The sequence below is a fragment of the Paenibacillus qinlingensis genome (assembly GCF_031455095.1).
GTDB classification, from domain to species: Bacteria; Bacillota; Bacilli; order Paenibacillales; family NBRC-103111; genus Paenibacillus_E; species Paenibacillus_E qinlingensis_A.
This window is the reverse complement of the sequence record NZ_JAVDSB010000001.1, coordinates 403,155-518,497: the sequence shown is the minus strand read 5'-3', so window position 1 is coordinate 518,497 and position 115,343 is coordinate 403,155. Positions and strand designations below refer to the sequence as shown.

Genomic DNA, 115,343 nt, shown 5'->3' with positions numbered 1-115,343 from the left:
TTCGGCACGGGTCCTGTTTGGAAGAGTTCGACTCCTTCGTATACGTAGGAAGTTATATCGCCAGTCAACGCATCCATACGCAGGGCAAAACGGTCCCCTTGAAGCAAGATGCTGTTCTCCGAAGTTGTTACCACTTGCACGGCAGTCTCTGTGGTTAGAGCTGCAGCTGATTCCTTCTCCGCTTCCCAATTACCGGAATTCGTAGTCAAATTCGCTGCTGGAAGGATAAATTGCTCCCAGGCAATTTCATGTCCTTTTGCAGCCCATAATGTGTCGGCCTTCAAGGATAAGCTCAGCGTTAGCACGAATTCATCCCTCGGGAAATGACTTTCCAACGCATCCAACGCAAGCTCAATCGTCGTTGTCTCACCAGGTGCAACGGAATAGGAATGGCTAATCACACGGCTAGCCGCCGCGACACCATTGCGTGTAATCGTCCATGTCCAATCAAATTCATTCAAATTCGTGAATAAGAATTGGTTGGTCACTTGGATTTGGCCTTTCGCCACATCTACCGCTTCGAACTTCACATTCTGGTAGCACTTCTTCACTTCGTGCAGCTTTGGTGAAACCGAGCGATCTGCGAAGATCAAGCCGTTGCCGCAGAAATTGCCATCATTCGGCGTGTCGCCAAAATCGCCGCCGTAGGCATGATAACTGATGCCATCCGGTGTCGTTGTCCGAATGGATTGATCGATCCAATCCCAGATGAACCCACCTTGAAGGACCGGGTATTTATCGAACAACTCCCAGTACTTAAATAAGTTACCGCAGGAATTCCCCATCGCGTGACTGTATTCACAAAGAATAAACGGCTTCTTCGGCTGGTTTTTGGCGTATTCTTCGATTTTCTCAATTTTGGAATACATTTGACTTTCCATATCCGATGCTCTTTCGGATTCGCGCCACCAGTACACACCTTCATAGTGAACAACTCTGGAAGGATCAGCTTCACGGAAGAAATCATGCATTTTCAAGAAATTATCGCCACCAAAAGACTCATTACCGAGCGACCAAATAACGATGGATGGATGATTCTTGTCTCTTTGCAGCATGGAGTTCGCGCGATCCAGAACAGCACCAGTCCACTCAGGTCGACTTCCAGGCACCGTTTCACCTAATTCATATTGTGGATAGCTCCATGAACCGTGCGTTTCTAGATTGGTTTCATCAATTACATATAAGCCATACTGATCACAAAGCTCATACCACCGCGGATTGTTCGGGTAATGTGAGGTCCTCACTGCATTGATATTGTATTGTTTCATCAGTAATATATCTGCTAGCATGCTTTCCTCTCTAACGGATCGACCGCGATCACGATCAAACTCGTGACGGTTCACACCTTTGAACGTGATAACCTGACCATTGATTTTCATCAAGCCATCTTCGATTTCAAACTTACGGAATCCGACTTTACAACTTTCTGTCTCGATAAGTTCGCCTTCTTCATTTGATAAACGAAGTACCAACGTATACAAGTATGGATTTTCCGCGCTCCATTTGGCCGGACGCGCCATGTGAGTCGACAGTTCAATGGATTGCTTAGCCGTATCATTCGTTTGAACATCAACACGTAGCGGCGCATCCCACATTGCTTGCTGCTCGCTATCGTATAACATCGCTTCAACATGGTGCACGCCTTGACTTTTCAGATCATAATTCGTGATGGTCGCTTGAATGCGTAGTTCAGCATCTTCGCAAGCGCTGTCTAGATGCGTGTCTACTTTAAAATCAGCAATATGTACGGTAGGTGTCGTGTATAGATACACATCGCGGAAAATCCCACTCAAGCGCCAGAAGTCTTGATCTTCTAACCAGCTTGCATCACTCCAGCGATACACTTCCACCGCAAGCTTATTCTCGCCCTCGATCAGATATGGCGTAATATCAAAATCCGCAGGTGTAAACGAATCCTGGCTAAAGCCAACCATATCACCATTCACCCATACATAGAAAGCTGACTCTACCCCTTGAAAGCTTAGGTACACGGGCTGACCATCCCAACCTTCCGGGATCGAAAAGCTGCGCACATAAGAACCGACAGGATTATATTTCACCGGGGCAAATGGCGGCTTAATATCTTCGTGACCTACCCAAGGGTAAATGATATTCGTGTATTGCGGAAAGTCAAAGCCTTGCAACTGCCAATGCGAAGGTACGGCAATTTCCGCCCAATTGCTGCTATCAAAGTCCACTTTATAGAAATCCTGCGGACGTTTGTCTGCATTTTCAGCGAAATGAAAGTTCCATGTGCCATTTAAATTTTGATAAAATTGCGAAGCCTCTCGAACGCCTGCCAGCGCTTCCTCTTCCGTGTGATAAGGCATTAAGGTAGCATGAGCCTCTAACCGATTCAATTGATAGATGTCAGGATTATTGTTCCATTCGGGGTAACCATTTTCGGGTGCTGTGTATACAAATTTATTCGCCATGGATGTATGCCTCACTTTAGGTTATTGGATTATAAATCAACCTGCTTCCCTCATTGTACAAGACAACTATTTCTTTTAAAATATAAGATACTACGCATCACATATTAAAAAATGAAAGAGATGGACTTGTCATGGCTATTGATTATAGAAAGTTTTTCGTAATTACCGAAACGGACCGCAAGCTCCCCCTGATCCTCGAAACCATCGGATATGAACGCGAGCAGCAGTATTATGAAAGGCATGAGGGATATCCTTGCTTTCATTGGCTGCAAACCATCTCCGGTAGTGGGGAAATCATTCTGGACAGCGGCCCCGTTAAACTTGGCGAACGGCAAGGGATGCTGCTCGCTGGCGGTATCCCTCATACTTATAACGTGACTGACACGCCATGGTCCACGTGGTATTTAACGTTCGATGGCGCGTTAGCTGCATCTATCGTGCATGCCTTGGAAATTCCTTTATCGTCGCAAATCAGCTGGGGACCTGATACGCCGCTCGCTACTATTCATGAATATTACTATCATAAATATCGGGATAGTCATGATTTCACCGGAACCAACGGTTCCTTAGAAATCTATCAATTCCTGACGCTGCTTAAGAAGCACGGCATCTTGAACAAAAGTGCCTCCTTCTCGCAAAGTCACGAGCGGCTTCTGCCGCTTCTGCTCCAGCTCGAACAAAACTTCGCTGCCGCACATGTTGGTCTGAGCTGGATGGCCACTCAGCTCGGTGTCTCTGCGCAGCATGTAAATACATTATTTCGTCGTGCTTTCGGACTCTCTCCGTACCAATATCTGCTTCAGCTGCGCCTGCAGAAGTCCAAGGAAATGTTGATCGCTCAGCCTAATCTAACAGTAAAACACATCGCAGAAGCTACGGGGTTTCTGGATGCGTCGCATTTCATCTCGACGTTTCGTAAAGCCGTCGGGCAAACGCCGGATGGTTTTCGGCATCCTTATGTGAAGTGAGTGGGCTGCTCAGACGGGGTGGGAACCGGGATTGAGTCGGGTGCCGATGTGTTGGCGTGTGGCCTAATCCCATTTTCTAAATAAATGGAAAACCTCCATCTATTTGAGCTGATTTTGCGACTTTTTGAAGAATAAATGGAAAAAGTAAAGCTAATCTTTGGTTTTTGATCACTTTTAATAAAAATGGTAAAAATTAACTGTATTTTTTACAGCTATTTGATTTTTCTAGACGATATGAATCAAATTAACTACATATTATACAGTTATTGTTATTTTCATTTAGCTTGTTCGTTAGGTGTTGGTCGGTATTGTTGATTTGGTGGAGATAGTGTGTTGGTCTATCGTGCTAATGCGCTGTTGAAGCTGATGCGTCTATAATGAAGATTTGTCGTTCGAACTAGGATGCTGGTGTTGCTCGTATTGCTCTTATTGCTCTTATTGCTCGTATTTCTTCTACCGCTCGTTGCTCCTATTCCACCCTAGATGAATCTTTTAACTCTTAATCTTGTACATACCACAGAAAAATCGTCCTTCGAAGAACCTTCGCCTTCAAGCACCGCTCCAAACGCAAAAAAAAACCGCCTCAGCGGTTTTTGCATATATGTATACATGTACTTATGAGATTTTATGATTAGCGTTGAATTCGCTATACACTTCCAGCAGTTTCTGGACGAAAACCTAAAATCTCCAGATTCGACGAAAACTTGAAATCGGTTACATCTGGTGTGAAAATCAAGGGCAGCCCCCACCACTGGTGAGGGCTCCTCATTTATTTATATTTCTGAATAAAAGCAATGGCACTTGCAATATCTGTCTCTGGCTGTTCGCCGACTTCACGTTCGATCGTTAGATAACCTTTATACCCAATCTCTTGCAGAGCTTGGAAGTAGCGATCGAAATCGACATGACCTTCACCCAGAGCCAACTCGCGATACGTATCGCCAGATGTAGCTGCTTCCGCAATGCTCTCGTGTGTCATTGGTTTGTAGCCAAGTGAGCCATACACCTGACGCGGATCTGCTTGACGAAGTCGAATCCCGTCCTTCACATGCGTGTGAACGATGTAATCCTTCAAGGTGTATACACCTTGAACAGGATCATCTCCCGTTACCATGACCATATTTGCTGGGTCAAAGTTAACTGAGACACCCTTGGTGGATAAGTTATCAAGGAAGCTTTTCAGATGTGACGATGTTTCAGGACCTGTTTCCACTGCAAAATAGGCGCCTAAACTGCTCGCATAAACACCAAGCTCTTCACAAGCTTGCAGCATCGTTTGATAAATGGGATCGTTCCGATCCTCTGGCACTACGCCGATATGCGTCGTTACTACAGACGAACCTAGTTCAACAGCGAGATCAAGAATGCGCTTGGATTTTTCAATTTTCGCTGCATTTACCGTCTGATCTTGAAAACCATGTCCACCTAGATCGCCGCAAAGCGCTGAGATTTGAAGATCCAATGACGCAATGTAGTTACGTAACTCTTTACGCGCCGCCGCGCTTAAGTTCGCCGGGTCCATCTCGCCGGAAACCGCATAGATTTGAACACCATCCGCACCAAGTTCCTTTGACTTCTTTAGACCATCCCGTAATCCAAGACGCAAGCTATCTACCATAATTCCAATAGGATTGATAATCATATTTGCTACACTCCTTATCGCGAACTAAACGTTAGTTGATTTCATCCCATAATCTGCGGATGTTCTGCAAACCGATGGATGTGCCTTTTTTACACTCTTCCATCCCTTCAAATTCCAAGGAAATGTAACCGTCGTAGCCTGAGTTTTTGACCACACGCAAGATTTCACGCATATTCAAATCCCCTTGACCCACGATCGCTCCGCGCAAAAAGGTACCATAGGATGACTTGAACCAGCCTTCTCCTGGATTCTGATTGGAAGGACGTATGTAGAAATCCTTCACATGGACAATAGAGGCATAAGGAAGATTATTCGTCACGGCAGCAACGGAATCCTCGTCCACGCATACAAAATTACCAACATCCAAAGTTGTCTGGAAATTTGCACGATCAACAGCATGAATCAGGGCTTGAACACGTTCACTATGCTGCACGAAGAATCCATGATTCTCAACACTCGTCACAATGCCAAACTGGCTTGCATAGTCAGCAATCTGACGGCATGCTTCAGCTAAACGTGCCAAGTTAGCATTGAAATTGCGAATGGATAGATCTTCACTTCGCGCGACATCGTGGCGCATTTTGGTAACACCTAATCGGGCAGCAAGATCGACCTCGCCCTTCACCCGCTCAATTTCCTGGACATATTCCTCTTCGGTCTCTGTTAGGAAATTAGCTCCGATGGCGTAATTGGAAATAACTATACCTCGGGCCTGAGCCCTCTCACGAATCGCATCCGCAAGCGCAAAGTTACCCGGTAAATCATACCCCAATGGTACAATCTCGACATGTTCACCTCCCTGATCCGCAATCCAATCGATAACGTCCATGATCGACATTTCCCCAGACTTTAACGCCTGATACAAGCTATATGTGCTTACGCCCAGCTTCATACGTGTTCCTCCAATACTCCTATGCTCCGATTCGTTCGGGCTACAATCTGATTTCTTGGCCCTTCGCTGCGGATTCATAAATACCGCAAAGAATTTTCATCATTTCAAGGCCGTCTTCCACTGGGCTAATCGGCGTTTGGCCGGTTTGACAGCAGGACACGAAATGATTGATTTCATTTTGGAACGCGCCGTGAATGTCAATCGATTTGTTATCAATTTGTGGTGTCACATTCGTAATCGTATCCAGCACCTCAGTGACGAACGTGATTTCAGGCTCTAGCTCAACGCCGCCTTTGTCGCCATACAACTTGACAGCGATTTCATCCTTCTTAGCATGAAGCGTGAAACTCACATCCACCATGAGGGAAGCCCCATTGTCAAAACGAATCAATACATTCGCCAAATCCTCAACCGTATTGCGTTCCGCATCATAATCAGCTGCTTTATAGAACGATAAGTTCTTCACATTCTTCCGATTTCCAAGCTTGTTATACGTATGTCCGCTTACTGCAACTGGCTTCGGTCTGCCCATTAAGTACCAACACACATCAATGACATGCACACCAATATCAATCAATGGACCGCCACCTGAGCGTTCAACATCCGAGAACCATCCACCAGGATTTCCTAAGCGACGAAGGCAAGACGCTTTCGCATAATAAATCTCTCCCAATTGACCATTATCTATAAAATGCTTCACTAACTGAGCATTCGTATCATATCTTCGTACAAATCCAACTTGTAGAATCTTCCCTGTTTCACGAACCGCATCTTGGATACGCTGCGCTTCTTCTACGGTTTTGCAAAGCGGCTTCTCTACCAGAACATGCTTGCCAGCATGAAGAGCAGCAATACTGATCTCAGCATGTGTATTATTCCATGTACAAATACTGACGGCATCAATGTCCGGATTGGCGAGCAGTTCTTTATATTCAGTATAAATGTGAGCAATTTCATATTTCTCTGCTTTTGCAGCTGCACGCTCACGATTAAGGTCACAGACAGCAACAATGACAGCATCCTCTGATTTCGTATATGACGCAAAGTGCAAATCTGAAATGGAACCCGCACCGATAACACCAATTCTCAATTTATTTACGCTCATTGCACATTCAAGCCTCCTTAAAGTATCTACCCTTTAAAGTTAACATGCTTTGGGCATAGCGAGAATACCTAAAATACGCAGCTGCATGGACTATATGTTCAAAACCCCTCGCATCGACTTGCTGTTTAGTCTCATGGGATTAGTATAATTTTGCCCGTACTTTGTCTACTCTCCAGTAATCTATGCGCATCTGCGCCTTCCTTCAAAGCAAATCTCGTCAACGTATCCAGCTTCAAGCTTCCGTCTCGAAGTGCATCGAATAGATCATGAGCTCGCTTTATACGATTCTCTAAGCTGGTCACGTGATTCCAGAGGTCTCCGCCTGTTAACGTTTTGGATGTATCCATTAACATTCTCGGATCGACAGGCGCAGGATCACCGCCAGCCATGCCATAGAATACGACAGTCCCTTTCGTGCGAACCGCTGCGAAGCTATCCATTAAAGTTGAGCCAACGGAGTCATAAGCAACCTGGACGCCGCCTTTTTCATTGGACCATTGCTGAACTTCATGAACCCAGTCCTTGGTGTATAGGATGACTTCATCAGCACCCGCATCAAGAGCGATTTGTCTTTTAGCCTCGGATGACGTTACTCCCATCACCCTAGCACCTTGCCTTTTGCACAATTGAATCAAAAGTTGACCCACTCCCCCTGCCGCAGCATGGATGAGTACTTCATCGCCAGCTTGAACACGATAGCTGTCGTTCACGAGGTAATGCGCGGTCATTCCTTGCAGCAGAAGTCCAGCTGCCTGTTCATAGGTAATATCCGCAGGCAGTGGTATCGCGCGGTCAACTGGCACGGCGACTAACTCCGCATTCGCAAAGGGAACATCCGCAAAAGCGATGCGATCCCCGACATGTATATGCGTCATATGCGCAGGCACCCATTCAACAACGCCCGCTCCCTCGTATCCTAGAATATAGGGCGGCTCCCCTGCCAAATGATAGTTACCTTTGCGACGGTAGACGTCAGCAAAATTCAGACCTATCGCTTTCGTCCGAACAATAAGCTGATCCCCTTGTACGATAGGATCTGGAATCTCCTTATATATGAGGACTTCGGGACCACCGAATTGTTCGAAAATTAATGCTTTCATGTGCAACCTCCATCGATTAATTAACCGTTGTTATTTTAACATACGCGATGGGTGCAGCAAAATAAATTGGCTTTCTCTTTTCAAGTCGCAATCCAACAAAAATACCGTCATACGCAAGAAGCGTACAACGGCATTTGAACTACACGAGATTATTGTATGCTCAGATCCAACCTACTGGGTAGTTCAGTAATTGGCTTAGGTTTATTAATAAAATAGCCCTGTATGCCCCAGCACTGCATGTCTGAGAGCATATGGAAATGATCACTCGTTTCGATACCTTCAGCTACAACGAGCAAATTCAATGCTTTGGCCATAGCGAGTATAGCCGCGATGAGGGGGACATTCCCATCCGCAATGAATAGACGGTCAATCTTCAGCTTATCTATCGGCAGAAGCGTCAGCATGCTTAGCGACGAATAGCCCGTTCCGAAGTCGTCTAACGCAATCGTAAAGCCTGCCCCGCGCAGCTTACTCAAAATCAACTGTACTTCCTGCAACGAGTGAAGCGTCGTGCTTTCAGTAATTTCTAATTCCATCACAGAGGGCTCCACACCCTCCTCCTTCAAAATTTGCAACACTTGTCCAACAAAAAACTCCTCATTCAGTTGAATGCGTGAGATGTTGACTGAAATTTTGAAGAGAGGTCCGTACATTTCCTTCAGTTGATGCCAATCCTTACAGGACTGACGAATGACCCAATAACCGATAGGTACAATGAGACCTGTTTCCTCTGCAATCGGAATGAAATCACTGGGTTGCACAGGACCGCCATTTTTGCTATGCCATCGCAATAATGCTTCTGCACCAACAGCTCGCCCCGACGCCGGATTATAAATAAGTTGGTAATGCAAGTGCAGTTCATCTTTATCAATCGCTTGCGAGAGAGCCAATTCATGAATGAAATTCTCAACATGATTATAACGGGAGGATGCTTCAAATAAATGATAACGCTTTCGACCTGATCCTTTGGCAGTGTACAGCGCAATATCTGCTTGCTTGAGCAAATCTTGAATCGTTTCTTCGTGCTTCCGCTCCGCAATTCCGATGCTCACATTCACTTTCACCGCATGTTCATCTACGCGAAAAGGAGCATGGAAAAGCTCACACAACTGCTCTGCCGTCTCTTCGGTCCGTATCGCGGGCATGGAATCCACAACAACGAATTCATCTCCGCCAAGGCGCACGAGCGAATAACGATTGTCCCCAAACTCCTCTATAAGGCGGCACGCCACTTCAACAAGCACCGAATCTCCAGCCTGATGGCCAAAGGTGTCATTAATATTTTTAAAATTGTCCAAATCCAATAAATAGATCGTTGAAGGCTCTACGACATGCTCAAGTAGATATCTGCGATTAAACAAATTAGAAAGATCATCTTGATAAGCGTAGTAATACAACATATTTTCCTGCTGCTTACGTTCTGTAATATCCCGAGTCACTGAAAAGATAAAGCTAACCGTCCCATTCTCATCCAAAATAGGGGTTAAAATGCTCTCTCCGCTGTGCATCCCATTGGGTAATTTAACGCCATCCTCGAACCGTATCGTCCGTCGTTCTTCGACAACCCGAGCATATTTTTTATATAAATAAGCTGCCATCTGGCTCGAGTTGGATTCGAAAAAAGACGTCCCCATTCGATCCATTGTAATTCCACTAAATTTCGTTGCGGCCTGATTAACGTAGTAATACATAATCTCCGTACCAGATACCTTCATAATGTAAATAGAATCTTCAATATCATCCAGCATCATTTGCAGTAAATTCAAATCCAATGTTGTCGTTGCAGGAATTGTCATCCGTAGAACTCCTTTTTCCGAATAACCTAAGCGGTATGCCCGGTATGGGCCGTTAGTACTACCATTTCGACAGAGTCCTACTATTTTCCTCCCTAAATGGTCCTAGCGTTTCATCACTTAACTCTCCGTTGCTACCGCATTGAAAAATAAGCGTTTTGTGCTATTCATAATCGTTTTACTTCCTTACTCCAAAGAGCGCTAAGCCTTACAATTGCATTAAGCAAGCAATAAAAGCTAACTCACATGGGAGGTTATCCAAATGATAACAAAAGGCGATCCATTTTCACACACGCAGTACGTCAACGAAGGCTATAGCGGTCCTATACAAGGCCTTACGCTGGAAGAATCAGATACCTACTATAATCAATTCTTCGAGGTCATCGGACAAAATAAATACGAGCCCGGCCCCACGAAAATGAACTTGTCCGCTTGGCATCAGCACCATCACTGGGCATATACGCTTGCTACGCATCCGAGCATCATTAACGCAATGAAACAGATTCTCGGAGATGACCTCGTGCTATGGGCTATGCATTTCTGGTACAAAGAGCCTAATAATGATAAATTCATTCCTTGGCACCAAGATATCAATTATTGGCCAATGGAACCTGCGATCAATGCGACAGCTTGGGTAAGCTTGGGATGGTCAATTCGTGAAAACGGATGCCTCCGTGTTATCCCAGGAACGCACAAATCGTTCGTTGCACATGTGGCTACTGGAACTGATCAAAGTGCATTTGAGCAAGGCCTTCCGCCAGAGTCCATCGACGAATCCTTAGCCATCGACTTAGAGATGTCCCCGGGGCAGATTGCCTTTTTTAATGAAGCTACCTTCCATGGCTCTGAAAATAATACATCAAACATACCTCGTGTAGCCTTCTCGGTCCGTTATACGACCCCCGAGGTCAAGTTCAAAATTGAAGAGTGGGGCGGTGATACTACGCGTATCCGTACGTTCCTCGTGAATGGTGAAGATCGTTTGAAACGCAATGAAGATATTAAAGGTGTAATACCGACTGCGTAATACAACCACACTGCACCACCTCGTCTTGTCATAGCGAACATGATAGAATAATAGAAACAGACGAGACTGGGTGCGGAGGGAACCGCTTTGAATTCTTTTCAGATGATGATTGAAGCGTTAGAAATCCGATTTCTGCATATTACACAATATCAGCTCGATTATCACTGGCAAGCCCAAGGCCGTACACTCCGACATTGCGTCATGTGGTTCGTGCATAAGGGAAGCTTCCAACTGGAAGTTAATCAAACTTCCTTACGATGTAAAGAAGGCCATATCGTGATTCTGCCTGCTGAAAGCTTAATCAGCTTTCATGCCATTTCAGATGAGCTATTGTTAACCAGCATCAACTTCGATGCCGAAATCTCCTTAGTGAGTAATCGAAGCTGGATCCAGCTTTTGAATATTCCGCTGCTCTATGAGGATAGTGCAAGTGTAGTTGAACCTTTTATTCACGAAATGCTGCGCTCTGAACGTGACCCTTCCCCCTATGTTCATCTGCTACAACAGTCGTCCTTGCTCCGCATCTTGCATGCATTGCTGCATACACGAGGGGTGGCTGAGCCCAGCTCGAGTTTTTCGCACTTGGATAAACGGATTCACACGATCATCCATTTCTTACACGCCCATCCGCAACAAATGCCGGAAGTCCATGAGTTGGCAGAGCTTGTTCAGCTAAGTGACTCTCATTTGCGCAAGTTGTTTATTAAGCAAACCGGTCAAGCGCCGCTCCATTTCGTCCATAGCATCAAAATCGAACAAGCCAAGAAGCTCCTCGCGACTAGCATGAAGCCCATCTCACAGATATCTTATGAGCTTGGCATTGAAAATGCGAACTATTTCTCCCGAATGTTCAAAGTGAAGACAGGCTTAACTCCCCTGCAATATCGCCAACAATTCGGATTGTGGCTTAATGCCTAGGAAAATGAATCAAACAGAAAACCTCCAGCTTATCTCGGATTAACGCTGCACACGCAGTCGATACCGAAAAGTTGGAGGTTTTGCTTTTCATCCTTCGCTTATGCCAATTCCAACGTTACAACAATGCTTACTTGAGCACCTACTTCAGCAGCAGCTAGATCGATTAGATACACCGTCTCGGTACCGCCTTCGTGATTCTGATGCTCCACAGCTTGGAACGATGCCTGCAGCTGTTCGGCATCATAGCGTAACACCTGCTGAGACACTTTCTCTGCCGAGCTATCCGCAAGTACAATCTCCCCAGCCTGTCTAAGAACTGGCTTATGCTGAGTAATGAATCGTTCCGTTACCGCTGCACCAGACTCTCGAAATTCGAAGACATCCGAAAGGGTTAGCTTCCCTTGCTGTTTATCAAACTCGAAGCTGCGCTCGAGCTTCTCTAAGGTCGGCTCCGCATACGCCTTCGCCAAATCCAAGCTGAACCTGTCACTACGCTCTGAGAGGTCTGCGGCTAGCACCTGGGCGCCATGCGAACGGCCCTCCTGTTGGTAGTTGCCGTTGATGATCGGAACACTGTGACCGGCTGAGCTGTTACAGAGAATCGAATACCGCTCATCACCGAAGTATTGCTTCGTGTATAAGCCTGCTCCCAAATCCTCAAACCATCTAACCCCATCTACAACCCATAAGAAGTGGCCAATGTCGTTGTGATTATGCGGTTCATCGTTATGTCCGCCTTTGGCAGCGAAACTAACGACTTTGTTTCCTACCTCTGCTCGGCTGACCATCCATTGTGCTTCAGATAGGAAGTCTGACTGCAGCGGCATTTCCTCCCGTTCGCGAAGTAACGGTACATTCAACCACACCACATTACGCACAGCACTTGCGAAGCGCCCGCAATGATCAATTGTATGTGGTTGATTCGCTAGAGTTGGAATACGAATTTCGGCAAATTGCTCGCACAACCGGCTGAATATGCCAATTTGAATGCCATTCTTCTTCGAACAGTCGGAAAAATTGGCAATATGATTGCCTTGCAAGAAACAGCGCTGTGGGAATTGAGCGACTCTGCGTGCTTTGGCATCGGTTTGAAGAATATCCACCTTGCCGCCCGTACGCTGCTTCAGCAACTCGCTAAAATACACATAATAACCAAACCCATAGTACCAGTAGCCTAAGCCTTCCAGACAAGCTCCTTCGTCAGAAAAGCCTTCCAAAAAGCAATCCATCGAAGCGAGAACACGCCCAATGATTGGCAGCAGCGCTTTCGAGTCTGGTATTAAATAAATAGCCGTCATACCAATGTTTCCTGCACAAACCGCGGACCAATTAATATCACAGGTTTCCCACCAATAAGCTCGCTTAATGGCCATATACGGCTCAAGGACTCGGTTCATGATCTCACGGTGCACTCTTCTCACAACAATACCATTTAACTGATCTCGGAATATATGACAGGTCTCACTTAGTGCATGTGCGGTTTCCGAAGCAAATAAATCAATATGTTTGAATTCTTCGCCCTCAACAGCCGCATCATGATTCATTAAATGTGCTGGCAAACACCACGTATATTCATCGCAAATAGCCCAGATCGTATCTTCCAAAGCAGACACATAAGGCTCAATACCATCCTTCAACGCGGCTACGACCAAAGCTGCTAAGCGGCGGCGGCGATCAAAATAGCGTGTTTCGAACTCCATTCGCGTACCTTGGGAGCGATAAAAATCCCACTCTTTGAAGGGTAACGCTGCAATTGGCTCCCTTTCAAATGCCTGAATTAAGGGTGTGATCTCGTTATATACCGATGCGAGCAGAGGACTCTCCGTTTGCTTAATCGGTGTTTGGACCACCTGCAAGGCTTCGCCAAACAAGCGGCTGTGGTCACTCTCAGCTTCTAGCAATGCTTCCAATAATAATCGACTATTCATAGATTATCCTCCCTGCCTACACACTATTCTTTAACTATAACCCCATCATATATCAACAAACTAGCTACTATTTTGACCACTCTACGTCAAATAATGACCACTTTTCTTCTATAAATAGTAAGAAAAGCTTCTCGCACGTTGCGGAAGCTTTCAATTCTAAAACTATGCGATATGTAATTGCCTACTCTGCAGCTCCCACTGCCTTCAACCAAGCGTTGGCAATTAATGCGTGTCCAGCAGGAGACGGGTGAACGCCATCTGGTGCCCAGAAAGCGCTATCAGCTTGCGTAGAAGCTTGGGCAAACAAACCGTCTAAGCATAGTAGACGTGCGCCGAATTCTCTGGCTAATTCACGGATGGCCGTGATCTTAGGATCCAAATCTTCTCTCCATAGCTTGCGATCCTCAGGCACTGGCAGTACAAATGGCTCGATAAGAAGCAGCTTCGCTCCCGTACTTGATGTCCGTTCTAGCAGCTGACGGTACCCCTCTTTAAATTTCTCGGTTGAGGTCCCTTCATTACGATCAAATCTACGCCACGTATCGTTGATGCCAATATAAATCGAAACCAGATTTGGTTTCAAATCCAAACAATCTTGCTGCCATCTCTCTTGCAAATCAGGAACACGATTGCCAGAAATCCCTCTGTTCAAGAACTTAACCTGTTTCTCCGGATATTTCGCTGAAAAAAGTGCAGCTGTCATAAGTGCATAGCCTCTGCCTAGATCGTTGCCATTATCACGAATACGTCCTGCATCCGTAATACTATCTCCTTGAAATAGAACGGTATCTCCTTGCTCTACCCATACTGCCATCCTCATGAATCCTCCTTTGATTGACCAAGCCTTCTTCTTACGTACTGATGAGATAAATTCCTCACAAATTATACCATGTCTAAGGAGGCGAGTGTACAACCAATCTCATCGAAAGATGTGATGCATTTTAGGTATTTGCGTTTAAATCATGACATATTTGGACAAAAAGATACGTATTACCCAAATAAACGACGAACCCATCCACTTTGGATAGGCGTGTCTATTGGACAAGGAGTCTTGCTCATGGATGCCATGTCTACGGTCTCACCCATCTACATCTCAGACCAGTTGGAAGATAATTTGCGTGAACTCCATCTCATTTATTATAAATGTCATGATATTCACATACACACATTCAACATCGGTCAAACGACCAAAGCTTTTGTTATTTATGTCGAGGGCTTAATTGATCTTGAACTTCTAAATAAAGATGTACTCACACCCTTAATTAGCGAGCCTGAAGCTGAATGGAACTACACGGTCAAGGAATTATCTGCTCTTGTCTCTATCTCGAATATCGCTGAAATTGTCCGTATGGACGATTTAATTTCCCATTTATCTTGCGGTTGTGTTGGACTTTTTGTGCAAGGTGTTCCCACTTGCTTCGCACTAGGAGTAGCCAAATGGGATAAACGCGCAATTAATGAGCCCACTGCTGAATCCGTGGTTCGAGGACCGCGCGAAGGCTTTACTGAAACACTCTTAGTTAATACGTCCATGCTGCGCAGGAAAATTAAGACTCCAGCGATGAAAATGATTGCTTACACCATTGGTACCCACACGAAAACTACCGTTATTGTCGTATACATGGAAGGCATCGCGAGAGATTCGCTCATTGAGGAAGTGGATCAGCGAATTAGTGAGATACGCATCGACGGCATATTGGAGAGTGGCTACATTGAAGGACTGATTGAGGATAGTCCTTTTTCGCCATTTCCTCAAATTCAAGTAACTGAGCGACCTGATGTAGTCTGCGCTGCACTTCTAGAAGGTAAAGTCTCCATTCTTGTCGATGGGACACCCTTCGCCTTAATAGCACCAGCCACACTCTTTTCCATGCTGCAATCTCCAGAAGACTACTACCAGCGTTTTATCATTGGTACATTGATTCGTTGGTTGCGCTATGTCTTTTTCTTTACAGCGCTTTTGTTGCCATCCCTCTACATCGCAATTTTAACGTTCCATCAAGAAATGGTTCCAACTTCGTTGCTGCTAAGTATCGCGAAGTCGCGAGAGGATATTCCTTTCCCTGCGCTTGTAGAAGCTTTGCTCATGGAAATCTCATTTGAAGCCTTGCGTGAGGCAGGTGTTAGACTCCCTAAACAAGTTGGCGCTGCTGTCAGTATCGTTGGTGCGCTCGTCATTGGACAAGCAGCGACATCAGCAGGCCTAGTATCCGCACCGATGGTTATGGTCGTTGCCATTACTGGGGTTGCTTCCTTCATGATGCCGCAGTATGCAACTGGCATTGCACTGCGTATGCTGCGATTTCCTATCATGTTCTTGTCTGGCATGCTCGGGTTATTAGGTCTGATGCTAGGATTCATTGTCATTATCATCCATTTGTGCTCATTACGTTCTTTAGGCGTGCCCTATCTTCAGCCGCTTGCTCCAATTAAGGGGAGTGAACTGAAAGATGTGCTTGTTCGTGCCCCGATTTGGTCGATGAGGCGTCGACCTCTCTTCACGGTCAATTCGAACAATATTCGTCAACCTGAGGGGCAAAAACCAGATCACCTTAAAGGAAATGATGCCCATGATCGAAAAAGGTAGAATCTCCCCCATGCAGATGGCGCTCCTCATGCATCCGACGATACTAGCTACAGCAGCACTTTCTGTCCCGTCCATTACGATGAGAGTAGCTGGAATAGATATGTGGATGGCGCCTATCCTGTCCTCACTTGTTGGTCTTTTAACCATCTATATTGTTTATCACTTACATATGAGATTTCCAAATGATACTTTCGTGCAATATGTGCCACGGATTATAGGACGATTTGCAGGTGCGCTAGTTGCCTTTTCGTATGTCGCAGCCTTCCTATATTCCGCAAGCATAAGCGTGAGAGAGTACGGTGAGTTTATTACGGGTAATTTTTTAGTGGATACGCCCATGCTTTTCGTTGTGGTACCTATCATTGCAGTATGTGCTTATGCACTATATGAAGGCATTGAAGTACTTGCCAGATCTTCACAGATCCTGATTCCGGTAGCGATTTTTATTATTTTCGCAATGGTCACTTCCCTAATTCCTGACTTTCAACTTAAACACATGCAGCCTTTTTGGGGAAATGGTCCTCTGCCACCACTACTAGGATCTATTGTTCCTGCCTCTTGGTTCTCCCAATTTTTCGTTCTGTCATTCTTATATCCGTATCTAAATAAAAAGGAACTCGGAATGAAATGGAGCATCTACGGTGTGCTGTCCGTCATGATTACGATGTTAGCTATTAACTTGCCTATTTTGTTAATTTTTGGCGAACTTACTCCAGCGATGAACTATCCATTTCTGGTAGCTGTACGATATATATCATTGTCTGATTTTTTAGAGCATCTTGAATCCCTGTTAATGGCCGTATGGTTAATTGGCATTTTCGTGAAGATTACCATGGTTTATTATTTGGTCCTGCTGGGGACAGCTCAATTATTCAAGCTATCTGACTACCGCCCCATAATAATACCTATGGGATTCCTCATAATACTGGTCAGTATATGGATTTCCCCTAATTTCCAGGAAATGAATCATGCACTTAGTACGAGTATCCCTTTCTTTTCCCTGTTGATGCAACTGGTCATCCCAGCTTCTCTACTCGTTACGGTTGTAATTAAAGGGAGGATGCTTCGGCGATGAGTTCCCCTAAACGTCACCGCGGATTACTGTTTGCGCTAGTACCGAGCCTGCTCATGCTTACAGGATGCTGGGATCGCATTGAAGTCAATGATGTCGCTTTAATTACAGGCGCAGCTATAGATAAGGTGGGACCAAATACCATTTTGCTATCTGTTCAAATCTTCGTACCAAGGACCTCCTCTAACAATGGAATGGGTGGTCAAGGGGCTAATGTTGGCAATCAGGCTTCTATCGTTACTTCTGCTACGGGAGAGAATATTCCTGATGCGCTATCCCATATTCAAGAGAAGCTGCCACGGAAATTATTCTGGGGGCATGCAGAGGTATTTATTTTTAGTGAGGATATTGCCAAGGATGGCATTCGAGATGAAATTGATTACTTAATGCGTGCTCCACAGCCAAGAGAACGTGCCTACATGTACGTAACCAAAGGAAAGGCGAGGCAAATGCTTACGACTCAGTCCTTCCTTGAACGAAATTCAGCGGAGATTATGCGAGAAATCTCGAAAGGTAAACTTTCTCTTAGTGTTACGCTTGCTGATCTTGCTCATATGCTTGTCAAAGAGACTGGTGCGGCAGCAACTCCATGGATAGAAATGCTGCCTGCATCTGCACCAAACAATTACGATAGCATCCCTTCTCCAGTGAATGGTACGGCTATTTTCAAAGATGGCAAAATGGTTGGCGTTGTCGATGAATTTACCACCAGAGGGATACTCTGGATCCGCAATGAAATCAAACAAGCAGTCGTTACCGTGAATCCGGAAGAAAAAAGCCCTAACTCTGTTTCACTTCGATTAACAACCAGTAAAACCAAGATTAAACCATTGATTCATAATGGAATCTGGACATTGGATATCCAAATACGAACAGAAAATAATGCCCTGCAAAACTCAACAAACTTAAAACTTAGCTCGGATCCTAAAGCAGTTAAAATCATTGAATCCGCCATGAATGAGGATATTGAAGATCGTGTCCGTATTGCTTTAAACAAAGTCCAGAAAGAGCTTCAAGCTGATATTTTCGATTTTGGAGGGGCCTTTCATCGTGCGTATCCCAAAGAATGGGAACAACAAAAATCACATTGGGAGGATATTTTCCCCACGATTGAAGTTACCATTCAACCACATGCGACAATTCAACGTCCTGGCTTAACCAGTATCAAAGAAGTAGGAATTGAGGAGAAACCGCGAAAATGACGTCGAAAGCTATTCCATGGATCATGCTGCTTTGCGTACTAATCACAGGAGTACAATGGTATTGGTTTCGCAAAAAAATACCATCTAAAGAGAAGATGACCTATTGGTCTATTCTTTGCTTGTGTTGGTTCTTAGCCATTATGCTCTTCCTTTATCCGAGACTTTCTGGGCCTACGGACTGGGTGAATGTAATCTTTCGACCGCTAGGTAAGATGATTGATCAGTAAAGGAGAATGGGCATGCGGATTAGCGGAAAGCAATTATTTTGGATGTTAGCGTCCATGCAAGTCAGCATGACCATTCTGTTAACGATTCAACCTGCTATAATGGCCTCCAAGCAAGACTCTTGGCTCTCCATGTTGATTGCGACGCTCATTGGTATATGTATTGCCTTTGTATGCACGCGAATCAATCGCAAATATCCGGGTCAAACCCTTGTCACGTATCTCCCCCAATTAGTTGGCACATGGATGGCCCGATTTCTTTTTTTTATCTATGGAGCATTCTGGTACGTTGTACTTGCCATGGTTCTACGTCAATACGCTGACTTCATTCTCGCAACCATCCTGCCGCAAACGCCAATTCTCGTGCCCATTGTTGCTATGATGCTTGTTGCTATTTATGTCACAAAAACTGGTGTAGAAGGTATTGCAAGATGCAGTGAAATTCTTGGTCCCTTCCTATTAATTATGATTATCTTAACCTTACTGCTCAGTATACAAGATATTCATCTGAAGCAAATTCTCCCGCTCTATGTGGATTCGGGATGGAAAGTCATTCTGAAGGGCTCTCTGCCAACAAGCACGTTTCTAGGTGATTGTGTCATGCTTGTCTTCTTGCTTGCTTTCCTAAAGCATCCTGATCAAGGCGTTAAGCCCGCTGTGTTTGGTGTTGCTGTAACTGGCTTACTCACAAGTGCATCCGCGTTCGTTCTTGTTACACTATTTGGTGCTCAAATGGCTGCGGGACAGACTTATCCTTATTTCAATCTCGTACGTTACATCTCTGTGTATAACTTTTTTCAAAATCTTGATGCCATCCTCATTCCCATCTGGATCATAGGGGTCTTCATGAAGGTTTCCTTGTACTTTTTTGTATGTACTTACGGCACTGCACAAGTGTTCAAAGTGGTTCAATGGCCACGCATGCTTTGGGTGGTAGCCCCCGTTATTCTGATCATCGCTATGGTACCGCGAAGTTATTTCGACAGCTCCATCTTTTTCCCACAAAAGATTGCCGTTCCGTTTATTTTCCCGATCCATATGGTAGCTATCCCCCTTGTCTTATGGGGACTATCATGGCTTAGAAATAAAAAAGACCGAGATTCACACCCGCAAGTGTGAACTCGGTTTCTTCGTTGCCTCATTAGGCAATGGTTCGAGAAAAAAGAAGTTGATAATAGGTATTCAACAGTTCATCCAATTCGATAGAAAGTTTCAATACCGTATCAGACAATAGGCCGTATGTTTGACTAGCAAGATTCAGCTCATTACGAAGTGCTTCAATCTTTTCTTCCAACTCATATCGTTGTCCCATATTGATCCCCCCGATTTTGAAATTCCTATTGTGGATAACTCACACGTTTTGTTACCTTTATCATAATTGAATATTGTTAAGAAACTATTAGCAAATTAGGCGATTTTACACTTTTTCACAAAAAAACACTATATATTGATGATTTGTCCCGCTGGAACCACTACCTGTTCCCCTTCTACACTGATCCAGACTGGAATCGCCGAAGGATTATGAATCATCTGGCAATTCGCGGAGAAACGAAGACGTTCAACGGCTTGCATGTACGCCACAATTTCAGCATTCGTTGCAAACCAGATGTCGGATCTGCCTTTTACTTTTTCACCAAACTCCTCAAGCATTTCCCAGTTGTTATCATTTTCGAACTCATAACTGTGTCCCCAGACATACAATAACGACATTCGGGAATGCCTTTGTTCGAGTTGTACGAATGCATCTGCACGCTCAAGCATGTTTTTATGATGGCACGTTGGATGCCACCTTAAGAAGTCTTGCGGCATTTGAAATCCGCCATGGCTAGCGACCGTCCTTGCATATTCAATGCCTAGTGTAGGCAGTGCTTGAACGACTTGCTCGGAGTAGGTTCCGAATGGATAGCTCATTCCGCGCACAGGATAGCCGACTAATGATTCCAAGGCTTCACGATCACGTGAAATTTCTCGTACGACTTGGTCCATTGGAGATTGCTCTAAAAAAGGATGATCAATGGTATGAGCAGACACCTCATGTCCCGCGAATAACGAAGCCACCTCAGACGCCTCAATATACCCTTCTTTTCCTAAAAATCCACTGTTTAAATGAAACGTACCTTTAATCCCGTATTCATTCAATATACGCACAAGCCTGCGATCATGTAACTTGCCATCATCGTAACTTAGCGTTAAAGCTTTGGTGACACCTTGTGGAAACCGATCTAATCGAATACGCATAGGAACCCCTCCAAAATAAGTCAATTTCATACTTTCAATGTAGCAGAAACTTCTTTGGCGGGCTATCATTTCCTAATTAAGATAACCAATTCGCTAGATTCGTCTTCACAAAGGCATCATCGTTCAAATGAGGATAGTCTTTGTACATGCGGTCAATTTCTTCCGATTGGCCAGGCGACAATTCTTCATGTGGATTCAAGCACCATGTCCCTTTCAACAATCCCTGACGACGAAGTACTTCATGAATACCAGGAATACAACCTGCGAAGCCATTGGCTGGATCGAAGAACGCTGCATTCGCTTCGGTCACCTCGATGTTCCGTGTCAGCCATTCGGATGCTAGCGTAGGATTCATTCGAATTCCCTTTATTTCGTCTAAAAGTTCCACTGCTTTTTGCGTCCAGACGGCCCAATGTCCCAGTAATCCGCCTACAATTCTTTTCTCTATGTTCTTACCCTCAACTTGGAATTTATAAACAGTTAGAAGATCATTAATAATGTTGTCATCATTGCCGGTATACAGAGCTATGTCATCGCGGCGTTCTGAATAGCAGACAGCGCGTACGACATCAATCGTTTGATAGCGGTTAAAAGGAGCCATTTTGATCGCTACAATCCCCGGAATGTTAGCAAACTGCTTCCAAAAATCGAAGCTGTACACCTTGCCGCCAACGGAAGGTTGGAGATAAAATCCGATGACAGGCATTTTCTCCGCAATGCGTGCTGTCCGCTCCAAGATTTGAGACTCGGTCCAGCCACTCAAGCCACCCATGGATAATAAGGCTGCATCATAGCCAAGGGAGATTGCCGTATCTGTCTCGTCTTTGGCTTGATCTGTAGGACCACAAATGCCTGCGACCTTAATAAAAGGTCTGGTAAGTCCTGCGCGATCCACTTCTTCCGATGCCATACGAAGTACTTTCTCGTACAAATTGTATTGTGGATCACGAATTTCAAACTGTGTGGAGTGCACGCCAACCGCAATCCCACCAGAACCCGCTGCCATATAGTAACGTGTCAACGCTCGTTGACTTTGCTCATCCAGCAACCGATCTGCGGTTAAGGCAAGTGGATGCGCTGGAATGACCAGTCCATCGTGCAGCGCAATTCGTTGCTCTTTCGTTAATTCCCGGCGTCCTGTCATGGTTAGAATTTCCCCTCTCTCTCTTGGAAATGAGTAGGTTTATTAATCATGCTGCCACCATGCTCGATCCACTCCGCTACCCAATCAAACATCTGTAGAAGTGAAATCCGCGGATAGCCAAATAGCTGCATACTCTTCGCTGCATTACTAAGCAGCGCTGTTTCCGATTCTTGACCTTTGAAGATAGGCTCAATTCCTAGGCGTTGGCCTAACTGCTCGGCGGCATATCTCACAGAGACGGTCTCAGGTCCCGTCACGTTTAAGAAATTAGCTGGACTTTGTGCAGCTTTTAGTGAACGAATTGCAATATCATTCGCATCTCCCTGCCAGATACAATTAAAGTGCCCCATAGCAAGATCGATGGCACGACCTTCCTTCAACGATTTCGCAATTTCTAACAATACACCGTAGCGTAAATCAATCGCATAGTTCAAACGATAGATCAAAACCGGCGTACCGTTCTTATGACTGTAATGTTCAAACATTCGCTCACGGCCAAGACAGGACTGACCATACTCACCAATTGGGGCAGGACTAATGGCTTCATGAGCCCCGCCGTAGGCCACAGGAGTAAACGGATACACATTGCCCGTTGAGAATACGACGATCCGGGAGTTACGATATTTCTCAGCTACTCGGCCAGGCAGATACGCGTTCATCACCCAAGTGAAATGTTCTTTTCCCGTTGTACCGAACTTCGTTCCTGCCATATAAATGACATTAGGCACATCTGGCAATGCTTGCAGCGCTTCGTCATTTAAAAGATCACAGGCAATCGTCTCTACGCCAAAAGACTGCAGCTCCTCCTGCAAACCGCTTTCTGAGAAACGCGAAACCCCATACACTTTTTTATCAACACCAGCAGCACGAATCGCGTTCATCGCCAGCCTAGCTAAGCTCGGGCCCATCTTGCCTCCAACGCCAAGCAGCATAATATCCCCATCCAATTCCCTCATAAACTGGATTAAATCCGGTGACGGTGACGACATAACCTTATCCAAATCTTCTAATGTTCTCATTCTCGCAATCTCCTCACATTATGATCTTGAATTAAGCTTCCTGACTGTAGTATACGGACTCTCAAACATAAAAGACAAATCTTTATATCGTCTTTAAATAAAAGTAAAGAACCGCCCTTAGAGGCAGCATGGCCAATCTAAGAGCGGTTCGTATGTTCCTATCTATACCCGACTTGGATCGGCAGCCAATTTCTCCAAAAATTGGAGTCTGAACGTTTGCTTGGGTCTACCTTTGGGGACCTTCACATAACCAACGCTCGAAATCAAATCATGGTCCATCCATTGCAGCAGTAGACGATGCGTACTTCGAACCGTGACGCCAAGAATACTCGCTAACTCATGCACTTCATAGTCGAGCTTGCTCGTCCTTGCGACTGTCGCCATGAGCCGGCTTAAATACGTAGAAGTCATTCCGGCATCTTCTGCGCACTTCAGCAGCTCGGGATCTGTTACCGACAAATCCCGACTGAGTGGATCCGCCATTTCTAGTGGGCCAATAAGCGTCTTGTCTTCACGAACAATAAAGCAAGTGTTCCCGCCCGCCTCTTTGCATCTGCGCAGGGCAAGTCGGGCGTGCGTACCTGCTTCATTCGCACTGCGGCCGAAGCCGATACCCATACTTAGCGAAAGACCCAGCGATTTCCATACTTCTCGAGCAAGCGGAACCGACTTATAGCCCACCGTCTCCCGTTCGAAGATTCCCCGTGTTGTAAAAAATAAATACTCATCCGCACCGAGATGCGTTAAATAGCCATCCAACGACTCTACATAATCAATCAGTTTTCGGTGAACTTCCAGCTTGAAACGTTGAATATCGTGCTCCGTGCTTTGCTGTTGCAGCTTTTTGCCGAAATCATCCACATTGATCATACCTACAAGGATTTGCGCTTCTTTACTGCGCCGAGTTTCTGTAGAGAGCAGCGCACGCTCCAAGGCTACTGTAATATTCTGATCGGTCGGCGTAATCCATTCACAAGGAATTCCCTGCTCATTCAGCCTATCCGCAACTTCACTATCTGTGGTCAATGCGGCTTGGGCAGCTCCGTTGCGGAACGCTTCTACATGGAAGTGCATCATCGTGTCCACTTGCGGATAGGGCACACCATCGTAAATCAAAAAGCTGGATGATGTTTCACCGATTTCCTTCACATGCCTGCTTAAGGTGGAGGATGTAAAAGAATCGATACTAAAAATAGCACCCGCTGAATGAAGTTCGGGCTTACTTCGTAAACGATATAACGCACTAAATAGTCCCGTGTCCGTTAATGGAATCATATGTACAGGCAAGTGGGTAATGACATGTTCCTTGACTCTTCGATAGAGTGTAGGACCTGTTACAAGCAGCACTTCCACCTCTAAGAGCAGCTCCTCGGCAATCTCAGACGCAGTTTCTGCAGAACAGGCTCGCGAAATCGGTTGAAAAGATGGAAACGACGTCCCAATTACGCTTAACACTTTATTCACAAGTGCGTCGGGCCCTAAGATACCTATGGCAATTCGATTTGGAATATCCATACATGGCGGCTCCTTACTTCATCATTAAGATCAAGTATACGCCTGTTCTCGAATAAAAGACAAATCGTTATTGTGTCTTTAAATCTATTTTCCAGTTTGGTCATCCCTTAGCTTGCGGAACAAATCTCGGAAAACAAGATCACGATTAATATAATGGACGTACCGTATGAGATGTCGTGACGGATCTTGGCTCCATCTCGCCTCATCGGATACAATCGGACTTGCGAGAAGCACACTCGGTGTACTCTTTTCATTAACGAGATAAGCAATCGTCGAAATATCCCATATCACACGGGAATAGGCATAGTGATCAGGATGAACTTGTCGGAACGTCTCATACAAATACGCACCGATCTCCCCTGCATCCTTCACAAAATCTTTCATCTCCGATAGCGTCGTTTGTAAATGAGAAGCCACACCCATACATGGAATTAACACGAGTGGGACACCGCTATTCAAAATAACACGTGCCCCATGGATATCTTGCTCCAAGTTAAATTCACGTGTATGCGACCAGTGAAGCGCATGACCGCCAAGCCACACAACCACGATGTTCGCGATGATGCGAGGCTCCATAAGTATGGCGGAAGCTACGTTGGTTATCGCGCCAATGGCTACAACATACAGAGGATCTTCCGGCGTGGATGCCATCGCTCGCTCCACCAGATTACGCGCTGCTTCACTCTCTACCGGTGTCTCAGCACCTGGCAAATAAGTCTCAGACCCTTTATATATAGGAATGTCTGTGCGTGCCATCAGAGATACGATTTTGCGCAGCTCCTGATAACTCTTTTCCATACCGTCTTTAGGACCTGACGATAAATCATTAAAGAACGGCGCAGCATAGAAAGCCTCTACCTGCAGGCGTTCAGGCGATTGCAAGGCATAAACAACTGCAAATTGATCATCAATCTCATTAAACGTATCCGTATCCAGTACCATTCGTATCTTGCCAGACCTCGATTTCAATCGTTGGATACGTTCCTCATCCGATATCAATGGGAATTCCATGGGACATCTCCTCACTTTTTATATCATCATGTGGCTATTCATCTTTTGTACATTCTTATGTATATAGAGCTATTCTACCTATATTCGTGCTATATTTTTATCATAGATCGGCTTATTTTTTATATGATTCGGCTATCTATACGATTTTTAAAGTGAAAGGACGAACTGCCGTGAATGGGCATTTGGATTTTCTTTTTCGAACGACTCGGCATGAGAAACATACGACAGACAGCGATGTTTTGTTTATCGGATTTCAAGTAGAGCTAGGTCGGTATGCCCTCCGGGAAGGCTTATATCGCGACCAAACAGATGGAGCTATCCTTGCTTTACTGCAAAGAATGCTTATTGAGATGCAGCATAAACGCTCCTTCTATTCCGCTAAGCTGAATCATCTTGTTGGCGAGTTGGTTATTGAACTCCTCCGATTCCGGCATCTCTTTAAAGAAAAATATGGTCTCTCCCCAATGCAATACGTGATGTCCAAGCGTTTTGAGTTAGCCAAACGTCTGTTGCAGCAAACAGCTCTCTCGATTTCAGCCGTATCTAATGACTGTGGATTCTCCAATGACACGCAGTTTTTCTCCTTTTTTAAGAAAGCTACCGGTTTCTCACCTCGCCGATATCGGATGCAAGTGGCCCCTTCGACATACAAAGAGCCGAGCAGCTAGTGCCCGGCCTATCGAAAGCTATACGAATCTGATGTTGCTTATCATATTGCTTACTCCCATGCCATCTCTGCTCGAGCGAGCAGGTCCTTTAAGGCACGAATTGCGGTTACTACGCGTTTGGGATTACTAGCATGAGGTAAATAATGAGGCAGATGAGGTTCGACGGAAAGATAGCCCGTAAATCGAGCCTCACGCAATTGAAGCAACAGCTCAGGAAGTTGTCCTGCGCCTGCACCTGCAGGAACGAATTGATGCGGCTCATTCGTCGCATCTTTCACATGCACATAGGCCAAGTATGACTGCAATTTCGGATAGGCTTCGTCTGCCGGTTTCACTTTATTCATAACGAAATTTCCGGGATCGAATGCCGAGCGAAGCGAGTTGGAGTTACAATGCTGCAAAATGTCCAAAACACGGTCATCCTTTGAGCCATACAGATTATTATCATTTTCTAAGAGGAGAATGACATTCGCCTGTTCCGCAAGCTTAATTAGCTGCTTCATTCTGCTTAGAACTTCATCCCTGCATGCATCTAAATCAAGGTCCTTCGTATAGTACGAAAAGATTCGGATATAGGGTGTACCTACAGCATGTGCCGCATGGATGGCACGCTGCATGGCGGCCAATTCTGGTGCAAAATCATCTGTCACAGCGTATTTACCTATTGGCGATGCGATAGAAGAAACGGTAAATCCTCGCTGATCTAGCATGCTTCGTATGGACTGTAACTCCTCTTCGTTTAAGTCCAACACATTTTTCCCCCATACGTTGCGAAGCTCGAGATTAGCAAGCCCCTCCTGAGTAAGTACATCCAGCTGCTCTTCCAAATCATGCGAGATTTCGTCCGCGAAACACGTTACTTTTACTTTTAACATGCCGTTTCCTCCTCTTATTTCGTACTCCCGAATGAAGCCGACATATCTACGGCCACCTCAGTTGCTTGATTCACTTTTTTAATGAAACTGGATGTGCGAATCTTTTCATTCAAATGAACCAAGAACGCATCACCATCTAAAGGAACAGATACCGGACGCTTCTCAAAGGAAGATAACATAATGCCATTCGCCAATGTCAACGCACCCAAACCTTCCGGACCTTCAGCAATTAAGTCCATTTGTAAGCCAAGCAATCGATCCACCAACCGCCTTGTCACGATGGCATGCCCGCTCGGAACTGAGGTGCCTACGGCAACCTCGATGGGTTCAATCTCCCATGATGCGAATTGCTGCTCAGTCTCTCTGGTAAAGGTAAGCATGGATTGGGGGTACTTGTAATAGAGCAGCTTGCCATTCTCAAGCAACAGTTTCCCCAGATCTCCCACGATTTCCAGACGATTCGTTCCAGGCAATTCGGCCGTTGTTACGATCAAATGTCCAATCATCCCATTGGCATGTTCCAAATAAGCCGTGACCTCATCCTCCACTTCTATATCATGGTATTTCCCGATATGGGCATGCCCCGAAATCATTGCTGGCAAGCCAAACAGCCACTGATACATATCAAGTGTGTGCGGGCACTGGTTCGTTAGAATGCCGCCGCCTTCACCAGCCCAAGTCGCACGCCAGCCACCGCTATTGTAGTACGATTGGGAACGAAACCACTTCGTATGAATCCATGTGGCACGCGTTAATTGACCTAGTTCGCCGCTTCCCACAATTTCTTTCAGCTTCGCATAGAACGGCAGCGTTCTTTCTTGGAACATGATCGCGAACTGTAGATTAGGATACGTCAGCTTTGCTTTTTCGTAGGCCTCAATCATGCGATTCGCATCGTTCACATGCACAGCGATGGGCTTCTCACACATGACATGAATGCCTCGTTCGAAAGCTTCAATAGCTATCACAGGATGATCATAATGCGGAACGGCAATGATGACGACATCGATTCCTGAATGCGCTAACATTTCACTGGCGTTATAAAAGGCTTTCACCCCATAGGTGCTTGCAAACTGGTCCGCCTTCGCTTGATCCACATCACAGACAGCTTCTAACGTCACATTTTCCATTTCAGCCAAATATTTCAGATGCGTCTTGCCAATGTTGCCTATCCCAACAAGCCCAAATTTAATTTTCGTAGTACTCATTCCCATTTCCTCCTCTATATTGAATATCTCACCTTCATCCTATATCATTCTAATTACTACTTCCTTGAAGAAATTGCCTCAGATATGGATAATCTTGCTCAGTGAAAGAGGGATTGCCGATGATTTCAACGTATTTGGCACAATTCGATCAACATGTGCATTTCCAGCATGCCACTAGAAAACCACCCTTTAATGTTCATTTCCATTTGCATAAGGGCTGTGAAATTTTCTTCCTCATCCGAGGAGATGTGAATTATTTTGTAGAGAAAACGGTGTATCCTTTACAGTATGGTGATCTGATCATTACGAATGAACACGAAATTCACAAGCCTGCCTTAACCACCGATGCCATGTATGAGCGTGTTACGATCGAATTTAACCCTGCATTACTGGCCTATTTTCAAACGGAAACCCTTCTTCCCTTACAATGCTTCTATAATCGCCCTCTTGGCGAAAATAATAAAATCTCCCTCACCGAACAGGAAACATCTTCCTTGGTTGATTTATTTCATAAATATGATTACACAAACAAACATCCCAGTGCTGGTGATACGTTGCTTAAGCTAGGTTATCTCTTAGAAATCATTTCGCTTGTGCAGCGTTATTTTGAGACGAACAACGAGAAAGAGCTTGGTGTGGGCTTACCCGTTCGCTTGACCCCCATTCTTGCTTATCTGAATCAGCATTTGGCAGAAGATTTATCTCTCGAATTGTTGGAAAAGAAGTTCTATATCAGCCGATACCACCTCAGTCGTCTATTCAAAAAGCATACCGGTAGTACCATCCACGAATACATCGTGTATAAACGCATTGCGCTTGCCAAAAAACTACTAAAAGACGGGGCCAACGTGACAGAGGCTTGCTTAGGTTCTGGCTTTAACGACTATACCGGGTTTTTACGTATGTTTAAGAAAAAAGCAGGCGTTCTGCCGAAACACTATGCGAAGCAGGTCAGCATACAGGAAAGCAGACAAATGAGGGAATCCTAATTCATTTATGAACGAAAAAAAGGCAGCCCGCAGGCTGCCTTCTCGCTTCTTTTTAACCTATAAAAAAGTCTATAATTGCTCATCCACCATACGGTTGGTCAACGCACCTAATTTCTCAATCTCAATCGTAACTACGTCCCCATGCTTCAAATATACGCGTTGATCCACAGGCTTACCGAGAACTACCCCCTCTGGGGTTCCTGTCAAAATGATATCACCAGGCGACAGCGTCATATGCTGGGAAATATAGCTGACGATTTCATCGCAGTGGAAAATCATATCGGAGGTATGTGAATTTTGTCTCGTTTCCCCATTCACTGTGCATTTGATCGTCAACTGATTCGGATCTCCCACCTCATCAGCCGTGACCAAGTAAGGACCAAGCGGACTGAATTTATCGCAAGATTTCCCTAATAACCATTGTTGAGTGCGCATTTGCAAATCACGGGCCGACAAATCATTCACATTACAGTAACCAAGTACGTGGCTTAATGCCTGCTCCTTGGCTACATACTTAGCCTCTTTCCCAATCACGATAACCAGCTCAGCTTCATAATCGACTTGGCTCGTAACGCGATTCGGAAGCGGAATGTCGTCGCCATGCGAAGTAATCGTATTATTGAATTTATTAAATAAAATCGGATATTGCGGGATTGCCGCATTGGTTTCTTCGGCATGCTTGCGATAATTTAAGCCTACGCAGATGATTTTGCCTGGATGTGTCACGCAGGGGCCATATGTCACTTCGGATTCTTCCAAGAGGTATGCACTGCCCTCCGATGCTCCCTCCACGACTCTGGCTATGTATCTCTCCAACTGAGGGATCACAGTTCCAGCATCACCAATAACGGACATAATATCGGTTGGAAGCCCATCTTCCGGGAATGCTTTCAACGCCTCGTTAATATCCAATACATAACGCTCCAGCTTCACACCTAAATGAAGATTACCGGCTTGATCAATTGTGACGAGTTTCATTAGGGAACGTCCTCTCTCTTCCGTTAATTGATTTCAATCCTGCTTATTTACGCATTCTTACCAAACACAGCGCCACCATCAATGTACAAAGGCGAGCCCATCATGAATTTGGATTCATCCGAAGCTAGGAATAACGCGGCTTGCGCAACATCCTCAGGTGTACCGAGTTCATCGCTAAGCTGTCTACTTTTCAAAGAGGCAATCGCAGCCTCAGGATCATCATAAGAGGTTTTCAAATAATTCTCAACAAAAGGTGTTAGAATTGTGCCCGGCAGGAGGGCATTCACACGAATCTGGTAAGGTGCATAATCGACTTGCATCGATTTGGTCAACGCCAGTACCGCTCCTTTGGTCGCTGCATACGATGCTCGGCGAGCCAAGCCAATCTCTGCAATGCAGGAGGACATGTTAATAATCGACCCGCTGCGCTTCTCCATCATGTGCGGAATGACATATTTGGATGGCAGAAAAACGCCACGAATATTCACACGAATGACGCGATCCCATTGGTCCGGCTCTAACTCATGAAGAGCACCAACGCCGCTAATTCCCGCATTATTAAAAAGCACATCAATTCGCCCGCATGCTTCGATTGCTCGGTCTACCATCGCCTTAACAGATTCCGGATCGGTCACATCTGCTTGCAAGAAGAGTGCTTTACCACCGTTAGCCTCGATTTCGGAAGCTGTTTCTGCACCTTTGATGGCATCCAAATCATTTACGATCACATGTGCACCATGTTGTCCAAAAAGCAGCGCTGTGCTCTTCCCAATCCCCGAACCAGCACCTGTAATCATGATAACCTTATTCTGTAGTCTCATTTAGATCCACCTCTTAGTTTATTATAATAAACTTAGTTTGATATATAAATTATAAATTAAGTTTAGCATCCGCTTTCAGTCTCGTCAATGAACAAAAATCAGGACTAGCATGGAAATGGAAAAGAGGGTGCCCCACGCCATTATGTTGGCTTTTGGGACACCCTCTGGGGAATGATCTTTTGCGGCGACGACACCATTGCGCACAATTAAGGCGGTAAATACGGACTATATTTCCGAACTGGTTTAGCTATCTTAAAAAACAGCTGACAACGCGTGCGCCAGCAATTTCATCTCTTGCTTGGCCAAATCTTGTTTTACCGTCCATTGATGGACAGGCATGGAGCAGCTAACTGCGGCAATCGACTCACCGTTACGATCAAGAATCGGCATAGCGATGCAGCAAAATCCAAGTACAACTTCTTCTTGATCGACCGCGTAGCCGTTCTCTCTGGCGATTCGGAGCTGAACAAGCAGCTCCTCTCCGCTTTGAACCGTATTCGGCGTATAGCTTTGGAAGCTACCTTCCTCATAGTAGGAGAGCACCTGCTTATCTGCCCTCGCAGCAAGCAATACTTTGCCCATTGCCGTTGCATACGCTGGCAAACGCATGCCAGGCTCAGAGATGAGCCGAACTTGCGTCGCTCCCTCCTTCTTCGCCAAATAGACGAGTTCCCCCTTCTCCAAGCGACCCAACTGAATGGTTTCACCAAGACGCTCCACCGATCGACTAGCCTTCTCTTCAAATAACTTCACCAACGACATGCCAGAGAAGTATGCGTTGCCAATCATTCCAAAGAAGGAACCCAATGCATAGGTATCCCCTTTTTCTTTGATCACCCAATTCAAGGTTTCCATCGTATGTAAAAGAGAAAACATCGTGCTTTTATTAATTCCCGTCGCTGCACTCAAATCCATTAATTTTAACTTAGAAGGACCAGCAGCAACTAACTGCAGCACATCTTGTGCTCTTTCTAGTGCCGGGACCCAATATTTTCGTTCCATGTTCGACCCTCACAGACTCTACTAACAGACTTTTTCATTCGATGATAACATAAAGTACGAGCAGGTGTAAGTCCGTGCAACTTTTCATAGATTCACTCTCCTCCGATGTGCACCAGGCGTAATCCCAGTAACAGCTTTACATGCTTTCGAAAAGTGATGCACATCGGTAAATCCACAATACTCGCTCACCTTTTGAATCGAAACGTCTTCCTTTAATAACTCTAAGGCATGTTCTATTCGCAAATTCATCAAATATTGATAAGGTGTCTGTTGAAAATGCTGCTTGAAAAGCACGTTAAATCGGGACGAAGATAAACCAGCTCTTTGAGCCATATCCGCAACGGTTATGGGTTCAGACAAGTGAAATGCAAAGTAAGAGGTTATCCAGTTTAGGAATGGCTGATGTGTTCGCTGGGGAGATTGCGGCTTCATGTACTGCTTAAATGCGAGCGTGATCCACTCATTAGCTAGCTGATTAGCTTCCATGATTCCCAAATACGTCTGTAATTGCCAGCATTCAATCATTTTCAAAACAAGATCCCGCATTTTATTAGGTTGAGAAGTCTCTATCCGAAATGGCATACGAATATCCTTACATTCGTGCAATCGGGGTTGCGAGTAAGCGCTGTAAGGCATCATGTCCAATTGTCCAGGCCGCGTTACAAAGCTTTCTTCTCGGTGTACATTATAGAAAAAATCGAGATGAACATACGGGTTAATGGTATTGTTGAGTCCTTTGATTGTATGTAGATCACCAGGCTGGAAGAGACATAAATCGCCTTCTTTCAAGTCATGTTTCCGTCCATTAATCTGTATCTCGAATTGACCTTCTTGCACATAAAAAATAATATAATCCAACAAATTGCGTTCACCTAGAAAAAAAGGCGGACGTATCGCATAATCAGCAATACGAATATAGGGAGCTATCGCGTAATGATCAAGAATCATCTGTCAGAACCCTCTCTTCCAAAGAAACATTTCAGTCGTTTTTCACCCTACAAATGCGTGTAATTTACAAAGGCATATTCCTGCCCTTCCCTTATACTAAAGATGCGATATGGGTATTAGTATACCATTTACTGAAGTGAGGTTGAAGGTATGAAAAACATTTATAAAGGCATTAAAACAAGGGAAATCAGCTTTCCTTTAGGAGGAATAGGCAGTGGAAGCATTGGCCTTGCAGGCAACGGCCAACTGGTTGATTGGGAAATCTTCAATCGACCGAACAAGAAGAGTTTTAACGGTTTTAGCCACTTCGCTATTAAAGCAGAGCGCGATGGTGCGGTTGTCGATGCACGCGTGCTGCAAGGCGATATGCAAGCCCCATATATGGGTGAATATATCCGCGGTGGAGCTTTGCATAGTGGATATGGATTTGGCCCGGAGAGCCAGACGATGGCTGGCATGCCTCATTTTCAAAAGGTAACGTTTCAAGGGGAATTTCCTTTAGCTGAAATGACTTTCGAAGAACCGGCTTTCCCTGGCAATATACGATTAATGGCCTATAATCCCTTTATCCCGCTCCAGGCGGATGATTCAAGCCTACCTGCTGCCTTCTTCGAATGGGAGATTGAAAACACAACGGAAAGTATCCTTACCTATACGATAAGCCTATCGGCAAGTAATCCACAGCCAACTGAGAAAATCATTCACACCTACCACCATTCGAGTGGTGAACATGATCGCGAATTACATATGATTAAGCTGAGTTCCAATCCATTCAACCGTGAAGATCCTCAATACGGGGATATTACGATCGCTACGGATGCCGCCAATGTTAGTTATCAGGAGTTTTGGTACCGCGGAGAATGGTGCGATAATCTGGAAATGTTCTGGCATGATTTCACTCAACCCGGACCATTCACAAATAGACAATACCAGGAAGATGAGCGCCCACCGCACCGAAAAGACACGGCATCGTTAGCCGGACATCTTACGTTGTTACCTGGGCAGAAGCAAAAGATCCGCTTCACGATCTCCTGGCATTTCCCACAGGTCGTTAATTATTGGAACCCTAACCCGTCTGGCCCCAATAGTTGGCACAATTACTATGCGACACTTTTCCAAGATTCTCAGTCGACTGCACAGTACGCTTTTAACCATTGGGATCGCCTGTATGGAGACACGCTAGCTTTTAAGGAAGCGTTATTCTCATCTACTTTGCCAGCTGTGGTGCTTGACGCCGTTTCGGCTAATCTTTCTGTTATCAAAACAGCGACCAGTCTACGCCTGACAGATGGTTCCTTCTATGGATTTGAGGGCTCCATTTCAGATACCGGCTGTTGTGAAGGCTCGTGCACCCATGTGTGGAACTATGCTTATGCCTTGCCTTTTCTGTTCCCTTCCTTGGAGCGCAGCATGCGCGATCTGGATTTCACGTACAATCAACGGGAGGATGGCCGGATGTCCTTTCGATTGATGCTGCCGCTTGGACGAGAGCGAAATAACTACCGCGCCTGCGCGGACGGTCAATTCGGCGGTGTGCTGAAGGCGTATCGCGAATGGAAAATATCGGGGGATACCGCGTGGTTGCGCTCGATTTGGCCCGCTGTCAAACAATCGATTGAGTATGCCTGGGCTGACACGAACGAAGATAAATGGGACCCTGAGAAAAAAGGTGTTCTCACAGGCCGCCAGCATCACACCTTAGACATGGAGCTTTATGGTGCCAACTCCTGGCTAAGCGGATTTTATTTGGCTGCCCTCAAGGCAGGTGCAGAAATGGCCTCATTTTTAGACGATGTGAAGTCAGCCGATACCTACTTGCAGATTTTTGAAACCGGTAAAGCTTGGGTTGATGCGCATTTGTTTAACGGTTCTTACTATGTACAACAGATTGATTTAACGGATCCAACAGTTCTTGATTCTTTTGGTGAAGAAACCATTAGTAGTTATTGGAATAAGGAGACTTGCGAAATCAAATATCAGATTGCCGAAGGCTGCGTCATCGATCAAGTCATCGCCCAATGGCATGCCAATCTGTGCGGTTTAGGTGAAATTTTCGATAAGAAACAGACACGAATCGCTTTGAAATCGTTGTATCAGCACAACTTCAAATCCAGCATGCGACAGGAAGCGAATACGTGGCGATTGTATGCACTCAATGACGAGGGTGGTCTTGTTATCTGTACATGGCCGAAGGGCGTGAGCAAGCCTGCGATTCCTTTGACTTACAACTCGGAAACCATGACAGGATTCGAATACCAGGCCGCATCGCACATGATTCAAGAAGGTTTTATCGAGGAAGGCGTCTCAATTGTTGCAGCAATCCGGGATCGTTATGACGGCGAGAAACGAAATCCTTGGAATGAGATCGAGTGCGGAAGCAACTATGCCCGATCTATGGCGAGTTTCGCTTTGATTCAAGCTTTTAGCGGCTTTGAATATAACATGGTCTGTAAGATGATTGGCTTTCGTCCCGCACAACTGGTCGAGGGTCGGTTCCGAACTGTGTGGTCCCTGGATATGGGCTGGGGGACGTATGAGCAAACTGCCGAGCAGATTCACATACAGGTGCTCGGTGGTAAGCTGGAGCTTAGCCAATTGAAGCTCCCTTTGGCGGAATTGCCATCGATTCAACACCTGCAGCATGATGGGGTTAACATAGCTTTTAATAGATGCGAAGATGGCATTCAGCTGTTATCACCGCTCAACATGGCGTCAAAATCATCACTTGTTCTTACATTCCGCTAGGCTAGTTTGGTATCGTGTGATGCCCGATACAGCAAGTAGCCTCCAATTCCACTTTAAGTGGGGTTGGAGGCTTTTGGGATGTTACTGGGGGGTGCTTCTTTGGCCACTTCTCTTCCTAGTGACTAAATCCCCAGAAACTTCGCTAACTTATCAAGCAATCGTTGTTGGGATGACAATTGTATCGTGATCGTATCAAATCGATTGTTTAATACTTCTTCATTGTTTACAACTTGACTGTTAATTGCCTGTTCAATAAGCTCAGTTAATTTCTGGGAATTAATAGCATAATTGTTACGCATATCTTTCTCTAACTCTGTGATGCTTTCCTTATACTGCTTTCGCAATTCATAGGTCACTGCATGCATTTCATTTCTGAGATTTTGCTCCAACACTTGTGTGATCTTGGGTTGAACGGTTTGGAGTTCCTGCTCCATCATCGTGATACTTTCAGTAAGTTGATGTTTCAACTCGCCTGTCACTGACTCCATATCATTTCGAATGTTTTTCTCCAAAGCCTCTGTGATTTTGGGTTGAGCGGTATAAAACTCTTGCAGTTCTTGCTCTAATGCCGAGACACCTTCATGAAATTGTGCTTGCATTTCACTTGTCGTAACCTGAAACTCACCTTTGATATTTTGTTTCAGAGCCTCAATCACTTTGGGCTGAACGGTATAGAACTCTTGGAGCTCTTGTGTCAACGTTGCGACACTTTCCTGCAGTTGCTTCTGTTGCTCATTTAACTCTGTTGTCGCTGCAAGCATTTCTTCTCTCAGATTGTGCTCCAGCGTTTCTGTTACTTTTAGCTGAACGTTATTAAGCTCTTGAAACTCCTGTGCCAAAGTCGAGACACTTTCATGCAGTTGCTTCTGTAATTCCGTTGTTGCTGCGAGTAATTCTCCTCTAAAACTCTGCTCAAGCACCTCTGTCATTTTGAGCTGAATGGTCGTGAGTTCTTGGAGCTCATCCTCTAGCTTCGTAATGCTTCCGTGCTGTTGCACCTGTTGTTCTTGTTGGTCTTGTTGCTCCTTTGTCACGGCTAGCATTTCATCTTTGAGCTCGTGTTCAAGCGTCTCAATCAGCTTGGGCTGAACCGTATAGACCACATGCTGCAGTTCAGTAACCTGATCAGATACACTTTTATATTGCGTGTTGAGTACATCCACATTAGCGGCAACTTCATTGCTGTCGTCTTGCTCAATCACCTCAGCCACTTTGTAAGTAAAAACTTTAATGATATTACGCAGCTCAGCAACTTCTTCGGAAATACCATTGAATTGTAGATGTAATGAGTCAGCCATGTTGGTTAACCGTTCATCCTGATTTGCATCCGTCGTGACTTCGATCATCTTTTCCATAAATGTAAGGACAATATTGCGAAGTTCCGCGACCTCATTCGAAAGCTCATCGAACAGAACATTGACATAATTCTTAGTAGGCGCTACTTGTCTACCACTTGAAAGTGAAGATATGCTAACCATTGGACTTTCTTCTACCTGTTCGTTTATGCGTTTTGGCGTTTTATTGGCTTCTATTTTTTGCGTTAAAAACTGGACCAGATTACGTAATTCCAAGATTTCATTGCTTACTAGCGGGTTCGCTATGTTGTCTACTGGGGGTACGTTCAATTCCTGATCAGCGGCAGGTGTCGGAGTAACAAGAATCTTTTCACCACTTTGCGGATGATTCCCTTTTAGGCTCATTTCCAGTAAATGTTCGTTTATCATCTTAAGAGATTTATTGGCATCTTTTAATTTGGCAATTACTCGAAAGACTTCGACTGCTTCTTCTGTATATCTTAAGCTTCCTCCAACAGCGGTAGACGGAAGAAAATCAGCAAATTGTTTGGACCATTCTACGACAGTCGCTTGCGTTTTCCGAATGGAACGTGCGATCTCATTGACTTTGTATGTCCTTTTCATTTGTTAACGATCATATCCTTTCTTCTTGTATCCCGTAGGCTTAGGCATCTATAACATGGTATTCAGGACGCTATACAAATGACAATGAATGTATCAAATTGTTCGCATCGCAAAAAGGCTGTCCCTATTCAGGCCAGCCTCGACATTATTAAATGGTATTATTTTACAAGTCCATGTGGATCAATAACAAATTTGAGAGAAACACCACGATCAAATTCTTGATACGCTTGCGGCGCCTCTGCCAAGGAGATAAGAGTCGCATTAACCGCTTTCGCGATTTGTGCTCTGCCACTGAGAATCGCCATCATCAGGTCTCTATTGTATTTCATAACTGGTGTTTGCCCCGTTACAAATGTGTGTGATTTCGCCCAGCCCAGTCCGAAACGGATCTTTAATGTGCCAATTTTGGAGTCTTCATCCACGGCACCCGGGTCACCAGTGACATAGAGTCCAGGTATCCCCAGACTTCCGCCCGCGCGAGTTACTTCCATGATGGAATTAAGCACCGTGGCAGGCGCTTCGCCATGCGCTTTGCCATGACCATGTGCTTCGAATCCTACGCAGTCGATGGCGGAATCTACTTCAGGCGAGCCAAGAATCTGATCGATTTGTCCTGCTAAATCTGCATTTTCGCGGAGATTAACGGTCTCACAGCCGAAGCTTTTTGCTTGTGCTAAACGCTCAGCATTCAGATCCCCAACAATAACCACAGCTGCTCCAAGCAGTTGTGCGGAGTGTGCCGCTGCGAGACCAACTGGGCCAGCGCCGGCTACATATACCGTTGAACCTGGACGAACGCCAGCACTAACGGCGCCATGATAGCCCGTCGGAAAAATATCCGAGAGCATCGTCAGATCAAGTATTTTCTCCATCGCTTTGTCTTTGTCCGGGAATTTCAGCAATTGGAAGTCTGCATATGGCACCATGACATATTCCGATTGACCGCCAACCCAACCTCCCATGTCTACATACCCGTAGGCTGAGCCTGGCCGATCTGGATTTACATTTAAACATACATTCGTGTTACGCTCTCTACAGCTGCGACAACGACCACAGGCTATGTTAAAGGGCACGGATACTAAATCTCCCTTTTTAATAAACTCTACATCGCGTCCTACTTCAATGACTTCCCCTGTAATTTCATGACCTAAAATGAGTCCTGACGGAGCCGTTGTCCGACCTCTCACCATGTGCTGATCACTTCCGCAAATGTTCGTTGTTACGACCTTGAGTATCACCCCATGCTCGCATTTCCTACCAACGTTCAAGGGATTGACACCAGGCCCATCCTTCAGCACTAACTCCGGATAATCGGTATCACGAATCTCAACACTTCCTGGCTTACTGTAGACAACTGCTTTGTTTCCTGCCATGTTCTCTTCTTCCTCCCACACTTGAATTATGCTGAGTTAGTCCCCTTCATAAAAGGTGTCTTGGATCATACAAATTCGGAAGTAACGCAAACACAAGGATACTATTCTCCCTTCTTGCCTATATTCCTGCAATCACACACTATAAATTGATAGCGATTACATATGCAACAAGAACGCACAGCCAAGCTGTGCGCTCTTGCTCATTACGAATCTCGGCATTCGAACTCGTCACTATCTATGGTGCATTAGGTCCAACTTCTGCTACTGTCATAGGGTGTTTTCCAAAGGTTGTGCTTGAAGACCGCTCATCCGCTCCAATGTCATTGGAAGAACGTGCTTCTCCATCCATATCCTCGGTCACATACGTATAGCTTCCGACTGCAGCATTAATCGCCGGACTTGTGGATGACAATTTTTGCAAGCCATTTACCGTTGTGAACAAGGGGTTGGTATTCCAAATTTGGGCCGTCGTCCGCGAACTGTTATTGCTTACTGTGCTTCCGTAACCGATGTTCCCCTCGAAGACTGTGTTTGTAGTTCCCACTTCATTGTACAGCGTACCCGTGGAGTTTCTTACAATATTATTAGCTACTCTGCTATCCTGTGGAGCCAAGGGTTTGCCAGAACCAACGATGATCCCCGTCGTACTGTTCACGATCGTATTGTTGACAACTTGCGCTCGGTAGATTTTCCACTGTGCTCTCAAGTCATCCGCTGATGGATTGGACGGATAACCACCTGTACCACCATCATAATCAGCATTATCTAAAATGATCGCGTTAGCTGTTAGATTTTCCATGTAATTGTTGTAAATCTTATGATCATTGCCATATATCCGAATGCCCGCTTGTTCCGATTCTACACCATCACCTAAAAAATAGTTTCCATAGAAGGAGTTGTTATGCCCATGTCTGGAAGTGAGTCCACCCTTGGAAGTCTTAAAGGTATTGTAACGAACGGTGTTGTTACTGCTTTTCACAGACACGATTTCCGGTTCGCCATCGCAGTTCTCGAAAAGATTGTACTGAATGGTATTATACCCATTGGACAAAGAGATGCCAGATAAGCCCAGGCGTATCGTTTCTTTCCCATTTGCTACCCATGGCCCCACATCATGAAAGTAATTGTATTCAATGACATCGTACTGAGAAATATTTCCATTGTTATCGCCTTGATAAGCAATCAGTGGATCTGTGTCACTCTTCGGACCAAAATCATTATGGTCGATTCGATTATGATGACTGTTGACGCCACTAACCTGAAGCCAGATGAGGGTGCTGCCTGTAGCTTGCAGGGCGAATCGATTTCGAGTCACACGAATGTTATTCGAACCATCTAATAATAGGCCCGTATTCCCTAAATTTGTGAATTTCAATCCCTCGATTACGACGTTGGATGAATTCTGTATTTGCAGCGACGCGCCTCCAGAAATGATTGCCTGCCCTGCATTTGCTGCCTTAATTGTGATTGGACTGCTCGCTGTGCCATTTTTGTTACTTAAAACAAATGGTCCTGTTTGGGCATACGTCCCATTAGCGAGCACGATGGTCGTTCCTGCGGAAGCATTGCTTAAGGCGGTTGCTAACTGTGCAGATGTAGAAACAGAAACACCTGGTATCACAGGAGCTTCACCATAAATCTCCACCTCCGTGTAACTGTTCCATAAGTTGTTGGAGTTGCCGTGTCCAACAATGCGCACATAACGTGCTGACGCTACATCAGTGAAGTCAAACGTTTGTAAGCTTGTGTTTAGTGAACTTGTCACATTGGCCTGAACCGTCGAAAAATTCAAATTATCGGTGGACGTTTGAATATCAAAAGTGGAAGTCCGTGTATCTCCGCTTACAAAGGCTATTTTTATAAAAGCAACCCTAACATTGGACCCCAAATCATACTTGATCCATTGTCCATTCCCACTTGCCGACCATCTTGTCGTTAAGTTCCCGTCCACCGTGTTAGCTGGTACATTCCCATCGTCCGCGCTTGCACTCACATTAGACCCTGAGACGGAGAACTTCGCATCTACGGAAGCGCTTACAGAATTGTCGCCATAAATCGCGACCTCGGTATAACTATTCCATAAGTTAGCTGAATTACCGTGTCCCACTATGCGAACATAACGGGCAGGGTCTACATCTGGAAAATCAAAGGTCTGCAAGCTTGTCGTTAAACTGCTCGTCACATTCGACTGAACCGTCGTAAAATTAACATTGTCCGTAGAAGTTTGAATATCGAAATTCGATGTCCGCGTATCCCCACTTATGAATGCCATCTTCATGTAAGAAACCTTTTTAACAGAGCCCAAATCATATTTAATCCATTGCCCATCTCCACTTGCCGACCAACGTGTCGTTAAGCTTCCATCCACCGTATTGGCTGGCACGTTCCCATCATCTGCACTCGCCGTCACTCCCGATGGTGCCACCGACAATTTCGCGTCAGCAGCATAACCTGCGAATGGGATCATAGCAAGCAACAAACTTATCAATACCATCATAATTCCTACATGTTTACCTTTCTTCATAAATACATCCTCCCTTAATCTTACTTACGCAGTGGACACTGAAATCTCTCGAATCTTTGAACTCCTTTCCTAGATGTTGAGTGCGTGCACTCCTCTCCAATTTAATACAAATCACCGAAAATAATCATCATCATAATCGTAACTGTATCTTCAAAATCGAAACTATCTACCCTCATTACCTAAACTGGCTATCCAAATTTAGAAGAGAGCTCATGCCAAGAAGCCCATGCACAGTTGCATGGACCACTTACAGTCATTCGGGCAATTTATTTACACACGCTTCCATCATGAGACGGTCCAGTAACTGTTGTGTATATAGACTTCGTGGAGTGACATGGCTCCCAAAACTTTCCCAGTAGGCTTCCTTGCGCTGCCGTTGATCATAGGGGCTTGGGAGAAGTGACTTACCTTGCGTTCCGACATGTCCAATCGCATAGTTTTGAGCCGTTGGGGGCTGTTGAGAGACTAGCTCGTTGGATGTATTCCACGTGACATAGTTCGCCCCAGACCATCCGTGGCCGCTCCCCAACCACCCTCGATCCTGAATATGAATACGCCCCATTACATTGTCATACAGACAGCCTACTGACCAGCGATGATGGGGTTCACTCGAGTTGTAATCCTCTTGTGATTCACAGTCGAGGAATACATTCGGCCCTGCAACACGCGCATCTACGACAAAAGCATGTCTGGCGGTTTCCGTAAAGGCACGCTGGACTAGCGTTAACTCACCCATGAGATGAAAGGCATACCGGCGACCTCCTGTAATCACGCTGACAAAGTCATAGGCTGCACAATCTTGGATGGTTATCCATTTCGCAGAGCGACCAACCTGCACCAGTGCATGCTGGAGATGGAAGCCAACGACATTGCGAATCCATGCGTTTTTGACATTGTCCACATCTATAAAATTAATCGCATGCTGCTCATCCGCAAGGTAAGATTCACTACCCTCATTGCCGTCGATTCGTGAGTCTTGGATAGTTGAATCATACGAAACAACCACTCTCAAATACTCGATACCGATCTGCTCGATACGGCACGTATCCGCGAATTTAATCAATGACCCGCCTCCCCAGCAGCTTTCAATTGCATTTGCGATAGGCGCATCCAGTGTCACGCAATTGCCATCGATATGAGTAACCACTCTATCGAACTCCAGCTGGAACGGAAGCCATTGAACAGTTCCTCCTCCAATTGGCCGCAAGCGAATGGCGTCCATGCCAATGGCATGAATCCATCGTTCGTTGCCATAGCGGAGTACCTTGACGGTGTCTCCCACCCGATAACAAGATGCATCGCTAACATGAATCGTTCTTGCTCCCGTGGGCACATAAAGATCACAAATAGATGTCTGTGTATCGGGCAGTAAACAAGGAACTGATTCGCCCCTAATTTCAATCACATTTCGCTGCGTTGTACCTGTGGCAAATAGTAGGGTTCCATCTTCGCTTTCCCCCTCACCACGTACGACAATGCCGCTTGCATGAATCTGCAATGTACCGCCGATGGGATAGACACCTTTCTTCAAAAGAACGGCACCTCGAAAACCTAAGACAGATAGTGGTAAATCAGCTATCTGATCAATCGCTGCCTGGATATGTGTCGTATTATCTCCTTCCACAGGTTCAAGGACAATAACTGTCTCCACATCAGGTAAGGCAACGCCTCCCCCACCATAACCGCAATTTGAAAAATCGAGGATCTGATTCCCTTTGTAATCAGGTACGTAAGCCAGTTTCCCCTTCTCGTCGATATGTACGATTTCACTTTGCCCATCGTTATTCCTGTGAGGATCCTTAACGGTAAAATAAAAAGCATCATAAAAGAAGCGGTCCCCTTCTATTTCCATTACAATGCTTATTCGGTACTTACCTGACTCCCTCACTTCACCTGGAAATGTAATAACCGACGCCATGCCCGAAGCCACATTTATTTCAGAATGCCGATCAACCAGCTGTTCCAAAGTCATGTTTACTAACGAAACATTCATCTTCATCGCCTCGGTGGGTTTCACATGCACATATGGAAATAAACAACCAAGTTCCAAGTAGGCTGGCTGACCGATGTCCATAACCAATGAGGGATGTACCATATTGATATCTACTAACCACTCTGTAGGATCACTTACATCTATAAAGAAGCTAGCCTCTTTCATCACGCCGTCTAAAGTGACACTTATCTTTATCTGTGAGATGCCTGACTTGAGACTGTTTATTACCCAATTCTCATCTATTGTCACCACATCCTCATGGCTGCAGCTAATCGAGATATCCTCAAAATCGAAGTAGACATTTGAACCGTCTGTTAGCATCCCTCTCAGATTCAACTTCACCCGTTTGTTCACTTGTACGGTTAATGTATCGTCCTGATCGTAAGCGCTACCTTCAACCGTACAGACTAAGCGATCTAACAAGGGACCTGAAGGGATCGTTAGCCGTTCATAGACACCAAGTTCGATAAGCTGAAAATCCCGCTCCGGATCAAACAGTTCCACTTCCAAAGTGACATATCTTCCTCTAACTTTTGGAAACAGAGCACTTTCGTCTAAATGAATGCCACCTCTCGACGTTTCCCTGCTATACGTTTCACTCCAAATTTCTCCATCAGTAGAATAAAGAATTTGGTATCTATGAATGAAACCGGACGCCAGTTTCAACTGGACAACATTGAATGCATAGCAATCCCCCAGGTCAACTGTGATCCATACGCGGTTATCCTCCCTACGATCGGAGCTCGATGGTTGCCAACAAGTATCAAGGGCACCATCGACCGCTTGATGGCCAGTCCCATTCGAACTTTCTGAGCTGCAAGTTACTTGGCCATGTAGCGCGAGATTAATCTCCGTTATAACTTCTGTCTTTGACATCCGAGTGTCTCTCCTTCCTAATGATGCTTACTCATGAGCTATCGGATCAGGGACTCATCATCACTAGAGTTTACTCCCCTATTTTTCCTTTGTCATTGTCATCACTTATACCTCTATGTCTTTTTTTATGTTGAATAGAAAAAACCGCCTAGGTCATCTACCCAGACGGAACTTTGGTTATATCATTTTAGATAAGACATCATTTCGAAAAAAAGATATACTAATCTTGATACAAAAGGAGTGAAACTCACGTGCAGTATGAGCGCCTGCCCTTAGCTACCGGTTACACGATTCAAGAGAAATATGCCCAATTCACTGATCATGATTTACATATGCATGATGCTCTCGAGGTCAGCATTGCCCTGGATCAAGGGATGAAATACAAGATCGGAGATGCCATCTATTATGCAGGACCAGGAGATATTTTCCTACTACGCCCATTTGAACCGCATTGGAATCTCATTCAAGAAGAGGGACAGACTAGTCGCTGGATCATGTTGCTTTTCTCTCCCTCTTTTGTCGGCTTCGTGCCGCGAGGTTCCAGCTTGCTTACACCCTTTTACATGTCGAATACCTCGCCTCTCATTCCTGCGGATACCGTCTACGCACAAACGGTGCAACGATTGGCCATTGATGCCCTCGAGGAGGAGAAGCAAGCACTTCCCAGCTGGGAGCTTCAACAGCAAACATTGATGATCCAAATGCTGGTTCACATGCAGAGGTATTATGTTACGAATAACCTTGATCAATCCCAAGAGGATTCCTCTTCCAGTGGCATTATCCAAGCGATTAAATATGTAATGACGCATTGGTCAGAGGACTTGGATATGGACCTTGTGATTGCCCAATCACACTTGAAGAAAACATGGTTTTATACCAAATTCAGGGAAGTGACAGGTCTAACTCCGAATGAGTTTATTGTTCGGTTGAGACTTCAGTATGCCGGGCATATGCTGCACGCCACGACAAAATCCATTACGGAGATTGCCTTGACTTGCGGCTTCGGTTCTGCCAGTTATTTCAATAAAGTGTTCAAAACGTTTCATCAAATGACACCGAGAGCTTACCGTAAGCGATGAACCACCGCATCACATTAATCTTTTAGAATTGGTAACCTGATAGTTGTACGCGATCTTCCAGCAACTTACCCGTCTTGGCATAACGGCAGCTCGCGGCTCCAACTTGGAAGGCATAGGCACGACGTGGTTGATCGGTATGGTTCATTTTACTGTGATGAAGCGTCTCGCGATGGAAAAATACTGCATCCCCCGGAGCCATCGGATTACATGGCGTTCCATTAGCCGGCTCAGCCGCTCGCTTATGCCCTTCTTCTGTATTTAGATTGGGTTGCCGTCCCTGTAGATGGGAGCCTGGCGCGAGCCAAAGTCCCGCATTTTCCTGAGAGATATGATCAAGTGCAATGAAACCATTCAGCATATGGCCAAGAATATGGGTATATTGGTTATCCTGATGCCACTCCAGCCCCTTCCCTTGAGGATCTACGACAGCATACATCCCCATCCAAAGCTTGACATCATCCCCCAAAATACGTTCAAATACGCGAACAACATCCTGATTCGTCAGAAAGCTTGTTGTTTGGGGATAAGCCTCGCGTTCTTTGGCGATATCAATAATAGCGTGACTTTTCCATTGCCCGTTCCCCATCATATTCGCGAACACAGCATTTTCTTTGTTAATGGCCTCCACAGTTTCGCTTGTAATAAAACCAGGTGCGTAGAAATACCCTTCACGGTAAAATTGGTTAATCATTTCCTCTGTTAATTGAAAGTTCGTAACTTGTGACATCGTGTCAGCCTCCCCAAGATCTTTAAATTACTATGATTACTACATTCTCATCGTACACAAATGATTCAAAGTAATCTTGCATGGGGATAGGCTAAAACTAGCAATTTTGTTCAGTCTGGTCATGAGAATAAGAAATAGCCGCAGATTGGGATCTGCAGCTGGTATGGCTATTTTAGAATCAAAACTGCAAAAATACATCTTTTTCAAGGAGATTAGTCCGATTATCGAAGAATTGCTGCGAAAATACATCCTTTTATACCGATATTCCTTAAAAAGGATAAATGTGGTGATAAAAGATGCATATTCTCATCTTTTCTACCAGTCCGTGACTTTTCTAGCAGGAAAAGATGCATATTCGCATCTTTTTAGATTTTGACTTTCCCAGACCTGAACAGCCGTATTTCTCATTTCAAACGAACGGTAGTTTATCCAGTTAACAAGCCTCGCTGGACTCCCTACTTCACATCCACCACAATGGAATTTAGTAATCGTCCGTGCACGTAGGGCAGTAACCGCCATCGGCCTCTTTCCGGCAGCATCATCGAAGTTGGCAGATGACGGTCTGCACCATTATTAGCCTGCCCGAGGGCATTCGCTGAAGAAAATGCATTGGAGGAAAACACTTCAATAAGCGTATTCGAGCCTTCTCTTACCGCAAGTATCTGGAAAGGACCATCCAGTTCCTCATCTGTCCCCCAGAAATGCCACATATATTTGTTCGTCCTGCCAGCGATAAAACCAGCATCAATAAAGCCAACCTGTTTCTCAAGCCCACGCATCCAATAATTGCCCGATTGAAATATTGGACTGATCTCCCAAGACGGATCACTCATGCTCACTGCTACATCGCCATAAGGTTGATCATCTAATGTCACATCTAGTCGCCATACGCCGGCAAGTGGGAGTGTAAAACGAATGGCATACCTTTCTAAGCCAGGATACCCTGGGCTAGCTGTTTCAATCTTCTCCGAAGAGACCGTTTCACGGTGTCCTGTTGGGAGATGAACCGCTTGAATCGTAAGCGTTTTCCCTTTAAATGTCGCCATCGCCTCTTCAAAGTGAAAGATATAGCCGTTCATTACTCCTGCTTGCGCATTAGGCTCTGGTGCAACAGAGAAAATCAGTCGCCCCTGCTGGTCATATGCGTTCTGTTCTTGAACATTCACATGAACAGAATTTGGCGCACCTGCTAGACCAAATACAAGAACGACAATCAGCAGCATCATAACAGCCGCTCCCCATTTATATCTTCGTCTCGGGGGATTTGCCGCTTCACTTACACGAAGTAGCACACCATGTGCAAGTCGATTGGTAAAATGACGTTTGGCAAACGGCGCTTCAGACATTTGCTTTGCCCAAACAGGCTTTTCCTCATGCATGATTTACGACTCCTCCATGTTCAAGGTTAATAACGCATTCATCTTCGTCTTGGCTCGATGCAATCTTGATTTCACAGTTCCCACGGAAACATGTAAAAGTTCAGCAATTTCATTCATTTTGAGACCGTAATGATAATCCAAAATGAGCACTTCCCGATATTTGCGAGGTAACGACATCACGATGTCCCACAACTCTCGATTATCCATTCGATCGAAGACAATTCGCTCCGCAGCTGGAGAGCTGCCAGTCGCAATGAAACGATCCGTTAAAGTTACTTTTCGAAAAAAAGCCCCCTGTAAATAATGAAGCGATTTATTTCTTGTTATCGTTAGCAGCCAGCTTTTCACCGTGCATTCCCCGCGAAATGCATACATCCCTGTAAATGCGGCAAGGAACACTTCTTGCGCTATATCGTCTGCCACATGTGAACGCTGCGTTAAGAAAAAGGCAAAGTTCCATACATCTTCCCCGAAATTTTCCATGAGGTCTTGTAGTACAAGTTCTCGGTCATACCCGTCAGCCAAATGTTTGATATACGCCAAATCGTCCGCCACGCGCTCACCTCTATGTATAAGACCGTTCAACTAGGAAAAGGTTCCTTTTTGTGGTAAAAAAAAATAGCCCCAGACTAAAAAGTCTAGAGCCACTGCTTTACCTTTCGTATCTTCCCTTTATGCTTTCAAAAAATCTTCCGCCAGCATTGCGAACAACAAGTGATCTTCACGTTTTCCATTAATCTCCAATAACTTGCGATTGAGCCCTTCTTGCTGGAAGCCGGCCTTTTCCAACACACGTATTGATCCCACATTTCGCGGCATCACACCTGCTTCTACTCTCTGTAAGCCTACTTCTTCAAATGCATATTTCAAGATAAGTTGTATCGCTTCTGTCATGTACCCTTTTCCATTGTGCGCTTGATCCATACTATAGCCAAGAATACATTTCTGATGAGGCCCGCGTTGGACTTCAAATAGTGCAATATCCCCGATGAGTTGCTGCGTTTCTTTTAAAAAAATACCGAATGCATATCGTTTATCTTCTTCTCTTTGGGAATTACTAGTTAGAATACTCTTCTCTTGCACTTCTTTTGTATAGAAAGATTCATTGCGCTTAGGGCTCACTCCCTCAAACAATTGACGGTTACGCAGCATGAGATCCAGCATATCATCTGTATCACTTACATCCAGAAAGCGGATATAGATTCTTCCATTATTGTCATTCATGAATACCATCATCCTTTATCTCGAAGTCCTGTTATTATACGTCGGAATAAAGAATGGTTCAAATTACGTTATTTTTGATTATGAAAATAGTGCTGTAATTTCTTGGCGAGCTCATCATCCGAAAGTGGATTCCGGTGTGTATTTTCCAAGAAAGGATGAATGCCAAAAACGGTTTCACTCATATGCAAAATACCGTAAACGCACCCCAAGTCATCATTGGCAACATGACGAACCGGTGACCACAAACGAACAGGCGGACCAAGGAAAAAATCATGGCGCGTCCTAAGAAGCGACAACGCCATGATTCTAGGCCATCTATTATTTTTTTACTGCTGTATCATACTCTTTGGCTTTTTTCATCAATTCTTCGTAAGCTTGATCCGCTGTGGCTTTGTCGAACATGACTTTCTCAACGATTGTTTTGTAGTCTTTCTTGAAGTTACCCCAGCCTTGCGGTTCAGCGACAAATTTCTGTGCTGCCGGTCCTACTTTGTTAATAAAATCAACCGATGTTTTGTCGGACGCGCTGAAATTCGGAGCAAGTGTACTTACGATTTTTGCATTTCCTGGAATACCACGTGTTAAAGATAATGTTTTCCCTGCTTCTTGGTCGTTAATGAACCACTCAACGAATTTTTTTGCTTCATCCTGTTGCTTGGAGCCTGCGTTTACACTCCAGAACATACCCGGTTTCAACCAACCACCTGTTTGTGCCGATTTTGGAAGTGTTGTAAACCCGAAAGCATCAGGTTTAAGACCATTAATGGCACCCACTTGATTGGAGAAGATGTGACGAGCAAGCGCTGTTCCATTGACCACACTATCCATCTTCGGATCAAGCTCTTTGTCTGTAACTGTAATATCAGCAGGTGTAACGATGCCCGCTTTACGCATTTCGGATTGCTTATTCAAGTATTTGATCCATGTATCTTTATCGATCGATAGCTTGTTATCTGTAAAAGACTGCCCTTTACCTTGGCTTAGCTGATAAGCTGTATAGTCAACTAAATCTGAGCTTTGATCAACGAAAACGTATTTATCTTTCCCTAGTTTGGCTTTAGCATCTTGACCAAATTTATAATAATCATCCCAAGTCCAGTCCCAAGCTGGTGACTTTAAACCTAATTTTTCGATAACTGTTTTATCGTAAGCCATACCCAGTGCGGCCGTTCCTAACGGCATAGCGAAGAGCTTGCCATTCACTTTACCTGATTCGATAAGCGCTTTATCCATATCGGCAACATTAACGCTTGCAAGATCAGCGACCAAATTACGTCCAACATACTCATTCAAGTAAGCAGCATCCATTTGGATAATGTCAGGGGCATTTTTCGCTGCGAACTGAACGCCGAGTTTATCGAAGTAACCGTCCCAACCCGAGAATTCGCTTTCAAAAGTAACATTCGGATGTAGTGCCGTATACTGCGTTAGCGCCTTCTGTGTCGCATCATGACGTTCTTGTGCGCCCCACCAAGCAATACGAAGTTTAACAGGCGTTGCAGGTTCTGCTTTTGGTGTTGCAGCCGCTGCCGCAGATGGTTGAGCCGAAGCTTTCGCTGGCGCTTCCTCTGTTTTGGATCCGCAAGCTGATACCGATGCCATGACAACAAGTGATAGTGCAGCAGTCATTAATTTCCTCTTCATTGTATAATTACCCCTCTCGCATATGTCGATCTCACACACATATCGTATCTCTGAAAGACTGAACGGTATAGGAGAGGATCGAACTGATTTCTTTCAGTTTTTCAAACAAGTGGGGAGAATAATTTACTTTTTCAGCAAATCACTAGGGTTAATTCCGCAATATTTCTTGAAAAGTGTACTGAAATATGGCACATTATGATATCCTACTTGCTCCGAGACTTCATAAATCAATAAATTCCCTTCTAAGAGAAGTGCCTTCGCTTTCTCTAGTCGGACACGAATCACATAGTTCATAAAGGTTTCCCCTGTCACCTTTTTAAATAGCTGATTCAAATAATTTTTCGAGATAAATAACTGTCCCGCCAACTCATCCATCGTAATGTCTTTCGCATAATGCTCATGAATGTAACCGAGCATGAAATCGACCGCCCCTTTATGCTTCTGGTTAATGCTTGGCTGTCGCTTCTGTCCAATGCTCTTCACCTTTGCTTGCAAGAAGCTCTCCACATCCGCACGATGAATAATCGTATCTGTTGACGTAACCAGCTCATTCTCATCCGCTGGAGAGATCGCCATGTCAGCTTGCTGTGCTGCATATTGTAGCAGCGTCCAAATCTCCGTAGCTAAGACACGATAGAATAGCTTGGGGTCACCGCCTTTGGCCGACGCTTCTTGCCGATCAATGAACTGCTGAATATGGGACCATAACGCTTCCTCACTGTTTTCCTGCAGGGACTGGGAAAGGTAACGAACCAGATCCATTGCACCTTGCCCTTGCCCAAAAGCTTGCAACGATTCAAAAGCGACGTCTGCTGACGCCTTCAAATCTTCCCATTTACTTATGCGTTCGCCTATCGCTGCTTTCACCGTTAAACCCAAATAGCGCAGCATACTGGCTGTTAATGTCTCTATGAAGCGTCCAGCTCTCTCAAGCGATATCTCATCTGCTTCGTTGCGAGGAATATGTAGGACAAGTGCTGAATACGGTCCGAATAGCCAAATAAACGCTGATTCCGGCCATTCCTGCTGCGTCAGTTCTTTCGTAATATTGGACATGGCGAAGCGAAATAAATGCCAATCCGCCACCGAGATATCGATAATCCGGTCTGTCTTCACCAGTTCAAGCACGACGACCTGCTGATCATAGTCTGTCCAGTAGGCTTCGACAGTAGGCAGCTTCATATCAGCCGCATTAGGCTGAAGAGTACCATTAACCAGAGCTGCAAGCTGCTCATCGGCCATTTGTTTCTCATAGTTTTGAACAAAACGAACTAGCCGCTTTTTCTCCATTTTTTCCAGATAAAAATCTTCTAATTGGCTAATCGTGCGAAACAAGACTTCGCGAATCTGTTCGATTGTTATGGGTTTATTCAAATAATCATCGACATCCAAACGAATCGCTTGCCTCGCATACTCAAAGTCGGTATAACCGCTATGAATAATAAATCTGCCTTGAAAGCCTTCCCCCCGCAGTTTCTCAATCATTTCAATACCGCTAATGCCAGGCATATATAAATCCGTAATGACAATATCGGGCTCTACTTCACGAATTAATTCCAGTCCACTTTCCCCGTCAATCGCATCTCCTGCGAATTCAGCATCTAGCTCGGCCCAAGGTATGATATGTCGTAAACCTCGTAAAACCTGAAAATCATCATCTACGATGGCTATTTTCCACATGCTCATGTACTCCCTTTTGTTATGAATATGGTTAACTGTCGGATAGCGGGAATCGAATCTCAACTTGAACGCCGCCTTGCTCTCGATTGCTCAGTTGTAAGCTATATTGATTGCCGAATAAGGCATCCAGCCTTTCCTTCACATTACGAAGTCCATAGCCTCCGCGCTTCCTAGGCTTGTTTTGCCAATTCTCACTAAGCCCTTTGCCATTATCCGTAATCGTTACATATAGGTCGTTCTCTTTTCGATAGATATCTATACCTATTTCGGCTTCGGAAGCGCCATGAAAACCATGCATAAAAGCATTCTCTACGAACGGCTGCAGAAAAATTTTCGGCATGAGGCAGCTCTTACAGTTTTCATCCACTTTGATTAGATACGACATTTTATCTTCCCAACGCACCTGTTGAAATTTTAAATAGTGGTCAATATGGGCGACTTCCTCTGTGACAGCCACCAGACTATTCGTATTCGATAGCGCTAAGCGAAACATACTCGCTACTTGCGCGAGCATCGAGCTGATCTTATTCTGCCCCGCTTCGATCGCCGTCCAGTTAATTTGATCAAGCGTATTATATAAAAAATGAGGATTAATCATCATCTGCAACGATTTCAGCTCTGCTGCCCTTTGCTGAACATGCTGCTCCCGCAGGGATTCATACAGGTCCTCGATCCGTTGTGTTAACTTTCGATACCCATGAAATAACTTGCCGAACTCATTTTTATAATCAGTAGGTAAACCTTGATCATCCCCAGGGGAATATTGGCCCATGGCTCGAATCAATTGATTCATCGGTCTCATGAATCGGCGAGATAAGAATAAAGTAAGCAGCAGCACGAGCACAATCGTGGTAGCCCCAAGTAGAAGAAACAGCTTTGCCATGCTTTTACTGCCTTTCGTCATATCACTCCAAGAGCTTGCCTCGAAGAGTGTCCACTGGGAATCTGGTGATTTGGCCCAAACGAAGAAATCATCCTGCACCCGTAAGGAACCGCTTGGCTTATCCATCTCCCCCTTCAAGGTGAGTGTCGCTTGCTGCAATTTGCTGCTGTTGCCAGCATGCGTAATTAATCGGCCTGCTGCATCAAGTAAAGCCATATTGGTCGTATCATCTTCAGTTGATATCAAATGCCGAATGCTCGATACTTTTATATTAAAAACCATTAAACTGTAATATTGATTGCTATTATTAATGACCTTACGGGCGAAGCTTATCACCGATTCTTCACGTCCATTGGACATGATTTTGTGCTCGCCAAGCCAAGCGCTATCTGTTTCCAGAATACTTGGATACCATGCTTCCTTATCTAATTGCGACATCGGAAAGAACGTAACAGGCCCTTGGGTATCCGACGTAAAGGGGTAATCCGAATAGACATGGATGGATTGCAGAATCGGTGTGCCGAAGACAAGATACTTCAATTGACTCTGCAGGTCCGTCTCGATTTGAAGGCGCTCGTACGCGTCCTTATCTCGTAATCGGCCGTACAGAAGATCGACATTCTTGGCCGAGGTCCCCGAGGTCTGCTCAATACCAATTAAGCTTGTGCTCATTTTTTTGCTTAATTCATTTAGCAACCGTTGCTGATAAAAGGATGTATTGGAAGCAATTTCGCTCGATGTACCCGAATAACTAACGGCAATAACAATCCCGATTAACATGGCTATAATGACGGCTGAGCTAAAAAAATAAACCGCAATAATGCCGTATGATTTAAATGGATTTTGCAGCATGTGTCTGCCCTCCGTATGATTCAAACTAAGCTCTTATGCAAAGAAAGCCGCAGCAAATGCAGCAGCTTTCCTAGTCATTCCTAAGCTTATCCTTTTAGGGCACCCGAAGCAATACCTTCAACGAAATGCTTCTGAGCGATAAAGAAAATGATTACGGCAGGCATAACAGACACTAAAGACATAGCTAACATCTGCCCCCACGGCACCGTTCCAGCAGAATCAATGAACAGCTTCAGAGCTAAGTTCACCGTGTATTTATCGACAGAGTTGATATACAATAATTGACCAAAGAAATCATCCCAGTTCCAAAGGAAACAATAAATGGCAACAGTAACAAGCGCAGGTTTGGTCAATGGAATAATGATCCGCCAGTAAATACCGAACCAAGAACATCCATCTATTTTCGCAGACTCATCCAGCTCTTTCGGTATGGAACGAATAAATTGCACAAGCAAATAGATAAAGAAGGGACCTCCCACACCACCTGCAAGCAAATGAGGAACATAGAAGGGTAAATACGTATTAATCCAATCAAATTTACTGAATAACACATACTGAGGCACGATCGTTACTTGCGTCGGAAGCATTAACGTCACTAGCAGAATGCCGAACCAGAGCTTACGAAGTGGAAAATCAAGGCGAGCAAAAGCAAAGGCAACAAGGGAACAAGATACGATACTGGTAAATAATACCCCGGAGATTAATTGAAAGTTATTGATATAAAAGACACTGAAGTCATAGTTCGGAACGGATATCCAGCCTTCGGTATAGTTAGCCCAGCGAAATGTTTCGGGAAATAAATTCGGTGAGCGCATCTCATCATTCGTTTTGAGGGAAGCTCCTAACCACCAGAAGACAGGGTACATCATGATCAGACTTGAAACTAGTAATAAAAGATGGGTCAAACCTTGACGTCTTGCCATCATTTCCCCTTCCCTCCTTGCGTCTCATAATAAACCCAGTATTTAGAGGTTGCGAAAATAAGTGCTGTTACTGCTGCAATGATGACCAGTAGAATCCAAGCTAGCGCTGAGGCATAACCCATTTGAAACTTCGAGAATGCTCGTTCATACAAGTACATGACGTAAACGTAGGTTGAATTCACAGGCCCCCCATTAGTGATGATAAATGCCTGCGTAAACATCTGGAAGGAATTAATCGTTGATTGCACAAAGTTAAACAAAATGATGGGAGACAACATGGGCAGCGTAATCGTGAAAAATTGTCGTACCTTGCTAGCGCCATCTACTGAAGAGGCTTCATACAAATCCGTTGGAATTTGTTTAAGTCCTGCAAGGAAAATAATCATTGCCGATCCGAATTGCCATGCAATGAGAAGGACGAGTGTCCCCAAAGCCGTGTCGGGGTCAGCAATCCATGATTTCCCTTGAATACCGACAAGCGCTAAAGCTTGATTAATAAAGCCGTCTTTGCTGAAAATATTTTTCCATAGAATCGACACAGCGATACTCGTCCCGATCAATGATGGGAAGTAGATCATCGTCCGATAGAAGGAGATCCCTCTGATTTTCTTATTCAGCAGCATCGCCACCAACAGAGCTGTAACAAGCTTCAGTGGTACGGAGAATACAACAAATAGCAAGGTTACCTTGATTGACTCGCGGAACGTATCGTCCTCCATCACGATATGCTTGTAGTTCTGTGCGCCAAGCCAATGTGGTGCGTCCAGTAAGGAATAATCTGTAAACGAGTAATACAAGGACATCAGGATTGGCCCAAGTGTCAATAGGAAAAATCCAATTAGCCAAGGGGATAAAAAGAGGTATCCGGCCACAGGAGACTCCCATCGGCTTAGAAACGGGATCTTCTTTTTCTTCGGTTTTGCAAGCAAACGGTCTGTTTGCAGCGCGTTGCTTTCCATTAATCATTCCACTCCCTGTTCAAAGCGCTACATGAATCGCTTGTTATCTGATAGTTTTATTATAAAAGGCATCTCAGAGGAGTTACATTGCGCATTGAATGAAGTTCTTTCACTATTTCACACACAAAAATCCCGAACTGCCATCGCTGGAAATTCGGGATTTTTCGTTTAAATGACGTTATGGCGTGTAAACTTTTACCGTATTAACATGCGTAGTACCTGTCTGCGAGTTATCCGCATAAAATTCGATCTTGGACACATTCGCTACTGCTGCTCTCATTGTTGCTTGAGAAAGCTTCAACGTGCCGTTCACATAGAAATCAAACTTATCCGTGTTTGTATCTAGAACGATTTTGAAATCATACCAAGTGTTCGCTGTGAATGCTTGAATAGTCGTCCAAGTGCCATTCACGTTCGCTTTGATGTTCCCCGTGTCCATAGCAATAGATTCCGTTACCACACCTGAACTGTCATAGAGGTAAGGCAAACACCACCACGACGTCGTTTCACTTCGTTTAACACTCGCCTCAATCGTTATTGATCCGCTAGTCGCGCCAAATGTTTTGGACATCGACGTTTTGGCTGATGCTGTCGGTTTGCTGAGCTGTACGCTCTTATCGGTCGCACTCGGTACAGCTTGCACAGTGATCGCGTTTGGACTGGTGCCGTTGGCAATTGTCCATCCTGTTGGGGCACTGCCAGTAGTCACAGCATCGAATGTATCATTGACTAAGTAGGTAGGACCCGTACTTCCTCCCGTAACCTGCGTTTCATCGGCACCAATATCGGCTGCGCCTGTGTATAGCGTATCTCCCCAGAAATCAAGCCCACCATTGGACGTAATCGTAACTCCTTGATTAATGATCGGAGAACTTGTTTGAAGCTTATAGCCACCTAATGTGCTCATTGCGGGTCCACTTGCTTCTGTTCCCGTTCCGCCCGTTCCTGGGCTTACTAATTTGGGATCACCAATTTTCGGATTCGCATCTCCAGCAGGAACGGTAAGTCCAGTCCCATAGTAACTATTCGTGTTATAAGCAATACCGCCACCTGTCGTTAGAACTGCTGAACTTTGGGTGGAATTCAAAATGTTGTTTCTAATATTGTAGCTGGCACTTATATAGGATCCATAGCCATAAATTAAATAAGTGCTATTCGTATTGTAGATCGTATTGTTATAAATTTGTGAGGTTGCTGCCGAATCGGAATGGAGATAAATCTGATATCTCGAATTACCTGTAATCACATTGTATCGGATAATGGAGTCCCCAAAGCTGAATTGACACAGCAGAATGCCATCCCCATTGCCATGAATGTAATTGTATTGGACGACCTGTTTCGTCGTTCCTTTATCTGTGTCGATACCGTTAAAGTCGGCGCCTCCTGCTTTTTTCACCACACCATAGGTCTCGTTCTTCTGAATAACAACATCGTCGGCATAATAGGTTTCGATTCCTGAAGTTCCCGCTGCCGCAACCACATTATTCTCGATTAATCCGCCTTTAACATCCGTCATATAAATACCATTACACCCATAAATCGTGTTCGCTTGGCTAATGAAATTATTCTTGATCGTCACATTTGTAAAAGGATACCAATTCGTATCCGAAGCTGAACTCCGAACACCCCATCCGACCGAAACAGAGGCATTCCCGTTATTATCTCGCCCATCACCCGTATATTGCTTAAAGATGATTCCACCAAAGGAAGTATCCTTAATGGAACTATTAGAAATAACCACATCGTTGAATTTGCTCTTCACTGTTGCTGCTGCCGGAGCTAATACATTCGTTGACATATCAAACACAATGCCGCCGGTTCTCTTGGAACGATCCCAACCCGTTTGAAAAGTGATGCCCATTGCATTATCCGCCACATCCCCGCCAATCCAGTTCACTTCACCACTCACATCGTGCACATTGAGACCATCTAAACGGAAGTAATTAAGCGTGCCGATGTCTGCTCCAGTAATATGAACGCCTCTTAGATCGCCGAGGGAACCCGTTGTTTGGTTGCTAATATCTAGATTGTGAATTTCCCAATACTGCTGATTATATAAATATACCGTTGCTTTAACGGCACCTTGACCTTGGAACTTTGGCTTAGCGCCTGTACCATACTGATCAATGATAATTGGGTTCCCTGAGATACCCGAGCCTTTTGGATACAATTGACCGACCCAGGTATTTCCCGCTTCAAATAAAATGCGATCACCAGGCTGGAACGTTGTAGCGTTTACTTTGGTCAAAGATTTCCAAGCCGTCGCGGTGCTTGTGCCATTGTTCGAATCACTGCCGTTAACGGCATCTACATAATAAGTTGTATTCGCAGCCCATGCATTTGCTGGTGCAAGTAGTATCATCAATGAAAACAACATCATAATGGTGACTACGAGTGCACCTAAACGTTTACTTTTGTTCAAGTATAATCTCATGATCCTAGCCTCCTCCTCATTGTAAGCGCTTAACTTTCAGTGGAAAATAAAACTTCTTACTCGCCTGGATTCACCATGATCTCCCTGCTACCTATTCATCCCCCCTTGGTTGTAACAGCCTGGCATCTAATTAGGATGATTACTCTTGGTGTTTTGGCCGCTCATTCAATTTTGAGTTCAGTATAGTTGACTAATGAGGGAGAACATAGGGGAGTAATGAACAAATTTCTTTCATTTTCTTAACACATTCATCCATTCGGCGGTAATTGGATAGCTGAGAATACAAGATCAATGATTTCTCCACGTGCTTGATTTAAAAAGCCTAACGTAGTCTGCTGCAAATTCTCAATCGAGACACAGGAAGAAAGGAGAATCTTATTTGAGAACATATACATGGAAAGTTCATAAGACGAGGACACATTCTTAACAACCTCAACAATATTCGTATTTTTATATATCTCGGGGAGTTCGATCGCGTACATCAAGTACATGTGTTCACCTTTCATTTGACTGATCTGAAAGAACTCCTTATACAAATTAGATGTCATCGCGTTCCAGCGGTAACCAAATTTGAAAAAGGGCTCCTCTTCCCAATTAGGCTCGAATTGTGATACTAATTCGAGAAATTGCTCGCGATAGTACTGGATTAGATTCATCGATATCATTTCCCCCGCAATTCCTAAGTAAAATTTGCAAACTCTGAATTATGCATATCTTATCGATAAATTGTTGTGAAACTTCTATTTCTGGTTTTAGCTAAACATGTTTTTTGCTAATAGTTCGCTAATGCTTCTTACAAATAATTCCTTATTTTTGGCAAGGGTGCCGTCGCTGCCAGCAGTTGCTCATTAGTTAATCGACAGTCCGATTTAACCAAACTAATCTCACTTTCCTCGTCTTTAACACTTAATTAGTCCTAAATCGCCCAACTAAATTCCCTAAAACAGCACCTAACCAAGGAAAATAGGTAGATAAGCGGGCAAAACCTGACTACACACCATTTTAAGCGCGAGATCCTTCGTTTAGTTGGGAGATATCGGACTATCGGCTTTTTTCAGCTTCCCGAGCACACCAAAGAGAGGTGAGCTCCGCTCACCCCCCTCTTAGAGTTGATTTGTGCTGTTCTTTTATCACAGTAAGTGCTATCTACTTAGTATTTTTACGTATCGCATCATTAAGGAGTGCTGCGTACTTTTGTGCACCCGCTTCCGTTAAGTGGACGCCGTCATTCACGAAGTAGGCATTCTTCCCTTTACTTGCTGTGTACCAGTCTACAATCGTAGCTGCTGGAAATTCTGCAGCAACAGTCGTCAATGCAGCGTTCACTGTATCTTGCCAGTCTCGAGGTACGCGCGTATTCACCAGAATAATCTGCTGTATTTCCCCTAACGAAGCTAACAAGTCACGCAATTGGTTTGGATTAAACGCACCATTCGTACCAAGCTCAATAATTACACGCTTACCCAGCATTCCTTTGGACTTAAGCTCATTGATTGTCGATTGTGCTTGGGTCATCTGTCTGCCCACTTTGCCATCCACGATGATGCCTGGGAGTAATTTTTCCAGGAATGGCGCTACATCTAGAATAACAGAATCACCAATAGCGGTAATACCCTTAAATTCTAATTGCGTAGGTTCGGTCGAATGATCATTTGGTGTTTCAGTCGATTGCGGCCCAGACGGTAGTGGTTTTGATGATGTTTCTGTTGTCCCTGTTGTCCCTGCTGTTCCTGCTGTTCCTGCTGTTCCTGCTGTTCCTGCTGTTCCTGCTGTTCCTGCTGTTCCTGCTGTTCCTGCTGTTCCTGCTGTTCCTGCTGTGCCTGTGGTTCCTGCCGTCCCCCCTGTCGCTGTTGGCCCCGTTTTTCCAGTGCCAGCACCAGCTCCTGTTGCCATCCCAGTTGTCCCCACTCCTGCACTTACTCCTCCTACTCCCGTTGCCGTTATCTCTGTTTTCCCTTTCTCTGCTGTTCCTATAGTCGTAGTTCCAATTGCCGTAGTTCCTGTTCCTGACCCAACAACTGTTGTCCCTACCGTTCCCATTCCTACCGTTGTTCCTATACCCTCCATCACACTAATAATCCCACCTGCGCTAGCTTCAGACTTCTGCGCAAACGAGTTATTCGAACAAGAAATGACGAATAATTGGATTGGTAGAATGGTGATCACTAACATATACCGTAATCGTGAAGGGGACCAGAATGCCATTTTCCAAATGTTAGGTTGAAAAGTGCCCCGACGGAAAGGTTCCTCAATGTACGTATACGAGAAGGATGCCAACAGAAAACTTAGCACAACTTGCATCCCCATTTTGGTCAGATGCGTCTCTCCTGTATCTATGGCCGAAGAAGGAAGAATAATGACTGGAAAATGCCAAATATACAGACTGTATGACCGCTTTCCAATCCAGCGTAATGGCTTACACCCCATGATCTTGCTTAGCAAGGTTGTCGGATGAACGATGGCCGCGATGACGATGGCTGACAATACGGCGAATAATACTAATCCACCGTAATACAGAGAAGCATTATAGGCATTCGTTGTCCACATCATGTAAAGGATACCGAGGAAGGCTGCACCGCCGATCCAATCGAGCAACAAGCCCGATTTGCCTTTTCCCGCGCGTTTGGTTGCCATGCGACTAGGGAGCATGATCGCCAGCGCTCCACCAATCAGCAACGCGAAGGCTCTTGTATCCGTTCCATAGTAAACGCGGCTGGGGTCTACACCTGGTTGATAGACGAACGCCATGACAAGCGCAGAAGCCAGTGCGCCTAATAATGTGAGCAAAAAGAGATAACCTCGCCGGTTCGCAAACCATAAAATAAGTGCTAAAACTAATGGCCAAAGGAAGTAAAACTGCTCTTCGATCGCCAATGACCAGAGATGACCAATTGGAGATGGCGGACCGAAGCTCTCAAAGTACGATACCTGATGAAAAATTAGCCACCAGTTATTGAAATAGAGTAAAACCGATATGAAATCGTCCCCCAAAGGAATGAATCTAGCGCGATCCATAATGAGCATCCACATGCTTACAAACACGAGCATGAAGACCATAGCTGGCATGAGTCTTCTCATTCTTTTTATCCAAAAATCCTTTAAATCAATCCGCCGCGTTGTGTGCCATTGGAGGAGCAACTGATCGGTAATCAAATAGCCTGATAACGTAAAGAATACCCCAACCCCCAACAAACCTCCAGGCATCCATGAGCTGTTCAAATGATAAACAATTACAACCAGCACCGACAGCGCACGCAACCCATCTAGCCCCGGCATGTAATGCTTATTCACCTTGTCACTGCTCAACTTCTGCTTACTTTCCAACTTGCTTGCCATTAGATGAAACCTCCTGCTGTGTAACGCTAATCTTTAGATAAGAATAAGACGGAACGTTTGCTAATAAAGTTTGAGCATTTCCAATCTAAATTTAGAAAAAATGAAGAACCCTTTCTCGGAGATAAATCATTTACAGGAGTTTCCTATTCGGAATAGAATTTCTTCCATATATCGCTAAAAACAAGAAAAACGCTCACCACGCTTGCAACAATTGCAAGGAATGAACGTTTTACATTTGGTTTGATTTATATGGCTCTGCGAATCGCATCCAACACACGATCGCCTTGAAATGGTTTTACAATGAAATCCTTGGCGCCAGCCTGTATTGCTTGAACGACCATCCCCTGCTGCCCCATAGCCGAACACATAACAATTCTAGCATTCGCATCTTTTTTCCTAATTTCCCTGACGGCTTCTACGCCTTCCATCTCCGGCATTGTAATATCCATCGTTACGATATCTGGTTTCAGTTCTTGATATTTCTGTATGGCGACCAAACCATTCTCCGCTTCGCCTACGACATCATGTCCGCCTTTGGTCAAAATATCCTTCAGCATCATTCGCATGAAAGCTGCATCATCTACGATTAAAATTTTAGCCATTCTCGGTCACCCCTCTTAGTCATACTCTTATTCTTGCTCTTTCAATAAAACAACCCGGATATCGCCCACCGTCTCAATAGATATAGGCAGCATGAGCTTGTTCGATGTATCGTTCCCATGAAAATTATCTTGGAGCAATGACGGCGGTGTGATATCTAGTGAAACCCCTTGTTCCCCTAGAATCGTTGTAGTTCCACCTGCAATAATATTCGCAATTTCACTTACACAGCTATCCAGCATGTCACCTTCCATATACATACCAAAAATCGCTTCACTCATTCGGCTAAATACGACGCGCTGACCATCTAAAATCATACAATACTCACTGTTCGTAAAATTGATGGAGACGCCAATCTCGTCTTTGCTTAACGGTTCATTGCTTGTGCTTACTTCTGCTTGATCCAACGACTTTGGAATCACGTTCCCAATCGAAACCCTTACACTATCCAAAAGTAAATTCTGCAGGCTCTGTGTCATACTTCTCTCCCTTATTCAGTGTATGTAACCGGTTGTTGACTACCTTCTATTCGTTTACTTTAGATTATAATTGTTAGGTATTTACACTCCTAAATGTTAAGGATGTATGTGATAAAAAGAAAAACGGAGCTCGCTTATCGCGATGCTCCTTTGTTGTTTGGAAGACTTTCATATAAATGAACTAATAATTGCTGGAAAGCTTCGGCATCGGATTGGAACTGCTCGGTTGTGTTATCCATCACAAACTCCATCAAGATGTAACGTTTTTCATGGAGATCCACCTGTGCCAAGTACTGTGACCATTCATGAATTCCCTCCGAGAACGGTCGGCGGTTGTCTCCTTGCCAATAATAAGCGTGCAAGTTCAATAACTTCTTATTAACTGCTAATGCTTGCAGCCCTTCACAACGTTCTTTCATGGAAAGCTCCGGTGTTGGCTGCCACAAGCTGTACAGATTTGCATGGTCTGCCTCTACTAACAGTCGCTGCGACGATTCATTCGTGTCCGTTAACGTTCCTCGATGGCACTCCAACGCAACCTTAATCCCTTCCTCGGCAGCGGTTTCTGCTATAAGCTTCGCTTCCCTAGCGACCTGTGCCCGATATTCATCGCTAGCGGCTGAAGATGACTGGGTTCCTGCCCAAATACGAATAACTGGCGCATGCAACGCCTTCGCAGCTATCAAGCTATCTCGAAAAGTTCGTACTGGCTGTTCGTTCTCCAGCAACCGAAAATAAGAACCATAAGCCGCTACCTCCATGCCAGCCTCGATCGTTTTTCTATAGAGTTCGCTCGCACCTACGATATCCCCAGGTTGAACATGGGCATTCTCAGACCATTCAATTGCTTTCAACCCACAAGAACTGCTTAGTTGAAGTATTTCATCAGCTGTCTTATTACGAAATGTAACCGATACAATGCCAGGTAGAATCATCGCTGTTCCCTCTCCATTTGAAGTAGTCTCATGTACCATAATTCCCTAATTGATTGGATTTGTAAAGAAAAAAGACTGCATTCACCCGAATAATACGAGTGATCGCAGTCTTCTCGAACCATGTACCGATAGGCAATTGTCTAGCGTCTGAATCCTTGCAACTGTTGTTCAGCAATTTGCACTAATCGCTTCGTGATTGTACCACCGATTGAACCAGCGTCGCGTGTAAGGAGATTTCCATTATAACCATTCGGTTGCAATGCAATCCCTAACTCTTGAGCAACTTCATACTTCAATTGATTTAAAGCGGCTTTAGCCTCTGGAACAAGCAATGTGTTGCTGTTGTTGTTAGCCATTCGTAAATCACTCCTTCTCGTGGTGTAAACTTAGGATGTGGAGTGTAAGGAAATCTTATACATTCAAATTTTTATTTTTCGTGTTTTAATGGAATGACGATGGAAAACGTAACACTAGCCTCCTGCATGGTGAAATCAATACTACCTTTGTAACGCTCAATTAACTGTTTAATAATGTGAAGTCCTAAGCCCTTATTATTCTTTCTTGTTTTGGTCGAAAAGCCAGATTCAAATATGCGTGATTGGATATCTGGACTTACCGGGTTGCAGGAATTGTGCACTTTGATTATCAGTTGGTTAGCTTGAACAACGCCTTCAAGTGTAACTTTTCTTTCTGTAATCGGAAGCTCATTCGCCGCATCAAAGGCATTATCGATTAAATTACTTAAGATGCGAACTAAATCCGTCGTCTTGATCGTCGTAAGTCGCAAATTTTCCATGTTTTTAAAATCAACCTGCATGTCAATGTTATGAACTTCTGCTTGCGCTAGCTTTGCTTGAATAATTCCACTTAATGCAGGGATATTAATTTCAACAGCTTTAATCTTGTAATCCATCATTTTGGCTTCTTGGATTAAAGGATCAATATAGTCTTGCAGGCTCTCATATTTCTTTAATTTTATCATCCACGAGATGGTTGTAATATGATTAATAATATCATGACGTTGTTCCTTAATGGACTGAACAATGGAATTAATGTTATCTAGATACACGTCTTGAACCGTCTTTACAGCGCCTTCATTCTTCTTCCGAGTAGCCGAGAAAAGAATGATGATAACCGTACAAACCAGCAACGTGACAATACTCATAAAGAAGAAAACTTCACGGAATTGTTGCTGCAACGTTTTCTCGATCTGCGTGTAATCGGTTGCAACCATAACCACCTTATTCAAGTCATCCCGCTTATACTTCAGATTCGAGGTTTCAATCGGTGTAAAGCTTTTCAATACGTTCGTTCCATTAATCATCACATTGTAAAAGACTGTACTCTTTTTCTCCAACGCTTCTTTGAGTTTACTCTCTTCAGCCTGATCTCGATACGTGTATGAACCATTCAGAATAAGCCGCTCCGAATACCACTTTTCTCTATTATTAGGGGTTGGACCTTTATCGAAGATTTTCTCAGGATTTAGAACCCCAATTTCAAGTAAATTTCCTTTGTTACTATCCAGCAGTTCATGGATGCTGACATCCACACCTACTTTTTCGCGATAATGTTCCAAACTGCTTGAAACATTCAAATACGGATTAATAATATAATTGGTGGTGCCATCATAATACTCTCCCCATTTTCGGATGTTGGTTTCATCCGTCGAAGCCGTATCGATCGGTCCGCTCCAAAAGTTCTCCATGGATAAACCCGTACCTACATCAACGGTTTTACGATCTGCTAGCTGTAATTGGGCTGTATATACGATGCCCCACGTCTTCGAATTTGCACCAATTTCTTTGGGATCCGAAGATCTAACCCCAATAAACTCATTGCCTCGACGCTCAAATAGTGTTAAACCGCCAATATTCAACTGCTGCGCTAATTCGACTAACTGCTCGTTCGTGACATGGTTAAAGTCGGGATGTAATGACTTCTGAATAGCGATAGAAGCTGTTCTAAGTTCATGACCTAGCATTTCATCATAGGTTGCCTCTACTTCGCTCTGCTTATCGAGCTCGGTCGAAATCGTCGAGGTCACCAAATTTATTTTTTCTTTTTGTTGGTTATTCAAGAGAACTTTCGAATGTTGAAAATACGTTAAATTCATACTTAAAATGGCGATTAAAAAAATTAATATTGTTTTTAACGGGAACTTTTCTAGAGATGAAAACATGCTTACGATCTCCCTTAACAGGCGTTTTGTCTCTTTATTATAAAACAATTCTGTCGAATTTTGCAGTTTTTTTAAAAATTTTGTCCCCTTGTGTCTATCAAGAAGAGCAGGACGATTCTGAATATTTCAAGAGTTTCGTTGTATTGCCGTTTTAGAGCTGTTTCTTCAAACTTTCCTTGCGCGATGTCATCTTCAATTAACAGCAATAACCACATCGAGTATAATGCACTAAAGGAATGATAGTCACGAATAAAGCCTTCCTTCGTTGGGAAATGCAGCCTCGAGCGAACAGCCATATATCGTTCAAGGATATCTAACCGAGATTCCTGTTGAATAACCAAACGGCTATATTGCGGGCTCGTTATGTCCATCAAGTTATAAAGATCCCAGAATACACTATTTATATGGATGTACTCCCAGTCGAGAATGTAAGATTGATTATTCACTTCCGTTAGGTTTAATGGATATAAATCACCATGTGAAATGACTGTTTCACTCTCAAGATGCTCATAAGGAAGAATAACCGCAAGAAAATAAGTCATATGTTCATCTTGAAAACCATGTCGAAGCCATAATTGCTTGATTTGTTCACCCTTAACTTGGATGAAACGCTGAATTTCTGTTAATTTAGGTGAATGACCTTCAAATGCCTGAGGTAAAAGTGATGTAGGCAACCGATGCCAATACGGCATGAGCTCTGATGTTTTGATCAGCATGTCTGCGCGGAAGCTATGTTCCAGCTCACCCAGATCTTCGAAAACCATCCACTCTTTTTCTGGTTCAATCGCTTGTGCGCTGTACATAATTCGGGGAATACGTACCTCGGGAATTCGATAACTAATATGTTCTTGCACCCATAACTCTTTTCCTTTATTCGGATAATTCGTTAGGGGCTTAAAAATAAAACTAATCATGGCCCCCTCTATTTCCACCTGAATCCGTTCTACCTTCTGACCATTACGTCCCACATAAATAACTTCCCGTTCATGGGGAATATCGTCACGAACCCTGCCGGACTCTAAGAAAATATGTTCGTTCATTGCTACCATGATTGCTTCACCGTCCTGACTTTTTTCACGATTCTCAACTTACCTGCTTACTTAAGTTAGAAGACCATGATATAAATGATATTCGAATTATAATATGATATATTTTGCTTATAGATTCAATACATAGTTCACATGGAGGCCAATTTATTATGTTACATGTGCTCGTCGACGAAAATGATCAAACAGCGTGGTATCCCAATTACCTCAGTGGTTTAAAAAAAGGACTTGATACCGCGGGAGTGCTGTATACCTTTTCTCCCAAGCTTCCCGATGACCCCAAGCATCCCGTTTTGATTACACGTTTCACCCTTTTTGATTTGATCAAAGAAGCGGATCCTGTGCCTGAACACATTTATATTCAAGAGCATGATGTCTGGAACCCTTTCACAAATGTCTTGGACTTAGCGTCCTTATGGATCTTTCATCATCCATCTTTAAAAGCCATTTTCTATACGAATCCCAGCATGGTACCTTGGGGGAAACGATGCCTAGCTCCAGGCTCTCAAGTTGATGTCATTGCAGCTGGTTTTCCCTATGACCACGACTATGTGAATGCCACATTAAATGGCATCCAATCTTCCGAAGAACGGGAAAAACTCGTAGTCTTCCCAGGTCGGATGAACGAATTTTATCAACCTTATCTGTCTGTTCGCATGGCATTTGAATTCATGGAATTAGGCTACAGAGTCGTTGTGGCTTCGCCTGTAACACCTCTTTCTCACTATCCAGTGGCCATGTGGAGAGAATTGGGCATCGAAGTCGGAAGACTGCCACATGCCGAGTATTATCAACTATTATCAAAAGCAACCGCTGCCGTATCCGTCACGATCGGCGGTAGCCTAACCCTAGCCCTCTATGAGGCGCAGCTGCTTGGTGCAATACCAATCGCTCCCATGGGACGAGCTGATCTGCCGCCATTCACCGAAATGTATAATCCAAGATATGATCTACTTCATCCTAGAGAAGCCATTAACATGGTTGAAAACAAAGTCTCTGTTACGATCGATAAGCGGTGGTTCAGTATTGATGCCTATGTTCAGACTTTGCTTGATACGATTACTAATCAACATACCTTGCATGTAGAGTAATAAAAAGGACCATGAGTTCCCTGTGGGGATCCTATTAGGTAGAGTCCCTATCACGCGAGTTAGTCGGTTTCATCGACTAACTCCTCTTCAATTGACTCTGATTCACGCGAGTTAGTCGGTTTTATCGACTAACTCCACTTCAATTGACTCTGATTCACGCGAGTTAGTCGGTTTTATCGACTAACTCCACTCCGATTGACTCTAATTCACTCGAGTTAGTCGGTTTTATCGACTAACTCCTCTCCAATTGACACTGATTCACTCGAGTTAGTCGGTTTCTTCGACTAACTCCTCATCTTATGAAGAGTTCTAGTCCCTTACGATTCAATATTTATTAATCCGTAGTCGAAAAAAACGTCCACTCCAATGGAGTGAACGTTTTCTATACAAATTCTAATACTTATGGAAGAACATTTCCTGCTGCACGATAAATCTCATACCATTCTTGACGCGTCAAATGGACATCGCTAGCTTTTGCACATTCAATTAAACGATTGATATTCATTGTCCCCGTAACCGGCTGCATATGTGCTGGATGGCGTAGAATCCAGGCAATCGCGATCGTCGTATTGGACACCTCATATTTTGCTGCGATTTCATCAATCTTCTTATTCAGTTCGGGGAACTTCTCGTTTCCGAGGAATACACCTTCGAAGAATCCATACTGGAAAGGCGACCACGGCTGAATAGTGATATCGTTCAGGCGGCAATAGTCCAGGATTCCACCGTCACGGTCCACGGCAGAGTCATTGAGCATATTCACATTGATCCCATTCGAAATCATCGTAGCGTTCGTGATACTTAACTGCAACTGATTTGCGACAAGTGGCTGTTTGACCGATTTTTTCAATAATTGAATTTGTAGTGGCGTTTGATTGGAAACACCGAAATGTCTCACTTTCCCCGTACTTTCAAGTCGGTCAAAAGCTTCAGCAACCTCAGCTGGCTCTACTAACGCATCCGGACGATGCAAAAGCAGAATATCCAAGTAATCCGTTTTGAGTCTTTTCAAAATCGCATCTACAGATTCAAGAATATGCTCCTTGGAAAAGTCGAACATCCCTTTGCGAATGCCACATTTGGATTGCAAAATCATCTTCTCACGTACATCATCATTCATATGAATGGCATCCGCGAAAATTTCCTCACAGGTTCCGCCACCGTATATATCCGCATGATCGAAGAAATTAGCTCCGATATCCATAGCGCCTTGTACGAAGCGTTCTGCTTCGAGCTTGTCCAATGAGTTAATTCGCATACAACCTACGGCAATAACTGGAACTTCTAACGAACTAGTTCCAAGCTTCATTGTTTTTAACATGACATGTATCCTCCTTCAAAACTCCATCTTTTTTATGTATATCTGATTCGCCTCTCCCATTGTCACATATTGCTCACTCAGATTCAAGAAATGACAACGTAAGTTTTAGACAACTGTCTATTGGGATGTTGGAATAGGAACAATCGCGGTCATTACCGCCAAAAGAAGAAGCCGCCTGCTCCAACTACGTGGGAACTAGCGGCTTTTTCATTTACGCATATAACCAAACTTATGCCTTATGAAATGTTGATGGACGCTCCGCGAGCCCTGCCAAGAAGCTTAACATGAACTGCACGGCAAGACGCGAGGTCACATTCCGCACATCCACGGTCGGATCGATGCAGACGAAGTCTAGTCCCTGCACCTGCGGCAACGATCCGAGACGGTACAGCGCATCTAATGCATCCCACGGATGCATCCCGCCTGTACCGATCGCTGGACATCCCGGGGCATAGGCCTGATCGATGACGTCAACATCGAAGCTCACATACAGCGCATCTGTTTCATTTCCTACTAGCTGAATGGCTTGGTCGAGCACCGCATCCATCCCCATCCGCCGAATATCACGTGATGTATAGACATGTACGCCTTTACTTTTCACGTAGTCATGGTACGGCTTCGCATTCATAAAGCCACGAATACCAATTTGTACGATATGGTGTCCCTCGACTAGACCGGATTCAAGGATCCCACGGAACGGTGTACCATTGGTGACACCTCCGTCCTCAAAATTGCGGACATCATGGTGGGCATCAAAATGCAGGATTCCCACCTTTTGTCCAGCATACCGATTGACGAAGGCTTTGATCGACGGGCAACTAGTGGAATGATCGCCACCAAAGATGATTGGGATCAAGCCCGGCATATGATTATACAGCGTGCGCAAGCTCTCCTCGATGCGGCGATGACATTCCGCGATATCTGTCACATGCATCTGGATATCGCCAAGGTCACGAACAGCTAGCGATTGCAAGTCAACACCATACTCCATCGAATATGTAGTAAACGACTTGAACGCAGCTCGAACCGCCGCCGGAGTCGTCGAAGCGCCGGAATACGAAATAGACGACTTCGACAACGGGATGCCGATGATTCCTGCAAGCAGCTGCTCTTGGCCGTCCCACTGGCGAATCCAATGAACAACCTTGGTTTCCATGTGATCTCTGAACGCAGCTTGATCAGGTGGTTTGAGAAATGGAATCTCGCCGTTCATTGCCCAGCCTCCTCCCTATTCGTCATGAGCTTACGGTTCCATACGCCTACCTTGCCGTTTTTGATGACACCAAACGTATGATTAACTCCGAAATGATAGGGCAGATAAGCAAGATTCGGTGCATCATATATCGTTAAATCCGCTCGCTTCCCTATCTCAATCGAACCAATCTCATGGCCGCGCCCCAACGCGTTTGCCGCGTTGATTGTGCAGGCGGTCAGAATCTCCTCTGGCGTCATTTTCAAGTTCAGGGATGCCAGCATCATGATTAGCTGGATCGACTCCGTTGGACAGGAACCTGGGTTATAATCCGTTGACAGCGCCACCGGCAGCTCATGGATATCGATCATGTCGCGCGCGCGCGCATGTCTGTCCAGACCTAGGTTGAACGAAGTGCCAGGTAAGAGCACTGGAATCACACCATGCTCGGCCATGGCAGCCAATCCTTTATCCGTCGCTGCCAGCAAATGTTCAGCCGAAATCGCACCGATTTCGCCCGCCAGCTCTGCGCCGCCAAGCGGTTGTATTTCATCTGCGTGCAGCTTCGGAATCAAACCATATTCCCTCCCTTTCAGCAGAATACGGCGTGACTGCTCAACGGAAAAAACACCATGCTCACAGAACACGTCACAGAATTCAGCTAGACCATGTTCAGCCACCATGGGAAGCATTTCATGAATGACGAGATCAACGTAGTCCTCGGTGCGACCTTTATAGGCTAGAGGTACCGCATGCGCACCCATAAACGTAGAAACGATATCAATCGTATGCATATCGTTCAACTGTTTGGCCACTCGGAGTTGCTTCAATTCATCCTCCACGGAGAGACCGTAGCCGCTTTTTGCTTCAATTGTCGTAACGCCCTGCAGCAGCATCTCGTCGAGGCTTCTATATGCTTTCGTAAATAACTCTTGCTCCGATGCCGCCCGCGTACTCTGCACAGTGCTAAGAATTCCGCCTCCCTGTGCCAAAATATCCAAATACGAAACACCGGACCGCTTTAATGCCAGCTCGTGTTCACGGGAACCGCCGTGAACGAGGTGGGTGTGTGGATCGATTAACCCTGGCGTAACCATACGCCCGCCAACATCCACGATTGCTGCAACTTCGATGTCTGTCAGACGCTCCAGAACAAGTTCGACAGGGCCGAATGTGACGATTCTTCCTTCACGTATGGCTACGGCTGCATCCTTGATTACTTGAACTTCCTTCATCTGCTGCCCGCAGCGCGGTACATTTCCTGGAGGGGTGACCAATTGGCCGATCCCTATCATGAGCAAATCAATCCGTTCCATCTCCTCACTCCTCCTTCACTGTCCTTGCTCACGCATAGGGATGCGAATGCCGTGCCCTTCCGCAGTTTCAATCGCCTCATCATAACCCGCATCCACATGGCGGATCACACCCATACCGGGATCGCTGGTAAGCACACTGCGGAGGCGTTCATCAGCCCCATCCGTCCCATCCGCTACGATGACCATTCCTGCGTGCAGCGAGTAGCCCATGCCTACACCTCCGCCATGATGGACAGAAACCCACGATGCACCTGCTGACGTGTTGATCAATGCATTCAAGATCGCCCAGTCGCCAACGGCATCGGAACCGTCCTTCATCGCTTCCGTTTCACGGTTAGGCGAAGCCACGGAGCCGCAATCCAAATGATCACGACCAATGACGATGGGAGCTTTCAATTCGCCATTTCTCACCATGTCGTTCAGTGCGAGACCGAATCGTTCACGCTCACCATAGCCAAGCCAGCAGATTCGTGCTGGGAGACCTTGGAAGGCCACTCTCTCACTCGCCATCGTAATCCAGCGACGCAGATGATCATTCTCTGGGAACAGCTTCAGCACAAGTTCGTCAGTTTTGCGAATATCTTCCGGATCACCGGAGAGTGCTACCCAGCGGAAAGGTCCTTTACCTTCACAGAAAAGTGAACGTATATAGGCGGGAACAAAACCTGGAAAATCGAAAGCATTCCTTACTCCTTGGTCGTAAGCAACTTGACGAATATTGTTGCCATAATCAAAGACGACGGAGCCCATTTGTTGCAGATCGAGCATCGCTTGGACATGAGTCGCCATGCTGCTCGTGGAAAGCTTCACATAGTGCTCGGGATCCTTCTCACGCAATGCAGCTGCTTCCTCCAGCGTAAAACCAACTGGGATATAGCCAATTAACGGGTCATGAGCCGACGTTTGGTCGGTTACAAAATGCGGCTTGATACCGCGCCGCACGAATTCCGGGTATATGTCTGCAGCATTACCCAGTAGTCCAATGGCTAGCGCTTTCTTGTCTTTCATAGCGCTAGCAGCCAGCAGCAGTGCTTCATCCAATGTTTCTGCTAACACGTCACAGTACCGCGTTTGAATTCGACGCTCAATGCGAGCTCGGTCCACTTCGACCGCGATGACAACACCCTCATTCATCGTGACAGCTAACGGCTGAGCACCGCCCATGCCGCCAAGACCTGCGGTCAACGTCAACGTGCCTTTGAGCGAACCGCCCGTATGCTGGCGAGCAGCTTCAGCAAAGGTTTCATACGTCCCTTGCAGAATGCCCTGCGTTCCGATGTAAATCCAGCTGCCCGCCGTCATTTGCCCGTACATCATCAGCCCCTTTTGCTCCAGCTCACGAAAGTGCTCCCAATTCGCCCATTTCGGCACAAGTACTGAGTTCGAAAGCAGCACACGCGGTGCTCGTTCATGGGTTTTGAAGACCCCTACCGGCTTGCCGGATTGGATCAGCAGAGTTTCATTGCTTTCCAGGCGCTGCAATTCGCGGATGATCGCATCGTATGATGGCCAGTTGCGAGCTGCTTTGCCGATACCGCCGTAGACGACGAGATCTTCCGGTCGTTCTGCCACTTCCGGATCAAGATTGTTCATCAGCATGCGCATAGCTGCTTCCTGAATCCACCCTTTGCAGGAAAGTTCAATTCCGTGAGGAGCGCGAATTACTCGTTTGTGAGGATTAGAATTCGTCATAAGTGATCTCCTTCTAAGTTACGCTTATTAGTCAAAAAAGTGTCCCCGCCACAGCCTCCACCGCTTGCAGCCACTGGCCTTCCAGCAAAGCCGTTGCCACGTTTTCGATATCACGGGAGGTTGATCTGTCTTCCACAACGGGAGGTACGAGTGCCCGTAGCTTGTCGTACAGAACCCGCGTAGCAGGTGCAAGCCCTTCAGCTCCTACAAATTCAGCCGCTTCAGCCCCACAAATCAACTCGATAGCCAGCACCTTGGACACGTTGCTGATGATCTGTGCTGCATGACGTGCTGCTGTTGTTCCCATCGACACATGATCCTCTTGATTCGCCGAGGAGGGGATCGAGTCCACGCTGGACGGGTGAGCGAGCACTTTATTTTCCGAAACAATCGATGCACTTACATATTGCGTGATCATCATGCCGGATCCCACGCCTGGGTTGTGGCTCAAAAAAGCAGGCAATCCTCCCGATAATGCTGGATTAACTAGCCGTTCGGTACGGCGTTCGGAAATATTTGCAAGCTCGCTCATGCCAATTTTCAAAAAATCCATAGCAAAAGCGATCGGCTGCCCATGGAAATTACCGCCGGAGATGACTAGACCCTTCTCCACGAATAACAAGGGATTATCCGTTGCGGAGTTCATTTCAATTGCCAGCTTATCCTGCACATAAGCAAGCACTTGGCGAGTAGCCCCATGTACTTGCGGTAAACAGCGCAGGGAATACGCATCCTGTACGCGAAGCTCACCTTGGCGTGTCGTCAACTTGCTGCCTCGCAGCAAGCTGCACAGATTTTTCGCTACGCCGATTTGTTCTGGATACGGTCGAACCTGCTGCACCTCATGGGCAAAAGCATCCGGAATGCCCCGCAAGCATTCGACCGTTAGGGAGGCAATCACATCGGCGATTTTTGCTAGTCGAAGGGATTGGATAAGTGCCAACGTACCGATAGACGTCATGATCTGGGTACCGTTAATTAGGGCTAGCCCCTCTTTGGCCTGCAAGCTAATCGGTTTGAGCCCTGCCCGCGTGAGCGCTTTCTCACCCGATATACGTTCACCTTGGTAAAACGCCTCACCCTCGCCCATCAGCACCAGCGCCAAATGAGACAATGGCGCCAAATCTCCGCTAGCGCCAAGCGAACCTTGCTCCGGCACGACGGGGTGTACGCCACGATTGATGCAGTCGAGCAACAACTGCAGCGTTTCTGGGCGAATGCCGGAATGGCCTTTGGCCAGTGCGTTCGCGCGCAGCATCATCAACGCACGGACCGTTGGTTCCGGCAGTGGTCTGCCAACGGCGCAGGCATGGCTGCGGATCAAGTTAACCTGCAGCTGCGCAGCATCTTGAGGGGAAATCGTCACATCGCTGAATTTGCCGAAGCCCGTTGTGACCCCGTAGACCACTTTGCCAGCAGCGACCAGTTCATCCACCATTTTGCGGCACGCGATGACACGTCTAAGTGCCTGCGCATCTAATACGACGGGCACATGGTCATAAACAACCGCCGCGACTAACTCCGGTATCAATTGCTCTCCGTTTAATACAACAGGAGTCGCTTCTAGGTTGCTTTCCTGATGTTTGGATACCATCGCCATGGTCAAGTCAGACTCCTTTCCTTTCTCGCTTTACCAAAAGAAAGGGACCGTACGGAAGTTGTTAGCTTCCATTCGGTCCCTTTTTGAAAAAGAGGATTGTATGCGATTGTCCGGTATCCAGCTCCAGCCGATCCATCATCGCGATCACTCACTTTATCATTATTTTGTTTTTCCTAATCTTACCTATTCCCATTTTCACACCTGGTTCGTGAGCTGTCAAGATGGCTTAAAGCCTAGTTGTGGCTACATGACTAGTCCAACTTCACATCAATGTTTAAGAATCGGTTTCAGTTGTGCAATGATTTCCTCCATTTGCTTCGAGCATTGCTCGTACATTTCTTTAGCCTTTTTATTATTCGTGGTCAGTCCATATAACATCAAATCGCCTTCGCATTGTTTTAAGGTTGCAAATAACGTTGCTTTCTCCTGTGGCACAGGGACGTTGATCTTGTCATCATACAAATCAACAAACAATTGGCCGTAAGAATCCACTTGACCTAAAAATACATTTTCGACAGTGACACCTATTTTAACTAACTCCGTATTCAGCCATGCCCGACTAAAACCTAGCGTAGCCAAAGGTTCGTCTATAATTACGCCATCCATGATCACTGCTTGCGGCTCCTTCTCAGGCGCAACTTGGATGCCTAAATGTTTGGGCGTTAGCGGTTGATTCTCACGCGTTAAGAGGACATTAATTACTCCGCTTGGTTCCATAATGGCAAATTCCACATCGGCCACTTTAAATACCGATCTTTTGCGCAGTTGCTCCATAAGTTCATCCGTGGTTAAGCGTTCTTTCTTTAAATTATCTTCCATGACTTTACCATCTCTAATGAGGATTGTCCCTTTACTATCAATGAAATCCCGCGCTTTTTTACTTTTCATCTGCAGAAATTCAATGCCTAAGGTGCAAGCCACCCATACCCCTATGGCTACCAACCCTAGATACCATTTCGTATCCGTGTCCAACGATATATACGCCGCGAGATTACCAATGGAAATCCCGGTGATGTATTCGAAGAAAGACAGCTGTGTGACTTGCCTTTTCCCCAACAGCTTCGTCATAAGGAAAAGCACCACAATTGATAAAAATGTCCGTAAAACGATTTCAACCCAATCTAACACAATGAATCCTCCTTTTTGCGATGCAAATTCCAATTGTATTCAATTGTTTGTTGAACGCGTGAAATTTATACAATAAAAGGAAAAAACGCTAATCCGTGCGAATGGACGACCAGCTGAACAATAACGTTATGCAACCTCACTTTATTTCCAGTAAAAATGAGAAACCACGCAAGATAAGATGATGCCATGGGATGCCATCACCTTATCTTACGTGGTTTTCTGAGAAGCGGAAAACGCCATCCAACCAACTCACCATTCGGACTTAGTAATCCAATTTACTACGATTAACTACTACTCCAGTAACTTCTACCTATCTACGCCTAACCAGTATCCATCCCATTTTCAGGCCGTGTCACTACATTCTTTAGCCTGCGCTAACCGCATTTTCCCCTAGTCTCCAATGCTTCAATTCTTTTTCAATTACGAATTGAATATTATCGACGATTGAGTACTCGTAGGTTCCATACGGTCGATGTGTTATTCTTTCCACGTAATCTCCGCTAGCCACAACATTTCGCAGAGCCTTACCAATCTCATCTTGCATGGAAGCATGCTGCTCACCAATACGAATCAGCGCGATAACCGAATGTGAGAAGAACTGGAAATACGTATCGTTATATTTCTTCTGCCTCGCACCTTCCGTACCGTCTCCTGCATTGTAGAGGGCCCGCTCGATTTCCTCTGGATCCTGTAAAAGGCGAATGAGCTCGGAGGCGATTTCCTTATCCCGCATTCTTCCGAGCAAATAGATGGCCATGTATCCACGCATTTGATTGTTTTTGCGGCAATCCTGCAGAACCAGCGAGTCCCGCTCCATGACCATGGCTCGTAGATTTGGCAACGCTGCCTCATCCTCCAATAGTGCTAAGGCAAAAGCACAATGCTTGCGAAGGGATTCTGTGCCGTCCGTGTCATCCTTACCTTCCTCCATCCAAATGTGCAAATGAGGCTTCATCGCGTCACCAAGTCTTTTGCAAGACCAGATCGCCACACCGGGTTGCTCGCTCATTAAGCCTTGACGGATCTGATCCGGATCGGTTAGCCAAACGATCGGCAGTGCCGGTTTCCTCCCACCCGGATATGCAAATTCATACCCTTTATCGTTGTGTGGATCAAAGCAACCCGTTTCAGTCAGATGCTCGATAAGCTCTTCATACGGCACATCCTTGAGTGCCAGACTGTCCTTGATTGCGATATATGCAGCTGTTGCTGCGGCTTCGCCAGACTTTTGCATATCTCGGTTCATTCTCACACACGTGGATAAATCATGATCGACAGATAAGCAGCGACCTGCCGCGAGCAGCCCCTCGAATCCCTTAGGGATCATAGCTCCGAGAGGAACCGGAACCGTAATATTGGCAGCCCCTAAATTACTGGCAACAAACCAATCTTGCAGATGCTGACTTTCGAAAGCATGGTCACGGCCATGTTTATCAATATCCGCATTGGCATAAAACACGGGTTGCTCTGTCGTCCTATCTGCGAAGAAATCCCCGAGTGCAATCGTTTCTTCGCCTTCTATTAAACGGCCTTCCCTAACACCTAATAATGGAGCGATATGCAGTAACCGATTGTCGTTTGAGTACGTTTCTTCCAAATGCTGCGCATGCGCAAGAACCAAAGCCGTGGAAAATGCATTTCCATCCGTTTGGTTCGTACAGCCGGAATCGAAATTTCTCCAGCTTACTTTATTACCCGCTGCGAATACTTTAACGCTTGTAAAAGGCTGCGTTCGACCATCCAGCTCTCGACCATATTGGAAGCCGCCTCCAGCCAAGTGAACAGCTTCAGCATCTCCTGTACAATCGATCAACACCTTGCAGTTCACTGACTGTATGCCTCTTGGCCCTATGAAGCTCACACCTCTTACTTGCTTGCCCTCCAGATAAACACCTGTTATAGCTGATTTATAAGTAAGCTCCGCACCATAACGTATCGCTTCCTGCTCCAAAACGTACTTCTTGGCCTCTACGTTGTAAGCACTAGACTTCGTGTAGATCGTATCCACATAGTCAGCTACCTTCTCATCCAACTGCTCATATAATCCCCCGGTAGAACCGAAATAGTAGCCGTTAACGGAACCTGCCGTTCCCATGCCGCCCATACAGTTCATACGATCGATGCCAAGGACTTTCAACCCTTTGCGAGCGGCGGTAATTAATGCAATTGCACCTGATGTGCCAAGCCCCGCTACGATGACATCATAGCTTTGGGCAAATCCGGGTAACTCTGTTTCAGTAACTGTTATGGCGCCATTCACATTTTGTGATAACCGCATGCTAGTTCCCCCTTCCAAACGCAAGTCCTGCTTCGAATGCCTCTAAAGGATTGCGAAAAGCACCGGATGGATGACTCCACCAGTTCGGCTCAATGGCAGTCGGCTCTTGATTAATTTGAAGCTCGAAACAGCCAGCTATAGCAGAAATCGTCCACTTTTCCCAAACATCCGGCCTATTCGCCCACATGTGATGCAGCTTGTGCCTAGCTGCAATCCAGTCATCCTCAACATCAACAGTTACTTTCACAATCCATTCACCCTGAAGCTTACCAGTGGCAAAGCGAACATTTTCCATGGTGAACAACGGTACTTCCAGCCCCTCTTCACGACAACTCAGCATCGCATTCAAGCTTTTGGACACGACACTACCTGGCAATGCGCTTTCTGATCGGGTGTCCATAATGCGATCCGTTGTGAACCGGCTGAAGCCAGAGGCGTTGTATACAGTGACTTCAAATCCCTCAGCTAGACGGCGAATTTCCGTAACATCGGTATGCAGCATGATCGAAATGGCATCCTCAGCAATCTTGTTGTAGAGCACGGGGGCAATGGCAGGAATGTGCACACTTCCCTCTTCTGACAAGATACCGCGATCGAGTAATTCTTTTTTCAACTTCTCGCCTTCTGCGGTTACAGGTGTTTGCTGCCATCCCTCACCTAGATGATAGCTATTAATGAATTCATGTCCGACAAGCGCTGTTCTTTCAATCACAAGTGCCTCTTTGTTGGTATACGCTGCTCCCAGCCCTGCAAATGTTGCTCCAATAATAATCATCGGATAATACCGATGCTCCATGTGAACCACGCTGGATCACCTCATTTCGTTGTTTGGACAATCAAATACGAAGCATTAATATTTTTTGCCTTCCCGATACGCGCTTGGTGTAACCCCTTCGTACTTCTTAAATACACGGATGAATGTGCTGATACTGTAAAAGCCTACAAGATCACTGATATCTTTAATCAAAATGTCATCCTGCAGCAGAAGCGTTTTGGATTTATCCACTCTATACTTATTGATATACTCGGTTAAATTATCGCCAACTTGCTCCTTGAAATAACGGGACAAATACGAAGGATGCACATTAAAATTGGCTGAAATGGTGCCAATATTGAGAGCCTGATCGCGATAGTTTTCGGAAACAAAGTTAAGCACACTTTCTTTCAAACGGATTTTCTTGTTACTCTTCTTTCGTTCTTCCACATATCCGCAAATTTTTTGTAAGAACTGCGTCATGCGCTCTCGCATCGAGGCGACGGTACTCCCGTTCATGAGCTCACGGATCGCTACCAAATTTTCTTGATAAATCTCCGGGTGATCTAGATTGGATTCCATCGCTGCCTTCATCATCGTAGAGCTAATGTCAAACATGAGGCATCGAATCATGTCTACTGAAATATTTTTTTCAGCCAAATTATGGTCAATGATGTCATCTAACATCGCCTTCGCACCAGGAAAATCACCTGCATTCACATAGTTAATTAACTGATGTTCCTTCTCCATCGTATAGTCGTATGACGGCTTCTGTACTTTGATTTGATCATGCCAAATGATCGTCTGACCGCCAAGCAACATCCGGTACTCCATCGCTTCCAGCGCCTCTAGATAAGCTACGGGAAGCTGCATGGAAGATTTATGATTAGAGCTGATGGATACGGTGAACAGAATGTGAAAGCGATTACTAATAAACCTCTGCGACTCTTCCGCTAAGCTTTTGAGATCAGCAATTGCGGTTTCAGCGGATGTGCCCGGCTCAAAGTTAATGATACAAGCAAGCATCTCGTCTACTTCTGTCATCCAGCCTTGATGCTTCTGTCCTGCAAGCTCCTCCACAATATTCGTCATGATAAGGTGAACGAATTCACGCTTCTTCTCCACATCCTGCTCATCATGCCGAAAGAAGCCGCTATAATCATCGAGATAAAATAAGACAACAGCAAAATCCTCAGAACGAAGTTTGATACCATATTCTGGGAGGACATCTGCAATCGGAAAATCGTTCTCGATTCTGCCTTTGAGAAGCCGCACAAGGAGATTGGATCGCAGGGTCTTATTCTGCTTCTCAATCGTACGATTCATATCTTGATAGCGGCCAAATGTGTTATCAATCGCTTCCTCCAGATAGTCATACTCGTTGGACTTGGCGTGACTTAACGTCTGATTACCACTGCGTTCAGCGACGCTGCGCACAAGCTTCTGGAGAGGCGAATAATTTCTTCTAGCGAGCAGCACGGCAATAATTAAGCCAATAATTAAGGCAACAGCTAACATGAGCAGTGACATATTCCACACATACTCCGACTTTTCACTATAGAGTTTGGCAGGAAGGACATAGACATACTTCCAGTTACTCTGCTGGGATTCGATGTACGAAAGAACAACCTGTTCGCCATCCCACACAGCGGACGTATTTCCGATACGTTCTCCACCTTTTTTGGAAAAATCAAACGTCCGCTCCCGCGCCTTATCGCCTTCCGTCGAAGCCAACAGCTTATTCTGGGCATCAAAAATGTAGACATTTCCTTGATTATAGGTTTGGATATTACGAATGGATGACAAGAGACGTTCTTCATTTAATTCAATAACAAGAGCTGCTGGATAGGAGCCTCCTTGTTGAATAGGAAGTCCTTGGGTATAAATAATGCCATTTTGCACAACGCCGCCTAGCTCAAGAAAATTATAGAAAGAGCCTCTTTGGGTCTGTGCCAAGTAATTCCGCCACTGCTCCATAGAGATTCCGGTGGCGCTCATATTTTGCTTATAAAATAAATCGCTTTGATAGTAAGAACTATCGCTGAGAACAAAATCTCCCTCGGGGAAGTAGATATAAAAGTTATTGACGTACCGTTTAGAAATGTTATAGGCTTTGAACTCCGCTAGCAGCTGCACGATGGATAGACGTTCCGTGGTATCAATATCTTTCTGAGCGCGTGCCAAGGTGCTGACCCTCGGATTAAGAGAGATTACCTCAGTCAAGCGATACGTATAATCAACGTAGTTGTCAATCTCTTGCTGAAGCTGTGACAACAAAGCTGAGTTCGCTTTAAAGATCTCATCTTCAATAACCCGTCGCGTTTGCATATGCGTTGCAGCCATCAAAATAATTGGAATCATCAGCACAATCGCATAGGAACCCAGCCATTTGCTTCGTATGCCACGCCATTTCCAACTATACCTTACCTTCATGTCACAACACCTCGGATGCCAGATTTCTTATTCCTTCACCGACCCTATCATAACACCTTTCACAAAGTATTTCTGCAGAAAGGGATAGACAAATAGGATAGGCAAAGTCGCAATAATGATCGTGGCATACTTGATACTTTCTCCTACCGCTTCTACATCTTCAATAGCTGCATTTCCCGACATGTACGACGTATTGTTCTGAATTAATATCTCACGCAGAATTAATTGAAGGGGAAATAACTCGCGATCTCGGAGGTAGAGCATCGCTCCAAACCAGGAATTCCAATGTGCAACGCCATAAAATAACAGCATAACGGCCATAACCGGCATGGAAAGCGGAATGACAATTCGGAACAATATCGTGAAATCTTGGGCGCCATCCATCCTAGCTGACTCGATCAAGCTTTCAGGTATCGTACTAAACGAAGTACGAAGAATGATGAGATTCCAAGTGGAAATAAGCCCAGGAATAATCAACGCCAGCAGATTGTTGCCTAAATGCAGCCAATTGTTAACCAATAGATACGTCGGAATCATACCACCTGAGAAAAACATGGTGAAGACGATCATCAGCATAATGTGCTTCGTCCATACTATGCCCTTACGTGATAACACGTACGCGCCTAGACTAGTCATGATCAAATTCATAATTGTTCCTACAATGACTATGAACAGCGTGTTCATATAACCGCTTATGATATTCGGATTTTTGAATACCAGTTGATAGGCTTCTACCGTAAATCCAACAGGAGCTACTAGCAATCCTGTTTGCGCGATCAGTCTCTTGGAATCACTCAACGAAGAGAACACGACAAATAGGAACGGATACAACGTGACGGCGATCATCAGTACCATAAACAGGACATTCAGTATTTGGAAGATCGTTTCTCCCTTACTTCTGCGAATCGAATTAAGTACCATTTGATTTCCTCCTGCATCGCTTTACCATAAGCTGTTCTCGCTAACTTTCCTGCTAATTCGGTTGGCCGTTATGAGCAGGATAAAATTGATGGCAGCTTGGAATAATCCGATTGCGGTCGCATAGCTAAATTCGAAAGAGCCCTGCAAGCCTTTACGGTACACGAATGTACTGATCATATCTGCGGTAACATACGTATTCGGATTATAGAGAAGAATAATCTTCTCGAAGCCGACGTCCAGCATATGGCCAACTTTTAGGATAAACAAAATAATAATGATTGGCATCATGCCTGGGATCGTTACATTCAGGATTTGTTTCCAGCGATTAGCTCCATCAATCCTCGACGCTTCATATAATTCTGGATTAATACCGGTGATGGCAGCTAAGTAAACAATCGAACCCCAACCGACTCCCTGCCAAATATCTGAGATAATATAAATACTGCGGAAATATTCCGGATGAGCGAGTAAGACCTGCCGTTCCATGCCGAACCAAACCAAGATGTCCGTAATAAAGCCATCCCTAGCTAGAAACTGCGTAATCATTCCACACACAACAATCAGGGAGATAAAATGCGGTAGATAGGTGATCGTTTGAACGAGCTTCTTGAATCGCTTGCTGACAATTTCATTAATAAGCAAAGCGAAAATAATAGGTGCTGGGAACGAAATTAGCAGCATGTATACATTGAGCAGCAGCGTATTCTTCAGCAGTCGCCAGAAGTAATAGCTTTGGAAGAAGCTTATGAAATGATCGAACCCCACCCACGGACTGTGCAGGAACCCATCCGCAATCCGATAATTTTTAAAAGCAATGATCGCTCCATACATGGGAACATAATGGAAAATAAGATAAAAAAGGACGACTGGAAAAATCATGACATATAAGTATTTGTGCTTTCGATAGTCGTTAACTAGCCATGACATGCCTCTTCCTCCTTTCACTTGCGAATTCGATAGGGATCCTGTGTTCTAGCTAAATAAGAAGCGCCCCTACGCATTCGAGATATTGTGCCTATTTACGGCTGTTGTAACGTGTTAGCGCAGTTTGCTTAAGTATAAGCGCTTTATCAATTTTCATGTTTTTCAACTGTTGCACGTATTTATCGTAATTCGTAAGAGGCTCAGAACCCATGATAAATTTCAAAACCATTTCATCTCTGTACGTCTCCACCTCAGCCATAATCGCTGATAGTTCTTGAACTTCATCATTCGTATGAGATACGCGTGGGAAACGAGTTTTATTAATATTTTTCACATACTTATTGAAAATATCTACCGCTTGCTTCTGTTGATCGAACTTATAATATTGTTCTGTGTAACGATCGTCACCGACAAATCCTGGTGCTGGTGTAGACACACGCAGGTATTTCGACATAGCTTCGCCGACAGACAGCTTCTCTGGATTGTTTACAATTAAATCCGTATATTTCGGGAATTTGTTCTCCGATTTAAACGTGACACCTTCTACACCGAACGATTTCAAAATATTGCCTTCGTCAGAATATAAATAATCTAACCATTTGGCTGTTTGCGCTGCGTTCTTGTTCGAAGGTGTAATCGCCGCACTGCCATCACCACGATACTCGAAAGCAGCTACGAAAACATTCGGCTCTTGCCCCTTTTGCAGAACAGGATGTTGCAGTGGGACTAAGTCAAAGGTTTTATCGTTCGCTGGAATGGCATTCAGATACTTGCCCATGCCACTGCCGATAAAAGCGATGAATGCGCCTGACCCTGCATTTGTAATTTTACTGTCTTTCGCTTTTGCATCTTGTGTAGCGAAATCCACATCTAATAAGCCTTCTTTATACCAAGCATTCATCTGAGTTAAATATTGCTTATAGGACTGCTCGACAGGACCATATTTGACCTTGCCATTGTCGAGATAGAAGCTGTTGCTGATCCCATAAGCACCGATAAACCTATCCGCTTTCAACTCGTCACGTGTTACGGTAAGTGGTGTTTTAACACCTTTCTTTTCTTTGAAAGCTCGAAGCACCGTCGTCCATTCATCCATTGTTTCTGGCGTTTGCAGGTTAAGCTCTTTCAACCAATCCTTCCGCATGACGAATCCGCTGCTCACATCCGAATGTCCAACGCCAATCGCCGGGAAGGAATAGATGGCACCTGAATCCGTGCTTATATCTTTTTTCAAATCGGGGTGCTCTGCCAAATACTTCTTCAAATTCGGTGCATTCTTATCAATCAGATCGTTCAGAGGAATAATGACCTTATCCGCGATAGCCTTCTCTGGACCACCTGGGTACGTGGTGAAATTGTATTCAATCACATCAGGCAGATTACCGGAAGCAATCAATAAGTTAAACTGCTCTTTCTCACTGCCAATCGCAGGATGTTGAAAGTCAACTTTCACACTTGTTTTCTTCTCTAATTCCTTATAGAACATATTCTCACTATAATTCTTCATGACACGTGCTGAATCCGTCGGTAAGCCAACCCAATACGACAGCTTAATAGGAGCTGTTGATGCTGCTGGTGCCGATGAACCTCCAGGCGCCGTAGATCCCGCAGGTGCTGCCGAGTTGTCAACCGAAGATGGCGTAGAACCGCAACCTGTTACGAGACTAGCTGAGATTGCAAAGACCGAAGCAACTTTAACGGCAGTTAAACTTTTCATAAGTTTCAATGATCTGACCTCCTTATAATGTATCCCAAGTGCCCCCCACTTTATTGGCTTGTGTTCCGTGGATTGACCTTAGTATACCGAGGGCTTATCTGTCGTGACAATCTGTAAATCATGAGATGGCTTCGCATTTGATGACGATGTCATGAGATGCAAAGTCAAAGCATGAGATGCACATAATGAAAAGCACAAAGAGGAGTTGCCGAAGCAACCCCCTTCCTTACTCAATCTTATCTGCGATTAATACGCATATCGCACTAATTCCGTGTGCCCACCAGGCAGCACGTAGTACAAATTCTCATACTCATCTGCGGCTAGGAAATAGGCACCGCTGGAGCTAATCACGGTGACAGCCTTCGTGGAACGATTAATCTTGAACAGGTAGGTTCCACGGATGGTACCATACACGTAGTTCGGATCCTTCGAAACGGTAAGCAAGGTGGCATCTACCCACGTACCCTCGCCATTGTAATCCACATCCGCAAACTTCTCTTGGAAATAATCAAATGTATTTGTTGTAGGATTAAAGATAAACAAATATCCTTCGGCCATGCCCCAAATTTTACCGTCCACTGTATGCATCCCCGTGATGCCTGTCAACTCGGAAACAGGGAGTGTGTATTCCCCGCTTTTCGTTGCGGTCGCCACATCATAGACGAAGAGCTTCGCCTGAGTTTGCGTTGGCGCTAGACCATTGCCCCCTTTAATGGACGTCCCTCCGTAGACTTTGCCATTATAATAGGCTAGTGCGGTGACACTTTGGTCGGTGACAATGTCTTTTTTCAACGTGCGCGTATTGGTAGCCGGATCATAAATCGTCAAACCACCCTTCAAACTGCCATACTCAGCTACGTTGCCCATGAATATTTTACCGCCGCCACTTATCATCTCAACCGGCCGATCCATACCATCGCTCTTTTGATCAAATACGAGGGTCGGATTCGTACTTGACCAGCTAAGGGCTGGGTTGAACTTCCACAGCTTCGCACTTCCGTACGAGGCGAAATACGTATACCCATTTAACGCTAAAAAGCTGTACGTTTGAAAAGGAGCTGCATAGTTTTCATCGGGATATCCCTCGTTCGCGTCTCCACGCATCGGCGTATATCTGCCAATACCGCCATCCAAGTACCCACCGGCGTATATCTTACCATCGGATCCGCCGCCAATTTGATTAATGATCGTCGTAAGCTCCGGCATGCCACTCACATACGCGATACTCGTATTTCCGGTTTGCAGATTGTATTTGAACAGACTCATGCGACCATCCTTTGACCCATACACCACAAGCGAATCTCCCGGGAAATTCGTCTGGTCAGCCAACTGTACCCAGCCGTATTTATTAGCTCCTAGATCTGCTGTAACTCCAAGATTCGTAGAAGTCTTTGCGACAAGGTCATAGGAATACAGTTGAGCACCAGAAACATAGTACACCTTGCCATTAAGAGCTGGAGAAGGCAGAGCAGGCAACGTTGCATCTAGGGTTGCGTTCCCACTCGCATCAATACTCATCGCAAGCACGGTCCCGCTCGGACGCAGTCCAGCAAACAACTTGCCGCCAGTGAAATTCAATTCGTAGACGAACGTCTCACTCGCGTAAGCAGCGGGCAATATATTCGTTTTCGCACCTGTCGTGTTGTCGAAACGCACTAAGTTGCCGTTCGTCCCTGTCCCGATATAGGTGACATTCGAAGCCGCATCGTAAGCCAAACTGCGCACATATTCTTCAGAAGGCCAGATGGGCTTCGTATTAATCATGGAGAAACCGACACTCGGCTCGTATTTGAAAAAGCCTGCATCCCCGAAGCCGCCGCCATATATCTTTCCACCTGTTCCGGCCGTTACCGCATAGATATTCTCACCGCCTGTATACGATAAGCCGAGGTCAGTTACCGAGGTAGAACCCGGTGTATAGCGATAGACGTGTCCATTCGAATACGCACCAAAATATATTTTGCCATCGGTCGCCGTAGTCGCCCCCCAAGCTCCCAATGCACCTGGAAGCGGATAATTAGCAACCACCGCATTCGTATCCGCATCAATGATTGACATCATCGCGTCACTTCCTGCTGAACCTGATCCAACGGTATAAATCTTATCTTGGCTCGTGCTAATGCCAAAAGTCGAACCAAGCGTTGACGTATGCACGACTTGATTACCCAACGATGTAAATTCTTTTGTGATTAAGACATCATCCCAATAAGCCGTTGATACAGAACCGATTCCCGAATAGAGCAGTACGGAAACCTTCGTTGTATTAGCCGGAGCCGTATATTTCACCTGCGTTGTCGTCCATTGATTCGTAGGCGCAGCCACATTTACGATGCCGTTTCCAATAACGGTACCGCTGCTATTCCAAAATCGCAGATACATGTCAACGTTTCCGCTTGTGAGAAATACTTTGGCATAAGCCAAGTAAGTCGTTCCCGCTGTCGCATCAAACTTCACACTCTCAAGCCCCAGATTAGCCGTCGTGCTGGTATCGACGATCTTGGCACTTTGCGTACCTGTATACGCTTGCTCTGTACTTGCCGTTATACCTGTAGTCCCATACGCTTGCGTCCAGCTGGATGTCCCGCTTTCAAAGCTGTAGTTCGTAATCAACATATCGGCTGCAGAAGCCGAGAACACCGTGCTAACTAATGATACGATAAAGAGCAAAACAATGGCTGCGCTTACCTTTCGTTTCATCCTTCATTACCTCCTTTTGGTAATTGAAATGCATAACCATGTTAGTCCTGATACCTGACAGGCTCATCTTGGTGATGTGGACAACGAACAGTGGCATCCCCCCTTTCAAGTAGACAATCCTTTATTCCCTTGCATATTGGAGAAAAAGCCGGCAATCTTCCCTTGAAATTCGGCATACCTCGACCTCATAACCAGCCAAATCCCAAGCCTGTTCATCCGGTATGTAACCGATATATCCATTGGCGTAGCCAATGATGAGTTGATTGTTCATTGTGGCTGCCCGGGCATAGCTCGAAAAGATCTCACCAGGAACTAACCACAACCGCATACCGCCTAGTTCAATCCACTGCTGGTAACCAACCAGCCATTCCCCTGTTCGTTGGTCTAGCAGTCGAGGACTTTCATCCCGCAAGAACGTATAGCGGGACAGCGAAGGAATTGGACGGCTTGTTTGCAAACTCCCGACCAGATGATTCCCCATTCGCTCTGCTTCGACCGAATCTGATCCTTGTCGCGTAAATCTCGTAGAGATATCCCCAGCAGCACCGTTGGCATACAAAAAGACGCTGCCCTTATAGGTCTCTTCCAAAGCGGCAACTGCCACGCCTGGAAAATCGCCTGAGATTACCGATTCTTCCCATCCAATCACGGTTGGATGGCAGCTAAAATGAAGAAGCCCGCCAAGCGTTTCATTCGAATAGGGGTCTGACACGCGTAACCAGTAAACCACCGACTCCGCCTCTGCCAAGGCATCCCGTCGATTGGAAGCAAAGTCGTTGCACGTAGCAACAGACCATTGCATCGTCGCTTCACGCCTACTAGCCAACGACTGCTCTATGCCTAGCACGATAAGAGAGACTAGTTCTTGCCTATAAGCCGTTGGGATATGTGTCATATCCTCCGTCCATAATCCTTTGTGCAGTACATCGGGAATCCCATCAATCGCCGAGTGTGTATGCGTAGCAATTAAACTAATTTGCTGTGGGTGCATACCGAAACGCTCAACCCCAATCGCACAAACTTCCTCACGAAGCGCATGATCAATACCAAGCAAATCCAAGGAAATGAAAGCAAACTGCGTTCCTTCCGACTCCCCAGTCATACAACGTGCATATAGCGGTGTATGAAGGTTGTCAGCTTCGCGTTTCCGATGTTCATAGCCCCCAAGCGTAACTGGGAGCGATGGTGTGATCTCTATTTTGGCAAACCCTATTCGCATCGCACATCTCCTAACGCCTGTTTCGCCAGCCTAACAGCCCCATAGACAGGAGTATGTTTGGGAGGTATCAAGCGTTCTGCCCATGAGCCAAGGTAATGTTCAAGCGGCCGCAGTATGCTGCCTCCCATTTGAAAAACGCCACCCGCATAAGACAATGGAGGGGGAACTGACCAATGAGATTGTGCAAGAAGCCGTAGATAATGGACAGCCAATTGTTTAGCCGCATGATCAAGAATGCGCAGCGAAACCGGATCGTTCTTCTGTGCACATATCCCGACTTCTTGGGCAAGAGCAGCAATCTGCTTCCTCGACATCTCGCCATATACTTTTTCTATCAAACTCTCTTCACTCTCAAAAGATAACCGTTGTTGGAGAACCCCCGTTAACAGGGTCGACTCTCCTCTGCCATCCAAATCCATAGCGACCGCCTGCAACGCATCTCGCCCAATAGCATATCCGCTTCCTTCATCGCCGAAAATCGGACCAAAGCCTCCACAGCGTCTGAGTATACCTGCTTCATCCAATGCATACGCCACAGACCCGGTACCCGCTACGACAATGACGCCTGGCGACCCATCCAATGCACCGATTAAAGCGATGCGTCCATCCGCAACCCCTTGAATCTGAGCTTGAGGAAAGAAGTCCGCTATCAGCTTCACCTCCCAATCCTGCTCATCTTCTCTAACCATAGAAGCTGAGCCTAGACATATAGACGCGAGACAACCCTGGTTGCTTGCCAGCCAATGTTTTATTTCCTTCATTATTTCTTGCAAATTAGCTTGAGAAACCACGCTGTCATCCGTCAACGCATTCATTCCACCGCTGATAAAGCGTTTCGTTTCACCCGTCTTTACTTCTACGAGCAACGCTTCTGTCTTGGAGCCTCCGCCATCAATACCTGCTACAAAGGCTTTCAACAATCCTCACTCCCTCCGGAAGGAGGGTTATTCCTCAACTGAGCGTTGTGTGCATCACCTTTGGCTACGTTCGCACTCACATAGACTGGCGGTACAAGGCCCTGAGCCAAACAATTCTTAACCGTTTGAACGATGATCGCATTTAAAATAAAAGCTCCGATAATCGTGGACGTTGGTCCAATGTACTGCTGCATCTCTTCCACATAGACGGAAGCATCGCCAACGACACCGCAGTTATCAATGACAATATTGGCAATCTCATAGCAGCGTAATTGACTAGAGTGTCTAGGTAATCCCTGCATGGATTGCTTCAAATTGGTAATAGCAATCACAGTTGCCCCTCGCTCTTTGGCACCGAGCGCCATTTCAACAGGAACGGCATTGATCCCTGAGTTGGAGGATAGAATAAGTACATCCCCCTGAGATACCTGGTAGGTATCTAATAAAACAGCCGCATAGCCTTCCAGCCTTTCGAGCTTCGTGCTTTTGACCCCACCTTCGTGCAGCATGAGGCCGCTCTCCAGAATAGGAATGATATCTTTAAGTCCACCCGCGCGATAAAAAGCTTCCTCTGCGATCATATGCGAATGACCCGTACCAAAAACAAAGATGTGACGCCCGGCTACCAGCGTATTCGCCAGCACCTCGGAAGCACGCTGCATGGATTCGATCTGAGACTGCATGACGGTGGATAGCATGTTTTGTACATTGGACAGAAAAGTTTCCATCGTTTTGCAATCCTCCTCTTTAAACACTCACCATACCGACGCCGACTTTTTTGTAACAATCATACCCATATCTCTTAACGATGGAATCGTTGGGTACTTGTGAGTTCGCAGGGGTAAACGGTACACAAATGACCGCCTCAGGTATTGCGCCTTTTATGATAAGCTCACCATCATCACCAAATCCCTGAATGACCGCCAAGCGTCTCTTCCGCTCCCAGGCATTAATCTCTGCACTTGTCATCGTAACAAAACCGCGCTTCAACGCTTCGCTAATTACCTGACGGAATGAATCCCGAACAAGTGGCTGCGCTTCAATGTGCAGTTGATGAACGAGGAAGTGAGCGACCCCTCGCACGCTAGCTACTTCATCTAGAAACGGCGTTATAATCGAGCTATCAGCCCAACCTTTCAAGTCCATATCTTGTGTAAGAAAGCCCAGCTCCAGCACATTGTAGAACCGATTCTGATCCTGACTCCACGCGATTGGAAAATACGGATGACAGGTGCCAAATGCAAAGCCAACATTACCAGGCTTGCTCGGACCACGCGTTTGGTCCAGTTCGATCCCATGCTTTTCACACCATTCGAACAACTCGCCCCAACCTTCGAAGCGCGTATAGTGATTTTTATTCGTAACAACGGACGACAGCTTAGCGGATCGCTTCAGAAGTTGCAACTGCCTGTCGAATTCAGGCTCGTTCCACGTCTTCCCCGCTAATGCGTGTTCGCTTCGTTGTGAATCCAGCGCATTGTAATGAAAAGCGAGCTCATGCCCCTCCTCTTTGATTAGACGATATACCTCGTCGGAATATCCCGGCTCCAACATACACCACGTTGAGCGCACGCCTAATTCCTTTAATAATTCTAAGGCAGCGACTGCTTGTGTATCGAGATTCCCATCACTATCATGAGAAATCGTGAGTACTTGGTCAATTCCATCTGGCCATATATCCACAAAAGGCAGCGTCTTCCCCATCGCCAACGCTGAACCAATTAATCGCGAGATCACGGCTTCTCGCCATAGATCCCCGTATGGCTTAGCGAAATACTTGCCGCCCGTTTCAGTGGATTGTCGATCATACTCCCAGTCAAGCGTACATCCGTCGTCCGCTTTCAAAATACCTTCGTCCACATTGCCTGTGCCATCTGCAGCTGGTACGCCATCACCGAGAATAGGCTCCTCGCCTTGCTGAAGGCTGACGACTGTTTTGGAAACATCAACAGCCCATCGTTCAATTGTTCCTTCACCGATCGTGAATTGCAGAAACAGATCACCAGCCTCTTTTCCATCCGGCGTATAAGACATAATCGAGCCACTTACTTCTGTCAGCGAATCCGCATTTACGACCGTCCATGGATTCGCACCGATAAATCGCAGCAGCTCATCCTCACCCCTTTGCGCGTTCGACAAGCCCACATTGGCATATCCTGCTCCCAAATAGGGGGATCGCAGACAACCTAATCGTCTGGCCCATTTATTCAGTCCGCCAAAGGAGATTAATCTCCCTCCGCCAGCTACATATTGCCAGATGACTTCATCATAGGGTTGCACTTCTTCATCCAAATAGGTTTCAATGAGCATATCATATACAGCAAGCGACTTCGTCGACGTGACTTGCACCCATTCATAGGGAATCCCTGCATGGGAAAGGATCTCTGCCATATAGCTGCCCCAGCAGTTAAGTCCATAGCTTCGTCTGCGTTGAGCAGCAGAGTCATCCTGGAGGATACCTAGCCTCACCATGTTCATCTATGTTTTCCCTCCTAATAAATCCCCTGTTCGCCGTATTTCTTAGCAATTCGATTTGCACCGAGTACAAGAATACAGCCGATTACACCTTTAAACACACCTACAACCGTAGCAAAGCTATAATTCGATTGGTCAATTCCTTTGTAGTACACATACGTATCCAAGACTTCCGCAATCTCTTTATTGTAGGCACTCCGCATCAAGAACAGCTGTTCAAAGCCACTATCCATGACATGACCTAATCGTATAATTAATAAAATAATAATCGTACTTCGAATACCTGGTAAGGTGACATGCCATATTTTGCGCCAACGATTTGCACCATCCATGGTCGAGGCTTCATACAAATCCGGGTTAATGCCAGCTAGTGCAGCAAGAAACAAAATTGTGCCCCAGCCTACCTCTTTCCAAATCACTTGCAGAACAATCAGTGGTCGGAAGAAATGCGGGTTCGAAAGAAAACCGACTGGCTCCGTTTGATGAAAATACACTTCTAAGAAATTATTAATTAGCCCTTCGCCACGCAAGAAAATGATGAAGATCCCCACAACAAATACCCAAGACAAAAAGTGCGGCAGGTAAACAACCGTTTGTACAAATCGTTTAAACAGTTCATTCCGAAGCTCATTTAACATCAGCGCTAGCAAGATAGGCGCAGGAAAGGCGAACGCAATCTGCATGAAGGAAAGCACTAACGTGTTCCACATGACCCTGGACAGTTCACTTTCAGCAAATAAGGCACGAAACTGATCGAACCCTACCCAGGGACTCTTCATGAAACCTAGGAAAGGACTATACTCCTGAAAAGCAATCGCAATGCCTGCCATAGGCAAATACTTATAAATGACAAAATACAAGATGCCGGGCATAGCAAGCAGGAAGAGATACCGGTCTTTATACAGTCTCCTGCGCAATGATGGAGTCAACTGAGATATCCCTCCCTATCGCGTTCGTGCTTTTGAATCTGTACAAGACATCTCCGACAGCAAAATAAATATCGCCGTTCGATGCACGGGCAGCCGCTCTTACTGGACCTGGGAGCCCCTCTTTTCTCACCACCTGCGTCGTCCGTTCATCGAACCATATGGCTTCATGCCCGACAAAGGCCAGCATCGTGCCCTCACCCGCTTGCAATAGCCAGCTGCAAGGCTCAGCAGTTGCTATACGTTTCGCAACTTGCATCGTGTTAGGATCAAAAAGATGTAGGGATGACCCCGCTTGAATAAACACATAGGAGTCGCCAACTGCAATGGCATGACCCATCTGCTCCTCTTCTGGGAACGCAACTTGATGTACGAGTCCAACACCTGGCTGCCAGACCCCGAATCCACAAGCTGCTTGACGAATAGGAAGTCCACTGGCACCGCCATTCGTTTTCAGATACACATAACGATTATCAGCCGCCACTCCGCAAACTTGCTGTCCATTGTTCAGTGGTTCACGCCATATGTGTACATGCTCCGTGTCTGGATCCATACGGCTCAGCGCACCGCCGTATTGCCCGTATTTGGCGGACCATCCTGTCCAGATGCCGCCATCTGGACCTAGCACACTGCGTCCCTCCGGCCTGATGTAATCTGGCGAAGCCGCTTGCAACATTTTGGGATTACGATTATTTAATTGATCCCAAGGCTGCTCAGGCCGATAAATAATATGATCGCCACCAACATAAGCAGATAAATACAATTGCTCTCCTAGAGCAACCATCCCGTACACCTCACCGCCAGCATTGCAGACTGTCGCTGAGTTCCAGGCTTCATCACTCACCGGATCATACCGGAAGATGGTTTGACCAAATCCGCTGGATCCCCACACCTGATTCTTAGCGTCTACCAGTAATGTGAATATGCGAGTCGGAGATGGATCAGACGGTATTCTTTGTAAAATAGGAACGTCCGAAAGCTGCTCTAGGATAAAATAGTCCTGACCACGAACACCGGCATACCTTCCATTCGCCAGTGCAATGATGGAGCAGTCTTGACCATTAGGCAGTGTAATTGCCTTCACGCTCAGATACTGTGGATCTAGGTCCGGTATACGCTGGAAAGTGACTGCGTCATACCAAATCTGTTCTGTTCCTTTTTCTAAACAAATGAATGAGCTGTTCGCTTCCCGAACCGTAAATCCAGGCGCATCGATGGCGTGAAACTCCTCTTTTTCCATATCGTACGCCTTTAGGAATGACTCACTGAAACCACCAGCTACGAAAATTGTACCTGGTAAACCGCCATAGACTGGACGGCTGTAATGATTATCCAGGTTCTCTGATACCCTGCCTTGATTAAGCAATTCATGCGTTCGTGGATCATATCGCAGCAAGCTGCAACCCGGCCAACTTCCACCATACACATACCCATCTGAACCTAGCGTCATATCCCAAAAATACTTCTCATCTGGATCCGAGAGCGGAGGTGCCCATTCTCGCGTTACCAAGTCCAAACAGTGGAGATAAGCATGATTCGGACAGGTGCCCACGACTAGCTTTTGATCAAACCAATTCACAAGCCCCCACGCGCCTTCATCTCCCGGCAATGGAAGAACTTCATACGCGTGACTTTCCGTATCAATGAGAATTAGAGAGCCGGTTCCCCCAGCCACAAAGTTGGAAAGAACCAGCTTTTCCCTCCCATCCAGTGGATCGATCATGACTGTTTTAGCCAAAATATTAAAGTTTCTACAAGGACGACCCAGGTATTTATACACGGCTAGCCCTCCCCCATGTTAATGTTCGCAAGTGCGACACGCACTTTAGCTTATTGCCATGCTTCTTTTGCGTCCTTAATTTTAATACCCGCATTCATTTCCGTGATGATGGCTTCGCCGCCTTTGGTTTTCCATTCTTCGACTACTTTACTCCAGTCTGCAACGGGACGAACACCAGCAATCATTTTGGATTGCTCATCGAGTAGGAATTTCTTTAGTTCTGCACCTTTGGAAATTTCTGTTTGGGAAATGACCGCGTAATTCGGGCTTTGGTAGAATTTTAATTGTGTATACTGTTTGGCGATCGCCGCAGTCAGTTCTTTCAGTTGAGGAAGTTTATACATGGCTGGATAGTCTACATCGGTATCTTTGGACGGAACCATTACACCATCAAGTAGATACGTTGCAGGCACAAGCCCTTGCGTGATAGATGCTGGCTTCGCAACGCCAATGCCATCGGTAAGATCATATCCCTCACCAAGTCCACCATATAAGAAATCAAAATCCTTATTTTTATCGTTCTTTTGCTCATTCGGATAGAAGTTACGGGAGAAGTCCACCATACTTAGGATACGTTTAACCTTGTCGGGATCTTTGCCCGCTTGTGCGGAAATAACGGTCATATTGGAGAAGCCACGACTTGCTGTGAAGCCTTTCGAGCCATCTGGTGCGGTAAAAGCATCTAATGGGAGGAACTGTGCTTTCGGTTCAATTTTCAAAAGACCATCCATATACTGCTCCGACATTCCGCGTGGACTACCAATGAAAATACCCGCCTTGCCTGAATAAAATTCTTTATTCGTCGCTGCCCAATCCAGTGTAATGAAGTCCTTCGTCATTGCACCTTCCTTATAAAGGTCAGAAAACCACTGAATCATGTCCTTCCGCGCGTTCGAGACAATGCCCGGAATGAAGCGGTTTTTATCGTCTTTATGGTACCAAGCATCGGGATCCCAATACGCTCCCATCGGAATCGGCCAGTTGATGTCCTTACCAATGGCAAGCCCGTAGGTATCGTTTTTACCGTTTTTGTCCGGATCATTCTTGGTAAAAGCAAGCGCAACTTGCTTAAGCTCCTCATAGTTTGTCGGTGCTTTTAAACCTAAGCTGTCTAACCAGTCTTTACGCACGACAACGGTAAAACCGAATTTGGGATTATAACCGGGTATCGCGTAGACTTTGCCATTTACTCGGAACTGATCCCAGACATAGTCAGGAACAAGTTTCAAGGATTGATAACTCTTTATGTAGTCATCTAGGGCTAGAAATGCGCCTTGCTTCGCAAATTTACTGTATTTATCGGTTAGTTCAGCTGAAGGCAGCAAGGTTGCATCCGGAAGACTGCCTGATGCTAAGGTGACATTTAATTTCTCCGTGTAGGATCCGCCTGGCACTAATGCCGCTTGATAATCCACATTAAACTTCTCGTTAATTTTTTGGACGGCTTTGCCATTTTGTGGTGGGACATCGCCATTAATGGACTTCATCGTTGTAATGGTGATTTTCTTGGCTGTTTCCGCCGTAGGTGCGGGAATATTGGATGCGGGGGTAGCACCGGTCGGTGACGAAGAGGTCGTTGGCGTAGAGTTGGAGGAACAGGCAGCTACTGCAAGCGATACACTTGAAGCCATTAACACGACAAAAAACTTTTTACGATTCATTGGTCACGTCCCCTTTTTAGTTATCACGTGTGAATACATGCCCTTTCTTACTGAGACGACATGCTGCTATCCCTTAACGGATCCGAGCATAACACCTTTTGCAAAATGCTTTTGTAGAAACGGGTATACAAGCAAGATCGGCAGTGTAGCAACCAAAATTGCTGCCATTTGAATCGTCTCGGGCGGCGGCGGGTTTTCAACCATCGCGAGGTCCATACCCGTTAAAGCTTTGGAATCACTTTGTACAACAAGTTGACGTAGGATAACCTGAATAGGCCAATAAAAAGGATTGTTTATGTAGAGGATGCCTGTGAAGTAGTTGTTCCAATGGGTGACTGCGTAGAATAAGCAAAATGCGGCTAAAGCTGGTTTTGAAAGTGGTAATACGATTTTGCGGAAAATCGTCAGATCATTAGCGCCATCAATGACGGCCGCCTCATTCAATTCGTTCGGAATGTTCAGAAAAAACTGACGTACGACAATAAGATTAAACGGAGCGATGGCAACTGGCAGAATTAACGCCCAAATGGAGTCCAAAAGTCCAGTTGCTTTTACGACCAGATACGTTGGAATAATGCCTGCAGAGAATAATAATGTGATGAGGATGAGGAACAGCATTAACTTCTGCCCATACATGTTTCTTGTTAACGCGTAAGCAAATGTGCAGGTAAACAATAAATTAACAAATGTTCCCAGGATGGTAACGAGAATTGTGATCCACATGGCATGAATAAAGGTACTGGAACCTAGAATATAGCGATAAGCATCCAAGACCCATACACGTGGAAAGAGCAGTACTTCACTATGCAAATATTGTTCCAGTGTCGTGAATGAAACGGAGAAGATGTAGATAAACGGAAATAACATCGTCACCGAGATCACGACCAGCAGCCAAACGTTTATCCCGTCGAAAATTCGGCTCGACATCGGACGTTTCATGTAATCCCCCTTCCGATTTACATGTAATTTATATTTGTGTTGTCACTATATAAATTACATGACTTCATCTACCGTGTCAACAACAAAATAAATCGGATATAAACTGCAATGTGCATAATTATGTAAGAATATCCGTTAATCGCTGATTCAACGTTGCTTCATCTTCCAGCATGGACCAATTGAGCTGTGCGGCTTCCATTATTTTATCCAGCTTCTCGGAGGACAGCCCCATCTCCTTGAGCGATGTGTACGTAGGCACAATATCCCGATACATCGTATAGCGGCTGAAAGCCATGTCTGCTCCCTCTAATTCTGCTGCGCTGCGGAGGGCCGGAATGCTTGTTGTACACAGCCTTAAACCGACTTGGGAGTCATACGAAGTGAAGAATTGGGCAAGCAGTGCGGCTTCGTCCTTATTCTGCGAACGATTGGCTATGGCAATGCCAAGCGTAATTAGAAGTGTCTTCGCTTCTTTCCCACGTGGAATGGGTGCAATATCGAAGTCAATGTCTTGCAGATTTAACAATCGATTGAGATGGAAATAGGACGTAATAATCATCGACAGCTTCCCTTGCGCAAATAAAGCTTCCGGTGTTAAAGGTAACGGCGCATTCGCTAAGAAATGAGGAAACAACATGGGACCATCTAAGACACGTCGATAGTCGTTAAGCCCATCTTTAATTTGCTCCACACACTGTGGAATAGATCCTTCATGATCACGCGGCGCTTCGACGCCATTTTGCATCAAGAATAAAGGCCAACGGTTGCGCGACCTTGTGTAAAAATAGAAGCCATACTTCGTATTCGGTTGTGTCAGTAGCTTCGCGTGCTCCGCGAGATCAGACCATGTCCAGCTTGAATCTGGCATAGCAAGGGACATCTCTCGAAAGTGCGATTTATTATAGCAAAGCACCAACGGTGAAAACGAAAATGGCGAAGCATATAAGTGTTCATTCTGACTAAAGCTTTGTGCTAGCATGCGATATTGCCCCTCTAGTGGCAGGGTTGGTGCAAAGTACGCGGCTGCATCTTGCTCCGCTGTTAAACTATAGAAAACGGAATCACTTAACAACGCGACATCGACTTGCCCCTCCTGCAATCCTGAACGCAGATAGGAGGTGTAGTCGCCTCCACTTTCAGCAATGCGAACAATTTCAATGTGAGGATATAGTGCCTCAAATTGATCCAGCAGCGAAGAGATTTGAACCGATTCTTCTAAGTCAGCTGGATAAACAAATCGAATATGACATTTTTGTTGTTTGAACTGCTCAATGACCTGATTGCCGACAGAAGGTATTTTCGTGATATACCCTTCCTCCACTAGGGTTTGCAGCCCTTTACGAACAGAAAGATTGCTCAAATCGAACTTCCTAGACAAATCTATTTCACTGGGCAAAAAATCACCAGCTTGCAGTGTACCCTGTATGATTTCTTTGCGAAGTGTTCCTACCATCTCATTTAATCGCTCTCTGAATGACTTACGTCCTTTAACCAAGATGACCTCTCCTCACACCAATTTATATCCAGTTTAAATTAACCAATTATTGTGTATTATTCTACCATGCACATGATTGATTGTACATCAGTAGTCATCAATTTCCCTGTAAAGAAAAAAACAGAGCCCGTTACCTCACGGAACTCTGTTTTGTGCATGGCTATTGGAGATTCCATGTATGACTACATACTCACTGTCTTTATCGATTGCTTGATGGGAGAACTTTCCAACCATGGAGAATCTGCTGACAATACATATTCGGAGCGATGAATTTCATCTAATGCTGCAAGGAGCTTGCCTTTCTCTGGTGCCTTCATCGTAAAACAAAGTTGCATAGTTGGCGTCTCAAGGCTATTACCTGTGATTTCAATATCCGGCATCATTTTCATCTTCATGATTTGAATGCCTTGGTCCCCTAACGCGGAAGCAATCTTGCCAAGAACACCTGGATGATCTATCACTTTAACAGTAATCTCATGTACGCGACGATTTCTTAGTAGATGCTTCTCCCATTTGTTCAATAAAAGCAAGCTAACTAAAGCCAAGAAGGTGCATAGCACAGCCACGAAGTAAAATCCGGCTCCGACACATAAACCAACAGCCGCAACCACCCACACCGAAGCAGCCGTGGTGAGTCCACTAACTACGGAACCATTGCGTAAAATCGCGCCCGCACCAAGAAAGCCAATACCGCTAATGACTTGCGCAGCGAGTCTTGCTGGATCCGCACGCACATTCGATTCATTAACGAATTCCGAGAACCCATAAATGGACAGAAGCATGATTGTGGTAGAACCCAAACAAACCAGTATATGCGTGCGAAACCCGGCGGCATGGTTACTCCACTCCCGTTCCAAACCAATTAATCCCCCAAGCACAGTCGCTGCCAACATTCGAATTAATAGATCTAGGTGAGAAATATGCCAAACACTAGAAATATCAGCCATCGTTTTCCCCCTCCTTTGGTTATACTCCTTAATCTGCAATGAGATATGTGAAACAGTGCCCCTGATGCATAAGCGCCAGGGGCAGGGTGTGCCGAGTTATTCGGTTAGCGACTTCAAATAATGCCGTGCTTTTTCTGCGTATATCAGTGGGTTCGCAATTTCCGGATTTTGTTCCGCTTCCACAATGATCCAGCCTGCATAATGACGTTTTTTCAATTCTTCAAAAATGGGTTTAAAATCAATACAACCATCCCCAGGCACGGTAAACACGCCTCTGCGCACACCTTCACGGAAACGGTATCCATCTAGGAGATGTTGTTCCAATACCTGTTCACGGACGTCTTTTAAATGAATATAAGCGATCCGATCATAGTAAGTTTGCAAAATATAAAGCGGATCGCAGCCGCCATAATACGCGTGGCCCGAATCGAAGAGCAGATAAACTAACGTTGGGTCTGTCATTTCCATTAAGCGAGCAATTTGTTCACCGGTTTCAACGACAGTCTCACCATGGAAATGGTACACAAGCTTCATGCCGTTGTCTTTACAGTACTGACCTGCCTTGTGCAAGCCTTCTACCATAAATCCCCACTGGTCCTCCGTTAGAGGCGTGATACTGACCTTGTTATTCGCGGGATCCTCTATCTTATTACTCGATTCACACGTGACGACATATTGACAACCCATGGCTTTCAGAAAGTCTGCATGTGCCCGAAACGCTTCCATCTCCGCCTCATGTCGAGACGGATCACTGAAATGAACGGATCTCCACTGTGAAGTGAGGACCATATCTTTACTTGCTAGTAGTTGTTTGAGCGCATCGACATCGCGTGGAAATTTGCGGCAAAACTCCGTGCCTTCGAAACCGAGGCTCGCCATTTCAGTCAGCACTTGCTCAGCTGTAAAGTGGTGCCCATATTCTTTGATATCTTCATTCACCCAATTGATGGCGGAAATGCCGTATTGAACCTTCACGTCGATACCCTCCTAAACATCCTAGCTACTCACTTATCTAAATAAATAGGGTTTGTAAGCGCAGCCATTAACGTCATGTCTACTTCTTCAAAATGTCGCCAAACTTCCGCTCTTATAAAGGTTGTCCCCTGGATTTCAAATTGAAAGGCAAGTCTGCCAGCTTCCGTCACTTCAATTTCCTTTTCCAAACCACGATTACTGATTAGTTTCACCGTATCCCCGATGAGCAGATCCTCTGCTTGGAAAGCAACTTCGTTGATTGACTCTCCTGCTGGTACAACATCTCCCACCATATAGGTGCCGCAATTCAACTCTACGAAAGGTCCCTGCGGCGCATACGTGATACACACATGACCCAAGTCGATCGCACGCAGAATGCCATCAACGGTTTTTTCAGAAGCATACACCCATGTACACGGCATTGCATGTTTCACGTACGGATCTGGGCGATGTGTATCACTTCCACCAACAGCTACAAGTCTTCTGCCAGAGACGAGTTGATCATGCCACCATTGCACGGCTCTCGCATTTCGATCGGCAAACGGCCCGTTCCACACTTCGACCCAATCGTGATCCACATTGAAATCCCATTCCCATGGGCAAAATTCGCAATGCGGGTGATTGATGACGATTTTGGCACCATTTGCACGCGCTTCGGCAATCTTAGCTTCGACGTCTCCCTGCTCTTTCACTCGAAAATCAAGGATGGGATCGGCGACGCCAAGAAAATTACTATGCCCGAAGTTCGTCGTAAACTCCATGCCGGGAATCATGAGCACATTTGTATTGCGTGGATACGTCATGTTTTGACTAACCGCATTATGATCCGTCATGGCAATGAAATCGCACCCAAGTTCCTCCATAATGGCCGCGTTCTCCTCAATTGTATACGTGCCGTCACTATTCACGCTGTGCGTGTGCAGATCGCCTTTGAGCCAACGTGGTGTTTTATACAGAAATTCGATGGTGACGTGAACCGAACAGCCTTCACTCGGAACTTTATAGGCGTTATGCAATACCGCCCAGTCGCCTGGCGTTAAATCACCTGACGTATAGCCAGGCGTTGCCTTTTCCAAGCCCACTTGGAACTGTTTGCGCGCACCGCCACTCCAGCCTCTCACTCGCTTCGAATCCCTCAAGCCCAAGTCAATAACAGCTCTCTGCTCACTATGAGATTCAATCGTATACGTTACTACTAGTTCCTCTACATGCTCTGGCATTTCAAATGGCACTTCGATATAAGCGCTTTGCTCCGCATGAGCAATTTCGCGCGTGATCGTCATAACTGAACGATTTCTTTCCTCAGGTTTCATCGCTTATCTCCTTGATTGACGGCATTTTAGGTGATGTTCACAGCTGCAATAATGGGGTAATGATCAGAAGGGTAGCCCCCTTCAATTTGCCTTCTATCAACAATCGTATCCAGCAATTCTATTTCAGGTGAGACGAAGATATAATCGATCGGGGCTTCATCTGCACCGCCGTTGAAATCGTGCGCAGTTCGACCAATAGGTCCTTCAAGAAGGGAATAAGCATCCTTTAACCAGCCTTGGGGTCCTGTCTTCTGCGACTTCCCGCTTAAATAACGAATTGTCGCGTTGCTTGGATGACTATTCATGTCTCCCATTAGAATAACTGGTAAGGGCCCAGCAGCTTGATGCCTAGATATATAATTCCAAATCACCTTTGCACCGTTTTCCCTTGCTTCTTGACTGCGATGATCCAGATGCGTATTGTACACGACAAAAGCTTTATGGCTGATCTTATCTTGGAATCGAACCCAGGTACACATTCTAGGGAACATGCTGTCCCAGCATTTTGTTGCTACAACGTCTGGTGTATCCGATAGCCAGAAATGTCCCTCTTCCAGCACCTCAAGCTGGTCTTTTTTATAAAAAATAGCATTATGCTCATCCTCATGTTCGCCAAAGCGTCCCGTACCAATCCAATTGTAGGCTGGCAGCTCTTCATGGAGCTCCGTTAGCATCTCATAATAGCCCTCTTGTGTGCCGAAGAGAATGGGATCATGTTCTTGGATGGTTTGAGCCACACGTTTAATACGATAAGGCCATGCATTGGCCCCATCTTTCGGCTCGTTGTATCGTAAATTGAAAGTCATGACCTTCCCTAACATCGCATTGCACCTCTTTTTTTAACTATTCTTTGACTGATCCTAGCATGATGCCGTGAATAAAGTATTTTTGCAGGAACGGGTAGAGAATTAGAATCGGTACCATCGATACTACGATCTTGGCCGCATTGAGTGTTTTATCCGATACCTTCATTAATAATTCCAATTTGGAGGAATCCAGTTCGAGCATGGCGTTCTGACTAACAACGAGCTGCTGAATATACGTCTGCAACGGATAAAATTCTGCGCTGCGCATAAAAATCATCCCGTCAAAGAACGCATTCCAGTGACCCACAATACTGAATAACGTAACCGTTGCCATAGCGGGCAATGACAGTGGCAGATAGACGCGAATCATCATGTACCAAGGTCCTGCCCCATCCATATAACCAGCTTCACTGAGTTCTTTCGGCAAGTTACGGAAGAAGTTCATTAACAAAATGACGTTGAACACTGGGACTGCACCTGGCAGAACAAGCGCCCAGATTGTATTAAACATCCCTAAAGATTTAATCGTTAAATATAAAGGAATAATCCCACCGCTGAATAACATCGTGAATAACATAAACCACATATACAAAGTCCGATGCGGAAACTCTTTATTGCTTCTAGACAAAGGATAGGCCATCATGACAGTCAAAATGAAGTTAATTCCACCGCCAAGCAATACCCGTTTGACAGATACTAGAAAAGCATTGAAAAAGTGAGGCTCTTCCAGAATTTTACGATAAGACTCCAAAGTAAATCCCACAGGCCAGAACTTGACGAGGCCGCCTGCCGCTGCTGCATTATCGCTAAATGAGACAGAGAATACGTGTACAACAGGAGCAAGCGACATGAATGAGATGATAAGCATAACTAAGACGAGTATGGCTTCGGCTACCTGAGCGGATATTGTTTTACTACGTACCATAAGTATTCACCTGCTTCATTAGAAAATTCTGTAATTAGCGTATTTATAAGCAATTTTGTAAGAGAGGATAATGAGTATGAACCCAATCATCGATTTCAATAGGCCGACAGCTGTCGCTAAGCCATATTGTGCTTGCACAAGTCCAACCCGGTACACATACGTATCGATAATATCGCCTGATTTGTAGACAAGCGGATTATACAAATTAAAGATTTGATCAAACCCTGCATTCAGAATATTTCCTATGCTCAAAGTAGCCAACAACACGACGGTTGGTACTAAGCTTGGCAAAGTGACATACCATAACTGCTTTAATCGCGTAGCCCCATCCATTTCAGCCGCTTCATACAGCGAGGGATTAATGCCCGCTAAAGCCGCTAAATAAATGATGGCAGCGAATCCAAATTCCTTCCAAATATCTGAACTAACGACAATCGTAGGAAACCAACTGTTTTTCGCTAAGAACATAATCGGTTCGATACCAAACATTTTCAACGTGCTATTGATGATGCCATCCAACGACAACATATCCATGACAACACCAGCTAAGATTACCCAAGAAATAAAGTGAGGGAGGTAAACAACCGTCTGTACCCATCTTTTAAAAATATGAAAGCGAATCTCATTCAGCAATATGGCAAATGTGAGCGGAACAATGAGATGTGCAATAATTTTACACACAGCGATAAATACGGTATTAAAGAAAATCGTTTTGCTGTCTTCCAACTCGAACATGTACGTGAAATTTTCGAACCCAATCCAGGGCGAATCCCAGATACCCAAACCAATCTTAAAGTTTTGGAACGCAATGGCGACCCCGAACATCGGAATGAGGTGAAAAATAATAAGAAGCACAATTCCCGGTAAGAGCATCAAATGATAGTGCTTATAAAATGATCGAATATTCATTAGTCATACACCTCTAGTTCAAACATGATTGTGTACAAAAAGCGCACCACCAATCGGTTAGGCGGTGCGCTTTGAGTCAATACCTATTACTTTTTGGATTTGTTCAGTTCCTCTGTTACTTCTTTTGTGATTTCGTCGCCGCCTTGCGCTTTCCAATCGGTTACGAACTTATCAAATGCTTCTAGCGGCTTCTCGCCCATGACAATTCCGAAGAACGTTTCTTTCTCCAGCTTTTGCAGATTCGCCCATTTTCTTTCCATCGTCTTCGTGTTAGCCGTAAATTCGCTATACACTTTATTCATGTTTTGTTTCAACAACTCCGCAGGAGCGGTGTAGCCATAATAACCGGACCAATCTTTCAAATCTGCTTTCGGATTGGCTTTATCACGAGTGGCCTTGTCAAACATTTCCTTCATTTCAGGACTCAACTCTTCTGGTTTGGTTTGCCCACCTAGCGCTTTTTTCAACATATCTGACTTTCTTTCTACCGCATCAGCATAATCGAATGTCGCATTCCCGATCGGCCAGTGTTCTGCACTTACGGAGAAATCAAGCTTCAAGGCATCTGGATCTACTTTACGTTGTGCATTAATAAATGTGTTGGCATAGATCATGGCAGCTTCAGGGTTTTTCATCCCTTTTTTCACAACGATAAACTGAGTACTGACAGGTACCATCATGGTATTCACTGCACCCTTGGCATCAGGGATCAAGTAGGGTACGAAATCAGCCTTTGGATTAAGTTTCATCGCGTCAGCAGCCAAACCGCCGGACCACCATGGCCCGAAGAATACGCCCGACTTACCAGAAACGATATTCTCATTCGGCTCTTTACGAAGAGCAAATTCCTTATCAATTGCGCCTGCAGCATACATTTCGCGCAGCTTAGTTAGTGCTTGTTTCGTTTCAGGTGTAATGGAAGCATAGACTACGTTGCCTGAGCTATCTTTAATCCAGTTGGAAACACCTTCAACCCCACCGGATGGGTATGCACCGAAAGCTTGGAAAATACCTTTGAAATCTCCACGTTGCGCTTTACCATTCACAGCCAAGGATTTCTCAAACCCAGCGATCCCCATCGTATCTGCTTTTCCGTTGCCGTCTGGATCTTTCTCAACGAAAGCTTTGGCGATAGCGGTTACATCATCAAGCGATTTCGGCGGTTGCATTCCCAATTTATCCAACCAATCCTTGCGCAGCCAGACCATACTTGCCGCATCCGCTTGTACGCTGATATTCGGAATACCCATTAACTTGCCTTTATACGTCGCTTTTTCAAGCGCTTTATTGTTCGTGGAACCATATAACTCTTTCGCTAATGTCGAAGCATATTTCTCATATACTTTACTCATATCTTCAATTTGACCCGCTTCAGCTAACGCTAGAAAGATTTGCTCATTTACTAGCATCACGTCAGGCAAGTCGTTACTCGCGATCGCCAGCTTCATCTTTTGCTCATGATCTTGAGGAGCGGCATACCAAAGAATTTTGAAGTTAATATTCGTTTTTTGTGAAATATATTTCATGTACTGGTTGCTTTCCACTGTATCACCAGCTGGCAGCTTCGCTCCAGGGCTTAAACTTTTGAATGTGGTAACTTCAATCGGGTTCGGCATCTTGAAAGGGTCCACTTTCACGTTGGAATCCGCCGTTGATTTCGCGTCATCCTTACTAGTCCCTGTGGTATTGCTTGAACATGCTGTCATCAGAACAGCGATTGCCATCATAGAAATTAGAGCTTTTTTATTCTTCATAATGCCCCTCCTCTTTAGTTACCCTACACATACATCTTAAAATAAAAGAAAGGCACTCGGGTCCACTTCTGTCTTGTGTTTAGGTAGCAAATCGTCTTGAAATCGGCAAATTTGAACGTCCAGTAGACGAAAGTGCACTTATTAGGAGACGATTTGCGACCAAATCTAAGCTACTTGACTGGTTCTTTCTTGCGAAACTCACCAGGCAGCATCCCCGTTAACTCACGAAACACCTTGCTGAAATACTTCTCATTGGGATATCCAGCCTGCGTCGCAATCCACCCAATGGATTTGTTTGACTGGGTGAGTAAAGCTTTCGCGTGATTCACACGCACTTCACGGATGAAATCGTTAAACGTTTTCCCGGCAATATCTCGAAAACAACGACTGAAATAACTACGGCTCATATTGACCCTTTTCGCAATATCCGTGACTAAGAGGTCCTGCTGGAACTCAGATTGAATAATGTCTACCGCCCTCCATACACTTGCATTAACTTCTGGTGAATAAGGCCCCTCATCTTCTTCCACTAGCGTTGTCACATGCAGATGCTGAACATGTGCATGAGCATCCCTAGAGCGCATTTTCTGCTCATCCATTTTATTGACAATGCGTCGCAGCACCTCATCCATGTGCTCATGTTCAAGCTCAACCTTCGTTATGTAATCCAACGCGCCCAAACGAAGCGCCTCTTGGATAAGCTCGAAATCCTGATGGAATGTCAACACGACCATGCTGATATCCTTATACTTCTCTTTCACCGACCTCATTAAGTCGATACCCGACATAACAGGCATGGCCAAATCTGTAATAAGTAAGTCCACTTGGTTATTTTCAAGAAACTCCAATGCTTTCTTCCCATTTCCAGCTTCGCCTACGACTTCTAATTTATGCTCACGCCAAGGCATCATTGTGATGAAGCCTTTCCGCACCAAGTGATCATCGTCAACAACCATAACTTTTATCATCATCAAACTCCTCCTATTGGAAGACGAAGAACGATCGTCGTTCCTGCGCCAATTGTGCTTTCAATATGGAAACTTGCCGCTGGTCCGAATTGAAATTTGATCATGCGATACACATATTGCAGCCCAATTCCCATTCCTACCTTCTTCTTCTCTAACGTGTTTTCACTCATTAATTGGGCGATATCGTCATCCGTCATACCGTCACCATTATCTTTTACTTCAATAATGACATGGGATAAACCGTCTTCGATTACGCTCACTTCAATAACGCCATTGTCACCCAAACCATGGTATAACGCATTCTCGACGAGCGGCTGAAGAATAAACCTTGGAACTGCTAATGCAAGTGCTTTCTCATCCGCGTGGATCTTCACATCAAAATGAAAATTATAGCGGATCCCCTGTAACTCCACGTAATTTTTCAAAGCATCAATTTCATCATTAATTCGGGCAGGTCCGCCTTTGCCAAGATTATAATAGAGCACTTTATTCAAGGTAGATACCAACCGATCAATATCCTTCTGCCCGTTTGCGCGAGCCAGCCATCGAATTGTATCTAATGTATTATGAATAAAATGAGGATTGATTTGCGTCATTAATTTCTCAACCTCAAGAAAAGCTTTACTCTGTTCCTTTTGCTCCACTTCACTAATGAGCTCAAAAATACGACTTCTCATTTCGGCAAACTCTCTGTAAATCATAGCAAACTCTGAAATTTGCGATTGTCTTCTAGGAAACACTTCTGTATTGCTTTTTACATTGCGAATATCCGTACTAAGCAGGTTAAGCGGTCGATACACCGTTCTCCAAATTAGCCAAGCAATGAAGAAACTCGCAATTAATGTCAAAATAGCAAAAAACACAAACTGTTTCATCCATCTATATACTTCGAGATTATAGACCGAATTGGGGACAGCAGACATCACTTTCCATTTCTGATTACTGGCTTCCTCAAACATCCGATACTTACCTGTCTTGTCTTTATGAGAATTTGCAGAAGCATATTCACTCCCTACAGGAAAATCTTCCGAATCCTCGCTATAGACAATTTTGCCATTATTATCCACGATTAGATGTACTAAGTTCCCGCCGAATTGATCATTGTCTTTGAGGATGCTTTCAGCCAACTTAAAATTCGTTTCAATATAGACATACACATCGTCACGATCCGGCAGCTCTACTTTCCGAAGTATCGAAAGCACTTGATTGCCATCAATCGGATTAAGCGAAAGATGCGGACCCATATACGTAAGTTTATCGAATTTAATGAGTACAGGGAGATTCTTGAGATCATACTTATCATTCACACTAAAATTCTCGAATAAGGCCTGATTGTCATTTTCAAAATAGTAAAACATTAATCCCAGTGTTGGGTTCGTAAAATGAATTAATCCTAATTCGCTTCGAATCTCATCGTTCAATCTTTTCTTTTCGTAAATATCAGCTGCTAAGTAGCTCTCTAGGCTTTTCCCTACTCTGCCGTCAAAGGCAAGCTGCTGTGACGTATGATTTAATTGCCCAAGCGTATCCTCCAACATGATCCGGACCTGATGCAAGTTGCTAAGGGCACCGCCTTCTGCCTTGTTTTGCAAAATGGCATACATCGAGAAATAAGAAATACTTCCAATCAGAATTAAAGGGGCAAGCGAGCTTATAAACAGGATGATGATGAGTCGATATTTTAACGAATGCGGCTTCGGTGGTAGAGCAAACTTGTTCCATCTTGTCATGATTCAGCCTCGCTTTGTTGTTATTTGATATAATATTGCCTAGTATACAAAACAAATAAAGCGCTAACAACCGCTGTTCTGCAACTCCAGTGGAAAAAAAAGGATAAATGTGATGTAAAAAAAGTCCCAACCATCACATATGGTTGGGACTTTTTAACACTATTATATGTTTCGTCAAGCCGCTGCTTTCGCTCCTTTTCTCACTAAAAGGAAGTAAGATAACATCCCAGCGGCACTAGTGCCTAAAATAATGGCCCCGAGTGGAACTGCCGTATGTTCCCCGGCAATACCAACGAGTGGAGAAACGACCGCACCGAGCAAGAATGGAATGACGCCCATGAGTGCAGCCGCACTCCCCGCCATATGTCCTTGACTCTCCATAGCCAGCGGAAATGCTGCTGTGGATGTAATCCCTATAGCTGCTACGAAGAATACGAGAGGAATCACAAGTGCATACAGTGGGCCGTGGAAAATAGCCACCAATAAGACGGCGATACTAGCTGCGCTAGCAAGCCACAGACCGAACAACATAAATGACTGCTCCGAAATACGGTGAGACATCCGACCGACAAGCTGGGAGCCGATGACCAAGGTAATCCCATTGGATCCGAACAATAAGGCAAAAACCGTAGGGGAAACCCCGTAAATATTTTGATAAATAAACGGTGTACCCGAAACATACGCGAAGACCCCTGCGATCATAACCCCTTGCGCGAGCATATAGCCCGTAAAGGAACGGTCTCGCAAAAGCGACCCATAATTACGCAGTTGCTGAGCAAAATTGCTAGGACTACGGCGCTCGACGGGCAGCGTTTCTTGGAGTCTCCATTTTGTCATGGCAAAAAGAAAAGTTCCGAGTATCGCCAAAGCGATAAAAACACCGATCCAGCTAGTTAGCGTTAGTACGCCACTTCCCGTTACAGGAGCTACAAGCGGACCCAAATTTCCTACTAGCAGGAGCAGTGAGAAAAATTTGGTGAGCTCATGACCGCTAAACATATCGCGTGCAATTGCCCGGGAAATGACGATTCCCGCTGAAGCAACGAATCCTTGCACGAGCCGTGCGAGAATCAGCATCCAAATGCTCGGCGAGATTGCACAAATAATCGATACCACAACATAAATAGCCATAGAAATAAGCAAAGGCTTGCGTCTGCCGTATACGTCACTAAGCGAACCCATCACCATTTGGCCAATACCCAAACCGAGTAAACAGGCGGTCAAACTGAGTTGAACGAGGGAAGCGGTCGTGCCGAATTGTTCTACAATTTGCGGGAAAGCCGGTAAATACATATCAATGGTAAAAGGGCCAAGTGTCGAAAATAAACCTAGCAGCAGTGCCAAGCGAACGGCATGCTGTTTATTCTTGTTGGTCATTGTATAATGTTCTCCTCTTCTGCATTCCGTATCCTAATCTCTATCTATTTTTGTTCCACCATAACATAACTGTATAGTTTTTGACAACAGTTAAAACTCGAAAATGGCGTTTAGTAGCTATTACATACTGCAGCGTTCCGAGGATGACGAACACGGCCATAACACCAGCAGAATAGCTATACATAACCGAATAGTTCGTGACTGAGGAAATGGCGCCAAGCAGAATAGCACCGACAGCAACGCCGAAATCCGTTGAATTGTAGAACATGCTGTTCGCCATGCCATACTGCTCCGGCTTCGAGGAGCGAAGCATCCAGGCTTGAATGGTAGGCTGGATAGCACCGAATCCGGCCCCATAGAGCAGCGCAGATACGATCAACATCGGCATGGCATGTGCATGCGACAACACCACCATGCTGGCGGTGACGAACAAGCCAGCGGGAATCAGCACGGAAGCATGTCCGAAACGGTCGAAGATACGTCCCGAGAAAGGACGAACGAGAATAATCGTGATCGCGTTGAACAGGAAGAATAAGCCCACCTGCTCGATGTGAACATAATCACCGAATAGGGCTAGAAAACTAAGCAGACCGCTATACGTGATGGAGAGAAACACATTTAGAAGCACGGGAAACAACCATTTACGGTTGAATCCAGGTTTGGCGGCAGGTTTGGATTGAACACCTTGTTGATCAGAATCAGCATCAGGCTTCATTTGCTCCACGGCGGCTTGATCCTGCTTCGAACGCGACAGCCACAATACAGGGAATATCACCACGGATGTAATCAATCCGATCATCGTCAATGGCATAAAGCCAGCTTGTTTCATCACATTTAGTCCGATGGACGGGCCGATCGACATGGCAAGACTCGTCGACAAACCGAAATACCCGATACCCTCGCCCATTCGGCGCAGCGGGATAATTCGGGATACAAGTGTCGGCAGAATCGTGCTCGCCATCCCGAAGCCGATGCCATAACCGATGCGCAGCAACAAAAGCGTGGTGAATGAGCCTGCTAGCGAGTACAGTGCTGTCGTTGCCGCGGCGATAACAAGCCCTGCGAGCAATAGCTTCATCCGCGATATGTGCGGCATGAGCGCTGCCGTCGCGAAGCGCGATAGGATGGCCGCAAGCGCAAAAACAGACGTAACAAGACTGGCTTGTACGTTTCCAGTATGAAATTCAGCCTTCACATAGGCTGGAAATGATGAGAGAAGCATTTGCAAACTTAAGAATAATAGAAAAAAGCAAATCGTCAAAGCGATGAACGGTCTCGTCCATAAGGGAGTTCGTTGTTGTTCTGGCTGCACGTTAGATCATCTCCGCATTAAATTTATTCCTCTACTTAGTCTTCTACTAACTCCGAGTGTCCAAGCTGTACGCGCAGGTGAAGTTGGATGCGCAGCAGCAACTCCATCATGATGTCGTACTCCGCTTCTGATATACAAGCTTTCACATCAGCAGTCACACTATCTTCAATCGGTGTTGTTACACGGATGAGGTCTTGCCCGAGCTCCGTGCTGTACACGAGAAACGATCGTCGATCTCGATCGCCTGCTTTCTTATAGATAAGCCCTTTCTTCTCCAAATGATCCAAAATCCGCGTAGTTGTCGGCTTGTCCTTGCCGGTCCGTTCGGCAATTTCACGCTGAATCAGCCCTTGCGCGCGATCAATCTGATTTAACGTAGACCACTGCTCGGGCGTAATCCCATGCGCGTGTAGCCGTTGTTGAAACAAAGCGGTCAACTTGCGGTGTGTAACCCCCATCGCGAATCCGATCGGCAAAAGACGGGAATCGGTTGACATGAATGATGCCCCCTCATTAATAGTTGTTTAGACAACTATATGTCAGACAACTTTTTCTGTCAAGGTCATCATCTGAGTAAGAATAAACTTGATATTCATCACCCATACTATAGGTACACCTTAGAGTTATCATTGATTATTTGACGTTTGGAGGACGACGATCTTGGATATTGATGCTTTTCTAGCTGAAGTCCTCGAATCAAATGAGGATTGGCATGTGACGATGAAAGATGGTATTTCGATTATAGACTCCGCTGTGGAAAGAGAAATTCCTTTCGACAACACTGATGACTATCTAGAGTCTGGTTTTTAGAAAAATCTATATTTTACAATGAAAGCCCGGGGAAGCATGAGCTCCCTCAGGGCTTTTTTTTTATAACTGCAACCTATTTGCAACAACCTCCGTCTGAAGGATTGTCAACTTGATTGATACATACTCTACAGAATTGGAAGGAGCATTATATTATGAAAAAGAAACTAACGGTAATTTTAACATTGGCTGGAATACTCGGCACGACTGCAGCAGTTGGAGCAGAGGATTTGGTAGAAAAGGTGACAGGTTACTTACAAAAGGATGTAAAAATCATTGTTAATGGACAAGACAGCGCACTTACACCTGTCTATATCGATGGCAAAGCTTATCTGCCTGTACGCGATGCAGCTACCCAACTTGGATATACAGTAAGTTACGATGAAGCCAACAAAGAAATCGAGCTTGATGAGGCGGCTGATTTGATGCGTGAAACTGGTGTGATCGTAAGCGTGCAATCTAACCAAGATAGCAACTACCGTATCGAGTTACTTGGCAGCACATGGGTTATTCTGACTGTTGATAAATCAACAACGATTAAAAGCCTAGACGGTAAGACACTAACGCCTGCTGATTTGAAAGCCGGTACACAAATCGATGCCGAATTCGGACCTGCTATGGCGATGAGTTACCCTGGCCAAGCACATGCAGTAAACGTTAACGTTCATGCTGATCGTGCAATCAAAGAAGATACAATCAAAGAAGTAAAACATACAGATGATGGCTGGCAAGTTCAACTTGGCGATGCTTTGGTACTAAACGCAGGTAAAGAAACGCGCGTATTGACATCCCAAGGTGAGTCTGTCAATTGGGAAGACTTGAAAGCTGGTACGAAGGTAAAAGCTTACTACGGTCCTTTCGAGACGAAAAGCCTTCCGCCTCAAAGCCCAGTTTACCTATTAGTTGTTCAGTCACAATCGCCAGCTATTGGCTCACCAAAAATGTCGCCAGAGTCGGCACAAGAATACCGCGACTTAGCATGGGCGCAAGTGAAAGAGCAAGTGCCCCATATTACGACGAAACAAGACGAAGCATCCGTTCAAATTGTGTCTTCTAAAGAAGTTGGCGTATTAGCTTCCACAGACGAGCAGAAGAAATTGCTTGCAGACGTTCAAGCTGCGAACGGTAACTTTGTAACCGTTACTTACACAACAGATCAAGACGAATTGCTTGGACCTTTGACAGCAGTATTTGATTTCAACACAAAAGCTTTCATCGGCTTCAACGCTAGAAGATAAATAAATACTGAAAAGCCTCGAAATCAACCACGGTTGAGTTTCGGGGCTTTTATTTTATAGGGGCTATTTGTTCAAAAAATCAACACGTAAAGTTAACATTTTCGACCTATAAAGAGCTCTTATGTTTCCCATGAAGAATATGTTAAAATACGAATAGGCAGACTAATATTCTGCAAATGCTAGCGCATACAGATTTCCAAAATGACCATATGGGAGGCTTTAATATGGATGATTATTTTTTGGTTAAAGACGGCAGAATCGTACGCTGGGATGGGATTACACTAGGTGGAACTAAAATTCGAGCAGATGAGCTAACAGAGTCATTTGGACGTAAAGCACTTGAGGAAATTGAACGCTTTGGTTTTTATACCATTAAGAAACCTTAACGAACTTACCCATTTAAGAAGGCTGTCTCAAAAAGTCGATCAAGACTTTTGAAACAGCCTATTTTGGTTACTATCCTAGCAACCTCGGGCCACCTTCAACGACGCCGCGGCAACTGCTCCTTATCTTAGAAAGGAAATTTGATGAGTATGAATAGCAAAATGATAGTTCCGGCGACTACGGAGAACAGCCCTTTCTTATCTTGTTTGATTAAGTATTGAGCACCACCATTGAAAATCAATGAAGCATTCAGTGCAACCATCATCCATGAAAGCCTTGTGTCAGCTCCACTACTCTCAAATAGCAAAATAGATAGGCCAA

The 115,343-nt window shown here is 45.2% G+C and carries 94 protein-coding genes (2 of these 94 cut by a window edge); 17 read left to right on the top strand and 77 right to left on the bottom strand.

What is annotated here, in order from left to right; translation table 11 throughout:
* A protein-coding gene (gene lacZ, locus J2736_RS02155) for a beta-galactosidase, LacZ type (RefSeq protein ID WP_310223083.1) crosses the window boundary here: on the bottom strand, positions 1–2,435 show its 5' portion. 718 nt of this gene lie to the left of the window's left edge; only the first 2,435 of its 3,153 coding nucleotides appear in the window; it begins with the start codon at positions 2,433–2,435; its stop codon lies beyond the left edge, outside the window.
* A 131-nt stretch (positions 2,436–2,566) separates the two neighbouring features.
* Between lacZ and J2736_RS02150 the strand changes: the two genes are divergently transcribed.
* Positions 2,567–3,403: an AraC family transcriptional regulator gene (locus J2736_RS02150; RefSeq protein ID WP_310223081.1), complete on the top strand. Its 837-nt coding sequence runs from the start codon at positions 2,567–2,569 to the stop codon at positions 3,401–3,403.
* A 769-nt stretch (positions 3,404–4,172) separates the two neighbouring features.
* Here J2736_RS02150 and J2736_RS02145 read toward each other — a convergent pair.
* The 5 genes from J2736_RS02145 to J2736_RS02125 form a co-directional block, all read right to left on the bottom strand.
* Entirely contained in the window at positions 4,173–5,045 is an 873-nt protein-coding gene (locus J2736_RS02145; RefSeq protein WP_310223079.1) for a sugar phosphate isomerase/epimerase family protein, read from the bottom strand.
* Between the two features lie 31 nt (positions 5,046–5,076).
* Positions 5,077–5,937: a sugar phosphate isomerase/epimerase family protein gene (locus J2736_RS02140; RefSeq protein WP_310223077.1), complete on the bottom strand. Its 861-nt coding sequence runs from the start codon at positions 5,935–5,937 to the stop codon at positions 5,077–5,079.
* Positions 5,938–5,977: 40 nt separating this feature from the next.
* Positions 5,978–7,042: a Gfo/Idh/MocA family protein gene (locus J2736_RS02135; protein ID WP_310223075.1), complete on the bottom strand. Its 1,065-nt coding sequence runs from the start codon at positions 7,040–7,042 to the stop codon at positions 5,978–5,980.
* 131 nt (positions 7,043–7,173) lie between these two features.
* A complete protein-coding gene (locus tag J2736_RS02130) occupies positions 7,174–8,142 on the bottom strand; it encodes a quinone oxidoreductase family protein (protein WP_310223073.1) in 969 nt (322 codons plus the stop codon).
* A gap of 149 nt (positions 8,143–8,291) precedes the next feature.
* Complete coding sequence (locus tag J2736_RS02125; protein ID WP_310223071.1) at positions 8,292–9,938, bottom strand: putative bifunctional diguanylate cyclase/phosphodiesterase; 1,647 nt, start codon at positions 9,936–9,938, stop codon at positions 8,292–8,294.
* A 259-nt stretch (positions 9,939–10,197) separates the two neighbouring features.
* On the opposite strand from J2736_RS02125, the gene J2736_RS02120 reads away from it, so the two are divergent.
* A complete protein-coding gene (locus J2736_RS02120) occupies positions 10,198–10,962 on the top strand; it encodes a phytanoyl-CoA dioxygenase family protein (RefSeq protein WP_310223069.1) in 765 nt (254 codons plus the stop codon).
* Positions 10,963–11,049: 87 nt separating this feature from the next.
* Positions 11,050–11,880, top strand: coding sequence for an AraC family transcriptional regulator (locus tag J2736_RS02115; protein ID WP_310223067.1), 831 nt, complete (start codon positions 11,050–11,052; stop codon positions 11,878–11,880).
* A 98-nt stretch (positions 11,881–11,978) separates the two neighbouring features.
* Here the strand turns inward: J2736_RS02115 and J2736_RS02110 are convergent, their stop codons facing one another.
* Together J2736_RS02110 and J2736_RS02105 are read right to left on the bottom strand one after the other, a co-directional pair.
* A complete protein-coding gene (locus J2736_RS02110) occupies positions 11,979–13,808 on the bottom strand; it encodes a heparinase II/III domain-containing protein (protein ID WP_310223065.1) in 1,830 nt (609 codons plus the stop codon).
* 181 nt (positions 13,809–13,989) lie between these two features.
* A complete protein-coding gene (locus J2736_RS02105; protein ID WP_310223064.1) occupies positions 13,990–14,622 on the bottom strand; it encodes an SGNH/GDSL hydrolase family protein in 633 nt (210 codons plus the stop codon).
* A 243-nt stretch (positions 14,623–14,865) separates the two neighbouring features.
* On the opposite strand from J2736_RS02105, the gene J2736_RS02100 reads away from it, so the two are divergent.
* Genes J2736_RS02100 through J2736_RS02080 form a run of 5 tightly spaced genes read left to right on the top strand, consistent with a single transcriptional unit; the run spans position 14,866 to position 20,012 of the window.
* Positions 14,866–16,395 (top strand): spore germination protein, encoded by a 1,530-nt coding sequence (locus J2736_RS02100; protein ID WP_310223063.1) that lies wholly within the window; start codon positions 14,866–14,868, stop codon positions 16,393–16,395.
* Positions 16,370–17,470 (top strand): GerAB/ArcD/ProY family transporter, encoded by a 1,101-nt coding sequence (locus tag J2736_RS02095; protein WP_310223060.1) that lies wholly within the window; start codon positions 16,370–16,372, stop codon positions 17,468–17,470. Before J2736_RS02100 ends, J2736_RS02095 begins: the two co-directional genes overlap by 26 nt.
* Positions 17,467–18,669 (top strand): Ger(x)C family spore germination protein, encoded by a 1,203-nt coding sequence (locus J2736_RS02090; RefSeq protein WP_310223058.1) that lies wholly within the window; start codon positions 17,467–17,469, stop codon positions 18,667–18,669. Before J2736_RS02095 ends, J2736_RS02090 begins: the two co-directional genes overlap by 4 nt.
* Entirely contained in the window at positions 18,666–18,896 is a 231-nt protein-coding gene (locus J2736_RS02085) for a hypothetical protein (RefSeq protein ID WP_310223056.1), read from the top strand. The genes J2736_RS02090 and J2736_RS02085 overlap by 4 nt, the downstream gene beginning before the upstream one ends.
* 12 nt (positions 18,897–18,908) lie before the next feature.
* On the top strand, positions 18,909–20,012 hold the full coding sequence (locus tag J2736_RS02080) for a GerAB/ArcD/ProY family transporter (RefSeq protein ID WP_310223054.1): 1,104 nt from the start codon (positions 18,909–18,911) through the stop codon (positions 20,010–20,012).
* A gap of 22 nt (positions 20,013–20,034) precedes the next feature.
* On the opposite strand, the gene J2736_RS02075 is transcribed toward J2736_RS02080, so the two are convergent.
* The 6 genes from J2736_RS02075 to J2736_RS02050 form a co-directional block, all read right to left on the bottom strand.
* Positions 20,035–20,205, bottom strand: coding sequence for an aspartyl-phosphate phosphatase Spo0E family protein (locus J2736_RS02075; protein WP_310223052.1), 171 nt, complete (start codon positions 20,203–20,205; stop codon positions 20,035–20,037).
* Between the two features lie 128 nt (positions 20,206–20,333).
* Positions 20,334–21,131 carry a polysaccharide deacetylase family protein gene (locus J2736_RS02070; protein WP_310223050.1) on the bottom strand — a complete coding sequence of 266 codons (798 nt, stop codon included), beginning with the start codon at positions 21,129–21,131 and terminating at the stop codon, positions 20,334–20,336.
* Between the two features lie 76 nt (positions 21,132–21,207).
* On the bottom strand, positions 21,208–22,275 hold the full coding sequence (locus J2736_RS02065; protein WP_310223048.1) for a dihydrodipicolinate synthase family protein: 1,068 nt from the start codon (positions 22,273–22,275) through the stop codon (positions 21,208–21,210).
* Positions 22,276–22,277: 2 nt separating this feature from the next.
* The gene (locus J2736_RS02060) at positions 22,278–23,294 is read right to left on the bottom strand and encodes an NAD-dependent epimerase/dehydratase family protein (protein WP_310223046.1); all 1,017 of its coding nucleotides are present in this window, start codon (positions 23,292–23,294) and stop codon (positions 22,278–22,280) included.
* A gap of 162 nt (positions 23,295–23,456) precedes the next feature.
* Entirely contained in the window at positions 23,457–24,809 is a 1,353-nt protein-coding gene (locus tag J2736_RS02055; protein ID WP_310223044.1) for a GGDEF domain-containing protein, read from the bottom strand.
* A gap of 84 nt (positions 24,810–24,893) precedes the next feature.
* Complete coding sequence (locus tag J2736_RS02050; RefSeq protein ID WP_310223042.1) at positions 24,894–25,820, bottom strand: nucleoside hydrolase; 927 nt, start codon at positions 25,818–25,820, stop codon at positions 24,894–24,896.
* A 170-nt stretch (positions 25,821–25,990) separates the two neighbouring features.
* On the opposite strand from J2736_RS02050, the gene J2736_RS02045 reads away from it, so the two are divergent.
* Positions 25,991–26,488, top strand: a complete 498-nt coding sequence (locus J2736_RS02045; protein WP_310223040.1) for a helix-turn-helix transcriptional regulator — start codon at positions 25,991–25,993, stop codon at positions 26,486–26,488.
* A 50-nt stretch (positions 26,489–26,538) separates the two neighbouring features.
* Here J2736_RS02045 and J2736_RS02040 read toward each other — a convergent pair whose 3' ends face one another.
* Both J2736_RS02040 and J2736_RS02035 read right to left on the bottom strand, forming a co-directional pair.
* Entirely contained in the window at positions 26,539–27,363 is an 825-nt protein-coding gene (locus J2736_RS02040) for a sugar phosphate isomerase/epimerase family protein (RefSeq protein WP_310223038.1), read from the bottom strand.
* A 14-nt stretch (positions 27,364–27,377) separates the two neighbouring features.
* Positions 27,378–28,571, bottom strand: a complete 1,194-nt coding sequence (locus J2736_RS02035) for a Gfo/Idh/MocA family protein (protein WP_310223037.1) — start codon at positions 28,569–28,571, stop codon at positions 27,378–27,380.
* Between the two features lie 119 nt (positions 28,572–28,690).
* Between J2736_RS02035 and J2736_RS02030 the strand changes: the two genes are divergently transcribed.
* Complete coding sequence (locus tag J2736_RS02030; protein WP_310223035.1) at positions 28,691–29,560, top strand: AraC family transcriptional regulator; 870 nt, start codon at positions 28,691–28,693, stop codon at positions 29,558–29,560.
* 69 nt (positions 29,561–29,629) lie between these two features.
* Here J2736_RS02030 and J2736_RS02025 read toward each other — a convergent pair whose 3' ends face one another.
* The 4 genes from J2736_RS02025 to J2736_RS02010 form a co-directional block, all read right to left on the bottom strand.
* Positions 29,630–30,538, bottom strand: a complete 909-nt coding sequence (locus tag J2736_RS02025) for a fumarylacetoacetate hydrolase family protein (protein ID WP_310223033.1) — start codon at positions 30,536–30,538, stop codon at positions 29,630–29,632.
* A 47-nt stretch (positions 30,539–30,585) separates the two neighbouring features.
* Positions 30,586–31,359, bottom strand: coding sequence for an SDR family NAD(P)-dependent oxidoreductase (locus J2736_RS02020; RefSeq protein WP_310223032.1), 774 nt, complete (start codon positions 31,357–31,359; stop codon positions 30,586–30,588).
* 252 nt (positions 31,360–31,611) lie between these two features.
* Positions 31,612–32,361, bottom strand: a complete 750-nt coding sequence (locus J2736_RS02015; protein WP_310223029.1) for an IclR family transcriptional regulator — start codon at positions 32,359–32,361, stop codon at positions 31,612–31,614.
* An 84-nt stretch (positions 32,362–32,445) separates the two neighbouring features.
* Positions 32,446–33,309, bottom strand: a complete 864-nt coding sequence (locus tag J2736_RS02010) for an AraC family transcriptional regulator (RefSeq protein WP_310223027.1) — start codon at positions 33,307–33,309, stop codon at positions 32,446–32,448.
* A gap of 150 nt (positions 33,310–33,459) precedes the next feature.
* Between J2736_RS02010 and J2736_RS02005 the strand changes: the two genes are divergently transcribed.
* Positions 33,460–36,054: a GH116 family glycosyl-hydrolase gene (locus J2736_RS02005; RefSeq protein WP_310223025.1), complete on the top strand. Its 2,595-nt coding sequence runs from the start codon at positions 33,460–33,462 to the stop codon at positions 36,052–36,054.
* Positions 36,055–36,176: 122 nt separating this feature from the next.
* Here J2736_RS02005 and J2736_RS02000 read toward each other — a convergent pair whose 3' ends face one another.
* The 4 genes from J2736_RS02000 to J2736_RS01985 all read right to left on the bottom strand — a co-directional run bounded on the left by J2736_RS02000 (position 36,177) and on the right by J2736_RS01985 (position 44,739).
* Complete coding sequence (locus J2736_RS02000) at positions 36,177–37,973, bottom strand: MerR family transcriptional regulator (protein ID WP_310223024.1); 1,797 nt, start codon at positions 37,971–37,973, stop codon at positions 36,177–36,179.
* 158 nt (positions 37,974–38,131) lie between these two features.
* Entirely contained in the window at positions 38,132–39,346 is a 1,215-nt protein-coding gene (fdhA, locus tag J2736_RS01995) for a formaldehyde dehydrogenase, glutathione-independent (protein WP_310223022.1), read from the bottom strand.
* Positions 39,347–39,581: 235 nt separating this feature from the next.
* Positions 39,582–41,870 carry a chondroitinase-B domain-containing protein gene (locus J2736_RS01990; RefSeq protein WP_310223020.1) on the bottom strand — a complete coding sequence of 763 codons (2,289 nt, stop codon included), beginning with the start codon at positions 41,868–41,870 and terminating at the stop codon, positions 39,582–39,584.
* 253 nt (positions 41,871–42,123) lie between these two features.
* Positions 42,124–44,739 (bottom strand): discoidin domain-containing protein, encoded by a 2,616-nt coding sequence (locus J2736_RS01985; protein ID WP_310223018.1) that lies wholly within the window; start codon positions 44,737–44,739, stop codon positions 42,124–42,126.
* A gap of 251 nt (positions 44,740–44,990) precedes the next feature.
* Between J2736_RS01985 and J2736_RS01980 the strand changes: the two genes are divergently transcribed.
* Complete coding sequence (locus J2736_RS01980; RefSeq protein WP_310223016.1) at positions 44,991–45,818, top strand: AraC family transcriptional regulator; 828 nt, start codon at positions 44,991–44,993, stop codon at positions 45,816–45,818.
* A 22-nt stretch (positions 45,819–45,840) separates the two neighbouring features.
* Here J2736_RS01980 and J2736_RS01975 read toward each other — a convergent pair whose 3' ends face one another.
* The 4 genes from J2736_RS01975 to J2736_RS01960 all read right to left on the bottom strand — a co-directional run bounded on the left by J2736_RS01975 (position 45,841) and on the right by J2736_RS01960 (position 49,148).
* Complete coding sequence (locus tag J2736_RS01975; protein WP_310223015.1) at positions 45,841–46,545, bottom strand: phytanoyl-CoA dioxygenase family protein; 705 nt, start codon at positions 46,543–46,545, stop codon at positions 45,841–45,843.
* 455 nt (positions 46,546–47,000) lie between these two features.
* Entirely contained in the window at positions 47,001–47,924 is a 924-nt protein-coding gene (locus J2736_RS01970) for a DUF4871 domain-containing protein (protein WP_310223014.1), read from the bottom strand.
* Between the two features lie 3 nt (positions 47,925–47,927).
* Positions 47,928–48,509 (bottom strand): sigma-70 family RNA polymerase sigma factor, encoded by a 582-nt coding sequence (locus J2736_RS01965; protein ID WP_310223012.1) that lies wholly within the window; start codon positions 48,507–48,509, stop codon positions 47,928–47,930.
* A gap of 87 nt (positions 48,510–48,596) precedes the next feature.
* Complete coding sequence (locus J2736_RS01960; protein WP_310223010.1) at positions 48,597–49,148, bottom strand: GNAT family N-acetyltransferase; 552 nt, start codon at positions 49,146–49,148, stop codon at positions 48,597–48,599.
* Between J2736_RS01960 and J2736_RS01955 the strand changes: the two genes are divergently transcribed.
* Entirely contained in the window at positions 49,147–49,434 is a 288-nt protein-coding gene (locus tag J2736_RS01955) for a hypothetical protein (RefSeq protein ID WP_310223008.1), read from the top strand. The two genes, J2736_RS01960 and J2736_RS01955, sit on opposite strands and share 2 nt — an antisense overlap.
* A gap of 32 nt (positions 49,435–49,466) precedes the next feature.
* Here the strand turns inward: J2736_RS01955 and J2736_RS01950 are convergent, their stop codons facing one another.
* The 14 genes from J2736_RS01950 to J2736_RS01885 all read right to left on the bottom strand — a co-directional run bounded on the left by J2736_RS01950 (position 49,467) and on the right by J2736_RS01885 (position 67,104).
* Positions 49,467–50,792, bottom strand: a complete 1,326-nt coding sequence (locus J2736_RS01950) for an ABC transporter substrate-binding protein (RefSeq protein ID WP_310223006.1) — start codon at positions 50,790–50,792, stop codon at positions 49,467–49,469.
* Positions 50,793–50,915: 123 nt separating this feature from the next.
* Positions 50,916–52,472, bottom strand: coding sequence for a response regulator transcription factor (locus tag J2736_RS01945; protein WP_310223003.1), 1,557 nt, complete (start codon positions 52,470–52,472; stop codon positions 50,916–50,918).
* A gap of 31 nt (positions 52,473–52,503) precedes the next feature.
* A complete protein-coding gene (locus J2736_RS01940) occupies positions 52,504–54,207 on the bottom strand; it encodes a sensor histidine kinase (RefSeq protein WP_310223001.1) in 1,704 nt (567 codons plus the stop codon).
* 86 nt (positions 54,208–54,293) lie between these two features.
* Positions 54,294–55,130: a carbohydrate ABC transporter permease gene (locus J2736_RS01935; RefSeq protein WP_310225156.1), complete on the bottom strand. Its 837-nt coding sequence runs from the start codon at positions 55,128–55,130 to the stop codon at positions 54,294–54,296.
* Entirely contained in the window at positions 55,130–56,089 is a 960-nt protein-coding gene (locus J2736_RS01930) for a carbohydrate ABC transporter permease (protein WP_310222999.1), read from the bottom strand. The genes J2736_RS01935 and J2736_RS01930 overlap by 1 nt, the downstream gene beginning before the upstream one ends.
* Positions 56,090–56,267: 178 nt before the next feature.
* The gene (locus J2736_RS01925; RefSeq protein ID WP_310222996.1) at positions 56,268–58,523 is read right to left on the bottom strand and encodes a right-handed parallel beta-helix repeat-containing protein; all 2,256 of its coding nucleotides are present in this window, start codon (positions 58,521–58,523) and stop codon (positions 56,268–56,270) included.
* 248 nt (positions 58,524–58,771) lie between these two features.
* A complete protein-coding gene (locus J2736_RS01920; protein WP_310222994.1) occupies positions 58,772–59,179 on the bottom strand; it encodes a hypothetical protein in 408 nt (135 codons plus the stop codon).
* Positions 59,180–59,669: 490 nt separating this feature from the next.
* Positions 59,670–61,859, bottom strand: a complete 2,190-nt coding sequence (locus tag J2736_RS01915) for an acyltransferase family protein (RefSeq protein ID WP_310222992.1) — start codon at positions 61,857–61,859, stop codon at positions 59,670–59,672.
* A gap of 245 nt (positions 61,860–62,104) precedes the next feature.
* Complete coding sequence (locus J2736_RS01910) at positions 62,105–62,461, bottom strand: response regulator (RefSeq protein WP_310222991.1); 357 nt, start codon at positions 62,459–62,461, stop codon at positions 62,105–62,107.
* Between the two features lie 27 nt (positions 62,462–62,488).
* Positions 62,489–62,938: a chemotaxis protein CheX gene (locus J2736_RS01905; protein WP_310222989.1), complete on the bottom strand. Its 450-nt coding sequence runs from the start codon at positions 62,936–62,938 to the stop codon at positions 62,489–62,491.
* 134 nt (positions 62,939–63,072) lie between these two features.
* Positions 63,073–63,873, bottom strand: a complete 801-nt coding sequence (locus J2736_RS01900) for a sugar phosphate isomerase/epimerase family protein (protein ID WP_310222987.1) — start codon at positions 63,871–63,873, stop codon at positions 63,073–63,075.
* A gap of 140 nt (positions 63,874–64,013) precedes the next feature.
* Positions 64,014–64,229 (bottom strand): alpha/beta-type small acid-soluble spore protein, encoded by a 216-nt coding sequence (locus J2736_RS01895; RefSeq protein ID WP_310222984.1) that lies wholly within the window; start codon positions 64,227–64,229, stop codon positions 64,014–64,016.
* Positions 64,230–64,300: 71 nt separating this feature from the next.
* Positions 64,301–65,953: a sensor histidine kinase gene (locus tag J2736_RS01890; RefSeq protein WP_310222982.1), complete on the bottom strand. Its 1,653-nt coding sequence runs from the start codon at positions 65,951–65,953 to the stop codon at positions 64,301–64,303.
* 173 nt (positions 65,954–66,126) lie between these two features.
* Positions 66,127–67,104, bottom strand: a complete 978-nt coding sequence (locus J2736_RS01885) for a protein kinase family protein (protein WP_310222980.1) — start codon at positions 67,102–67,104, stop codon at positions 66,127–66,129.
* A gap of 149 nt (positions 67,105–67,253) precedes the next feature.
* Between J2736_RS01885 and J2736_RS01880 the strand changes: the two genes are divergently transcribed.
* On the top strand, positions 67,254–68,192 hold the full coding sequence (locus tag J2736_RS01880; RefSeq protein WP_310222977.1) for a hypothetical protein: 939 nt from the start codon (positions 67,254–67,256) through the stop codon (positions 68,190–68,192).
* Positions 68,193–68,592: 400 nt separating this feature from the next.
* Here the strand turns inward: J2736_RS01880 and J2736_RS01875 are convergent, their stop codons facing one another.
* The 34 genes from J2736_RS01875 to J2736_RS01710 all read right to left on the bottom strand — a co-directional run bounded on the left by J2736_RS01875 (position 68,593) and on the right by J2736_RS01710 (position 113,090).
* On the bottom strand, positions 68,593–69,513 hold the full coding sequence (locus J2736_RS01875; protein WP_310222975.1) for an aldo/keto reductase: 921 nt from the start codon (positions 69,511–69,513) through the stop codon (positions 68,593–68,595).
* Between the two features lie 229 nt (positions 69,514–69,742).
* Positions 69,743–70,726, bottom strand: a complete 984-nt coding sequence (hutG, locus tag J2736_RS01870; protein WP_310222974.1) for a formimidoylglutamase — start codon at positions 70,724–70,726, stop codon at positions 69,743–69,745.
* A complete protein-coding gene (hutI, locus tag J2736_RS01865; protein ID WP_310222972.1) occupies positions 70,723–72,021 on the bottom strand; it encodes an imidazolonepropionase in 1,299 nt (432 codons plus the stop codon). Before hutI ends, hutG begins: the two co-directional genes overlap by 4 nt.
* A gap of 15 nt (positions 72,022–72,036) precedes the next feature.
* On the bottom strand, positions 72,037–73,713 hold the full coding sequence (gene hutU, locus J2736_RS01860) for a urocanate hydratase (RefSeq protein ID WP_310222970.1): 1,677 nt from the start codon (positions 73,711–73,713) through the stop codon (positions 72,037–72,039).
* A gap of 31 nt (positions 73,714–73,744) precedes the next feature.
* Positions 73,745–75,307 carry a histidine ammonia-lyase gene (gene hutH, locus J2736_RS01855; RefSeq protein WP_310222968.1) on the bottom strand — a complete coding sequence of 521 codons (1,563 nt, stop codon included), beginning with the start codon at positions 75,305–75,307 and terminating at the stop codon, positions 73,745–73,747.
* A gap of 273 nt (positions 75,308–75,580) precedes the next feature.
* Positions 75,581–76,441, bottom strand: coding sequence for a DUF421 domain-containing protein (locus J2736_RS01850; protein WP_310222966.1), 861 nt, complete (start codon positions 76,439–76,441; stop codon positions 75,581–75,583).
* A gap of 364 nt (positions 76,442–76,805) precedes the next feature.
* A complete protein-coding gene (locus J2736_RS01845; protein ID WP_310222965.1) occupies positions 76,806–78,719 on the bottom strand; it encodes an FAD-dependent oxidoreductase in 1,914 nt (637 codons plus the stop codon).
* Position 78,720: 1 nt separating this feature from the next.
* Positions 78,721–79,524, bottom strand: a complete 804-nt coding sequence (locus J2736_RS01840; protein WP_310222963.1) for a hypothetical protein — start codon at positions 79,522–79,524, stop codon at positions 78,721–78,723.
* A gap of 45 nt (positions 79,525–79,569) precedes the next feature.
* A complete protein-coding gene (locus tag J2736_RS01835) occupies positions 79,570–81,906 on the bottom strand; it encodes an AraC family transcriptional regulator (RefSeq protein WP_310222961.1) in 2,337 nt (778 codons plus the stop codon).
* 27 nt (positions 81,907–81,933) lie between these two features.
* Complete coding sequence (locus J2736_RS01830; RefSeq protein WP_310222959.1) at positions 81,934–82,827, bottom strand: carbohydrate ABC transporter permease; 894 nt, start codon at positions 82,825–82,827, stop codon at positions 81,934–81,936.
* Positions 82,828–82,848: 21 nt separating this feature from the next.
* Positions 82,849–83,754 carry an ABC transporter permease gene (locus J2736_RS01825; RefSeq protein ID WP_310222957.1) on the bottom strand — a complete coding sequence of 302 codons (906 nt, stop codon included), beginning with the start codon at positions 83,752–83,754 and terminating at the stop codon, positions 82,849–82,851.
* A gap of 88 nt (positions 83,755–83,842) precedes the next feature.
* Entirely contained in the window at positions 83,843–85,468 is a 1,626-nt protein-coding gene (locus tag J2736_RS01820) for a type 2 periplasmic-binding domain-containing protein (protein WP_310225155.1), read from the bottom strand.
* 246 nt (positions 85,469–85,714) lie between these two features.
* Positions 85,715–88,165, bottom strand: coding sequence for a carbohydrate binding domain-containing protein (locus tag J2736_RS01815; RefSeq protein WP_310222955.1), 2,451 nt, complete (start codon positions 88,163–88,165; stop codon positions 85,715–85,717).
* Positions 88,166–88,286: 121 nt separating this feature from the next.
* Positions 88,287–89,384, bottom strand: a complete 1,098-nt coding sequence (locus J2736_RS01810) for a neutral/alkaline non-lysosomal ceramidase N-terminal domain-containing protein (RefSeq protein WP_310222953.1) — start codon at positions 89,382–89,384, stop codon at positions 88,287–88,289.
* Positions 89,375–90,304: an N-acetylglucosamine kinase gene (locus tag J2736_RS01805; protein ID WP_310222951.1), complete on the bottom strand. Its 930-nt coding sequence runs from the start codon at positions 90,302–90,304 to the stop codon at positions 89,375–89,377. The genes J2736_RS01810 and J2736_RS01805 overlap by 10 nt, the downstream gene beginning before the upstream one ends.
* Positions 90,298–91,029, bottom strand: coding sequence for an SIS domain-containing protein (locus J2736_RS01800; RefSeq protein ID WP_310222949.1), 732 nt, complete (start codon positions 91,027–91,029; stop codon positions 90,298–90,300). Before J2736_RS01800 ends, J2736_RS01805 begins: the two co-directional genes overlap by 7 nt.
* Before the next feature lie 19 nt (positions 91,030–91,048).
* Positions 91,049–92,779: a polysaccharide deacetylase family protein gene (locus J2736_RS01795; protein WP_310222947.1), complete on the bottom strand. Its 1,731-nt coding sequence runs from the start codon at positions 92,777–92,779 to the stop codon at positions 91,049–91,051.
* A 14-nt stretch (positions 92,780–92,793) separates the two neighbouring features.
* On the bottom strand, positions 92,794–93,648 hold the full coding sequence (locus J2736_RS01790; protein WP_310225153.1) for an ABC transporter permease: 855 nt from the start codon (positions 93,646–93,648) through the stop codon (positions 92,794–92,796).
* A 25-nt stretch (positions 93,649–93,673) separates the two neighbouring features.
* Positions 93,674–95,482 carry a hypothetical protein gene (locus tag J2736_RS01785; protein ID WP_310222946.1) on the bottom strand — a complete coding sequence of 603 codons (1,809 nt, stop codon included), beginning with the start codon at positions 95,480–95,482 and terminating at the stop codon, positions 93,674–93,676.
* A gap of 50 nt (positions 95,483–95,532) precedes the next feature.
* Positions 95,533–97,143, bottom strand: coding sequence for a type 2 periplasmic-binding domain-containing protein (locus tag J2736_RS01780; protein WP_310222944.1), 1,611 nt, complete (start codon positions 97,141–97,143; stop codon positions 95,533–95,535).
* Between the two features lie 66 nt (positions 97,144–97,209).
* Complete coding sequence (locus J2736_RS01775) at positions 97,210–98,082, bottom strand: carbohydrate ABC transporter permease (protein WP_310222942.1); 873 nt, start codon at positions 98,080–98,082, stop codon at positions 97,210–97,212.
* A 118-nt stretch (positions 98,083–98,200) separates the two neighbouring features.
* Complete coding sequence (locus tag J2736_RS01770) at positions 98,201–99,577, bottom strand: extracellular solute-binding protein (RefSeq protein WP_310222939.1); 1,377 nt, start codon at positions 99,575–99,577, stop codon at positions 98,201–98,203.
* Between the two features lie 182 nt (positions 99,578–99,759).
* The gene (locus tag J2736_RS01765) at positions 99,760–100,524 is read right to left on the bottom strand and encodes an MgtC/SapB family protein (RefSeq protein ID WP_310222937.1); all 765 of its coding nucleotides are present in this window, start codon (positions 100,522–100,524) and stop codon (positions 99,760–99,762) included.
* 96 nt (positions 100,525–100,620) lie between these two features.
* Positions 100,621–101,499, bottom strand: a complete 879-nt coding sequence (iolE, locus tag J2736_RS01760; RefSeq protein ID WP_310222935.1) for a myo-inosose-2 dehydratase — start codon at positions 101,497–101,499, stop codon at positions 100,621–100,623.
* Between the two features lie 29 nt (positions 101,500–101,528).
* The gene (locus J2736_RS01755) at positions 101,529–102,812 is read right to left on the bottom strand and encodes a CehA/McbA family metallohydrolase (RefSeq protein WP_310222933.1); all 1,284 of its coding nucleotides are present in this window, start codon (positions 102,810–102,812) and stop codon (positions 101,529–101,531) included.
* A gap of 26 nt (positions 102,813–102,838) precedes the next feature.
* On the bottom strand, positions 102,839–103,618 hold the full coding sequence (locus J2736_RS01750) for an endonuclease/exonuclease/phosphatase family protein (protein ID WP_310222930.1): 780 nt from the start codon (positions 103,616–103,618) through the stop codon (positions 102,839–102,841).
* A 37-nt stretch (positions 103,619–103,655) separates the two neighbouring features.
* The gene (locus J2736_RS01745) at positions 103,656–104,543 is read right to left on the bottom strand and encodes a carbohydrate ABC transporter permease (RefSeq protein WP_310222928.1); all 888 of its coding nucleotides are present in this window, start codon (positions 104,541–104,543) and stop codon (positions 103,656–103,658) included.
* Between the two features lie 18 nt (positions 104,544–104,561).
* Positions 104,562–105,452 (bottom strand): ABC transporter permease, encoded by an 891-nt coding sequence (locus J2736_RS01740; RefSeq protein ID WP_310222926.1) that lies wholly within the window; start codon positions 105,450–105,452, stop codon positions 104,562–104,564.
* Between the two features lie 86 nt (positions 105,453–105,538).
* Positions 105,539–107,206 carry a type 2 periplasmic-binding domain-containing protein gene (locus J2736_RS01735; RefSeq protein WP_310222924.1) on the bottom strand — a complete coding sequence of 556 codons (1,668 nt, stop codon included), beginning with the start codon at positions 107,204–107,206 and terminating at the stop codon, positions 105,539–105,541.
* Between the two features lie 170 nt (positions 107,207–107,376).
* Positions 107,377–108,177, bottom strand: a complete 801-nt coding sequence (locus J2736_RS01730; protein WP_310222922.1) for a response regulator transcription factor — start codon at positions 108,175–108,177, stop codon at positions 107,377–107,379.
* Entirely contained in the window at positions 108,177–109,904 is a 1,728-nt protein-coding gene (locus tag J2736_RS01725) for a sensor histidine kinase (protein WP_310222918.1), read from the bottom strand. Before J2736_RS01725 ends, J2736_RS01730 begins: the two co-directional genes overlap by 1 nt.
* A gap of 174 nt (positions 109,905–110,078) precedes the next feature.
* Positions 110,079–111,281, bottom strand: a complete 1,203-nt coding sequence (locus J2736_RS01720; protein ID WP_310222917.1) for a multidrug effflux MFS transporter — start codon at positions 111,279–111,281, stop codon at positions 110,079–110,081.
* 40 nt (positions 111,282–111,321) lie between these two features.
* Entirely contained in the window at positions 111,322–112,593 is a 1,272-nt protein-coding gene (locus J2736_RS01715) for an MFS transporter (RefSeq protein WP_310222915.1), read from the bottom strand.
* Between the two features lie 35 nt (positions 112,594–112,628).
* Complete coding sequence (locus tag J2736_RS01710) at positions 112,629–113,090, bottom strand: MarR family winged helix-turn-helix transcriptional regulator (RefSeq protein WP_310222913.1); 462 nt, start codon at positions 113,088–113,090, stop codon at positions 112,629–112,631.
* A gap of 163 nt (positions 113,091–113,253) precedes the next feature.
* Here J2736_RS01710 and J2736_RS01705 point away from each other — a divergent pair, with 163 nt between their 5' ends.
* From J2736_RS01705 to J2736_RS01695, 3 genes are all read left to right on the top strand, one after another.
* Positions 113,254–113,403 (top strand): hypothetical protein, encoded by a 150-nt coding sequence (locus tag J2736_RS01705; protein WP_310222911.1) that lies wholly within the window; start codon positions 113,254–113,256, stop codon positions 113,401–113,403.
* A 152-nt stretch (positions 113,404–113,555) separates the two neighbouring features.
* Positions 113,556–114,638 carry a stalk domain-containing protein gene (locus tag J2736_RS01700; RefSeq protein ID WP_310222909.1) on the top strand — a complete coding sequence of 361 codons (1,083 nt, stop codon included), beginning with the start codon at positions 113,556–113,558 and terminating at the stop codon, positions 114,636–114,638.
* A 224-nt stretch (positions 114,639–114,862) separates the two neighbouring features.
* On the top strand, positions 114,863–115,024 hold the full coding sequence (locus tag J2736_RS01695) for a hypothetical protein (RefSeq protein WP_310222907.1): 162 nt from the start codon (positions 114,863–114,865) through the stop codon (positions 115,022–115,024).
* A 125-nt stretch (positions 115,025–115,149) separates the two neighbouring features.
* Here the strand turns inward: J2736_RS01695 and J2736_RS01690 are convergent, their stop codons facing one another.
* Positions 115,150–115,343, bottom strand: partial view of a hypothetical protein gene (locus J2736_RS01690; RefSeq protein WP_310222905.1) — the 3' portion only. It continues 55 nt past the right edge of the window; the window shows 194 of its 249 coding nt (coding positions 56–249); its start codon lies beyond the right edge, outside the window; the stop codon is at positions 115,150–115,152.

What these genes read in the sequence shown, in the direction of transcription:
- J2736_RS02005 (WP_310223025.1), top strand. Translation starts at nt 33,460, where the DNA reads ATGAAAAACATTTATAAAGGCATTAAAACAAGGGAAATCAGCTTTCCT.
- J2736_RS01880 (WP_310222977.1), top strand. Translation starts at nt 67,254, where the DNA reads ATGTTACATGTGCTCGTCGACGAAAATGATCAAACAGCGTGGTATCCC.
- J2736_RS01920 (WP_310222994.1), bottom strand. Translation starts at nt 59,179, where the DNA reads ATGAATCTAATCCAGTACTATCGCGAGCAATTTCTCGAATTAGTATCA.
- J2736_RS02075 (WP_310223052.1), bottom strand. Translation starts at nt 20,205, where the DNA reads ATGGGACAACGATATGAGTTGGAAGAAAAGATTGAAGCACTTCGTAAT.
- J2736_RS02020 (WP_310223032.1), bottom strand. Translation starts at nt 31,359, where the DNA reads ATGAGACTACAGAATAAGGTTATCATGATTACAGGTGCTGGTTCGGGG.
- J2736_RS01820 (WP_310225155.1), bottom strand. Translation starts at nt 85,468, where the DNA reads ATGAAAAGTTTAACTGCCGTTAAAGTTGCTTCGGTCTTTGCAATCTCA.
- J2736_RS01750 (WP_310222930.1), bottom strand. Translation starts at nt 103,618, where the DNA reads ATGACTTTCAATTTACGATACAACGAGCCGAAAGATGGGGCCAATGCA.
- J2736_RS02150 (WP_310223081.1), top strand. Translation starts at nt 2,567, where the DNA reads ATGGCTATTGATTATAGAAAGTTTTTCGTAATTACCGAAACGGACCGC.
- J2736_RS01925 (WP_310222996.1), bottom strand. Translation starts at nt 58,523, where the DNA reads ATGAGATTATACTTGAACAAAAGTAAACGTTTAGGTGCACTCGTAGTC.
- J2736_RS01910 (WP_310222991.1), bottom strand. Translation starts at nt 62,461, where the DNA reads ATGGCTAAAATTTTAATCGTAGATGATGCAGCTTTCATGCGAATGATG.
- J2736_RS01740 (WP_310222926.1), bottom strand. Translation starts at nt 105,452, where the DNA reads ATGAATATTCGATCATTTTATAAGCACTATCATTTGATGCTCTTACCG.
- J2736_RS01905 (WP_310222989.1), bottom strand. Translation starts at nt 62,938, where the DNA reads ATGACACAGAGCCTGCAGAATTTACTTTTGGATAGTGTAAGGGTTTCG.
- J2736_RS02145 (WP_310223079.1), bottom strand. Translation starts at nt 5,045, where the DNA reads ATGATTATCAATCCTATTGGAATTATGGTAGATAGCTTGCGTCTTGGA.
- J2736_RS01800 (WP_310222949.1), bottom strand. Translation starts at nt 91,029, where the DNA reads ATGGAAACTTTTCTGTCCAATGTACAAAACATGCTATCCACCGTCATG.
- J2736_RS01915 (WP_310222992.1), bottom strand. Translation starts at nt 61,859, where the DNA reads ATGGCAAGCAAGTTGGAAAGTAAGCAGAAGTTGAGCAGTGACAAGGTG.
- J2736_RS01795 (WP_310222947.1), bottom strand. Translation starts at nt 92,779, where the DNA reads ATGAACATGGTGAGGCTAGGTATCCTCCAGGATGACTCTGCTGCTCAA.
- J2736_RS01790 (WP_310225153.1), bottom strand. Translation starts at nt 93,648, where the DNA reads ATGCCCGGCATCTTGTATTTTGTCATTTATAAGTATTTGCCTATGGCA.
- J2736_RS02025 (WP_310223033.1), bottom strand. Translation starts at nt 30,538, where the DNA reads ATGAAACTCGTCACAATTGATCAAGCCGGTAATCTTCATTTAGGTGTG.
- J2736_RS02110 (WP_310223065.1), bottom strand. Translation starts at nt 13,808, where the DNA reads ATGAATAGTCGATTATTATTGGAAGCATTGCTAGAAGCTGAGAGTGAC.
- J2736_RS02030 (WP_310223035.1), top strand. Translation starts at nt 28,691, where the DNA reads ATGATTTCAACGTATTTGGCACAATTCGATCAACATGTGCATTTCCAG.
- J2736_RS02040 (WP_310223038.1), bottom strand. Translation starts at nt 27,363, where the DNA reads ATGTTAAAAGTAAAAGTAACGTGTTTCGCGGACGAAATCTCGCATGAT.
- J2736_RS02065 (WP_310223048.1), bottom strand. Translation starts at nt 22,275, where the DNA reads ATGACAGGACGCCGGGAATTAACGAAAGAGCAACGAATTGCGCTGCAC.
- J2736_RS02085 (WP_310223056.1), top strand. Translation starts at nt 18,666, where the DNA reads ATGACGTCGAAAGCTATTCCATGGATCATGCTGCTTTGCGTACTAATC.
- J2736_RS01810 (WP_310222953.1), bottom strand. Translation starts at nt 89,384, where the DNA reads ATGCGAATAGGGTTTGCCAAAATAGAGATCACACCATCGCTCCCAGTT.
- J2736_RS01755 (WP_310222933.1), bottom strand. Translation starts at nt 102,812, where the DNA reads ATGAAACCTGAGGAAAGAAATCGTTCAGTTATGACGATCACGCGCGAA.
- fdhA (WP_310223022.1), bottom strand. Translation starts at nt 39,346, where the DNA reads ATGGCAGGAAACAAAGCAGTTGTCTACAGTAAGCCAGGAAGTGTTGAG.
- J2736_RS01985 (WP_310223018.1), bottom strand. Translation starts at nt 44,739, where the DNA reads ATGTCAAAGACAGAAGTTATAACGGAGATTAATCTCGCGCTACATGGC.
- J2736_RS02095 (WP_310223060.1), top strand. Translation starts at nt 16,370, where the DNA reads ATGATGCCCATGATCGAAAAAGGTAGAATCTCCCCCATGCAGATGGCG.
- J2736_RS01960 (WP_310223010.1), bottom strand. Translation starts at nt 49,148, where the DNA reads ATGAATGACAATAATGGAAGAATCTATATCCGCTTTCTGGATGTAAGT.
- J2736_RS01700 (WP_310222909.1), top strand. Translation starts at nt 113,556, where the DNA reads ATGAAAAAGAAACTAACGGTAATTTTAACATTGGCTGGAATACTCGGC.
- J2736_RS02010 (WP_310223027.1), bottom strand. Translation starts at nt 33,309, where the DNA reads ATGATTCTTGATCATTACGCGATAGCTCCCTATATTCGTATTGCTGAT.
- J2736_RS01830 (WP_310222959.1), bottom strand. Translation starts at nt 82,827, where the DNA reads ATGGTACTTAATTCGATTCGCAGAAGTAAGGGAGAAACGATCTTCCAA.
- J2736_RS02125 (WP_310223071.1), bottom strand. Translation starts at nt 9,938, where the DNA reads ATGACAATTCCTGCAACGACAACATTGGATTTGAATTTACTGCAAATG.
- J2736_RS01775 (WP_310222942.1), bottom strand. Translation starts at nt 98,082, where the DNA reads ATGAAACGTCCGATGTCGAGCCGAATTTTCGACGGGATAAACGTTTGG.
- J2736_RS01730 (WP_310222922.1), bottom strand. Translation starts at nt 108,177, where the DNA reads ATGATGATAAAAGTTATGGTTGTTGACGATGATCACTTGGTGCGGAAA.
- J2736_RS01900 (WP_310222987.1), bottom strand. Translation starts at nt 63,873, where the DNA reads ATGATTCTACCTGGCATTGTATCGGTTACATTTCGTAATAAGACAGCT.
- J2736_RS01825 (WP_310222957.1), bottom strand. Translation starts at nt 83,754, where the DNA reads ATGTCATGGCTAGTTAACGACTATCGAAAGCACAAATACTTATATGTC.
- J2736_RS02035 (WP_310223037.1), bottom strand. Translation starts at nt 28,571, where the DNA reads ATGAGTACTACGAAAATTAAATTTGGGCTTGTTGGGATAGGCAACATT.
- J2736_RS01955 (WP_310223008.1), top strand. Translation starts at nt 49,147, where the DNA reads ATGAATACCATCATCCTTTATCTCGAAGTCCTGTTATTATACGTCGGA.
- J2736_RS02100 (WP_310223063.1), top strand. Translation starts at nt 14,866, where the DNA reads ATGGATGCCATGTCTACGGTCTCACCCATCTACATCTCAGACCAGTTG.
- J2736_RS02015 (WP_310223029.1), bottom strand. Translation starts at nt 32,361, where the DNA reads ATGGAACGAAAATATTGGGTCCCGGCACTAGAAAGAGCACAAGATGTG.
- J2736_RS02105 (WP_310223064.1), bottom strand. Translation starts at nt 14,622, where the DNA reads ATGGCAGTATGGGTAGAGCAAGGAGATACCGTTCTATTTCAAGGAGAT.
- hutH (WP_310222968.1), bottom strand. Translation starts at nt 75,307, where the DNA reads ATGGTATCCAAACATCAGGAAAGCAACCTAGAAGCGACTCCTGTTGTA.
- J2736_RS02070 (WP_310223050.1), bottom strand. Translation starts at nt 21,131, where the DNA reads ATGCGTATTCGATTAGATCGGTTTCCACAAGGTGTCACCAAAGCTTTA.
- J2736_RS01990 (WP_310223020.1), bottom strand. Translation starts at nt 41,870, where the DNA reads ATGAAGAAAGGTAAACATGTAGGAATTATGATGGTATTGATAAGTTTG.
- J2736_RS02050 (WP_310223042.1), bottom strand. Translation starts at nt 25,820, where the DNA reads ATGGAATTCCCATTGATATCGGATGAGGAACGTATCCAACGATTGAAA.
- J2736_RS01815 (WP_310222955.1), bottom strand. Translation starts at nt 88,165, where the DNA reads ATGAAACGAAAGGTAAGCGCAGCCATTGTTTTGCTCTTTATCGTATCA.
- J2736_RS02080 (WP_310223054.1), top strand. Translation starts at nt 18,909, where the DNA reads ATGCGGATTAGCGGAAAGCAATTATTTTGGATGTTAGCGTCCATGCAA.
- J2736_RS01735 (WP_310222924.1), bottom strand. Translation starts at nt 107,206, where the DNA reads ATGAAGAATAAAAAAGCTCTAATTTCTATGATGGCAATCGCTGTTCTG.
- J2736_RS01930 (WP_310222999.1), bottom strand. Translation starts at nt 56,089, where the DNA reads ATGGAAAGCAACGCGCTGCAAACAGACCGTTTGCTTGCAAAACCGAAG.
- J2736_RS01940 (WP_310223001.1), bottom strand. Translation starts at nt 54,207, where the DNA reads ATGCTGCAAAATCCATTTAAATCATACGGCATTATTGCGGTTTATTTT.
- J2736_RS01970 (WP_310223014.1), bottom strand. Translation starts at nt 47,924, where the DNA reads ATGCATGAGGAAAAGCCTGTTTGGGCAAAGCAAATGTCTGAAGCGCCG.
- J2736_RS02000 (WP_310223024.1), bottom strand. Translation starts at nt 37,973, where the DNA reads ATGAAAAGGACATACAAAGTCAATGAGATCGCACGTTCCATTCGGAAA.
- J2736_RS01720 (WP_310222917.1), bottom strand. Translation starts at nt 111,281, where the DNA reads ATGACCAACAAGAATAAACAGCATGCCGTTCGCTTGGCACTGCTGCTA.
- J2736_RS01875 (WP_310222975.1), bottom strand. Translation starts at nt 69,513, where the DNA reads ATGTTAAAAACAATGAAGCTTGGAACTAGTTCGTTAGAAGTTCCAGTT.
- J2736_RS01765 (WP_310222937.1), bottom strand. Translation starts at nt 100,524, where the DNA reads ATGGCTGATATTTCTAGTGTTTGGCATATTTCTCACCTAGATCTATTA.
- J2736_RS01895 (WP_310222984.1), bottom strand. Translation starts at nt 64,229, where the DNA reads ATGGCTAACAACAACAGCAACACATTGCTTGTTCCAGAGGCTAAAGCC.
- J2736_RS01835 (WP_310222961.1), bottom strand. Translation starts at nt 81,906, where the DNA reads ATGAAGGTAAGGTATAGTTGGAAATGGCGTGGCATACGAAGCAAATGG.
- hutU (WP_310222970.1), bottom strand. Translation starts at nt 73,713, where the DNA reads ATGACGAATTCTAATCCTCACAAACGAGTAATTCGCGCTCCTCACGGA.
- J2736_RS01745 (WP_310222928.1), bottom strand. Translation starts at nt 104,543, where the DNA reads ATGGTACGTAGTAAAACAATATCCGCTCAGGTAGCCGAAGCCATACTC.
- J2736_RS02140 (WP_310223077.1), bottom strand. Translation starts at nt 5,937, where the DNA reads ATGAAGCTGGGCGTAAGCACATATAGCTTGTATCAGGCGTTAAAGTCT.
- hutI (WP_310222972.1), bottom strand. Translation starts at nt 72,021, where the DNA reads ATGGAACGGATTGATTTGCTCATGATAGGGATCGGCCAATTGGTCACC.
- J2736_RS02120 (WP_310223069.1), top strand. Translation starts at nt 10,198, where the DNA reads ATGATAACAAAAGGCGATCCATTTTCACACACGCAGTACGTCAACGAA.
- J2736_RS01780 (WP_310222944.1), bottom strand. Translation starts at nt 97,143, where the DNA reads ATGAATCGTAAAAAGTTTTTTGTCGTGTTAATGGCTTCAAGTGTATCG.
- J2736_RS02090 (WP_310223058.1), top strand. Translation starts at nt 17,467, where the DNA reads ATGAGTTCCCCTAAACGTCACCGCGGATTACTGTTTGCGCTAGTACCG.
- J2736_RS02135 (WP_310223075.1), bottom strand. Translation starts at nt 7,042, where the DNA reads ATGAGCGTAAATAAATTGAGAATTGGTGTTATCGGTGCGGGTTCCATT.
- J2736_RS01845 (WP_310222965.1), bottom strand. Translation starts at nt 78,719, where the DNA reads ATGCGGTTATCACAAAATGTGAATGGCGCCATAACAGTTACTGAAACA.
- J2736_RS02055 (WP_310223044.1), bottom strand. Translation starts at nt 24,809, where the DNA reads ATGGATATTCCAAATCGAATTGCCATAGGTATCTTAGGGCCCGACGCA.
- J2736_RS01975 (WP_310223015.1), bottom strand. Translation starts at nt 46,545, where the DNA reads ATGTCACAAGTTACGAACTTTCAATTAACAGAGGAAATGATTAACCAA.
- J2736_RS01950 (WP_310223006.1), bottom strand. Translation starts at nt 50,792, where the DNA reads ATGAAGAGGAAATTAATGACTGCTGCACTATCACTTGTTGTCATGGCA.
- J2736_RS01885 (WP_310222980.1), bottom strand. Translation starts at nt 67,104, where the DNA reads ATGGTAGCAATGAACGAACATATTTTCTTAGAGTCCGGCAGGGTTCGT.
- J2736_RS02060 (WP_310223046.1), bottom strand. Translation starts at nt 23,294, where the DNA reads ATGAGAACATTAGAAGATTTGGATAAGGTTATGTCGTCACCGTCACCG.
- J2736_RS01945 (WP_310223003.1), bottom strand. Translation starts at nt 52,472, where the DNA reads ATGTGGAAAATAGCCATCGTAGATGATGATTTTCAGGTTTTACGAGGT.
- J2736_RS01725 (WP_310222918.1), bottom strand. Translation starts at nt 109,904, where the DNA reads ATGACAAGATGGAACAAGTTTGCTCTACCACCGAAGCCGCATTCGTTA.
- J2736_RS02130 (WP_310223073.1), bottom strand. Translation starts at nt 8,142, where the DNA reads ATGAAAGCATTAATTTTCGAACAATTCGGTGGTCCCGAAGTCCTCATA.
- J2736_RS01710 (WP_310222913.1), bottom strand. Translation starts at nt 113,090, where the DNA reads ATGTCAACCGATTCCCGTCTTTTGCCGATCGGATTCGCGATGGGGGTT.
- J2736_RS01695 (WP_310222907.1), top strand. Translation starts at nt 114,863, where the DNA reads ATGGATGATTATTTTTTGGTTAAAGACGGCAGAATCGTACGCTGGGAT.
- J2736_RS01935 (WP_310225156.1), bottom strand. Translation starts at nt 55,130, where the DNA reads ATGGCAAGACGTCAAGGTTTGACCCATCTTTTATTACTAGTTTCAAGT.
- hutG (WP_310222974.1), bottom strand. Translation starts at nt 70,726, where the DNA reads ATGAACGGCGAGATTCCATTTCTCAAACCACCTGATCAAGCTGCGTTC.